Genomic DNA, 115,343 nt, shown 5'->3' on the forward strand with positions numbered 1-115,343 from the left:
TATACGGAATTGGTAATGGGTTTGTATTTGAATCTGCATCACCCTGAGTTAAATGATAACTCACCGAATAATCCGGATTGTTTCCTGTAACCTCTACGTTTTTTAAACTTAAATCAATACTGGTAATACCATCTGGAGTACCGTCATCACAAACCTCTAAAGCGGTTGGAACAACTAGGGCTGGTAATGGGTTGACTAGGAGTTGGAAAGTCGTAATGTTATAACAATCTGTATAAAAATCATTTTCAGCACGCACATAAATGGTTTGTGGACTACTTGTATTGGTATACGGACTAGCAAGTGGATTAGCATTGTTTTCAGCATCAATTTGTGAGGAGTGATAGGATATTGAAATGTCTGAGTTTCCAGCTAAAAGAATCGCTGTTTGAGAATCTAAATCAAATGACGTAAAACCGTCATTACTCGTATCATCACAGACTTCAAAAGAAGTTAAAGCTGTTACGACTGGCGTGTCGAAAACCTCTAATTCTAGTGCAACGATAGAATAACAATCTGTAGCATCAGAATCTACGCGCGCATAGACAGTTTGATTATAAGGTGTTGTGTTTTGAAATGAGTTTGGGTTTGCAATTTCAGGATTACCAGCTTCAGCTTCTGTTTGCAATATAAAATAGGAAACCTGAACTGCCTGCGTATTACCTAAAATGATATCTGGAGTTGCCTGCGTTAAATCAAAAACACCAATTCCCTGATTATTACTATCACAGCCTTGTAAAGCAGGAACTGAATTGGCTATTGGTGCACCAACAACTTGTAAATCTAGTGTTGTATAAGCGATGCAACCTAAATTGGTTTCAATACGTACATAAATAGTTTGATTTGCAGAAGTACTGTCATAAGGAGATGCTAAGGCATCGGAGGTATTTCCAGTTTCGGCTAGTGCCTGTGTTTCATAATAAGTTACAGTAACATCTGTACCATTATTGGTAATTGTAGCACTTTCGGCATCTAAATCAAAGGATGCTGAATTTGGATTTGTACCATTATTACATGCCAGTAATGGATCAGGATTGACAACAGTAGGTAATGGATTAACAACAATAGTTTCAGTAGTGTCAATAGTCTGCACACAATTAGGAGGAGATGCACTCGTTACAGACACAAAGTGTATATCTGTATCTGATGATAATGCAGCTATGGTTAAAGTGAAATTACCTGTACCATCCAGATTTAAGGTTTGATCTGGACCGTTATTAATGGTATATGTTACAGTTGCATTTGGATCTCCTGAAATCTGTAATTCACCATCTTCACCCTCACAAATTGGTGAATTATTAATGATAGAAGGGACGGTATTTCCAGTAACGGTTATGGTTTCTGAATCATTGATAGCCTGTGAGCAAATTACGGTTCCGGTATTGCTTAGAATTTGTGCATCAATAAGATCAAAAGTCAGATTAGATATTGGTGACTGCGTGATGGTTATTTCTCCCGTAGCGTCTAGTAAAACGTCTTGTGTAGGACCACTATCTATTGAATAATGGATGGTGGCACCTGGAGTACCAGTAATGGTAAACGTGACGCTTTCATTGGCACAAATAGCTGATGAAGACACTGATAAAGTGGCATCAGGAATTGGTGTTACAATCAAATCAAAATCGATGAGACTATAGCAATCGGTTCCAGCAGATTTAACTTTAGCATAGATGGTTTGCGGATTAGAAGTATTGGCATAGATAGCCGGTAGTTCGTTGATATCGTCAACGGCATCTGCTAAACTTTCATAAAATTCGATGGTGTTGCCAGCATCAGAATTAATGCTAGGTCTTAATCCGTTAAGGTCAAAAATGGCAATATCGGGATTGCTGCTACATTGTTTAACATCTTCAATTTCATTTGCAACAGGAGGTGCAGGGAATGCACCAGCTCCATCGGTAGCCGTTCCAGTCCACTGAATTTCAAATCCGCCATCACCAGCAGGTCTGTCAATTGCTATGTAATACGTTTCTCCAACGTTGACATTTAGCCAATACACATAACCATTTCCGTTAGGTCCAGGACCAGTTTGTGTCAATGTGGTACTTCCGTTAATTCCTGTGTGATTATTAGGAAGACCAGCTTCATTAGGATTTGTGGTAGAACATCTAATTGGACTACCTAAATTTGAACAGATACGATTTGGTCCATACACCCAAAAGTCATAATCGACCATTATGTCTGGATCTTCCGGAATCAAATCAAAGCCTAGGGTTCCTGCCTGAACAATATTAACTTCTAACCATAGTGAATTATGCTCAAAACCACCGCAACCCGAAACCTCTTGAATGGCGCCTATGCCATTTGCATTAGACATAAAATTACTATTACCGCAAACAGTGACCGCGTTAATACAATCATTGGGTTCTTGTGCGTTAAGCTGTGAACACAGAAATAGTGAAAAAAATAAGATTATATAATTTTTCATAAGTCGACTATGGTCATGTATTCTTGCTCTCAAATTATTGTTTGTCTAAGTTAATTTTCAAAATGGATTTCAAATATAAAACAGCTATACGGATCTAATTCCTACTTTAAATTGTTTCTCTATTATTTTTTAATAATTAAGAATTCTGATCGTCTGTTTTGAGCATCTTCTTCATCGGTACAATTAGATTTACAGTCAATCTTAGGTTCTTGACTTCCTATGCCTTCAGCAGATAAACGCGCTTTATCAATGCCTTTAGAAATAAGATATTGTACAGTTGCTTGAGCACGTTTTTCAGATAGGTTTAAATTGTAACTCGCTGTTCCTTTTGAATCGGTATGCGATCTCACCTTAATAGACATGTTTGGATAATCATTCATGATTTTCACTAATTTATCCAATTCAAAAGCACCTTGTTGTGTAATGTTACTTTTGTTAAACTCGAAGTAGATGTTTTGTAATTTTACTTCAGTATCTGTGATAATTTCATTGATGGGTTGTAGTGAAATTTTAACCATTGTTTCATCGTCTTTAGATTCTGAAACAGGGATTGAAACAGTTTCGAAGCCTTCTTTAGAGACGGTAAGTTTGTAATTAGTGTCACAGCCTACTGTAAAATCTGTCTCGCCTTTAGCATTTGTTTCTTGAGTTGCTATAGTATTATTTTGGGCATCAGTGATAGAAACATTAGCATTGGATATAGCTGTATTGTTTTCAGCATGCTTAACAAGTGCAATAATATCAAATTTACAAATAGGTATTGCGATATAGATTTGATCTACGCCAGATCTGTTTGAAGAAAAGTAACCGATTTTTTTAGAAGTATTCACACTAAAAGAAAAATCGTCTCTTTTAGTGTTGATTCCGTTTCCCAGGTTTTCAGCTTTTTCATTTTTATTAAGGTCAATTTTAAAAATATCAAAACCTCCAAATCCTTGTCTTCCAATGGAAGCAAAATAAAGAATATTATCATCGCTAATAAACGGAAAGCCTTCTTTACCTGCAGTATTTACATTAGGACCTAGGTTTTGTGGTTTTCCGTAGGAATTACCATTAACACTAATTTTCCAAATATCAGTATCTCCCAATCCGCCAGGCATATTAGAGGCAAAATATAACGTTTTACCATCGCTGCTTAAACTTGGATGGCTTACGGTATAATCGTTGCTATTGATAGGTAATGCTTGCACATTGCCCCATTTTCCATCAACAAAGGTGGCTTTGTACAAACCTTGTTGTGCCAGTTTTACTTTTTTATTTTTTATTTTTTTGAAACTCCCTTCACTATGTCCATCTCTGGAGAAAAACATGGTTTTTCCGTCGGCACTAATTGTAAGTGGCCCATCATGATAAATGGTGTTTAATTCTTCAACTTCTTCAGGGTCTGATAAAGAACCATCGTCTTTTCTAACCGATTTATAAATGTCTAAATAGGGTTGGTTTGTCCAACGATCTTCTTGTTTTGAATTATTTCTTGTGCTTACAAAGTAAAGAATATTATCGTTTGACAACACGGCTCCAAAATCACTCTGCTGGCTGTCATTTATTGTAGTTTCTTCAACCTCGAAAGATTTCGTTTTATCGGCTAACTGCGGAATGTAATTAGGATTTGATAAATGCATTTTTGCACGTTGATCATCTGGTGATAGTTGAGCAAACGTATTCATTTGTTCGTTGGCTGCTTCATACTTTCCTTGAGATTTTAATACTTGAGCATAGCGGAAGTAAGTTTCGGCATCTTGTTTAGTTTCTATAGCAGTGGCATACCATTTAGCGGCTTCTTCAATATTAAAAACGCTGTAATAACTGTCGGCCAATCGCTTATAGGTTTGTGCGTCGGCTTCTTTATTTTTAACCAGTTCTAAATAGGCTTCAATAGCATCAACATATTGATAGCTTTCAAAAAGTTTGTTGGCTTGCTCAATTTTTTTGCTTTGTCCGTAGCTTATTGCAATAATGAAGAATAAACAAGAAAGACTATATATTTTTTTCATTTTAAAGAGATTTTTTGGATTAGAAGAATCGAGGTGAAATGGATACTTTTTTAGGGAAATTCAAATCAAACAGTAAGAAAACTTCGTGTGATGAAGATGTCGCAGCTGAAAGTTCTGAAGTAATATAATCATAGGCATATCCTATTCGAATTCCGGGAGAAACAGCAAAATTAGCCATAGCTCCAATAGCATCATCTAAGCGGTATGTTGCACCGAGCTCAAAGCGTTCATTAAATAAGAAATTCCCTGAAACATCCAGAGATGTTGGTGCTTCAAAAGCCGATTTCAACATGAATGATGGCTTGAATTTGGTGTTTTCAGAAAGGTTAAACACATAACCACCAGATAAGAAATAATGTTGTACATCAGAACCATAAGTAAATTCTTGACCGTTATTTGTGATATCGAGATAGGTGTTGTTTAACATATTAGGAATAGCAAAAGATACATAATATTTTTTGGTGTAATAAAAGAAACCAGCACCTAAATTTAAATGTGTATTATTTGAGTTTTCACTGAAAGCTTCATCGTTCATGTCGTTTACAAATCCATTTCCTATATCACTAAAGAGCCCGATATTTTGAATGGTAGCTCCCGCTTTTAAACCGAAAGCCAAGCGATGATCTCCACCAAGTTTTAGGGTATAAGAGAAATCGGCATAGACATTGTTTTCTTCAACAGGCCCTATTTTATCTGAAATGACAGATAGCCCTAATCCAACATTTTTACTTATCGGACTATGAACAGAAAGGGTTGCTGTTTTAGGCGCATCATTGATATTAACCCATTGTGTACGATATAACAATCCAATAGCTAGATTCTCTTTAGAGCCGGCATATGCAGGGTTAACCACATTCATGTTATACATATATTGTGTGTATTGCGGATCTTGCTGTGCATGAGTACTTACGAAAATCGCAAGTGAAAAGACAAGTGTGAAATATATAGTTTTCATTTGTATATGATATTGCATGTTGTTAGTTGATTATTGCGCTCTATTGATATAAATCCATCCGGTATTTGTACTTCCATCTTGTTTTTCGATGTTGTAGAAATACGTGCCATCTGGAAGTTCATTTCCTTTATTAGATTGTCCAAACCATTGGTTGGTATAATTGCCTCTAAACTGGTAGACTTCCCGACCATGACGATTAAAGATAGTAATGTGTGTGACGCCTAAACCAGTTAGATCTAAAGTGTCATTTTTACCATTTCCGTCTGGAGAGATACCTCTCGGAATTTGACGTTCGATACAGGCTAACTGTTCTGCTGTAAATGTTTGTGTTGTAGAGCAACCGCCTAAGGTTACGGTCACCGAAAATTGAACAGGAGCCGTCAGATTTTGATTTAATGCATAAGTACTTACATTGAAATTTTCCGAGTTTTCACCAACACTGTTTCCGTTGGCATCCATCCATTCAAACGTCGCATCATTCACATTGAAGGAACTGTTAAGGGAAGAAGCGGTTAAAATGTAATCACTATCAACACATTCTCCTTCAATTACGACAGCTAAATCTTCTAAAATAGTGATGTCGAATGTACTCATTCCGCTTTCAATACAATCATCAATAGCTTCTGAAAATTGGTAAGTTACGGTATAGCTACCAACATTGCTTGCTGCGATATTAATATCTCCAGTGGCACTATCGATGGCTAATCCACTTTCTGAAGCAAAGGTACCGCCTGTTGTAAAGTCTGTACCTAAAATAGGAGCGATATTACTATTATCTGCACAGTAAATAGTATCAGCGTAAGCAAAGTCTGTGTTAGGTGCTATACTGGTGCTAATCACAATACTTGTTGTTGATGTTCCGGCACCAGAGCAGGTATCTGCGTCAGCTTCTACAGAATAAGTAATATCATGTGTGCCAGCAGTGGCCGACGCTAAATCTACTTCGCCTGTGTTTGGATCAACAGTTATAGTTGCTGCGCTAAACGTACCTCCAGTTGTAAAGTTGGAATCTAAGTTTGGTGTAGGATTTGTGTTCAATAAGATACAATAGGCTTCAGTTCCGTAATTAAAATCGGTAACAGGCGTCGAAGCAGCAGTAAAGGTTATTGTCGCTGTAAACGTTCCAGCCGAAACACAATTATCTTCATCACCATCGTAAGTGTAGGTTACATCATGTGAGCCTTCTGTAGCCGAAGACATATCAATTTCACCAGTCGTAGCATCAACGGTTAGTGTTGCAGATGTAAATACACCACCAGTAGCAAATCCGTCACTTAAATCAGGAGAAGGGTTGGTGGTAGCTACAACACAGGTATCAGCAAAACTGAATGTAAGTTCTGCATCGAAAGATTCGCTGACTTCAACAATGATTTCAGCACGCGGACCTTCACAGCCTTCAGTATCCATATAAGCAACATAGTATGAGGTTGTATTGACAACCGAAGTGTCTGGCGTAGGAGCCGTTGTGCTTCCTGTGCCACCAACAGCTTGCGTGTACCAAACTAAAGTATATGTTCCAGATTCGGAAGCTGTAAGTTGTTCCGCAGTATCATTGAGACAATATTCAATAGGTGATTCTACGGTTGGCGTCTCAGCAATACCGTTGTATACAATTTCAATATCGTATGAACAGTAGCGTGTTTGCCAAGTAAACGTATAGGTACCTGGTTGAACAAAGTTGTTGATTGTTGTCGTGTTGCTATTAGAATCGGTTATACTTACGGTTCCTGGATTGTTTTCACTAGCGATCCAAGTTCCGGTTCCGTTGGCTTCTACAGCCGCAGTTGCATTGTCACAATCTACTGTAAATGGTTCTGTAATAATTTCATTATTTGGTAAGAAATTAACGGCATCAATAACATTTCCAATATCATCGCCATCACTAGCTCTAAAGATAATTCGGGTGTTTGTTTGACCATTAGGAACGATGTATTCTCCTGTAACTAAGGTCCATGCTTGTGTAACTCCTACATGATTATTAATCATGGTATAAGGGCCACCCACAGGACCAGCAAAAAGTTGAATGGTATTACCATCAAATCGTGCAAGGTGTGCAAAACTATAATCCATTAATGTGATTTCAGATGTATCAAAATCTCTGTAATACCCTTTTATATTAGGATCGTTAGGATCTATCGTTGTCCCTTGGTCAGATAATATTTGAACACTTTGTCCGCCTTCATAAGCTGTAAAGCCAGGCGCATTAAGAGTTTCCCAGTAAAATATATTGTTAGATGAATCTAAGTTTGAACGCCATCCTGGAATTGTATTTACTGAAATAATAGTGTTTATACCACTTAATCCGTTTAACGTAGGTTCTTCAAATCCGCCATTAACGGTATCAACCAAACATAAATCTTCTGGAGTCTTGACACAGATATTGAAACGATATTCAGTAGTATCTGGAGTTGTTAAGGTTAATCTTACTTTATAGTTATCACCTACAATTAATTCAGAAGTATACATTGCAACGATAAGATTATCATAGCTACAAACCATTTCTTGAAGGTTGCCTCCACCATTATCTTTGTAAAGAGTCATGACAATTTCCGGATATAAAGGATCACCATTGCTGTCACGTAAGCTTCCGTTGAAGCTGTTGATTTCTATGATATGAATCATTGATTCCGCAGTAAAGTCAAACCAAACATCACCTTGATTTGTTCCATCACAGGTCATCATTTCGGAGGAGACTGAAGCATTAATAAATGAAACATTAGAAACAGATTCGTTACAAACCTCATTTGAATTTATTGGTAAGCTAATAGCATTTGAAATATCATCATTTCTAACAAATTCAAAAGGGCCAGACCAATAACTCTCATCATCTGTACCACAAACCGCTCTTACGAAATACTCATAGGTTGCAACATTTGGATCTACAAAATCGGAAGCAGTTGGTGTATAAGAACTGGTTGTTACCAGCGTTCCAGATTGTGGTAATGTACCATTTTGGAATGGCTGAACAGCAACTTCCCATTGTGTTTCGCTACCACCTGGTGTCCAAGAAAACACAGACGTATCACTGATGGTTAAATCGGTTGGTTGCGGACAAGTAACAGTGCCACAGATAGCAGTTCCTTCATAAACAACTGTTCTTAGAAGGATACCTGTAGGACTTGAATAAACGATGTTGTTTGAAGCATCTAGTATGTCAAACTGATAATCGTCATATTGAGGTTGTGAACTTCCTAAGGTGTTGAAGAATACAGAAAACTCAACTCCAGAACAAAGGAATACACTAAAACTTTCATCGGTATTTCCTTCAAAAGGAATAGACTGTACAACCTGATTGTTTTGTGTAATATCTAAACTAGCCGAAATATCGGAATCGCTAGTGAGTATAAATGTGTACTGACATAAGTTATCAAAACTACATTTTGTGGTTACAGTTTCAGGTCCTGTCCATTCTCCTTGATTACCATCACAAACAGCTCTCACGTAGATATCATACATGGTTGAAGCATCAAGTCCGGTAACCGTAAACGGATTTGTTGGAGCGTTATATAAATAACTCGGATCGGTATCACCTACAGGAGCAGGTGTACCAGAAGGTTGCACTGAAATTTCCCAAGCGGTTTCAGAACCATTTGACTCCCAAGCCACTTGAACAGCAGTATCTGTAATGTTATTAAGAACAATATTTGTTGGTTCAGGACAGTCTGGAATGTCTTCGATGTTTACATTATCGATTGCCAGTGTTTGTCCTCTGTAAGGTCCAGTACTTGGAAAGAATGGTACATGAAAAGCGATGTTCACATCACCAGTAATTCCAGCTGGGAAATTGATAATTTTAACCTTGTACTCTTCATTGTTAATCACTACTGGGTCATCATCAGAATCGTATAATACTGTAGTGAACTGATCGAGGCCAATTCCATTTGTAGATAACAGCACTTCTAAATCTTCAGTAAAGAAGCTATCATTCACGCGATAGTAGTAACGCAGACGCTGATTTTCAGAAATAGTAATAGTAGGAGAAATTAACCAATCTTCATTTTGACCATTCGTTCCGGTAAACATCACTGCAGCTTGATCACCTTCATAAGGAAAGGAAGCACTGTTTAATTCCCAAGTTTCTAAATCTTGGTTGTCATTTACAACGGTCCAGCAGTTTTCTGAATCAGAATCGGAATTAAAAGTTTCCACAAAAGGAGCTGTAAATGCTGGACACTGCGTATTAAAAGTAATTGGACCAACCCATTCGCTTGAGTTGTCGCCACAATCTGCCATCACATAAAATTCGTAAGCTGTATCTGGCATTAAATCGGTCGCTGTATAACTTGTCTCGGTCACAGATTCACCATTCGTTGTTGGAATCCCTGAACCTGCTGGTTGAACAACAATATTCCAAGATGTTTCTTGAAAACCACTAGTCCAAGATAAGTCTGCACTATCAGTAAAAGTAGAATCCACTGTCAAATCTGTAGGATTCGGACACGCAGGTGCGTCAGTAATACTTACATTGTCAATATCAAGAACTGTAGCAGGTCCCGAATATGTTGGTGGTACTCTAAATGCGATATAAATAGTTCCTGAGCCTTCAATGATTAAAGACTTTTCGATATAGCTTGAATTGGTAAAAGTTTCCAGCGGAGAAATTACGGTAAAGCTAGTTGGATTTGTATTTGTTGTAGATATCAATACTTCGAGACCAAAATGAGGAGGTCCTGTGAAGAAAGAAAAAGGAGATCTGTAGCTGTATTTAAGTTGTTTAACACCATCAATATTTATAGCAGGTGAAATTAAATAATCATTAAAATCTGCAGCCGCTCCAGATAGTGTTGCATGTGTTTCGTTTATAGTCCAGGTGTTACCGTCATTATTATTGTCGTTAATTTCCCAACAAAACTTTTTAGTATCAGGATCTTCATCATCAAAGCTTTCAAAAAATGGCGTATCGTACGATTCACATAAGGTTGTGAAAGCTACTGGTCCTACCCATTCACTTTGGTCATCTTCTCCACAATAGGCTCTTACATAAAACTCATATCTTCTCCCAGAGTCTAAATCGGTAGCCATATAAGGAGAATTACTATCAACTAAAAGACCACTAGTCGTTGGTACACCAGAGTCTAAATCTTGAATAGCCACTTCCCATTGTGTTTCGGCATCACCAGGAGTCCATAATAACCAAGCCGAATTGGTTGAAATACTAGACCCTAAAACAAAAGGATCTAAGGGATCAGGACATGTTGGTTTATCTTCGATAAATACATCGTCAATTGAAAGCCTTAAAGCGGTTTCAGTTGTATTTGGTTCAACAATAAAGGCTATGTTTACGATGCCAGTTATAGTTTCAGGAATATCCACAATTATTTCTTGGAATGAGGTGTTGTTAATTGTGGTTTCAGGTAAAATAGTAGTAGTGAAATTATCCACGCCAACTCCTGTTGTTGATAATTTTACGGTATAAGTTGAAACACCTTGCGTTGCTCTATGCTTATATCTCAATCGCTTTTGTACACCATCAAAATTTATTTGAGGAGACACATATAAATCATTGTTTTCAAATTGCGACACGTTAGTAACTGTCGTTGCATAACCTCCAATAAAAGCCCATGTTGTGCCGTCGCCATTAGCATCTATTGTTGTCCAGCAAGGCTCAGGATTGGCGTTGGTAGCATTTGCAAAATCAGTTGAATAAGGCGTGTTAAAAACTGTACATTGTGTAGTAAATGTTGAAGGTTCGCTCCAATTTCCGGCGGCACCATCACAAATAGCTCTCACATATATATCATAGGTTGTTGCTGGAGCTAGACCAGTGTTAATGACATTATCAATATTGGAGTTAGTTGGTGTACCAGAACCATTAGGCTCACCAGAACCTGTTGGAACAACTGTATATTCCCAAGAATCTGCAAAACCACCAATATTATCCCAAGAGAAGCTTACGCTGTCTTCGGTTAAATTACTGTATACTAAGTCGCCAGGAGGAGCGCAGGTAGGACTTGAAATGACTAATTCAAAGCAAATTCCTGCAGTTGGAGACAATTCAGAAGACACTACAATAATATAGGTTTCGCCGGCTTGCACCAAAAGATTAGAAATTGTTTTAGGGTCAAACGGATCATTGGTTATGACGCCAGCAGTACAGTTGACACCAACCTCGGCACAGCTATCATAAACAAATAATGAGCTTCTAGAATTAAAGCAATTATCATCACCACCTCCTGATACCACAGCAGTCGTTTGTGTTAATGTCACTAATCCATCTTGTGTAGGCGTATAGCTTAAAAAGATTTTATTTCCGTTAAGGTAATTTGTCGTAGAAGTTCCTGAAACACAGTTAGTGCCTTGCGTAGAGTATACCTCATCAGGATTAGACCATTGATCTAAGTTATCAATAAGTACATAAGGTGTAGCTGAAATATCTGGAATGATGATTGGCGTATCACAAGACAAACCAAATTTTAAGGTACTAAACGTATAAGGTCCTGTGAAAGCACTCTGAGTATCATTATCACAAACTGCAGCGATGTAAATGTCGTATTCAGTATCTTCATCTAAGTTATTAAGCGTATATGATGTTCCTGAAACAGGAATACCGCTATCGGCAGGAACACCATCTGTTGGTAAAATTTGTATTTCAAAGTTGGTTGCTGTAGGATGTGACCAGGTGACTTCGGCACCATCAACAGTTATATCATCAATGCTAACATCATCATCTTCAACTTCAGTACAACCTTCTAGAATCGAAACATTATCTACAAACCATTGATCGCCAGTTGGTGTGGCGCCATTTTGAGTGTTAACCGCAACAAAAGCTACATAAATATTTAGACCTGCAGGGATAGAACTAGGAAGTTCGACCACTTTTTTCTCATAATTAGTTTGAGCACCTACATTTAAACTTGTTTCGGTGTAAGATTGAATAACAATATTAAAACCGTTAATATCAGGTTGCGCAGCTGTAGAAATTCTTATTTCGTATTGTGATCCATTATCGGCTTCATCTCCTTGCTTTGTGAAAAATTGAATTTCGCCATTTTCGGGAACTGTTAATTGTGGTGTCACCAAAAAATATTGAGCTGTATTTTGGTCTCCAATATTGTCTAAACTAGGATTGACAGATGTGCCATTAGTTCCTAAATAACCGTCGGTAGTTTCAGACCATGTTTGTGTCCCAACTCCGTTTCCAAAAAGGGTCCAAGTATTTGGAATTCCCGAATCAAAATTTTCTGATAATTGCGCAAAACTTTTAGTTGAAAACAACAGCAGGAATGCGATTCCTAAAATAGGGAGTAATGTTGGTTTTAATTTATTTCTCATGCTTAGGTGGTTTCTGAATGTATTAAGAAATTTAATATTATAAAGATACAACCTAAATAGTCATATATAAAGACTATGGCTTTGTTAATTACTGAATTTTGAAAGTCTAAAATTCATTATAAACATCTGAAAAATAAGATGTTATGTTGTAAAATGAAGTAAGATAATCTTATGAAGTAGGTTCTTCTTTCTGAATGAAATCTATTTCAGATTGTAGTGATTTAATGACTTTTTTGTTACGTCTTTCGATAAGAATAACGGTACTAATCATTAAAACAAGTGCTACAAAAAACCATTTTAGTTTGGTATAAAAATTCTTTTTTTGGTTCTCAAGTTTTTCGTTTTGGCGCTTAGAATTTTCATCTAAAGAATGGCTTACAGAGTTGCGTTCGGATGTTTTGATTTTCAATTGAGTTTCAGCATAAAGGTCGAAGTACTTCTGGTATTCATCCCATTGATTTAATGCCAAATGATTTTCAAATAGCCCATTATAAATGCTTGAATTTAGAATTAAATCGCCCACATTTCCAGATTTGTCTAAAGCTGTGTTTAATAAGTCAATGGCTTGTTGATACTCCCCTTGTTCGGTATAAACTGACGCCAATCCTTTTTGAGCAAAAGCAATAAGGCTATTGGCTTTTTCAATTTGTGCGTGCTCTATGGATCTATTAAAACTGGTTTTAGCGTTCTCATACTGAGACAGTAAGGTGTAACAATTACCTTTATTGTAAAACACAATACTTAAGTTGGTGTTAACTTCAACATTTTTAAGCTTTAGATATTCTTTGATACCTTTATCAAAAAATTCTAAGGCGATATCACAGTTCAAATTGTCTTTGTATATAAACCCTTTAACTATGTAGCTATTAGCTAGATACTTACCAACAGAATCGCGAACAGGATATAATAAAGCCATTCGTTCGGTTCTTTCTAAATACTCTATAGATTTATCAAATATTTTTAGTTGCTGATAAAGAATTCCTGTTCTGAATACTATTTCCGTTTGTAAAACCTTATCGTTTAATGTCGCAGAAAATTCATCGGCTTTTAAGATATACTCTAAAGCTTTCTGATAATTTCGTTTAGAAGTATGTGCTAAAGAAACGAGCATTAAAGCCTTGGTTCGTGATTTCTTTGAATACGATTCGTTTTCAAAAACCGACATCCCTAATTTGATAGACTCATCAGGGTTTTCATAAACACGTGTGATACTTACTTTTAAAATACTGTCAATTTGATGTACATCATCTAATGTAACCAATGCTGAAGCTGTGTGATGCATCCCGAGCATGAATAATAAAAGCAAATATGTGAGCCTTTTAATCATTGCAGTATTTTTTCTGTCTTAAGTCCTTGACGTTCCTTCTGAATTAACTTAATAAAAGTTACAGGAGACATTCCAATAATCGATTTAAACACGGTTGCGAAACTACTATGCGAAGCGTAACCACTTTCTTCAGCTAAGAAACTAATCTTATAATGGATATAGTTGGAATCATTTTTCAGTTTATCAATAATATAGTTGATACGTAGTTTGTTGATAAAAGTGTTAAAATTATCGTGGTAATGTTTATTGATGACACCAGATAAATATTTGGTATTGGTTTCAAATTGACCAGCCAAAACAGCAAGGGACATCTCTTTGTTTAAAAATTTTTTTGAAGCCTCAAATTTTTTAAGTTTCTGTAAGATTTGTTGTTCGGTTTCTTCAGGAATATCAATGCCTTTAGATGCAGATTTTTTTGAAGGTTTAGGCTTTGTATTGATAAAATTATTCCGGCTTATTTCAATATATTTTATAATTTCTCTAAGTCTTTTTTTTCTACTTACACTTTTTGAAATTAAATAGATGCCAATGAGTAATGCTAAAGCTAAACCAGCTAAAGCGATGTATGAATAATTTTTATAGGTATCGTTGTTGGCTTCTAAGCGTTGGTCACTTTGGCTTGTAAGCATGTTGTAGAGAGAATTAACAGACTCTTGCTCCATAGATTCTATTTGCGCGTTTAATGCCAGGTATTTGTCATTATAGGCTTTGTGTTGACTGGTTTTGTTTGTGGCTAAGTAGTTGATTGCTAAATCCTTATTTATTTTGGTTAACACCACAGGATTATCAATAATCTCAGCAAATTTCGAGGCTATAAATAGGTTTTCTTCACTTTTTGAGAACTCCTTTTTTAGGAGTTGTAAATGACCTAATTCTCTATATATTAATGCTTTTTGATAAAGGTTGTTACTCGTATTAGAATTTATTAAGCCTAAAGTTTTATTGATGTATACGCTTGCTGAGTCATATTTAGCTAGATTGTTGTACACTTGTTCTTTAGCAAAATATAAGCTTCTTTTTTCAGATTTATTCTGCTTAAAAAAGTCTTGGTAATCCTGTTCTAAAGTTTTAATTGCAGCTATTGCGTTTTGATTATCGTGTTCAATCAAATGCATGTTGATTTGCTCTAGTTTGATAAGAATTTGAAGCGAATCTCTTTGTCTGTTAACTGGTAATTCAGTAATGAGTTGATTAGCCAATTGCAAGTATTCTTGGCCTTGTTTATTTAAATATATGTTACTTAGTAGTCGGGCTTTGATGAGATGTAATTCGATTTGTGTATCTGGCCTTATATCATCTGAATTATTTTGATCACTAAATGCAAATTGAACCGATTGATTATAATCACCTTTAACTAAGTAGCTTTTTGCCAGTAAAAGATTTGTATTGGCTTTTTCTTGAGTACTTTGGTTGGTTTTAATTAGGTGTTCGGCAATTTTAATGGCTTCATCAGGATTTGAATGAATAAGTTCCTGCGCTTTTAAAATCAAATCGTTTTCTTGAGATTCTACATTTAGTGCAATTAACATACTTGCCCAAAATCCGATTAAGGGAATATATCTATAAAGACAAGTGTAAAATTGTTTCATTATTTAGGAACATATTAGACGCTCAATTGTTGATTCTATCTCATAAGAAATGAGTTATACAAGTTAGTAAATATAATAAACTTTAGAAAAGAATTGACAGCAGCTAACAAACATCGGGTTGGTTTGAAGTGATATTGAGATGGGATGTTCTTATAAGTTTCTCGCTTACAGTATCTAGAGAAATTATAAACGATTTTACTAGGTTAAAAAATAATAAGGTAAAAAAACAAAGGGCAACATATTAATGTTGCCCTTTACCCTTAGTAATTAAATAAATTCAACTATTCTTTAATAATCTTAAAGGTTTTTTGAGAATTATTGATCTTGACTGTTACGAAATAAATTCCTTTTTCCATCGCACTCATATCAATAGTAGTTTCTAGGTTATTAGGCATTTTTGTTTTTACACTTTGACCTAAAATATTGTGTACAGTAACCATTGATATTGTGTTTTGAGCATCAATTGTTAATGTGTTTTCTACAGGATTAGGGTAGTATTTAAATGCATTGAAATCATTTGAAGCAACGCTTAATGATTCATCAGGATAAGCGAACAGTGTAAATTCAGCAGCGCTTGAAGCATGAACCAAAATTAAATAAGTGTTTCCTGCTACTAATTCACCAGTTCTAGGTGTTGTGTTGTTAAAGCAACTACTAATACCTGTTACATAACTAGCTGTATCCGTTTGTGAGCAGTCATCTGTATTGTAAACAGTATAGCTAGCAGAACCACTGTCTCTTGTAAAATTGAAGTGGTAAGTTCCGGTGTATTGCGGAGTCAATTCGTACCATACTGATTCTGAAGAAGTACCAGCACATCCTTCAGGTGAATAATAAGCAACATCAGTGACGTTAATATTACTACTAATAGAATTGTTACCATTCATATCAACCGATTCTGTTAATGTCAAAGCTGAAGCACAGTCACTATTTACAACAGCATCTGGTAATTGCCATACACATAGGTTGAAATCAATACCTTCACCATTTTGATTAGATTGTACCATAACATAATAAGTTAACGTACTATCTAAAGTGAGGATTTGATTAGAGTTGGAGTTACAAGATGTTGTTTTCTCAACAAGTGATCCGCAAGTTCCTTCATAAACTGAAAAATATGTTGATGGAGTTGTGCTTAATCGTTCTAAAGAAAACTCATAAACACCGCTAACTGTCGGGTTGTACACATACCATACATCTCCATAACCATCGGTATTACAAGCATTGTCTGAAGATAATGTAGCGCCAATTGTGGTTCCAAATACTTGGTTGTCACAGCTGTCATCAGTAGATGTTGTTAAGGTCACAGCATTAGCACATTCATCATTTGCTGGTGCTGCTGGTGCCTCTCTTAAACAGATGTCAAAGTTTTGTTGAGAACTACCTAAGTTCGTTTTATTTCTAATATAATACGTGTTTCCTATAGTTAAGTTTGTGAATGTTACATAAGATGACGTGTAGCAAGCTAAACTAGTTAGAGTACCGCAATCTCCAGATAATAATTCAGTAGACTGGAAAATTCCACCTGCAGGAAATCCAGGAGCCGATTCGAGGTTTAAATATTCTAATATGATAATTTCCTCAGTAGCAACAAAGCTAAACCAAACATCATTTGTATTTGTTGACGAACATGAACTTAAGTCTCCAGCAGATTCTGTCGCACCTGCGTTTGATGCATTTGTAAGAATAGTACAGGTATCATCTGTATTAACAGTTAGATTAATAGCATCACCACAGTCATCATTTGAAGGCGGACAATAAAAGAACGTAGAATCTGAAAAGAAACACTCATTGTTTTGATCATTTGTTAATGAGAAATTTACAACAGTACCACTTGCATATGGTCCAGCAGTTACAATACCTGTAGAGGTAATATTCGTAATATCAGCTGTTGTACCATCGTCGTCAGATAGTGTTAATGATGTTGCATCTCCTAAATATGTAATATCTACGTCTACAAAAAACTGATCGTTATCACAATCTGCCACAGGAGTTAGTGCGCCAATTGTAGGGTTTATACAATCGTTTTCAGTAATAATTAAATCGTAAGTATACGTACTTGTGTTACCTGTATTACTTAGCACTATAAAATAAGTGTTGCCAGATAATAATACTACTTCGGTTAAACTTCTGGTATTTCCAGAAAAGGTACCTACATAGGCTACACATTCTGTAGCAGCATCTGGACAACCATTTACAACATGGATACTAGCACCAGTATTAGAAATATTTTCAACTTCAATATTTATAGACACATCTGTCGTTGGCGTGATTTCATAAAATACATCTTTACCTCTCATATAAGTGTTGCTACAAGGGCTCGTATCAATATTGTCTTCATAATTATCAGTATCTCCACCTAGTTCAAAATAAGGCAAAGAAAGAACTATTGGGCTACTACATGTTGCTCCTGGTATTGGAGCCATACGTGTTGTAAAGCTTTCTTCAACACAACCAGTTGCACTACCAATTCCATTATAAGGGACTATATTAACAAAATACTCGGTTTCATATTCTAAATCGGTCAAAGCATAATTAGTTTCTGTTGTCGTTGCTCCATTAACTATATCTGTTCCGCCAGAAGTCGTTCCAACAGAAACAGTATATCCAGTTGGTAATCCTGTCGCTGCTTGCCACACTAATGACACATCTGCATCAGCAGTATCAGATCCGTTAGCAGGCGAAATAAGTGTAACATCACAATTTGGTGCTGTAGTAGCTGTTTGTGTAAATGATACATTATCAATAATTACCCATAAAGCAAAATTTGACACCGTTGCAGTAGTGACCACAAAACGTGCTTGAAAATCGCTACCATTAGCAATTGGTCCAACATTAATGCTTGCTGTTGCACCACAGTTAGCCGTATCAACAAAGTTATAGTTAGAATCATCTATGGTTGTAATATCTGTCCAAGAAGTTCCATTATTAGTAGAATACTGTAAGACTATCGAACCCCAATCTGTTGCAGGAGCAACAAAGCTAGGAGGAGGGAACTGAGACACTTGCTCAAAAATATTATATGAAAAACTTACAGTAAGGTCTGTGCCATTTGATATGGCAGCATAATTTGGTGTTGTAAGTGTTTCTTCTCCAGCAGACATAAAAAATGTTGCAACAGCTTTTTCAGAAGCATCACAAGTAAAATTTGATGTAGCTCCAAAGTTAGTTTCGGTCCAACCTGCAGGAACTTGATTATTCGAAATTTCTTCGAAATTTTCATTCACCTCAATTTGAGAGAAAGCAGTCATACTTAAAAGCATGATAAAATAAAACGTAATTTTTTTCATTGGTTTAGAATTAATTATTAGTTACAAAATGACCGTTTTGATTAAAGACCATTAGTTAATGAGTTCTAAGTAAAAGTATGTATAGATATTCATTATATAAAGCATAAGACTTTTGTAATTACTGAAATTTGAAAGTTAAAAACACATTTTAATAATCTGTTAGTCAGGTGTTTGTGGTAAATTGTTTGCGTAGTTGTTAATTCAGAAGGATTGAAGCGTAGAATCGCCTAATTATGACAATAATTGACAGTTTTAGGGCTCATAGTCACCAGAAATGGAGCTTTAATTGAAGACTAAGAATAGATCTGTTAGATATGGTTTTTTGGTATTTGATGCGTCTATGCTAAAACGTAAAGTTCAAGTATTGATCAATTCAATTTGAACTTAGAAGTTAACTTTAGCATATCTTCACTAAGCGCAAACAACCAGTACATTTGTTCCCAAATAAGATGCGCTTCTTTATGAGTGTGAACATTATCTGTTTTCAAAATAGTTTCAGTTGTAAGCCGATGTATTGAGGATTTAAGTTGTTCAGATTCGTTATTTAATATTGAAGGCTTGGATTTTAATTGGGGATTTTCAAAATTTATAGTTTTTAATTGCGAACAAACGGCATCCAGATTGTCTTGAATTTTTTCTGAAATTGCTATAAATTCTTCCGAAGCATCCGTCGTTTTATGATTTTGTACATAGGCACTCAATGATGCTAAAGATGCTAAAAAGTTGTGATTAATTTCAACAAGTTCGTAAATCTCATCAATGTGATTTTGTTTCGATTTTGGTTCTTGAGCCATACGTTGAAATGCTGCACTTAAGTTAGACATTTGCAAAAACGCTTCTTTACGGTTCACTTTTAAACTGGTTGGAATCTTACCTTTTTGCTGTAAATAGGAACTAATGGATTTAAAAAATGCGGTGTTAGCCTTTAAGCCGTCTTTTATATTGTCGCCAATTTCCATGAACGACCACACAGGTAAAAGCCATCGCATCGCTAAATAGGATAGTGTAGCACCAATAATGGTATCCAGAACTCTAAATTGAATAACCTTTAAAATATCGGGTTCTAAAATGGCATAAATAAAAATAACACTCAGTGTAACAAAGGTTGAAGTTGCCTTGTAGTTTTTCTGAATCATAGAAAATGCAATCACTATGGATAACACTCCTAAAACCCCAAAGACATAAATGTTACTAATAAACAGCACCAAAACACTTGCCAAAACAGCACCAATTAATGTTCCAATAACGCGGTCTTTAGAACGGGTTTTCGTGAGTCCGTAACTGGGCCGCATAATGATAATTATGGTTAAAATAATCCAATACGGATTTTGTAAATCAAAAAATAAACCAATACCATAACCCAGCATTACGGTTATTGCCAAACGCAGTGAATGTTTAAAAATAGTGGATCTAAAGCTCAGGTTTCTAAGGATTAATTTTGGAGTATAATCCTGAGTATTTACAAAACGTTTGAGATCATCTGTTGTTATTATTTTTTCTGAACTTAATTCGGGATTACCTAACAACCATTTGATTTTATTAAGCTTTTCGAACTGCTCTTTTTGGTAATCCAAAAAATTATGAAGCATTAAATACTGCTCGTAATCTTCGGGATGATCTTCATTTTTTAAACTCAAAATATCTTGCTCTAGATGTTTGAATAATTCATAAAGAACTTTGTTGGACGGAAATTTTTTAGAGTTATTGGTGTGATTTGCAATGGCACGTAATTGAGACGATAATTCAGAAACTAACTCCTGAAAATTAGTTTTAAATTTAGGATGTGTTTCAAATAACGCATCCATTTTGCTATAGTTTACAGGGTTTGCTATGGCAGTTTCCAGTAGCTCCACTAACTGGATAAATACCAATAAGCGTTTTCCTAAATAGTTAGACCTTCCCGAACTTTTGCGATAAGAAATTAAAATTTCTCTAAAGGTGTCGTGATGCTCGGTGAGCTCAATCTTTAAATTGGTAAGTTGTTCATTTAGTGTTTCTCGAGTTGGTTGCTCACCAAAAAGTTGTTTCCTTGTATCTAGAAAATCTGCGGTAAGTAAAAAAATGTCATGCAAGGTTTCTTCGCTATAGGCTTTCGGATTTAAATAAAACCAGAGTGTTGACAATCCTAAATACCATAAGCCACCAGCACCAATCCAAAGTGCGTATTGGTAGATTTCTAAATTTTCAGAAGTATGAGCAAAACTCAAAACCAAAGCTAATAATCCTGAAAAACTAATCAACGAAGCTCTAAATCCGTAGATAGAAATAAACGCAATACTAAAGGTGAGTACGCCTAGTAAAGGAAATAAAAAGACATTTGAAACATGAAAATAACCACCAATAAAACTAATGATAGTAACTAAAAAAGCAGCAATAAGAATCCCAATTTGTTTGTGTTTTAAATTGCCGCTTACGTCACTTGGTGAACACCAAAAAGCACCAAAACAGAGGGCTAGTCCAATATCTAAATGATTGGTTATAATTCCCAAAATAATAGGAGTCGTAATAGCAATACCTATCAAAATGGCTTTTGAAAAGCTGGTGCTTTTAAGAAAATCTAATAGTTCCTTGAAGTTATTTGAGGTGATTTTTATAATGGAAATTATGGTTTTTATATTTAATACAAAGATACGATTAGAATTGCGAAGCCACTTAAATTGATGCCCAACATTTGGCAGATTCTATTAAATAAATTAGTGATATTTTAATTTTAACGTTAATGACTTTTAATTTTAAATTATAGACTTATATTTAAAAACAAACTCAGAGAAGTGATATCGAGTATTGGCTTTACACCATCTAAATATGTCTGAAAGCAGCATCACGATATGATATTTTGTTCAGATTATATATGGGAAGCATGAGATTAGAAATTAATAGCGAACAACTTGCAGATGAATAAAACAGAACAGGCATTAAAGGAACGCATCAAAGAGTTAACCTGTCTTTATGAGGTCTCATCCATTATTGGAAATGCTAACTTAGAATTGATAGAAGACACACTGCAAGCCATTGCATTCAGTTTAAAAAAGGCATTTCAATATCCTGAAAAAACGGTGATTAGATTCCATGTGGAATCATTTACAGTTGCTAGCGATAACCAACTTAAAAATGCTTTAAGAATTAAAGCTAATGTCAATATTTTTAATAAGATTAAAGGCGAATTAATTGCTGAATTAAATAATACAGATTCTCATGACATCAATTTTTTAAAAGAAGAACAATTGCTTTTAGATAATGTTGCTTTAAAAGTTGGTAGCTTAATGGAACGTATCGAAATTCAGAAAAATGAAACTTCCTTAAAACGCCAAATGGAACATGCTGACCGACTTGGTATTTTGGGTGAAATAACCGCAGGAATTGCACACGAACTCAATACACCTTTAGCTAATATCTTAGGGTTTGCAGAATTACTTAAAAGCGACGTAGAGGCTAACGATAAATTGTCAAGTGATGTAGATAAAATCATTAGCAATGCTATTTTTTCTAGAGAAGTGGTTAAAAAACTCATGTTTTTTGCTTGTGAAATGCCACAAGAAATGAAGCAGATTAATCTTGTGCCGCAAATTAAGAGTGCCATACATTTATTAGATGCTACGTTTAAAAAAGAAGGCTTAAAATATAGTATTAAAATTGAAGCTGAAGAACTTTGGTTAAAAGCAGATCCCATTCAGATTACACAAATTATTTTTAACCTACTCATTAATGCCATTTACTTTTCACCAAAGGATGGCTTAATAACGGTTGAAGCCTATAAACGAAAGACAGATGTGGTTCTTAAAATTTCTGATGAAGGACAAGGCTTTAAACCTGAAGATTTAGATAAAATATTTCAACCTTTTTTTACTACCAAGCCCACTGGAGACGGTTCAGGTTTAGGATTGAGTGTTGTTCATGGGATAGTAACGTCTCATAAAGGCACAATTACTGCAAAAAATAACACTAAAAAAGGTGCTATATTTACAATAACACTTCCTAAAGATTAAATTAAGCTATGGCATTACGCAAAGAAAATATACTTATTGTTGATGATGATGTCAATATTCTTGAGCTCTTACAGCGTCATTTACAATCCTGGAATTATCATGTTTTTAAGGCCATTTCGGTAAAAGAAGCGGTCGTTATTTTGCGAGATACGAAGATTGATTTGTTGATTACAGATTTAAAAATGCCAGAAGTTGATGGTTTTGAGCTTATAAAATTTGTATCCGAACACTATCCTAAGCTTCCTAAGTTAGTGGTAACGGGTTATCCGTCTGTTCAAGACTCTTTAGCTGTAATTAAATCGGGTGTGGTTGATTATTTGACCAAACCCTTTACTAAAGCCGAGTTAAAGTTGGCGTTAGATAACACCTTAATTACTTCCGAAGATACAGCACAGCAACAAAAAGATACTTCTGAAAAGCGTCAGACCACTTACGGAGAAATTATTGGAAATTCGGATAAAATAAACGAGGTCGTTCAAATTATTGAACGCGTTAAAGATAATAAAGCAACCATTTTTATAACAGGCGAAAGTGGTACAGGAAAAGAGTTGGTAGCTCGTGCCATTCACTATGAAGGTAAGTTTTCTAGAGCCCCTTTTATTGCTGTAAATTGTGGTGCTATTCCTGAAAATCTTTTAGAAGCCGAGTTGTTTGGGTATTTAAAAGGCGCTTTTACGGGAGCGGAAACAAACAGAGAAGGTTTTTTTCAAGCAGCCAATGGTGGTACGATTTTCTTAGACGAAATTGGCAATGCTTCCTTAGCGGTTCAATCTCGGTTATTACGTGTGCTGCAAGAAAAAGAAGTGGTTAAAGTTGGTGCCACTAAAGCCGAAAAGATTGATGTTCGGATTATAGCAGCTACCAATAGCGATTTACGTGACTTGATAAAAAAGCAAGCGTTTCGAGAAGACTTGTTTTACCGGCTGACTGTTGTAGAAATTAATGTGGCACCTTTACGGGAACGAAAAGATGATATTCCATTGTTAGTAGATAAATTTCTATTTAAATATGGTCTAGAGTATAAAGATCGCTTTATAAAAATAACGCCTGACGCTTTAGCTGTTTTACAACGGTATGACTGGCCCGGAAATATCAGAGAGTTAGAAAATATCATTCAGCGCGCAGTGATTATGTGTGACAAAAGCATTGGTCTAACCCAACTACCTGAGCACTTAAAACATACGATCGCTTTTTCTACGGAATCGTTAGTGCCACTTAAGGTGATAGAAAAGCAATATATTGAAAAAGTATTGCGAGCTACTGGAAATAATAAAACAAAAGCAGCAAAAATTCTTCAAATTGACCGAAAAACCATTCGGCAAAAACTTTCAGAATAAACGTATTCTACTGAGACATTTTTACCCAATTGGGGAATAATGTACCGTTATACTATTTAATTTAAATTCATATAAAACGCTTTAAACCTATATAAATAAAGGGTTTGGGCTTTGGTATTGTTATGAATGATTGTTTTGGCATTGCTATTGCCTTATCATGAGTGAATAACATTAATACGTTTTAATATGAATCACTTTAATATTTGTCCGAGTTGCATGCACCGCAATTCTTGTGTGTTAACAGCACAAAAGGACAAAGTTTGGTCCTGTAGTGAGTTTGATGAAGAAACACCACCAGATCCATACCATTTTGAGACGAAGCAAAGCTCAGATCAACACAAAGAAGAAATTTTACAATTAGTTTAATCATTACCACATATAATTATGATTTTTAAATCCATACTATCAACAGTAACGTGTCAAAGTTCAATAGGCAAAAAGTCTAATGCCAAAGCAGCAAGACAAAGGTATTTAAGTGAGAAATATCACGAAAGATCAATCATTAACCGATATTTTAAATAGCACCCAAATAATCTACGAAGCACTCAATTATATAAAGAGTCTTTACGTGAAAAAGCAACAAACAACTATGAATTTAAAAACAATTTTAAACCAATTAACCATTCGAAGCATTTTAAAAGGGCAACTAAGATTAGTGCCTGTTAAAACAAGTCTGTATCGATTTTTAACCCGAGAACAATATCTAAAATACAAACAATAATTAGAAACTATTATAAATGGCAACTTTAACAGCAGAATATAAAAAGAGCGTCAAAAAAGTACCTGTAAAAGGTATGATGGATAACGTGATGGAGCAGTTTAACAGTGCTGCAGATCAAATTAATTTACATCCTAACATCAAAAAAATATTAAGCATTACCAATAATGAAATCATTGTCAATTTTCCAGTTAAAATGGATAATGGTGACGTAGAAATTTTTAGAGGTTACAGAGTACAGCACAATAATGCTTTAGGGCCTTATAAAGGCGGATTGCGTTATCATCCAACAGTAGATATTGATGCGGCAAGAGCTTTAGCAATGTGGATGACCTGGAAAACATCTTTGGCAGGATTGCCTTATGGTGGAGGTAAAGGTGGTATTCAATTAGATCCGTCGAAATACTCTCAAGGCGAGTTAGAGCGTATCACCAGACGTTTTACGTTTGCCTTGGCTGATAATATTGGTCCAGAACACGATATTCCAGCTCCAGATGTAAATACCAACAGTCAGACTATGGCATGGATGGCCGATACGTACATGAGTACTCGTCCGCCAGCAGAGCGTACAGCCAATCAGCATGTTGTAACAGGCAAGCCTGATGGGAGTGGCGGCTTAGAAGGTCGTGATCGTGCCACGGGATTTGGTGTGTATTTAACCATCAAATTCTGGGCAGAAAAGAATAATATAAAATTGAATGGCAAAAAATATATCGTTCAAGGCTTCGGAAATGTAGGGTATTGGGCATCCTATTTCTTAGAGCAAGATGGTGCCAAATTGGTAGCTGTTCAAGATGCTTCAGGAAGTATCGAAAACCAAAAGGGGATAAGTGTAGCAGATTTGTTCGCCTATACCAAAGCTCATAAAGGGAGTCTGTTGGGCTTTCCGAATGCTAAGGTATTAGATAACGACGATTTTTTTGCTACAGATTGCGATATCTGTATTCCAGCAGCTTTAGGTAATCAGATTACTGCTGAAAATGCTTATCAAATTAAAGCAAGTCTTATTGCTGAAGGTGCTAACGGACCAACCAATGTTGAAGGAGAGAATATGCTTTTAGAGCGAGGTATTACCATAATACCAGACATTTTATGCAATTCGGGAGGTGTTATTGGTAGTTATTTTGAATGGCTGCAAAACCGAAATGGAGAATTATGGCAATTGGATGAGGTTATGGTTAAACTCGAAAAGAAACTAAAAGAATCTTTTGAGAACGTCTATAAATACGCTGAAGATAAAGCCATGGATATGCGAACGGCTGCCTATTGCATTGCCATAGAACGCATCGAGAAAGCCTATGTGCAAAGAGGGATATTTCCATAAAACATTTTAAAAACGACTCACAATGAAATACGGAAGTTTAATATTAGAAAAGAAAGAGTATGTCTATCTAAAGCGAATACTGAATATATCAGGTTATGCAAAAGACCAGAAAATTCAACAATGTTTAGTAACCTTATCTGAAGAGCTAAAAATGGCTCTAATTGTAGATGAAGAGGAAGTTCCAGCTGATATTATTCGATTTAATAGTATCGTCACATTGGTATTAGAGAATGGTGTAGAAAAACAGCTGCAGGTTGTCATTCCTACAGATAGAGATGTAAATCAGAATAAAATTTCTGTCCTTACTCCAATGGGATCAGCGTTAATTGGGTATTCAAAAGATGATACGATTTTATGGGATTTTCCAACAGGAAAACAATTGATAAAAATTATTGATGTGGTTCAAGAAGAAACCTTCAATGGTATTGATTTAGTAATTTAAAATTTACAGCTATGACAACTTTAAATACAGAAATATACAACCATGATTCTAATGTTGATGTGACTCATAAAATTAATACAATGGAACTGGATAATTGGATCAATCACTTAAGGTATATAAAAAAGGAATTGATTAATCTGGTTGGAGTATGTAGTGAAGATCTAAAAGATAAATTAGATGATGACCATGTTTTAGAGCGTTTTCAAAAAAAGGAAATTGAAAACGAAACCTTATTAAATGCTCTTCTAAAATACGCAAATTCCAGGTCTAATATCGCAGAATGTGAAGACACGCAATGCGATATGATTTACATTACCGAGCATGAAAGTTACCGAAGAAGTTATCTGTATCATTTAGATAAATACCGAAGACTCAAGGATGAATTTTTTAGTAAAGTACAAGGTCAGTTTAGGCTTTTAAATTTTAGCAATCAGTAGCATTTGACTTCCATTTCAAGGTATAAAATAGATGAGCATAGACGGCTGTGCATAAAAAAAGATTTAAACGAATTGATGACATGGATTCATACGTTGGAATCTTTCAATACTGAATTGGATCACTTGTCTGTAATAGAAAAACAACTGGTGAAGAATACTGCGGTTTTGAACGACATTCAAAACATTCGTAGAAAAAATGTTTTAAGTATGGCAAACTTATGTAAATACGAGCAAGAGCTTAAAACAGAATATGAGTACGGACAAGTTGAATATGGTTTTAATCGCTTAAAAGTTCATGAGCAAAAACGTGAACATTATTTAAAACTTATTGAGGCATACACGAGTTTTAAGAACCAATTTTATTTGCTAGTTAGAAAGTATAAAAGATAGGAAACACAAATAAAAAAATTATGATTTGATACTGTTTAAAAGGCTTAAGAAGCCTGATTGATTAATAGTACAATAATGTTATCTTGGTTTTTTTTATGTGTTATCAACCGTGAGAGTTACAGCTTTCACGGTTGTCCTTAAGAGCAAAATAATTATTAACCTTAAACGCAAATACGATGAAAAAGATTTTAATTCCGACAGATTTTTCGCTAAACAGTTATCAAACCATAGACTATATCATTCAACTTTTTGCTAATGAATGTTGTGAGTTTTATTTCTTGAATTCATACAATTATACGGTTTCAGGTTTGAATGCCATTGAAATGCTTCATGCAGACGACGATTGGTTTGATAAGCCTAAAAACGAATCTATTGAACAATTAGGTAAATTAATAGAGCGTTATACATTAAAATCTAAAAATTCCAAGCATGAATTTAATGCTATTTCTGAGCAACATAATTTGGTAGACAGTATAAAGAAAACTATAAAGAGTATACCTATTGATTTAATGGTGCTCACGGGTAAAACTGAAAAAACAGTAGGAAAGCATACCGAAAGCATACTAAAGAAAATAAGATGCTGTCCTATTTTGATTGTGCCACCACATGCCTCTGCCAGCAAAGGAATTTACCTTACTATTGCTTCCGATTTTAAACGAAAAATAAATACGCTTGAAATTGATAGGTTTGTCAAGGTCTTAGAAAACACGAAGGTTGATGTCGGAATTTTAGTTTTAGAAGAGCAAAATACATTAGCAGATGAGTCTAAAAACAATTTAGAAGCATTAATAAGCGCACTAAAGCTAACGCTAAGTCAGGATATAGATTTAGAATACATTCAGCCTACATTTCGACTCAAAGATTACGCAAGATCACACCATGATGGCATTATGTGCATTATAGATAATAAACCAGACTGGTTGAGACAATTAGGACTTTATAAATCTAAGGCCATATCTATATTAGAAAAGTTAAGGACAAATACAGTACTAACAGTACATCAGTAAGTAAGGATGGGAAATTAATCATTTTGTTTCTAATGATTTTAAAAGAGTTTATTTTATTAGGACTTTAGTATATTCAATTCAATGTCAAGTCAATAATTGGAATTCGTATTTCATAACTCTCATCATTATCATAATAAACTACTTTTAAAAATATTGAAGCAGCAGTAGCAGGGAAAACATTCTCCCATATAAGATACGAAGTTTTTAAATATGATTTTTTCAAGTATCTTACATACTTTGATTCCTCAATTTTTTGAGACAAATAAGTGTCATTCAAATTACCTGACTCTGTGCCAGATTTTATTTGTTTTATAGGTGACCACAATTCATCAGAAGTATTGTTGTATTTGCACTTGCAAACAATTGCTGGAAATTTTACTCCCTTTGCAAAAGCTAATTTTTTTTTCGAAAATAACGCATCCCAGGATTTTTGCTTTTCATAGATTCTATTACTTTCTTTTTTGTCATCAGTAGATTTCTTTACAGGTCTTTCTCCAACTTTATAGCATTCAAATGATTTTGAATCAATTTTTGTTTTTAATTTTAATTTGTTTGTTAGCTTTTGGAGTGTTTCCCAACTCTTAAATTCATATTCATAAGGTCCTAGTACTTCTCCGCTTAACAAAGTAAACTTTAAGGATATTTTTTTTGATGTGGTTATTACAGGTATTTCAAAAATGGAATAAACACCAGTTTTATAATTTGTCAATGGATTTATTTTTTCATATTCATCAGAATCATATGCGTATGAAACGTGGGTAGTGTATGCCGGAGTTTCTGGTAGGATTTTTAAAGGATTCGGTGATATAAAAATTGAAGGCAATTCTCCTTTCTTTATGTTTATAGGTTTTAGTGAGTAGCCTATTCCCTCTATATTTGGCTGATTACTTATATTTTTTACTTCGTATATTTTACTTCTTTCGTTATTTTCAAATTGATATTGATAATACATGGAAGTTGAGCCAACGCGTTTTGGAATATGTACCTGGTTTTTATTGTAGACGGTATCATTTAAGATTGCTTTCAGGTCAATGGTTCGGTTCAGATAATTCTTGTTTTCACCAAAATTTAACTGCTTTAGTTTTTTAATGTCATCAGTAAATAAATCATCAAATGACTTAAATCTATTTTTATCTATACTGAAAAGAAATAAATCTCTGTCCTTATAACTTAAACTCCCATAATTGTTAAAGCCCAAGGCTTTTTTTATATTTTCATTTTTTCTTTCTTCTACGGTCGATTTGTCAAAAAATGAATTCGTAATTTCGTGCAGAGCACTAATCTTTATAAACTCACCAATAGTTCCGTCACTATCTATATTTATAACCATTCCTATAATTTCGTTATCAAATTTGATAGCTGCACCTATCATTTCAGTTGAAAATAGTGAGTCGCTTTTGGGTATGATTGTAATATATTTTTCGCCTATATTTTTAATAGAAACAGGAATTTGTAAACGACTTTTGTTCTTTTGGATGATTGATAAATTTGCTTTGAATGTAAATCCGTTAGTATAATCTATTATTTTATCATTGTCCCAAGGGTCACTAACTATATTAGATTTTTTGCTAGGTAATTTTAAAATAACTAATTCTTTATTATAGTAACCGCTGACCCTTATCGCATTTGTTTCAAAATCATTTATCCCAAAAACTTTCGCATCAACTTGAGTATCTTCAAAAAGAAGTTTTGGAGCGATAATATAATTTTCACTATTGTAACTTCTGAGTATACCTGCCCCAATTTTATTTGTGTGAATCCCTACTTGCTTTTGAGTGTAAACCTTCTGACAAATACATGCAAACAGAATCATAAAGACTAATGATTGAAAAGCCCTCATATTTTCTTAAAATTTTTAATATCAAGTTTGAATATTGGGCTTAAGGATTTATCATAGAACACTAATTGTAAATATACATGAGTAATCGAAGTAGGATATATTTCTTGCCATTTAAAATTACTTGACTTTTCGTCCTTAGGAATATTTACAACAGAGACGAGATCTAAATTTGTCCTATCAGTTCCTGATTTAATAGAACTAACCGCTTTCCATTCAGAAGTTGTAATAGGTATAAAATTAAATGGGTTTTTAGGATTGTCCGGACGTGCAGAAGCGCATGCAATTAAAGGAAATTTTTGATTCTTTTTAAACGATAGGTTAAATAGGTCTAATTGAATATCACGTGTTTTTAATTTTTGCTCGGATAGGACTTTAGCTAATTGATCTGAATTGTCATAAGAAGTCCATTCTTTTGGAATTGGTTTCACATTATAACAATTAATAAGCCCACTATTCATCGAAGAAATTATTTTTGCTTTCGCAGTTTCTAGAAAAACAGCATCTCTATTTTTAAATTCGTAATGTAAAGGACCTATTATATTTCCATCTTCTAAAGTTAATTTTAAGTATAATTCTTTGGCCGATTTTGGGATTTTAATTTTGTATAAAGGATATGGACCATGATTTTCAGGGTTTTCTGAAAAAAAACCATTGTTGTCAAAGGAATAATTTAGAATTTTAGTTCCAACAGGAACAATAGGAGTAAAGGAGAAATCTGGATTCACAAGAACTCTGATATCAAAGTTTTGTGTTTTATTCGTAGGCTTAATTTCATAACCTTCTCCATGGCCTAGCTTATTTGTGGTTATGGCCTTAACTTCAATAATTTGACTTTTTTCTCCGTTATTAAACTCAGCCTGTACAAACATTTTTTCGGCCCCAATTCTACGATGTATATACTGTCGTGTCTTCATTGGAATTCGTGACGAATTAAGTTTTTCTAAATCGATTACTTGAAATAAATCATTTTTGTTCTCTCCTGCGAAGAGTTTTTTAAGAACAATTGTTCTAGATTTAGAATCTTTAATTTGAGTTTTTTCAGAAAATTGGCAACCATGAAAAGGAAGGCACAAAATTGTGGAATTGACATGATCTTTGAAAGCCTCATTCTTTTCGGCAGAGGTGATTGATTCTAAGGACAAATCAGAATTAAAATAAGAATAAGTTACACCCATGATAACTTCTTTCTTTATTACTTTTCCTTGACCATTATCAGTATTAACACTAAGTAACATTCCAACTACTTTCCCATTATATCGCAGTGTTGCACCGCTCAGACCTTTGTAAAGGCTTTGCTCTCCTGCTATCGGTTCTATGGTAATATATTCAAATCCAGATGTCTTAATTAAAACTTGAATTGCGCTTACACTTCCATCGACTTCTGTATACGTCAGAATACCTTCTGAATTGTTCGGAATTTGAATATTTGTTTTCTCCCAAAGATTTGATGGTAATTTATCTTCAACTATTTTTAAAATAGCCAAATCATAATCTTCATAAGATCTTACTATTTCAGCATTTTTACTAGAAGAACTCATAGATTTCATTCCGATCACAACAACTCGATCATCTGTGGTTAAGTTGTCTACGACATGATAAGGACATATTATAAAGGTCTCTTTTTTCTGTGTCCAAACAAGACCTTTTCCAATTTTTGACTTTGTTTTGATATAAACCGGTCTTTGTGCTTGAGCAAAATTTCCGAGAGTTAAAACGCATAATAGAAAAAGAAACAAAGATTTCATGGCAAAAATTATTTCTTGTTTTTGACGTAATTCATCACTTCCATGTAGAAGCCTAATATGGCAATAATAGCTATCAGTACAGTGAAAATTATTGATGTTCCTCTAAAAAAATCGTCGTAAAGAAATTTATTAAGTAATGAAGATTGCACTGGATATTCATCACCACCAGGCCTAATGATTTTTGCATTATTGCCAGACATTCGATTTATAAATGATAATGCAGGTTCTTCATTTATAGATATAAAACCATAATTAGGACTATCAAGCTCATCGACGATAAATTGATCACCAATATTGAGTTCAATTTCTCCTGCCTGATAAATAGTATTACCGTCGACTGATCGATTAAGTAAACTTACTTTTCCAGATTTTAAAATGGGTACGGTAGATTCTGTTTCATAGCCAACAGGTCTACTTGATTTTATTTTTGATTCCACACCAATTATTGGTAAAATAATTGTTTCTCCTCTTTTGGCTCTTTCCAAAATATTATCTACATAAATCTCAGTTTTTTTTGGAATTTTTCTAATAAACTTATCATCATAGCCTATGTATTCTCCAGAATTTTCTTCGTTAGTAAATAGTTTTATATACAATGGTCCATTTGAAATTCTTTCAATTTCAACATTTACTAACGACCCAATTACTATTGAACCTGTGTATTGAATTGTGTCTTTATAATTTTCTATTATTAAAGCATCATCAAAACTCCATCTTGACTCCATTTTTTTACGCGTCAAAAACTCAATGGATTCTGTTTTAGCAGTGATATTATAAGTTGTGGTAAGAGATGAGTTTGAAATTTGATGTGCTAAAACAATCAAAGTAATTATAGAAATTAATATTATAAATATTGATAATATGACAATTTTAAATCTATTTAGATACAGAAAAATGTTTTTCATTTTTTTATAGGTAACTCAATATCAATTTTAAAACTTCTTTTTCTCTCTCGAATAAATAATTTAATTTTTGAATCAATATATTTCATTGGGATTTTACACGATTGATTGTATGCTACTTTTAGGTAATTATCTGATTCAATTTTTGAGAAATCTTTTTCGAATTCGATTTCGTTATTTTCGAAAGCAATAATACTTGCCTGGTTACGAGTGTTAATATAGACGATAAAAAAGTCTTCTGAAACATCTTTGTCCCAAGTAGTCAAAACAAATGAATTAGAAGATGTATTACAATTGGAACCAATACTTGCCAAAACGGTAATCTCTTCTGGTGAATACTTTCGTAATTTAGATTTATGTTTTGTAGGAAAATGAAGTTTGATTAAACCTGGTGCTTCTTTACTAATATCGTAATTTAATTTTGCCGAATATCTACCATCTAATGATACAATTGATAAGCATAAAAAATCGCTCTCGGAGTCAGGAATTAGAACTGTTAAATATTCTGGATTTATAAATTTTAATTTAGTGTAAGATAAAATTCCGACTCTTTTTTCTCCATTTATGGGTCGATTATTTGTCCAGTTTTCTTCAAGGTTTATAGGTTCTAAAGAAGTACTAGAACTCTGTGAAAATAACTTATTCGAGTTGAGAGAAACGAACAAGATCAAAAGAAGGAGAAATTTGTTAGTAACCATTGTAACTGTAATTTGATTCATTATTCGTTGGTCTAGATTTACAATCTCAATATTGATCGGGATATATAATTATTCTTAAGTATCTGAATAAGATAAAACTACAAAATATTAATGAACAAACAAAAAACTATACTTGTTCAGTTTTTCTGACATTATTTAACTTTGATATATTAGTAGGAAGTAGGAAAAAATAGATTAATAGTCAATGTTGAAGACTCTGACCTCAGCAAAACAAATACCTTAAAAGGATGAGCAAAATGTAAAACATGACACAAATTATGATGCTCAAACTCATTGATATTGCTTAGGTTTACCTAAAAGCATTAAATACCATTTTAACGACAGAAAAACAGATTTCTTAAATGTCTAGAATCTGAAATGCAGTTGAGAAGTAAAATAGAAGAACCTACTCAATCGCACTTAGAACCAGTCAAATCTTATAAAAAAAAGGCCTACGATAGTTGATCACAAAGGTTTTGCGGAGAAATAGGGATTATTTCATACCCGCTCTTTAAGCATTTTGCAAATGCTAATAGCTTAAAAAAACAAAAACCACTCAAGTAAACTTGGTGGTTTTCTGTTTTCAAGCCTAGTGCTTGATTGCGGAGAAAGAGGTAAGTGAACCTCTTTCGTAGTGCCTTTATTTATTACTGTTTCAGTCCTGTACCATTGTTGGGTCACCTAATAGGTCACCTTTATACCTTGTAGTAAAGATAAGGAATTTACTTGATTAATCCTTGTACTTTACTGATTTCAAAGCCCATAAAGTCGCAAAATTCATCGATAGTAACTAACTGATGAGCTTCTTTGTTAAGGCGTTCTTTAATCGCTTTGATTATTGTTCTGCCATAACGCTCACTCTTTCCTGTTACTACCTGTACGTCTTTAGGGTAAATACAGATTCTACTCATTTACTTTAAATTTAAAATTAATACTCTAACTATACTTTATCTATACCGTAGCTATAAAGCACTTATATACAATATACGACTAATATCCCATTGAAAAAACTAACTAAATCGGAAGTTTTGGCAACTTATAAACAGTACGGAAGCACTCTAATACACTGACAGTCAATAGCTCGTATATTTGATATTCATCATCAAAAAATGTATTAGTTATGGCAAAATTGAAAGGTATTATTAAGTTAGAAGGAACGTTAGACAATCTAACTTTTTACAAAGCAAAAGAGGGTTATTTAGTAAAAACTAAAGGCGGTGTTTCTAAAGAGCGTATTCAAAATGACCCAGCGTTTGAACGTACTCGTGAAAACGGTTCAGAATTTGGAAGTTCTGCATCATCTGGTAAGTTATTGAGAACATCAGTTAGAAACTTAATGATTAGAGCAAAAGACAATCGAGTTTCAAGTCGTGTTACTCAAAAAATGACACAAATTAAAAACTTTGATACAACCTCTGTAAGAGGACAAAGAAATGTAGCTACAGGATTAGCAACACCAGAAGGTAAAGCCACATTAAAAGGCTTGGATTTCAACAATAGAGCCATTTTAAGTGCTGTTTTATTCGCTCCGTTTACTGTAGATGGTGCGACAGGTGAAATTACTATCCCAAATTTAACACCTACAAATGATATTGCATATCCAAGTGGCGCAACACACGTAAGTTTAAGTTCAGCATTTCTAAAAGTTGACTTTGATACTACAGATAAAGCAATCGAATACAGTCCTACTGTAAATATTCCGATTGATTCAACGTCTGCAACGCAAACACTAACTCCAGCAGGTGTGCCAACAGGTACAGGAAACGATATATTCGTTTTATTAGTAGAGTTCTTCCAAGAGATTAACGGTGTTCAGTATCCGCTTAAAAATGGCGCATATAACGTTTTAAATATCGTTGAAGTAGCATAGTTTCATTCTGACCTTTGAAGCTGCAAGAGTCCTATAATTTTTATTGTAGGGCTTTTTCTTTTGCCATAATTTTTTTGAAGAAAAGAAAAAAGACAGCCAATGTTAAAGGTAGCGTGGATGATGCTGTCAAGGTTTTTGGGTAAAAGTTTTTTACTCTAAAATCTTGAAACCTTTTACGATAGCTACTTAAAAAAGTTTTATTCAAAACCCGTAGGGCTTGACCTTTACAGTATTGAGCGTTGGCAGAAGGAAGCTACCTATATTTGCTTTCTTTTTTATTTTTTTATGTACTTCATTTACAAGTTTAGCACAATCTAATCACCTTTTAATTATAGCACTATGCTTCTTGATATTTGTTAACGAAATGAAACAAACAAAGACTTGAGGTAAGGAATACTTGGACTTAACGATGGTTTTGTGCAGATGAATGAGATAACTAATATTCTAACCTACTTTATCTTACTTCTGTTTCATTAGAGTTCCAAATGTGGTTGTGTGTTCCAATGTGAGCGTGGGTTAAGCGGATATTTTACATAATACCAGTTATAGCTACGAAAATATAAGAATACTGCGTTAGCAAACCTTTGAAAGGATTTTTGCTACTATAACTTGTATTATGTAACATAGCTTGGGTGAGTTTAGGGTTTTATGATATAATAATAACAGAATAGCTTATTGCAGTTTGGTTTGATTTTATGAAAACCAAAGCTGTAATATGCTATTACCTTAAAGACAAAAAAACGCTAAACTTGTTAGGTGAGCGGAACAACACAAAAGACAGAGGATTTTGAGGTACGAAAAAACTGGATTTTGGGTTGTGGGGAATAAAAAAGAGCCTTCCGAAAAAGACTCTTTCATTATTGCTTAATGGTCGTGATTTGAATGGTCATCACTTTTTGTTTCACCTGATTGATTCATCATCATTTCGTGGTCGTATTTACAACAACCTGGTAAACCATCATATGCTTCTTCATCACCTGCTACTTTTTCGGTATCATAACCTGAAGCTGCGATTGCTTTATGGATTGCCATTGCATCGGTTTTTGTATCATCAAAAGACACATCAATCTTCTTTTTATCGACATCCCAATTAGCACTTGCAACACCTTCAACACCGTTAGCTGCTTTTTCGATAGTGTTTTTACACATTCCGCAATTTCCTCTTACACCAAAAGACAGGTCTGTCATTGCCATATCTTTTGACATTTCAGTAGTTGTGGTTTCTGTTTCTTTTTTGGTTTCGTTTTTACAACTTGTGAAACCTAATGCTGCTATTACAGCTACACTTAAAATTACTTTCTTCATTGTTTAAAATTTAATTGTTATTACTTGATTTATTATTCTATTATTTGTTTTACTTCACCACAGGTTAGCATTGCTTCGCCAAAGTATGGATTGATTACTTTTTCTTCTTTACTCAACCAATATGCACCATTGTTATTATCTGCCATTGGACAAAATTCTAAATAGACTTTTTCATTTACACCAAATAGTTGAACAGCATTGATTAGATGTGATGACAAATGCTTGAAATGGTTTCTTTGAAGTTTTATATCTGACGTTTCAGAAATTGAGGTCGCTGAAGATTTTATTTCCTTTTCTAATGACATCCAATGGTTATACGCCTTATTATCTGACAACAATTTCATATTTACTTTGGTTAAATTGTTTAGTAAAGTTGATGCGCTTGTTGAAGTACTTTTTGAATCTTCTTTTACTAAAGCATCTTTTAAATTGATATATTCATTGTAAACACTATTTAACTGTTGTTGAAATTTCTCTGATACTTCCAAACGCTCATTCATATTGGTGTGGTCAGTTTGTTTGTTGGATGCATTGTTATCCATACCTAAATGTCCTTCGTGTCCAGTCATTACTTTACCACCATCTTTATTCATCATAGATTTTTTGCCTTGTAATTGTGCAGCTGCATCAACTGTAAATGTTCCGTTAGTCACTATTTCATTTCCAACAAATAAACCTTCTACAACTTCATATTCATTACCAATTTGATTGCCTAATTTAATTTCACGCATTTCAAAAATAGGTTGGTCTGGATTTGTTTTAAGGTACACCACAGAACGTTCACCTGTCCATAACACAGAAGATGTAGGAATTGTTAATACTTCGTCATTTTTAGCTGTACTGCCTTCAATATTTGCGGTTACAAACATTCCTGGTTTAAATACATCATCCTTGTTGTTTAGAACCACACGCAAGGTTACTGTTCTTGTTTTCGTGTTTAAAACTGGGTCAATGAAATCTACTTTACCTTTAAACTCTTTATTAGGATAAGCATTGGTTGTTATCATCACTTCCTGTCCTTTTTTAAAGCGTTCAATCTGATTTTCATAAACATCAAAATTTCCCCAAACCGTATTGAGATTAGCAATTTTTAATAAGGGTTGACCTTGTTTAATGTAATCGCCTTGCTCTACCAATTTTTCTGTAACAGTACCCGAAAAAGTTGCATAAACAGGAAAGTTTTCTTTCACTTTTCCTGTTTCTTCAATCTGATTGATTTGATTTTCAGAGAGCTTCCATAATTTCAGTTTATTACGGACTGCTTTATATAAAGCAGGTTGTGATTCTTTTAAAGATGCTGCTGTAATTAATTCTTGTTGTGCTGCATAGAGTTCTGGCGAATAAATGGTTGCCAATAATTGACCTTTACGAACTTCTTCGCCTGTAAAACTCACATTCAAACGCTCAATTCTTCCAGCGAAATAACTTACTTGTACTGCATTGGCTTCTTCGTTTTCAGCAATTTTACCAGATAGTTTTATGGTATTGCCTTCTGCATTGCCTTTACCCACAACGGTTGTTTGAATATTGGCTAATGCCATCGCATTTTCTGTTAGTTTGAACTGGTCTGCCATTAAGCCATCGCTTCCGCTTTCCGCAGGAATTAAATCCATACCACAAATAGGACAATCACCTGGTTCTGGTTTCATAATCTGTGGATGCATAGAACACGTCCACATTTGATTGGTTTCTGCAACCGCATTGTGATTATGGTCTGTTTCTTTATTTGATGAGCCACCAAAAAGCAACCACCCCAATAACACACCTACTACGAGTAAGCCTATGTATATGACAATTTTATTATTTTTCATTTTCTAATCTTTTTATCATTGCTTTCATTTCTTCTATTTCTTTACGCTGTGCTTTTATGATGTCTTCTGCTAATTTCTTAACTTCTGGGTCTTGAATATCTGCTCTTTCACTTGTTAAAATAGCGATAGAATGATGTGGTATCATTGCTTTCATCCAAAGGACATCACCAATAATTGGTGCTTGTGTTCTTACCAATCCTAATGCACCAACAAACAGAATAAAACTACCTGCAAGTATGGCAATATTCTTCTTTTTATCATTATACATTTTTCGCATAAAAAACCACATTATAACTGCCATTGTTGAAATTCCTAAACACGTCATATAGAAACGTGTTAGACTAAACCATACGTGGTCTATGGAATAGGTGTTTAAATACATTGTGATGTACATTGCTACAAATGAGCAAGCCAGCATTATAAAGAAGGTTTTGTAGTTTCCTTTGTTTGAGTGTTCTTTTGGATTTTCCATAATCATTTGATTTATAGTTATACTTTAATCGTTCTTAATCTTAATGCGTTACCAATAACCGAAACAGAGCTAAAACTCATTGCTAAAGCTGCAATCATTGGCGAGAGTAATATTCCGAAGAATGGAAACAACACACCTGCTGCAATAGGCACACCTAATGTGTTGTAGATAAGTGCAAAAAATAGGTTTTGCTTAATGTTTTTCATTACAGCATTACTTAAATTTTTTGCTTTTACAATTCCGTGTAAATCACCTTTTACCAATGTTATCATAGCACTTTCAATTGCTACATCTGTTCCTGTACCCATAGCAATACCAATATCGCTTTTAGCCAATGCTGGTGCATCATTAATACCATCACCTGCCATAGCAACTACTTTTCCGTTTTCTTGTAATTTCTCTACTTCTTTGAGTTTGTCTTCTGGTAACATACTGGCTTTAAAATCTGCAAGATTTAGTTCTGATGCTACTGCTTGTGCTGTATCGTGATTATCGCCTGTCAGCATTATTACATCAATCCCTTTATCTTGAAGTGCTTTAATGGCTTTGGCACTTGTTTCTTTTATTTTATCGCCTATAACTACATACCCAACAACGGTTTCATCTATTGACAAATAAGAAACTGTTTTACCCTGTTTTTGGTAAGATTTAGCTTCGTCTTTCATTTTTGAAGCAATATCTGCTTTGGCATATTCCATCATTTTAGGATTTCCTAATGCTACTTTTTTATCATTTATTATAGCTTCAACACCTTTTCCTGTAACTGCACTAAAATCTTCGGACTTTAAAATTACTGCGTTGTGTTCTTTGCCATATTTAACAGTCGCTTCTGCTAAAGGATGTTCGCTATTGGTATTTAATGAAACGATGTATTGTAACACTTCTTTTTCGCTTAAAGCCTCATTAAAAGCATCAACGGTTTCAACTGTTGGTTTTCCTTCGGTAATTGTGCCTGTTTTATCAACGATAAGCGTATTTACCTTATCCATTTTTTCAAGAGCTTCAGCATTTTTAATCAATACACCATTTTGAGCACCTTTACCTACACCAACCATTACAGACATTGGTGTTGCTAAACCTAAAGCACAAGGACACGCAATGATTAGTACTGCAATTGCATTCACAAACCCATACACATAAACTGGTTCTGGTCCCCAAATAGACCATACAATAAATGTGATAACAGAAATAAGAACTACAACTGGCACAAAATAACCTGAAACTTTATCTGCTAAATTTTGAATAGGTGCACGACTTCTACTGGCATCATTAACCATATGAATGATTTGCGATAATAGCGTATCACTTCCTACCTTTTCGGCTTTCATTAAAAAGGATTGATTCCCATTAATTGTTCCGCTACTTACTTTATCATTTTCAGCCTTGTTTACTGGAATAGGTTCTCCTGTAATCATAGATTCGTCAATAGTTGTTTCGCCTTCAGTTATCACACCATCCACAGGAATTTTATCTCCTGGTTTCACTTTTAGAATATCATTTAATTCTATCTCGTCAATACTGACCTCAACTTCTTCACCATCAACTATTTTTATGGCTTTATTAGGTGCTAACTTTAGTAACTCTTTTACTGCCGAATTGGTTTTACTATGCGCACGAACTTCTAACAATTGACCTAAAAGCACTAACGTTAGAATAACTGTTGCAGCTTCAAAATAGACGTGTACCGCACCTGATTCTGTTTTGAATTGACTTGGAAATACATCTGGAAACAACATTCCAATTACGCTAAACAACCACGCTACACCTGCACCGATTCCAATGAGTGTAAACATATTGAGATTCCACGTTTTTATGCTTCTATAAGCACGCTCAAAGAACATCCAAGTGGCATAAAACACTACTGGAATTGATAATGCAAACTGAATCCAGTTCCAATATTTCTGTTCCATTATATCGTACAACGGATTGTTATTGAGCATTTCGCTCATAGCCATTAAGAAAATGGGCAAGGTAAATGCTGTGGCAATCCAAAATTTCTTTAATAGCTTTTTATACGTTTTTTCTTCTGCTGAACTATCTGCTTCCATTGGCACTAAATCCATCCCACAAATAGGACACGAACCTGCTTCTTCTTTTACAATTTCTGGATGCATCGGACACGTCCATTGTTCCTTTGAAGTTGCTGATAGATTTTGTTCTTCCACCAAATCCATTCCGCAAACAGGACAATCACCTGGTTTGTTATAGATTTTATCGCCTTCGCAATGCATAGGACAATAAAATGTGCCTGTACCTTTAGGTTGCTTTTCCTTTTTAGCTTCTGAATGCTGATGGTGTTCACCTTGTTTATGAATGCTATATGTACCACCATCCTTTTTTAAGGCTTCTTGAAATGTTTCTATGGGAATATGTGATTCCATTTCTATGTTAGCTTCTGCCTTATCTAAATCGACTGTTGCTTTTGAAACACCTCCTACTTTAGAGAGCGTTTCCTCAACGTGACTGCGACAACCGTTGCAGGTCATTCCGTGTATGTGATATGTGTGTGTCATTGTTTTACTGAATTAAATAATTAATGATTGTACTTTGCACATAGTAGGTCTTCACAGATTCTATTTGGTTCATTTGAAACTTTAGCTGCAACTCTTGAATATCCAAAACATCATTAAAATCAATCGTTCCTGTTTCATAGCTTTTGATTAAAATGTCTTCTGCATCTTTGGCTTGCTGTAGGTTTTTGGTTTGGGTAGCATAACTTATTCTTGCAGAAATGCGTTCGTTATTCGCTTTGTCTAAAAGCGTTTCCAATGCATTTAAACGTTCCTGTTTTTGAGCAGTAATTTCCTGCTGTTGCAAATCATTTTGTTTGGTTTGGGATTTATATTTCTTATTGAAAATTGGGATAGATACCGAAACCATTGGCATTACAATATCCTTTCCGTTATCGCTGAAATCCATATTTGGTCTTTCAGCAACATTGATATAATCTAATCCAAAACCAATCATTGGACTGCTTTCTTTTTGATTCAATAATTCTGATTGCTCTATGGATTGATAGAGTTTATCAAATTTTAGTAATTCAGGATGTAATACTAATTTTTCAAAAGTAATATCAAAGTCTTCTGAAGGTATCATTAAACTATCTACCACATTCACGGTAACATCATTATCTCTATTCAATAGATTATTGAAGTTAGTTTGTTCTGCTAAAAACTGTTGTTGCAATACATCTTTTAATTGTTGCATTTCGTTCTGACGCATTTGCAATCGCAACACATCTACTGCGGATGCTTTACCAACCTCTACAGAAGTTAATGCCAACGTTTCATAAGTTTCTAATAGTTTGATGTTTTCAGTTAAAACCTCTTGCTTTGCTTTGTTAGCGTATAGATTATAATAGGATTGTGATACCGAAGCCATTAGTTTTCGCTTTGCGATGACAATGTCTTCGTATTTAGCATCTGCCAATGAACTCACGTAATTTTCTCTCGAAGTAATAGTCCCAAACCACGGTAACATTTGTTTAGCAGATACTTTAAAGCGTTGTGCACCTGTTCGTGTTTCTGGCTCACTCACAAAATAACCAACACCAAATTCGGTATTAGGAATGGTGTTGACCTCGTTTACCTTTTCGGAAGCTCTTTTGTATTGTAACTCAAACTTTTGAATTTCTGGATTGTTTGTTAAGGCTTCATCGATAAGTATTTCTAATTGTTGAGCGTTCGCAAAAAGACTCAAGAAACAAGAGCCAAGAGCCAAGACGATTTTTATTTGTATTGATTTATATTTCATTTTGATGTTCTTTTAAGTTGAACTTCTGCTTTCCAGCTATACAATACTGGTACAACAAACAAAGTGATTAAGGCTATAAGCATTCCACCAAAACTTGGTATTGCCATAGGTATCATTATATCGCTTCCTCGACCTGTAGAGGTTAATACTGGTAATAATGCTAAAATGGTCGTAGCTGTAGTCATTAAACAAGGTCTGATACGTTTTTCTCCTGCTTCTACAACAGATGCTCTTACTTCCTTTTTATTATCCGGTGTATTTCTACCGAATGTTTGAGTTAAATAGGTTGCCATAACTACACCATCATCGGTTGCAATTCCGAATAGTGCAATAAACCCTACCCAGACTGCAACACTTAAATTAATTGGGTGTATTTGGAATAAATCACGTAGATTTTCGCCAAAGAAATTAAAGTTTAAAAACCATCCTTGACCATACAACCAAATCATAATAAAACCACCTGCAAATGCTACTGCAATACCTGTAAATACCATTAATGACGTACCTACAGAACGGAATTGGAAATACAGAATTAAGAAAATAATTGCTAATGCTAAAGGCACAACAACCGACAAGGTTTTTTCGGCTCGCAACTGATTTTCGTATGTTCCTGTAAATTGGTAGTTAATACCTTTTGGAACTACTAATTCGCCACTATCTATCTTTTGCTGAATTAGAGCTTGTGCGCTTTCAACTACATTGACTTCGGCAAAACCATCTAGTTTATCGAACAATACATAGCCAACTAAAAAGGTATCTTCACTTTTAATGACCTGTGGACCTTGTTCGTAACTTATAGTTGCCAATTCGCTTAAAGGCACAGGACTTCCTTTTTCAACTGGCACATAAATCTGTTGTAAGTCTGTTGGGTTTGCTCGTAATTCTCTTGGGTATCGTACTCGTACACCATATCGCTCTCGACCTTCTACCGTTTGGGTTAAGACCATACCACCAACTGCTACTTTTAATACATCTTGAACATCTTGTATCGAAATGCCATAACGTGCAATTTTCTCTCTATCAATATCAATTAACAAATAGGGTTTACCAACAATACGGTCTGCAAAAACAGCTTCTTTTTTAACACCTTCAGCTTCCTTGATGATGTTTTCTAATTGCACACCAAACGCTTCAATCTGCTTTAAGTCTTGACCTTTTACTTTAATTCCCATAGGAGCTCTCATTCCTGTTTGAAGCATTACCAATCGGGTTTCAATAGGTTGTAGCTTTGGTGCAGAGGTTACGCCTGGCAATTTGGTAACTTTTACAATTTCATTCCAAATATCGTCCGGTGACTGTATTTCTGGTCGCCAATTACGGTAGAACTCGCCATCATCGTCTGGAATGAGTTGTTCTTTTGCTTTAAGAGATTGCCACGCTTCACGCTGTTCCGCTCGCAATGACATTCCGTTTTTTAACACATATTCACCATCATCATTGACTTTATAGCGTTGGCGTACTCCGTTTTCATTCAGCATATATTCTGGTTTATACTGAATGATATTTTCATACATCGACAAAGGTGCTGGGTCTAACGCTGATTCTGTTCTACCTGCTTTACCAACTACGGTTTCAATCTCTGGAATACTGGCTACTGCCATATCCAATTGCTGTAAAACACGTTTATTTTCTTCCACGCCAGAATGAGGCATCGAGGTTGGCATTAGTAGAAATGAGCCTTCATTTAATGAGGGCATAAACTCTTTGCCTGTATTTTTCATAATGAAAAAACCTGCAATTACAATAGCCGTTGGTACAGATAAAAACAATAACTTATTATCTAAACACCACCTTAAAATACGTGTGTAGTATTTTATAAATAATGAGAAAACACCTAATAAACCAAAGCAAATAACACTCACAAAAATGAGATTCCAAAAAATGCTTTTATCAACGCCTAATGGTCTCCAATATTCGGCTAACAAGAATACAATAGCTGATACCGAAATAATGATATTGATAAGATTAGCTTGCTTGTCTGTTATCTTACTTTGAAGATTGAGAAATGCTGTAATCCCAAACGCAATTAAAATTAATCCTAACCAATATCCATAGACTATGGCTACGATTCCCAATGCTATTAAAACACCATTTAAAACATATTTAAAAGTGTTTTTGATGTTTTTCTTTCTGAATAAAAATGCAGCAAACGGTGGAATTAAAAACAACGCTACTATTATAGAAGCTGTTAATGCAAAAGTCTTTGTGAAGGCTAATGGTCTGAATAGTTTTCCTTCCGCTCCAATCATTGTAAATACAGGAATGAAACTGATAATAGTTGTCATAACTGCGGTTACGATTGCACCAGACACTTCAGCTGTTGCGTTATAGACTACTGTGTTTATGGGTAACTTTTTATGAGATTCCTCGTCGCTCGTTCCTTGCTCTGTCGGAATGACATTTTCGTTTTCATCCAAATGCCTTATAATGTTTTCTGATAGTATGACACCTACGTCGACCATTGTACCAATAGCAATAGCAATACCTGATAATGCCACAATATTAGCATCAACACCAAAGAGTTTCATCGCAATAAACACCATTAAAACCGCTACTGGTAAAAGTCCAGAAATTAGTATGGAAGCTCGAAGATTAAATACCATAATGATAATTACCAGGATGGTAATTAAGATTTCTAAAGTCAATGCTTCATTGAGTGTACCTAAAGTTTCTTGTATCAGTTCTGTTCTGTCATAAAATGGGACTATTGTTACTTGGGAAGTTCTACCATCCGCCAATACTTTTGAAGGTAATCCTGCACTTAATTCATTAATCCTCTCTTTCACATTATTGATGACTTCCATTGGGTTTGCGCCATAACGAGCCACCACAACAGCACCAACAACCTCTGCACCTTCTTTATCTAATAAACCACGTCTTGTTGCAGGACCTAATGAAACTTTACCAATATCCTTTATCCTAATTGAAGTATAATCTTCTGAAGTGACTACTGCATTTTCGATGTCTGAAATGGATTTCACATAACCCAAACCACGCACTAAATATTCGGCTTGGTTAATTTCCAAAGTCTGTGCACCAATATCCTTATTACTTTCCTTAACCGCTTTTACAACGTGATGCAATCCAATATTATACTGACGCATTAGTTCTGGATTTACGTCCACTTGATACTCCTGAACATAGCCACCAATAGAAGCAACCTCTGAAACACCACTTGCAGAAGATAGAGCATATTTTACATAGTAATCCTGAATACTGCGTAACTCTTGCAAATCCCAACCACCAGTTACATTTCCTTTTTCGTCACGACCTTCTAAAGTGTACCAAAATATTTGTCCTAATCCTGTTGCATCTGGACCCAAAGCAGGATTAACACCTTCGGGCAATAAACCACTTGGTAAGGAATTAAGTTTTTCGAGAATACGACTTCTACTCCAGTAAAATTCTATATCCTCTTCAAAAATGATATAGATACTTGAAAAGCCAAACATAGAGGAACTACGAATGGTTTTTACTCCAGGAATACCCAATAATGATGTGGTTAATGGATAGGTAATTTGGTCTTCTATATCTTGTGGCGAACGTCCATCCCATTTGGTAAAAACGATTTGTTGGTTTTCGCCTATATCTGGTATGGCATCTACAGCAACTGGATTACTTGGTAAGAAACCAGTATCCCTATTGAAAGGTGCATTAACCGTTCCCCATCCTACAAAAAGGACGAGTAGCAGAACTGCTACGAGTTTGTTTTCTATTAAAAATTTGATGCTTTTATTGAGCATTGGCTTTGATTATTAAACAGTTAGACATTGGTGTTACGACAACACCGAATACAGCGAATTATCCTTACGACATTGCAGTCATAGGATAAAAAAGTCTATTGTTTAAAAATCAAATTAAGTATGTTTCGTCAATCTTGTAGAGTTGCCTTATGACGAGTGGCGGTTTATATTCTTCGTAAGTAGAAACGTTATTTTCTAAACCTTCAAAAAGGTTAATGTAAGTGTAAACAAATGAAGCTATAAATACTTGTTGTTCAAATGTGATTTTGTCAACTTGCAATTGTAATTCGTCTTGACCTTCAATTGATAATTGTTCATCATCACAACAATTTTTCTTGGTAATAGAACATCCTTCGGTTGAAGGCTTTTCCATTTCCATTCCGCACCCTTTGGCCTTATGAAATATGGCAGTTTCTACTAAAGTATCTCCGCAATAATGCATATTCACAGTAAATGACATTGTAGAGAATAACACTACAAAAGCCATTGCTAAAGACATTATTTTATGGAAAAATTGCTTCATATCTATTTGCAAAGGTATAAAATTTTAACAACTATTGATTTTGTTTAACAGAAGTTTAATTGACTAATCTGCTTAATCCCAACTCATTCGTTGTAATCGAACTGCATTTAAAATTGCTAATAATGCTACTCCTACATCTGCAAAAACAGCTTCCCACATTGTGGCTAAACCACCTGCTCCTAAAATCAAGACAATAACTTTAACACCAAATGCTAAAATGATATTCTGCCAAACAATTTTACGTGTAGAACGACTAATCCTAATAGCCCTCACTACTTTTGATGGTTGGTCTGTTTGAATAATGACATCTGCTGTTTCAATAGCTACATCACTACCTAAACCACCCATTGCAATACCAACGTTACTTGCTGCTAAAACAGGTGCGTCGTTTATACCATCACCTATAAAAGCTATTTTGTTTTCAGGATTTTTCTTTAAAATTTCAACTTCGTTTAACTTATCTTCTGGTAATAAACCACCTTTAGCATTTTCAATATTTAGTTCTTTAGCGACTTGTTGAGTAATGGAATCTTTATCACCAGAAAGCATCATAATATTTTTAATGCCTACTTTGTGTAATGCTGTAATAGTTTCTTTTGCATCCTCTTTTAATTCATCTGCTATGACTACATAACCTGCAAATTGATTATCGATTGCAACTAATACTATCGATTCTACAATAGATTCCGTTTCAGATGGAACATTTATATTATTCGCAGTCATTAAGGCTTTATTTCCTACTAAAACTGTTTTATCATTAACAACGCCTTTTAAACCTTTACCTGCAATTTCAGACACTTCGGAAGCTTCATAATCTTCACCTTCTGCTTTATACTCTAAAATGGCTTTTGCAATTGGATGCGTGGATTGCTCTTCCATCGCCATTAAGTATCGCATAAATTCGGTTTCATTCCAACCGATTGCTTTTACTTCTTTAATTTTAAATACACCTTTGGTAACGGTTCCAGTTTTGTCCATTACCAAAGTATTTATCTTGGTCATTGCATCTAAAAATGAAGCACCTTTAAATAATATTCCATTTTTGGAAGCTGCTCCCAATCCACCGAAATATCCTAATGGAATTGAAATCACTAACGCACAAGGACAAGATATTACCAGGAAAATTAATGCTCTGTATAACCAATCTCGAAATACATAATCATCTACAAAAAAGTAAGGTATAAAAGTTACGCCAATAGCTAAAAACACAACAATTGGTGTGTAGATACGAGCAAACTGCCTAATAAATAATTCTGTTTTAGATTTACGTGCTGTAGCATTTTGAACCAAGTCTAATATTCTCGCAATAGAACTATCTTCAAAGGTGTTGGTTACCTCAACTTCAATAACACTTTCCAAATTGATACTACCTGCGTAAACCTTTGCATCTTTCTGAATAGAATCTGGTTTGCTTTCTCCTGTTAAAGCTGCTGTATTTAACGATGCTTTTTCGGATAATAAAATACCATCCAATGGAATTTTTTCACCTACTCGAATTTGTATTTTCTCGCCAATATTTACAGCTTCTGGCGACGCACTTATATAATCACCATCACGAAATACATTAGCTTCTTTTGGTCTAACATCCAATAAGGCTTTAATGTTTCCTTTTGCTCTATTAACTGCTGCGTTTTGAAATAATTCTCCTACTGCATAAAATAGCATTACTGCAACACCTTCAGGATATTCACCAATAATAAACGCACCAATTGTGGCAATAGACATCAAAAAGAACTCGGTAAAAACATCGCCTTTTATAAGGCTTTTCCATCCTTCTTTAATTACAGGAAACCCAACTGGAATATATGCTAAAGTGTACCAAACTACTCTAATCCATCCTTCAAATTGAGGAATCGCATCAAAATAATCTACAGCGATACCTACCATTAACATAACAAAACTTATAATAGCAGGAATGTATGTTTTGAATGCACTTCCATTTCCGTGGTCGTGACCATCATCGTGAGAATGTTGTTCTTCTGAATTTGGTTTTAAATCTCTTAAATTGACTTTCTTTTTTTTCATTTAATATCTAATAATTTTTCAATGTCATTGGGAATAGGCATCCGTTTTAATGGTGGCACGTTTGCTCCACCTGTATTACCAAGTGGAACGTGATTTATAAATGATTTCCAGCCACCCACAAACAACCTAACTATTTGACCTATTACTTCTTTAGTATCTTTTTGTCTAAATCCAAATTTTAGCATTAACCAATGTGAATAGGTATGTTCTATTGGATAAGATTGCCCTATGATATGACTGCGTTCTAAATGATACCAAGCATTGCCAAAATGCTTATTTTCTAAACAGAAACTGTATAGTTTTAATTCTTCGTTATACGCCTGTTTAAGATGTTTAGGTATTTTAGTATTAAACTTCATATCCACTAATTTTGGATAAATGTACTTTAATAGTAAGTGCAATGGAAGTGCAATTATTAGCCACTACACTTATCGCAAATACCTTTTACCACCAAATTTACATTCTCTGACACAAAACCATCAGGTACTTTAATTTGCGGTATTTTATGTTCTGTTAGGCAAATGGTTTCATTGCAATTGTTACAATGGAAATGTAAGTGTAAATCGGTTTTTATATCACAATTACATCCCTTTTCGCATAACGCATATTTTGTTATCCCTGTGCCATCGTCTATTTGATGCACAATATCCTTTTCTTCAAAAGTTTTAATAGTTCTGTACAAGGTAGTTCTATCTGCTTTTTCAAAAGCATTTTCAATATCACTCAATGTTACCGCTATCTCTTTTTCTGCAAGAAACTTATAAATTAACATACGCATTGCTGTAACACGAATATTTTTTGACTCTAATACTTGTTCTATTGTTTCCATATTTAATCGTGGTCTTCGTTTCCAAATGGTTTAATAATAAGACCTACACTAAATATAAAACCATCTGTAGGTGCATAAATCTCTGGAAAAACAGGATTGTCGTGTGGCGGTAAAACTAAAGGTGAAAACCTGCTTTGTCTTCTATCTGTAAAATTCTCAAAATTCACAAATACACTTCCTAATTTAAAATTACGCATCACCAATAAACCCATAGTTACAAAGTCTGTAGTTTCTGTACCATTGGATAAGAATTGTTTTCCTGTATAAAAGGTTTCATAACCAATACGCCATTTTTCAGATTCGTACATTAAAACACTACCTGCGTTATGCTTTGCTGTTAATGGCTTTTGTGGATTGCCAGGTAAATAATTTAGTTTGGTATCAATAAGCGCATAGTTTAAAAACCATCTAAAGTCTTTGTAAGTAAACTTAATATTGGTTTCTGCTCCTTTGCTAAAGATTTCATCTGGTGCATTTTCAAACTGAAATAAACCGTTATCTGTAGAATTTAAAAGCAGTCCATCATTAATATCAGTCACATAGAATAATTGGTTTATGGAAAAACCAATCTCATCCGATAATCGTGTTTGATAATTCACATCGAAATTAACACCATAAGAACGTTCTGCATCTACTGTAGATTTATCTATAGCAAGCACATTTTCAAAATTGATATACTCTGCTTCTTCTGTAAAAATATCAGGAATCTTATACCCTAAACCTCCACCAATTCTACTTGAAAATCCACTATTGTTTTTATAAAGTAATGAAATTCTTGGAAGTGGAAAGAAACCGAAATCCGTATTATAATCTGCTCTTAATCCTGTTTCTAATATCCAATTATCTGATAAATCATAAATATTATTTGCAAATGCGCCAAAGGTTACATCTTTTTGGTCTCTCTGTAGTGGTGCGTTATCATTTTCATCGAAATTTGAGGTATAAAGATTAGCTCCAACTATCCAATCCGTTTTTTCTGATGCTGTATTATATGTGATTTCAGTAAACGTATTTGTCTGTTTGCCATCAAAATTGAAATCCGGAACGGTTAAATTCCTATCGAAAAAAGAGACACTATTTTTAAACTCTACTGAACTAACGGAATCTAATTGTGTTTGATATACCAATTGACTGCTTAATCGTTTTGAATTGTTTTCTTCTGTATATCGATGAATACCTTCTTCACCACTTTCAATTTTGGTAATATCTCCACCAATTCTATCATCGTACGTTCCGTTTAATCCAAACCAAAGTGTTGTTTTATCTGATGGATAATAAAATAATTTTGGATTGAATGAAATTGATGTTGTTTTTGGTAGGTTACTAAAACCATCATCTTCTGGGTCGTATGCTTTTTGGTAATGACCAGAACCATAAAGTGATACACCGAATTTTTCATTTCGTTTGCTATAAAATACATTGGCAGTACTTCCTAACGCTTGGGTTTGAGTTAGCATAATATCTAATGCAGGTTCTTCATCTGGTGTTTTAGATACCATATTTACTAATCCTGCAATAGCACCTCCACCATAAAGTGTTGACGAACTTCCTTTAATAATTTCAAATTGTTGTAAGTCTAAAGGTGGTATTTGTAAAATACTTAACCCACTTGAGAAACCACCATATAATGGAAATCCATCTCTTAAAAGCTGTGTGTACCTACCATCTAAACCTTGAATACGAATATTGGTACTCCCACTACTTAATGATGTTTGTTGCATTTGTATTCCTGTGCTTTCACGAAGCACCATAGAAATATTAGTAGGATTCATTATTGCTTTTTCTCCTAATTCCTCTGCACCTATAAACTCTATACGTGTCGGTATTTTTCTAACGGTTCTCGTACTTCTTGAAGATTGCAGTACTACAGCATCTAATTGATTACCACCTTCTTTTAATTTAAAGACTAACGCTGTATTACTTGGAATTTGAATTGTTGTCTCAAATGCTTCAAAGCCTAAAAAGGAAATTATTATTTGATGCTGACCATCTGGTATTTCTGTAAAAGTTGCAATACCATCAAAATCGGTTACTGCTCCTTTTTCTAATGCTTCAAAATAAACCGTTGCGCCCAATAAAGGCTCGTTTTCAGCTTCTGTTAGGACTTTTATTTGTATGTCTGATGTTTGTGCCTGTAACGATAGGCAAAGTATTAATATGAGCTTTATGCTCAATAGGTATTTATTCATTGAATTGTATTTGTAATTAACTAAATAATTGATTTAAAATCGATTTGTTTTAGCTGATTACTTGTGGCGGATGCCAAATATTGGAAAGGAAATTAAACCCGTAAATAGGTTGATATGTAGAAATTAAATCCGTTGAGATTTCAATATTAAGTTTTAAATCAAATGTCTTGATGGGTTCGTAAGTAATTGTCATACCGCAACAATTACAAATACAAGTTACAGGACAAGAATCGTCGCTATCTTCTTGATGATTATGATTTGTACTTATCTCGTCTTGATGCTGCTGGTCTTCTATATTTTGCCCATCAGAACAAGGCTTTGCTGAAAGCAATAGTATAATTAATGATAATATGATTGTTACAAATTTCACAATTACAAAGATAAAAATTTAATGATGCAATGGTTGTGCAATTATTTTATTTAAGCGACAACCTTTGCTTTCTCCTTTAAAGTTTCAAGATGCTTTACCATATTGCTTTTACACCATACCTCTTGTTTTATTGTTGGTGGATGACCAATAGCCTTGGTTAACTCTTCCATCATAATCTGCTCAACTACTTCTACATATTCTTCAGTAGTAGATATGCTATCGTGAATAGTGTATATAGGTGCTAATGGATATTCTTCTGAAACACGCTTTGCTATGATGTTAATCATTAAATGACTCTCTATGCTCTGTAATAATCTTGGAAGTAAAGATTTGTCCTTACTTTTTATTTTAGCAAATACATCATACACCGCTTTAAACTTTTGCTCAAATAACCTTTTGGGTGCTGCTTCTGCTTGCCCCTTAAATTGGTTGGATGTAAACAACACTTGAAAAACTGCTGCTTTAACTTCTTTGCGGTCTTTTAATTCAATACCTAATTCCTGTAAAAAGGCATCCTCTAAAAACTCATATAACTTTCCAGATACTACTAAATCAATATAGTCTTGAAACTCATTATTTATAAGGGATTGGGGGATTTCTCCTAACATAATGTAAGAATCATTGTTATGAATATTTATATGTGAAATATTTAATGTATCACTCTTTATTTCATTGAAAACCTTATTTATTTTATTAAGATAAGAAAAATAGCGACTCTGCGGTTCATCAAAAGCAATCGACAATGAGTTATTCTTATTTCGCTCAAATTTTTGCACTATCCAAAAATCACGACTCAACAAAATAGTACTTAAATAGGGTTGACTGTTTTTAATATCTAACGAAATTAATTTTTGGCCATCATACGTAACAGCATTTCTAATTCGACTTGGCATATTGGTCAAATTGGTATGAAAGCGATATACATTATCATCCAACATCAAATTATAATCTTGCCATTTTAACCTTTGTGCGCTCATTTGAGCGTGTACCATTTGATTTGTTGGATGCTTATATTTTTTTCTTACTCTGTCGTACTCCCAAAGTGCTTTATCTTTTATTTTTAAATTATGCTCTTGAACTAAAAAGTCATCTATGTAATCATAATCAATTCGTAGTTTATCATTAAACCACTTTGTTAAAAAGCCAAGATGTTTAACCGACTCTATTTTACGATTTTTATGGGCTTTTAATTTGTTTCTAAAAGTGAAGTCTTCAACTTGCATTGATTTTACAGGTGTTCTGTATCTCTCAATAAATCGAAATCCTTTTGATTTTTCTCCAACCACATAATGATTATCGGACTCAATAATTTGTAAATCGCTTTCTAAATAGTTAAGATACTTTTTATAGTTCTGTATTTTATCCTGCAATTTTTTTGCGTTGATAGGCACAAAATCTTCGCCCTGAATATTCTTATCCATTAATGGAATAGCATTTATTAAATGCAGGATATAACATAGCTTGTCTAACTTATAAGGTTTAAAACTTGGCGGATTATTGTGCGTTAACTCGAATATATCCAAGTTTTCAGGTATGTATATTCTCATTATGCACTTTTGTTTTGGATTAAAATTCCGATTACATCATCATATTCATAGTACATAGTTTTACCCATTTTTGTATAAGGTAATGTTCCGTTGATTCGTAAATTCTGCAACGTGCCTGCTGAAATATTTAATAGCTCACGTACGTCTGCTGATTTTAACCACTTTTTTTGCTCTGTTTGGCTTCCTAAAATTGTCTTCAGTTCTGTGATGATTTCCTGTTTAAGAGTCTTTAAATCATCCTTTGTAATTACTTCAAATGTCATTTTTTATTAAAACGTATTAAAAGGTGTAAACACCTGATTTATATTGTGTTAATTTACGATATTTTGACCTTTACATAAAACAAACTTATTAACATTTATGCACTATCTTTTAACAGAAAAACCCTTGAATAATCAAGGGTTTAAGCATATACTTTTGTTCTTTGTTTATATATGTTAATTAGCGATTCTTTTGGAAGCATCAACATTACTTTTATCAGCAAATTTTTGTTTCAAAATTGCCATATCATCGCTTACTTTTCTATCCAATATTTTAGCATAGTGTTGCGTTGTTTTTAGTGATTTATGACCTAACATTTTACTAACTGATTCCATTGGCACACCATTAGACAATGTTACCGTAGTTGCAAACGTATGACGAGCTAAATGGGTGGTTAAGTTTTTATTGATACCACACAAATCTGCTATCTCTTTTAAATAGGCATTAGACTTTTGATTGCTCAATACAGGAAGCAATACATCTTTTGTAACTGCCTCTGGATGGTTCTCGTATTTCTTTATAATCTCTAAAGCAGTCGGAAGTAGGGGAATGTTACTACGTGTATCTGTTTTAGTACGCTTTGTCTTTATCCACTTATCTCCATCAATACCAAATACCAAATTATCTTTTGATAGTTTCTTAACGTCGCTATACGCTAAACCTGTAAAACAACAGAATATAAAAATGTCTCTTACTTGCTCTAATCTATTAGTGTGTAACTCTTTTTCGAGCATTGTTTGTATTTCTTCTTCTGAAAGAAATTGACGTTCCACTTCTTTTAAACGGACTTTATAATTTAGAAATGGGTCTTTTTTAATCCAATCGTTTGCTATTGCAATACGTACAATCTTTTTAAAATTCTTGATATACTTAATTGTACTGTTATGTCCGCAGTTTCTAACCGTTTTTAAATAGAACTCAAAATCTGTAATATACTTGTGGTCTATTCTGTTTACAGGTATATCACTTACATTGTATTGATGTTGCATAAACTCTTGCAGATGCTTACATACTGTTTTATAACGTTCTAAAGTTCCTGCTGAAAACTCTCTACCAACTAATTTTTCAACTTGCTTGTTGTGATTATTAAAGATGGTTATGAGTGTTCTTTGTTTTTCCTCAACACCTAAAAACTTGTTTTTAAGGGTTTCGGTTGTAACCTCCTTGTTATCTTGAATTAAGTCTCTTTGGCTTTGATATACTTTTGTAGTAAGTGAATCTAAATAGGCATTTAGTTCTCGTATATCTTCTGTTCTTCCAATAGCTTTATTGGCTTCAACGCTCCATTTCTCAATCTCAATGGTACGTTTTGTACTAATCTCTGTACGCTTACCATCTATGGTAATACGTAGGTAAATAGGGCATTTGCCCTGTGCATCTACTTTACTCTTTTTTAAGTAGAATAATAATCCAAATGTTTTGTTCATTCTGGTGACCTTTAATTATACATTAATTTACAAAATTTCGAGGTCTTTTAATTGATATATTGTACTGATTTATAAACAGTTATAAACAATTAGGTGACCTAATTAAGGTTTAAAAAAGGTCACCTAATAGGTCACCAACAGAATGGTTTTTAATACATATTTTAATGTTTTGGGTAAAATAAAAAGTCCCATAAACATTGAGTTTACAGGACTTTCGTCGATTTTGAATAAATCTTGGCGGAGAAAGAGGGATTCGAACCCCCGGAGGTGTGACCCTCAACAGTTTTCAAGACTGCCGCATTCGACCACTCTGCCATTTCTCCAGTGTATCTCATCAGGTATTCCCTGAATGCGGATGCAAATATAGAACCCTTTTTTATTTCTTTCAAATAAAAAGTGCTTTTTTTAAATGATTTAATAATACTATAGAATTATTTTATAACATAAACCCTTTAAAATAGATATATGAGCTTTATTTTTGCACCAATATTAGCGATTTATATGACAACTATAGATAAATTAAAATGGCGCTATGCCACAAAAAAATTTGATGCCTCCAAAATTCTTTCCAAAGAAAAACTAGAGATATTAAAAGAAGCCTTTAACTTAACGGCAACCTCTTTTGGACTCCAAACGATTAGCTTAGTTGTATTAAAAGATAAAGCACTCAGAGAACTATTAGTTGACCATTCGTTCAAACAAAGGCAAATTTTAGAGGCTTCTCATCTTTTGGTGATTTGTATTCAGGATAATATTCTGGAAGACGATGTCGATCAGCATTTCGATAATGTCAAAAATATTAGAAATACACCTGAGACAATTCTTGCGCCTTATCGAAAAGATTTAAAAGACATGATGAAGAAAATGTCTATTAAAGAACGTCAAGAATGGTCGATTAAACAAGCTTATATCGCTCTTGGAAATTTAATGACGGTCTGCGCAATGGAAGGCATAGATTCTTGTCCAATGGAAGGCTTTATTCCGTCTGCATACGACGATTTACTAGATTTGAAGGCAATGAATTTAAAGTCGGTATTATTGTTACCTGTGGGCTATCGCGCAGCCGATGACATGTTTGCCGATTTTAAAAAAGTTAGAAAACAAGTCAAAACATCGGTCATAGAACTATAATAAAAGTTAATAGAGTTCACTATATTTGTTTCTATCTTAATCGCGAGATTATTCGCACTTATTGAACATAACAATGAAAAAAGTCTTATTTGTTTTATTATTAGCGTTTACATTACAACTTACAGCGCAAGAATCATCGACTTGGCTAACCGATTATAAAGTAGCTCTAAAGCAATCAGAAACTCAAAACAAACCCATATTAGCTTTTGTAACTAACAATCAAAGTTCTGAAGCTCTAAAGACTTTAAATGAACAGGTTTTTGAAACAGAATCATTCAAAAATACACTTGCTCCTAAAGTCATTTTATTGAAGTTAGATATTTCTGATAAACACTCGTATAATGTACGTTTAGGTATACATTATACTAAACAAACAACAGCGCCAGGTTTGGCTTTGGTTGATAAATTCAATGATACGATTGGTCAACCCTTAGTCGTTATTACTCCCGAAAACATAAAGACTTTTTTAACTTCAGTTCACGAAAAACTTTAATTGTAGATGCCTGGATTTGAATTATTTGGAGACCAAGAGCGTAAAGAAGTTAATGACGTTCTTGACAACGGTGTCTTAATGCGATATGGATTTGATGGTCTGCGAAATGGCCATTGGAAAGCCAAGTCTCTCGAAAAGGAATTGTGTTCGACTTTTAATACAAACCATGTACAATTAGTTTCCAGTGGTACAGCTGCTGTATCGGTAGCGCTGGCTTCTGCAGGTGTTGGTGCGGGTGATGAGGTGATCATGCCAACCTTTACATTTGTAGCCAGTTTTGAAGCTATTATGATGTTAGGTGCTATTCCGGTGTTAGTCGATATAGACGATACTTTAACTTTAGATCCAAAAGCGGTTGAAGCTGCAGTGACTCCAAAAACTAAGGCGGTTATGGTTGTCCATATGTGCGGCAGTATGGGAGACTTAAACGCTTTACAAACCGTGTGTTCTAAACACAAGCTACTACTTGTCGAAGATGCTTGTCAGGCTATTGGCGGAACCTATAAAGGAAAACCACTCGGCAGCGTTGGTGATTTGGGATGTTTCTCGTTCGATTTTGTAAAAACCATTACCTGTGGAGAAGGTGGTGCCGTTATCACCAATAATGAAACTTATTATGTAAACGCCGATCATTACAGCGATCATGGTCACGATCATGTTGGTTCAGACAGAGGTGCAGAAACACATCCGTTTTTAGGCTATAATTTCAGGATTTCAGAATTACATGCCGCTGTTGGATTAGCTCAAGTGAAGCGTTTACCAGAATTTATTACGATTCAGAAAAAACATTATACCATACTTAGAAAAGCGCTTGCTGATATCCCTGAAGTAAGTTTCAGAAAAGTACCTGAAGGTGGCGAAGAAAGTTATGCATTCCTGAATTTCTTTTTACCTGATTTAGATACGGCTCGTAAAGTTACGACTGCTTTTAAGGAGCACGGCATTGATGCCTGCTGGAATTACTTCGACAATAATTGGCATTATGTAAGGAAATGGGACCATCTAAAAGATGCAAAATCGCTTTATCCGCTGACTTCCGAAATTAATGCGGCACTTTCAAAACTGAAGACCACAGGTTTTTCTCAATCTGATGCCTTTATTGGCCGAAATATTTCCTGTTTGATTAAGTTGTCTTGGACTGATGCTGAAGTTAGTGAACGTGCCAGTAAAATGGCAGAAGCGATTAAATCTGTCATTTAATTCAATGGAATTAACAAAGTGACTTTTGTACCAATAGGCACATTTTTATCGTATAAATCAGTAAAGTAGATGTTTGAAGAATTTTCATAATTTTCACTGAAATGTTTGAGGCGTTCTTCAGAGAGTTTAACACCAAGCGACGTTCTTTTTAAGAGTTTTTTGTTCTTAATTTCAGTAGATTTCTGTCTGCCTATTCCATTGTCAACAATGTCTATTTTTAATTGATTTTCATTCGATTTTTGAATGTTTAAATGTAATTTCCTGTTATCTTCTTTTAAAGAAAGTCCATGCCATATCGCATTTTCAATAAAGGGTTGAGTAATTAATGATGGCAATTTAATCGCAGATAAATTTAGAGTGTCATCAATGTCAATTTTAAAATCTATGCTATTATTAAACCTTATGTTTTCAATATTGACATAAAGCTGCATCGTTTCTAGTTCTTCATCTAATGATGTTTCTTTCTCAGTAGTTGAAGCTAATATTTTTCTAATGAGTTTCGAAAACTTATTTAAATAAAATACAGCATTTTCTTTTTCATTATCTATGATATAGCGCTTTATGGCATTTAAAGAATTAAAAATAAAGTGCGGATTCATTTGGCTTCTTAAAGCAGACACTTTTAATTCGGCTAGCTCTTTATCATATTTCATTTTAATAGCCTCTAACTTTTCAATTTCGGCTTGTTTACTTAGTTGTTTAACATCTTGCTCTAACTGCGCTTGTATTTTTTTTCTGAGCTCATCATTTTCTTTAAGCTGCTTTATAAGCTGATTTTTTGAAGAATTTCTATCGTCTAAAATCAGCTTTTGTTTGTGTCCTAAACCTAAAGAAAATAAAACGTTTTCTAGAATAAAACCTATATATAAAATGCTATATGATGGCTCAATTGATTGTTCGTTATTTTGTAATTTAAAATAATATAGTATAGACCAGACAGATGTAATAAACAAGATTAATGAACCGATTATAACATAATATTTTAAAGGACTTTCAGATTTAAAAAACGGAATGTATAAGACCAGTCCAAATAGTGTCATTGGGATGGTAAAGTAAAAATACCCTTCAAGTAATATTTCAATATTGCCTTTAAATACATAGATAAAAACGACAATTAAGCAATATACAATAATAGCATACAAGACCTTAAAACTCCATTTGTGCCATTTGGGTAATTCGGTTTTTATGTCTAAAAATTTAAATGTAAATAATACATAGATTACAAAATATAACTCAGTTGCAACCATTGGATATTGCGTCACTTTTTGGATTGGTAAAAACAACTCATAGATGAACCCTTCAGTGAAATGGTGTAATTGCGAGAATATGATGAAAAAGGTATATCCACTATAAAGTAAATAAAGTTTGTCTTTGTGCTGAAAATAAAGTAAAAAATGGAAAACAGAAAGTATGAACAAGATCCCTATGGTAAATGTTAAGAATCCATTTTGAAAAGGGTAATTAAAAAAATAAGATGTGAGGCCTTCTTCCAATGTAAATCAACTGTTTAATAATTGTAGTAATTCTGCTTTTTTAGACCTTGAAACCGGAATTGAACTTCCATTTTGAAGCACAAGGTAAAGTCCTTCGTTTTTTACAAATTCTTTAATGAAATTAATATTGACCAAATAGGAATTGTGGACTCTAAAAAAAGAGACACTTGTTTGTTCCTCAATTTCCTTTAGTTTTTTTGATAACATCTGTTTTTCATCATTAACCAGGTGAATTTCAGTATAATTACCATCAGATTTACAATATATAATGTCTTCCATATTCACATAAATAGTTTTTCCAACTAAAGGCAGTGCTAATCGTTTAGGCTTTTCAATGGGTTTGAAACTTTCTATAATTTTTTTAACGTCTTCACCCAGAGAATTTTGTTTTTGATTTTTCCTAACACGAGATATGGTTTCTAATAAATCATCAGAATCAATTGGTTTTAACAAGTAGTCAATCGCATGCGCTTTAAAGGCTTTTATTGCATAGTTATCGTAAGCAGTCGTAATAATTAAATCAAAATCCTTGAAACTTAATTGACTTAACAGCTGAAAACCATCCATCTCAGGCATTTCTATGTCTAAAAACACACAGTCTGGCTTTAAGTAATTGATTGCAGAAATAGCCTCAACAGGATTTGTAAACGTATCACAGACCTCTATATCCTTACCAAAATTTTCGATTTCCCATTTCAAATTTTTGATAGCGTTTAATTCATCATCTACTATTATGGCTTTTATCATAGTCTTTAGAGTTTCTGTATCAAATATATGCAGAAGAAAATTAAATAAGTTTCTAAACCATTTGCTTGGAATTATCCAATACATAAATGGTCGAATATCTTGTATAGATAACCAAAATCGTGGTTTTGCTGTTCAAATTGCAAAATACAGTCTAATTCTAACATTTTATATAGTGATATAAACGAGTCATAAAATACTGAAGATTAGTCGTATAGCCTAATGGTATATTTAACCAAAATTTAAAAATCAAACTCATGAAAACACAATTGAAAATTATCTGTTTATTAATATCAATTTTATATTATGGATGCTCAGACGATGATGGAAATACCTTGCCAACACCTCCAAATAATTTAGAAGCTTTGCAAGGAGATTGGTATAGAGTTGGATGGAATAATCCCGATTTTAAGGGGATGAAAGTAAATGTAAATGAAGATCAAGGTACATTATTAGAACCTGCATTATCAAACTTTCAAGTAGATGATATAAAATGGCAAAATATCATGCAAACGGATACTTATCAGTATAGACACAAAGATTTAACGAGTAGTTATAATTATTTTGATGCTACCATGACCTTTGGTGTTGACGATACATTAAGAATTGATGTCGCAAATTCTGGAATTGAAAACATTCAGAAATGGGTAAGGACTTTTATAGAACCTGCTGTTGATGTCAATGATTGTTCTGAGTATAGTGCTGAAGGTTTTTCAAATACTTTACTTGAGAATTGGTCTGACTATAATGATTTCGATACGTATCCATCGTTACTACAAACGCCTGGCGAACCTGGAGGAGGTTATTTTATGTATACCATAACTAATGAAGAAATAGCTCCTGGTTTGAATGTCACCGCTAGTGGAGGAAGTTCTGGTGCTATTTATGCAGAATCTTCTGCAGGAACTTCCGAACCCAACGCTAATCAAGTAGCATTTTTAGCACATCCAGGAATATCATATAATGTTAGGGTAAATATAGGGCAAGGCTCAGTAAGTTCTTATCCTTTAGAATATTCAATGAATTGGACATATGTACCTGCAGAAGATTGTTTTGAACCCAACAATAGCCTTCAAGAAGCTAAATCTGTACCAAAAGGCGAGTCGCTTGAAGCCTATGGTATCGCTGGGTACATTTCTAATTATGTTAGCTCTGGTGATGAAAACACCTATGACTATTATAAAATAGTTACACAAACGGAAGGTAAAATTAGGTTTGCACTAGATAGTTGTCCGTCTGATCTTTGGATATCTTGTGCTCTAAGAAACTCAAGTGGAGCTCAAATAAATGGTCAATATACAACCATTATTGGTGATGCAAATACCCATCAACCTGGTACAACGTATTATTATGAATCAAATAGCATCTATCCAGCTGGCACTTACTATGTTCAATTACAAATGAATGGTGTGACTGTTGTGGATTTAAATACAGACAGTATCCCAGAATATTGGAATACACCTTATACGTTCACAGTAACAACTATTGAATAATTACATATGCTTGTTAAATATAATGGGTAGTAAAAAAAGCTTTTCTATTCAAATCACTGAAAAAGTAAATATTAGATTTTTGATTGGTGTATTGTAGATATAAAGCTAAATGAATTTGTAAGTATTGAAGAAACAATTATTATCTAAATTAATAGTAAACTATTTAGTCATGAATTATATGAAAAAATCATTTATTTTACTACTCATTCTATTTCCTGTTCTTTTCAATTGTAAAACGGAGAAAAAATCTGAATCTATTGATAAAACAATTGTAGAGGTTGAAGCAGCAGTAAAAGAACCTGAACATGTTATCGATGTGATATCAAGAGGCATGGATTTTCAATCGGTAGATACGATTCCGTCGGGTTGGAATACTTTTAAATATCAAAACCGTTCTAATGAAACACATTTCTTTCTACTAGATAAATATCCCGAAGGAAAAACGGTTGAAAACACCTTAAGTGATGTCGCTCCAGTTTTTGCTGAAGGTATGGATTTGATTAATAACGGAAAACCAGAAGAAGGATTTGCCGCATTTAATAAACTTCCTAAATGGTATTTTGATATAGTATTTTCTGGAGGCGTTGGATTAATTGCACCTAAACATACCGCAACCACAACAGTTAAATTAGATCCTGGCTATTATATTATGGAATGCTATGTAAAAATGCCTAATGGCATGTTTCATACCTTGATGGGCATGGCAAAACCTATTATCGTTACCGACGAAGATAGTGGCAATTCACCTCCTGAAGCTACCATTAACATTACGCTTTCAGCTGAAGATGGCATCTCCTATAACAAAGGAATCATAAAAGGGAAACAAATCTTTTCAGTATTTGTAAAAGATCAAAAACCACACGAAAATTTTATATGGCATGATGTGAATTTAGTTAAACTTGAAGATTACGCAAGCGAAGATGAGTTGGAGGCTTGGATGGATTGGACAAACCCGAAAGGTTTAATAACACCAGTTCCTAATGGCGTAACGTTTTTAGGAGGCGTTAACGATATGCCTGCTGGAAGTACAGGTTATTTTTATGCCGATTTAAAACCTGGTAAATACGCGTTGATTTCTGAAGTGCCAAATACAAAATCGAAAAATATGTTTAAAGTGTTTGATGTTATTGATTAATAATTAACATATTCTACAATTTCCAATCCGTAACCAATCATGCCAGAATCATTTAAATCTACATCAATACGCGAAGTGCCTTGGCAATTTGTCGGTCAACTTGATCGCTTCTAAAACACCTGAAGCTGTTAAATCTTCATTGCTATAAATTTTGTAACCCATTTTGGTTACATAAGTTTTAATGGTAAGAAAATCAATTCACTAATATTGCTTAACTTTAATAAGTAATTACATAAGTAATGGTTAAGTGTTTTGGTCTCGTATTATTTTTGGTTAGTTTTTGTACGGTAACCTATGGACAAAAACCTTCTAATTATATTAGAGATTCTATTCAAACTATTGAAAAACACGAACAGTTTGAAACTACCTTGCATACCGATATCCTAAAAGCTAAAACCTATTTAGAGACACTCCATCACTTATCATTAACAAGTACCTATCCTAAAACAAGCTATTATTTTCATCATGATTCGGGTAATTATTATTTTGTAGTACATGATTTAAAATCATCTCAAAAACATTATCAGAAGGCTTATAATATAGCGACAGCATTATCCTATAATAAAGATGCTATTACTGATAAAATATGGTTGGCAAATCTTAAATATTTTCAAGGAAAGTACTCGGCATCAAAACAGATGTATCATGAAATTCTCAATGAAGCTATTGCCGAAAATTATTTAGACGGAATTGCAAATGCCTACTATGGCTTAGCAAGTATGGAAATCGACAAGAAGCAAGTACTTAATTGGTTGATAAAAGTAGATTCGGTGTACACAAATGCCGATACTGTAAGTCCCATACTTGCTAACGCTAATGAAGTTATGGGAAAAATTTATCTTGAGACCTATCAGAATAAACAGATGGCTAAAGTTTATTTTAATAAAGCTTTAGAAATTTCAAAATCTATTAATTATCAAGACGGAATCCAAAGTTTGCATGTTACACTAGGAAAACTCTCTTTTGAAGATGGTAATTACAAACAAGCCTATGCTTTTTTTAATGAACTGCTACATTATGATACATTAAAAAATGACACCTTAAATATTGCTCGGGATTTTTCAGAACTGGCTCGAATTGATATACAAACTAATAATTTTAATACAGCTGAAGAACGCCTACAGATCGCTACATCTTATTTTGAAAAATTAAGCGATACCGTTTCTCAAATCAATGTCAGTTTGATGTTTACTGAGCTGTATATTAAATCTGAAAATATAGTAAAGGCGACTCAGTCCTTAAATCAAGTAGAGCTATTATCATTCAAGCTTGATAATTATAATTTTACTGAACGCTATTACACCAACACCATTGCACTTTTTGAGTTAAAAGGAGATTATAAACAAGCCTTATTAAAGCAAAAAGCCTTAGACAGTTTTAAAACCGAAAGTTTAAACAAACAAAACACATCCGCGTTTTTAAATTTGGAACGTCAATACGAATCTGAGAAAAAAGCCAAAGAAATTGAACTTTTAAAATCTAAAAATCAACTGGTATTTCAAGAAAAAGCACACCAGCGCAATCTGTTATTGGGAGCTATTGCTTTAGCAACATTAACAGGATTGTTCTTTTTCTTTCTCTATCGAAACCGACAAAAAACCAACATAAAACTCAAAGTCTTAGATCGTTTTAAATCCAAGTTTTTTGCTAATATTTCCCATGAATTTAGGACACCACTGACTTTAATTTCCGGACCAATAGAAAGGCGTTTGGATGCTGAAGGATTAAGTTCTGCTGACCGTTCAGAGTTTGAGATGATTCAGCGTAATTCAAACAGATTGTTGAGTTTAGTTGACCAGTTATTAGACCTTTCCAAATTAGAAGCTGGCAAGTTTAAGCTAAAGGTTCAGGAAGGCGACCTAACCGTGTTATTAAAATCTATTGCAGCCTCTTTTCAATATCTAGCCGCTCAAAAACAAATCAATTATCAGTTAGATATTCAGAAAATAAATAAGGCGTGGTTTGATAAAGATGTTATTGAAAAAATAGTGACAAATCTCCTATCAAATGCATTTAAATATTCAAAAAACGAGACGACTATTAAGTTTAAGGCATTATCTAATGGAAATGATCTGGAAATGACAATTGAAAATGAAGGTACAATTATTACCAAAGAAACCATTGATGCTATTTTTAATCGCTTTTATCAATCTGATGAAACGAAAGATGGCGTGGGTATCGGACTCTCATTAGTAAAGGAGTTGGTTGATTTGATACATGGAAATATTACAGTTGAAAATACCAAGCATCACCGAATATTGTTTACGGTGAAAATTCCGATTATTCAGCAAAGTTTTAAATCTACTGAAACTATTTTAGAATCCTCAACTTCCGAATCGAGATCAAAACCGCTAATATCAAATGATTCTGAAGATGAAGTGCACACGATTGATGAAGATTTACCAATATTATTAATAGTTGAAGACCATCAAGATGTAAGGCTGTTTATAAAAAAGGAGTTTAAAACAACCTACCAGATTCTTGAAGCCGAAAATGGTGAAGACGGACTTAAAAAAGCCATTCAGTTTGTGCCAGATATTATTTTAACAGATGTTATGATGCCAAAAATGACAGGCTTTGAACTTTTAACACGATTAAAAACAGACGAAAAAACCTCGCATATCCCAATTATATTATTAACGGCTAAAGTGGAAGAAGAAGATCAGTTTAAAGGTTTAGAAACTGGAGCTGATGATTATATAACAAAGCCGTTTAAAATGAGTCTTTTAAAAAAGCGAATAGAAAATTTAGTCGCTTCTAGAGCAAAACTCCGTGAGCGTTATAGTCAAGAATTAATATTAAAACCCAAAGACATAACCATCACGAGTTTCGATGAACAGTTTCTTGAAAAAGTAGCAACCGTTATCGATAATAATCTATCAGAAGCTTCATATAGTGTTGATGATTTTAGCAAAGCCGTTGGGATGAGCAGAATGCAATTGCATCGTAAACTAAAAGCTTTAACAGGGCAATCGGCAACTGAGTTTATACGCACTCAACGATTAAAATTAGCAGCTTCATTATTAAAGAAGAGCGATATCAATATTTCTGAAATTGGTTATATGGTTGGGTTTAATAACCATTCCTACTTCACCAAATGCTTTAAGGAAGCTTATGGTTGCTCGCCTACAGAGTTTATCTCCAAATAAATCCAACTACATTTTATTAGCAACTTTAAAGCTCATGTTACGTGAGTTACAGCATCAGTTACATATCTGATAGTGCTAAGCATACACTATGCTTAGCTTTACTTACTAATTAGAAAAGTTGGTTATAGCAATTGTGAACCCTTCATCAATTAACTATGAAGAAAAAATCCTTAGAAGGTGTGATTCCAAAACTAACAACACATAATATTTACTTAAATGTGAATCATTTAGAAAAAGGAAGTTATAAGCTAAAAATAGTGCTTAAAAATAAGATTATAAAAAGCACATATTTCACTAAAGATTAATCTTAAAAACGGCATAATGAAAGTAAAAGTTACAATCGTATTCTTCTTCTTGAGTTTAACTACAATTTTTTCACAAAGCGGAATTAATTACAAAGCTGTTGTTAAAGATGATTTAGGAAATGTTCTAGTTAACCAGCAAGTTATAATACAATTTTCTATTCTAGAAACGCCTAATCAAATTAATGTTTATCAAGAAACCCATGTAACAAGCACTAATGCAAATGGCATTGTAATTATTAATATAGGTGAAGGCACAACAACCGATAATTTTGATGCTATAAACTGGGGAAATGACATACACTATCTAAATGTTCAAATAGATAGAGGTTTAGGTTTTGTCGACTTAGGAACCACTCAATTTAAAACGGTGCCTTATGCTATTAATGCCGCTAATGTGGTTTGGAAACAAAATACAAGTAACGATGTTTTTTATGATAACCCTGGACATATAGGTGTTGGCACCAATACGCCTAGTCAGAAATTAGACGTTCAAGGTAAATTAAAGGTTGGAGATGATGGTAATTCTCCAGAAAAGGGAACAGTTCGCTATAATTTTTTAGATAATGTTTTTGAAGGTCATAACGGAACCCAATGGGATAGGATGACAAAAGAAGATGAAACCAAACCTTATTTCAAAGCCGTACTAACTGCCAATACGACCTTTTCGGGAATTATCCAATTTGATAATATTGTCTACGATAATAAAAACGGTTTCGTTGGTACCAACCCAATATTTTATAATGTACAAGAAAGCGGCTTTTATTTTATATCGATTTCTGTTTTATCACTTTCTGATTTGCAAGTGGTGTATTTAATAAAAAATGGAGCTAGAGTTTCAGGTTTTTTCGCTAATAGAGACCCTATAAATGATGGGTTGAGAATCACAAGCAGTTTTAATACCATTATATTTCTTGAGGAAGGCGATTCAATATATGTTGAACCAAGCGCTGTCTCTGGAGGTTCAATAAATATTATGGGCTTTAGCAATTTTGAAGCTACCTATATTTTCGGTTATAAATTATTTTAAAATTATAATACAATGAAAACATTACTTACAATATTGATGGCCATGCTTTTTACAAGTTTAAGTTTTGCGCAACAAGGTATTAACTACAAAGCGGTCATTAAAGACAATTTAGGCAATGTAGTTACTAATACTACTATAGGTGTACAGTTTAGAATTTTACAGGGAGCTGGACAAGTTAATGTATACGAAGAAACGCACTCGCCAACTACAGATGCCAACGGAATGATCATATTAAATATTGGCTTAGGAACCACTTCTGATGTTTTTACAGATATTGATTGGGCTAACGATGAGCACTTTTTAAATGTGCAAGTTAATTTGGGTTTTGGTATAGTTGATATGGGTACAACACCTTTTAAAACGGTGCCATATGCTATCAATGCTGAAAATGTTAGAGGCTTAGAAATTTTAGACGAAGGCAATGGTTTTGGTTGGCGGTTAAAAGGTAGAGATCCAGCGTTTTATGGGAATATCGGACTTGAAGCTACGGATTTAAGTTATAGTAATGAAAACACGAATATACTTGGAGCACTAGGAAGCTATTCAGTAGCTATGGGATACAATTCTACAGCATCTGGTAATGGGTCAATTGTTTCTGGGTTTTCTACAAATGCTTCAGGAGCTGGGTCAGTAGCAATGGGTTCATTTTCAGCTGCTACAGGGATTTACTCAACCGCTTTTGGATATAATAGCACAGCTTCAGGAGATACTTCATTGGCTATTGGAAGCAACACTATGGCTTCTGGATCTAGATCCATTGCCATGGGATTTGATACGGTAGCATCAGGGTTGAATGCTACAGCCTTTGGAAATGGTACGACAGCTTCTGGTGCTGGGGCATTTGCTATAGGCGCTTTCACCACGGCACCATCAATATTAGAAACTGTGATCGGGCGTTTTAACACAAGTTATACGCCTATATCTGCCGTTGACTGGTTTAGTACCGATCGGCTTTTTGTAATAGGTAACGGAACAAGTACAACGCCTAGCAATGCGCTTACTGTTTTAAAAAACGGAACAATTACTGCACCGAGTTTTGATTTAGCTGAAATTACCGATGACAAAGCATTAACAACCAAAGAATATGTAGATCAAAATGCTGCATCAGGCTTAGAAGCCTTAGACGAAGGCAATGGTATTGGTTGGAGATTAATAGGAAGAAACCCATCATATTATGGTAATATCGGTTTAAGAGCAGTAGATTTTAGTTTCAATAGTCAAGAATCAGGTACCTATGGTGCTATTGGTACTTCATCAGTGTCAATGGGAACTGAAACATTGGCCATTGGAAATCGTTCAACAGCAATGGGATATAATACAGAAGCATCTGGATATACTTCTACAGCAATAGGTGCTCATACATTAGCTATTGGAGATTATTCTAACGTAATAGGTTTTGGTTCTGCTGCAATTGGTGATTATGCTACAGCAATTGGAGTTGATGCTAGAGCAGAGGGGGATTTTTCTACAGCATTAGGATTTGGTCCTACAGCACTATCGTATGGAGAAATAGCTATTGGAAGACTTAATACAATTTATACTCCTAATAATGCAATTGACTGGGATAGTGCAGACCGATTATTTGTTATTGGTAATGGTACTAATGTTGTTAATCGAAGCAACGCATTAACTGTACTAAAAAATGGAAATACAGGTATTGGTACAGCAACACCAGATTATAAACTGGAAGTTTCTGGTACTACAAATATCAATGAAGGTGTGAGTTCTGGGATTGCTTTAAGAGTTAATGGAGACGAAGCTCTTTGGTATAACGGCAATTATTTTAGTTGGGGATATGGTACTGGTACGGGCTATAATTTCTTTGCGACCAATGTTGGTCTTGGTATGTATAACCCAAATGTGCGATTAGATGTGAATGGTTCTATAGAATATACCGGGACAATTACCGATGTTTCTGACAGAAGACTAAAGGAACATTTTAAATCAATTGAAAACCCTTTGGACAAAATCAAGCAAATTACCGGTCTTTCCTATAATATGATTGATGATGAAGATAAAAAACGCGAATATGGTGTTATCGCTCAAGATGTACAAAAGATGTTTCCAGAAATGGTAAGTGTTGTTGATGAAGAACATGGCTATTTAGGAGTGAGTTATATCCAGCTCATTCCAGTCTTGTTGGAAGCCCTTAAAGAACAGCAAAAGATTATTGAGAATCAAAACTCTAAGTTAGACATGCTAAGCGCTCAAGTTGATCAAATCGAAACCTTAAAAAGTCGCCTGTCTCAAATAGAACAGCTCTTAAATACAGAAAAATAACAAGTGAAACAAAAGTTGCTTTATGTAATGCATTAGTTATAAAATGGTATGCAAATTAGCAATGATTTTATTTCAGATTAAAACTATAAATACAATTCAATATGAAAACAATCGTCACATTAGCAATCGCAATTTGTTGCTGTTTTCTGAATAATGCCCAAACGATTGAGAAGTTTAGTATCGATAGTGGAGGGGCTTCAGTAACCGCTGCTGGCATAGATATGTTATACACTATTGGTGAGGTTAATATTCAAGAATTGAGTGTGGGAAACGTTCAGGTTTCTGAAGGTTTTATTAACGCCGACTTTAGAGTTCTAATACATCCAATAGTGTTTTTACAAGGTCCTATATTAAATCCATCAACGCCCGGACTTATGAATGATGATTTGAGAGTTAATGCATTAATTCCGACGACTAGTCCTTACGCAGATAACGCTACAGTTAATGCTACTGTCTTTGATGTAACAGGTAATGATGCTATAGTAGATTGGGTGTGGCTAGAACTTCGAGCCTCGGATGATAATTCGAGATTAATTAATGCGCGTTCTGCTTTGGTGCAACGTGATGGTGATGTGGTTGATACCGATGGTGTTTCAAATGTAATCATGCAGGCTTCATCGACTAGTTATTACGTTGTTATCAAACATCGTAATCATTTAGGAGTAATGTCACTCGCTACAATCGGATTGTCAGATAATACGACAACTGTAGTTGATTTTACGAATAGTGCTTTTGCAACCTTTGGTAATAATGCTCAAGCGGAATTAGATGCGAATACAGTAGCACTTTGGTCTGGAGATGTGAATGCTAGTAATAGTATCACTTTCTCAGGTACCAACAACGATGTTAATGCTATTAAAGATTATGTGCTTTTAGATCCTATGAATGTTCTAAACTTTATCACCTTTTCATCTACAGGTTATTTAAATGAAGATTTAGATTTAAATGGTTTTGCACGATTTTCTGGGTCACCAAACGATAGTAATATCATAAAAGATAATGTGTTAAATCATCCGCTAAACTTTCTTAATCTGCCTACCTATAATATTAATACAACTGTGCCTGCACAAAATTAAAACTTTAAAACCATGAAACAATTTTACCTTTTATTTGTCGTTATTTTTAGCGCCTTCAGTGTTAATTCACAAAATTATGAATTCGGAATTGTCCATAACCAAGATTATACATTTTCTGTGGTCGCAGTTCCAGATTTTGATGCAACAGATACTGATATATCTGATATCGGATTTGCTTTAATGTTACCCGCTGGAAACGCCGATATAGAGAATGTATCCCCATTTAATAGTCGTGTTTGGTCTGCCACAGAGGTAACTGCAGAACAACTCACAACCTTTGGTTTAGGGGATGGAACACGAGATGGTTTTGTTATGAATCTACCACCAGGACAAACTATTTTATCACATGTAAGTGGTGAACCTTTTGTGTTGGTGACTTTCGATGTTAGTAATACGCCAACGACTGGTTCCTTAGAATTATTAACAAATTCAGATCCTATTGCCATAGGCTTAGGAGGTGCTGTTGATAGTTTTTATAATTCTAATATTGATGGTACAACTACGCAAGATTATTTTGGAGGCTTTATCACCGGAATGGAGAGTATTATGTTTGATACCTTATCAACTCTTGAGGTGATTATAGACGATTCGGTGTCTGTTTACCCTAATCCGGCATCTGATATTATTTATATTAAAACATTAAATACTATTGAAAGTCTTCAGTTATTTGACATTTTAGGAAAGCGAGTAGTTAATTCAAAAAACGAAAATGAAATTAAAGTGAGCGATTACCAATCAGGTGTTTATGTGTTAAAAGTTAAAACGAACAAGGGACAAGTCATTAAGAGAATAGTTATCGACTAACGATTTGATTTAGGATTCATCCTGAATTTAATGTGGATTAGATAGCTTTGAAGCTGTTTAAACTCTAGTTTTTTAAGCGTATTAAGGTCTTGAAGTGAATGCTTCTTTGAGAGATATAAATTTAAAGCTGAAATCAATTTGCTGAAACGAATAGGAATTTGTTAATAATTAACATATTCTACAATTTCCAATCCGTAACCAATCATACCAACACGCTTGGTTTGTTGGCTGTTCGAAATTAATTTAAGCTTATGAATGTTTAAATCGTGTAAAATTTGAGCACCAATACCAAAATCTTTTGAATCCATTTCAATACGAGGCGCTTTAGCAATTTGTCCGTCAACTTGATTGGCTTTTAATATAGACAAACGCTTCAGTAAATTCATAGATTGCGCTTGCTGATTGATAAAAACAATCGCACCTTTTCCTTCAGCATTAATAACCTTAAACATATCGTCTAATTTTTCATCGGCATTATTAGTTAACGTTCCTAAGATGTCGTTGTTAACCAATGTGGCATTTACTCTGGTAAGTACATGTTCGTTGGTAGTCCATGTGCCTTTAGTGAGCGCAATATGAATTTGATTATTTGTGGTTTGTTGATAAGCACGCAGTCTGAATTTTCCAAATCGTGTTTCGATATCAAAGTCTTCTTTTTTATCAATTAACGAATCGTGTTCCATTCGGTAAGCGACCAAATCTTCAATAGATACAATTTTAAGGTCAAACTTTTTAGCCACCTTCATAAGTTCTGGTAACCTTGCCATGCTGCCATCTTCATTCATGATTTCAACAATAACTCCTGCGGGTTCTAATCCGGCAAGTCGCGCAAAATCAATAGCTGCTTCGGTATGTCCTGTGCGTCGTAAAACACCACCATCTTTAGCAACAAGCGGAAAAATATGTCCGGGACGCGCCAATTCAAATGGTTTGGTATTTGGGTCGATAAGTGCTTCAATTGTTTTAGCTCTATCTGCTGCCGAAATTCCTGTTGTCACACCATTTCCTCTTAAATCTACCGAAACCGTGAATGCTGTTTCCATCGGGTCAGTATTATTATTCACCATCATGTGTAAATCTAACTCTTTACATCTGCTTTCGGTTAATGGTGCACAAATCAAACCGCGACCATGCATAGCCATAAAATTGATAGTTTCGGGAGTTATTTTACTTGAAGCTGCAAGAAAATCACCTTCATTTTCTCGGTTTTCATCATCGACAACTATAATCACCTTTCCGAGTTTGATATCTTGAATGGCTTCTTCAATCGTGTTTAATTGTGTCTGTGATTTATGCTGTGCAGTATTGGTAGTCATTAGAATGTGCGTTTAAAAATGCAAAGATATGGCTTATTTTTTCTATGCTGAAAGGTGTGCGGCGATTTTATTTCGTCTAAAAATGTAAACCACAGGGTAGAGGACAAAGCTTATAATAGTCCATAGCATAAACTTGGGTTTGTGACGCTGTTCTGAAGCGGCAAAGCAAGACTTGAAATGTAGGCTAGAGACAACAGTATAGATTAAAAATATAAATCCGGAAACCGCAGATAGTTCAATAGAGGCTGAGGCTGCCGCAGGTAGTTTATTGTTTTTAAATACAAAATAGAGGACAAATAAAAGCACGCCAATTCCATAAAAAATTAAAGCGAAATTAGCATAAGTCTTATAGGAATTAAGTTTAGAATGGTTAATTGAAACTTCTTGTGTTTTTGTGTTTTCTCCTGTTTGTGTAGGCGTTTCTTGAATGTCTTTAATTGAATTTACTTTTAAATCTTCTTTTATTCTTTGCTTCTGATAAAAGTAGAATAAGATGTAAAGCGGTAGGCCAATTAATAGAAATACAACGGCATTAGAAATATTCTTTTTCTCTAGCTGTTTATAAAGATTTGAATGGTCAATAAACGACTTGATAAGTGCAAATAAGTATAATACACCTATAATAATTCCTGATACAAATAGTACTTGACCTATTGTTGGAAATCCATTGTTTTTTAAGATGGCACCTGGTAAAATTAGTACTAGTGTAATCAGGTAAAGAATAAAGGCTAGTTTAGAATTACCTTCGTAGGAATACTTTAATCGTAAGGCTTCTTCATAACCATAATCAATGAGGTTTCCACCAAACTTTAGCTCTTGTTGTGTGATGCCTCTGGAATTTAAAATGGCTAACGATGAGTTTTTATATTCAATGCCGTAGTCGTACTTTCTGTAATGCTTTAAGACATCAATAAGTTTTGTGTTATCATAAGAATTTAGCGTCATATACGCTTCCGAATCAACAGGTAATTGATTTGTATTATAAGTAAGAGTTTTACTTTTAATTCCGAAGAATTGTTTTAAAGGTTCCAGGAGGCCTTCAGATTCAAATAAAGGCCTGTCTTTGGTAGCTCTTCGCGTTAAATAGATACTTAGCGGAAGCATTATTAAAGTAGACAGCCAGGTTGCTAATACCGGATTTAAAGAATCATCTAACGAACTGTTCTTTGCAAATAACCCAATAAAGTGATAGGTTAAAAAGAGTAAAATAGCAATCACTAAAGGCAAACCAATACCACCTTTTCTAATTAAAGCTCCAAGAGGCGCACCAACAAAAAACAGAATAATACAGGCAATCCCGAGTACATATTTTTCGTGAAGCGCTTGTACATGTTTGTTGCGCCATTTGGTATTAGCAGTGAAATTTTGCTTGTTGGTTGTTATAATTTGTTTGGTACTGTTAATCGTGTTTCCGGCTAAGTTGAGTAATTGTACCTTGGTTCGATCCTTGAATAAATCGATGATTTGACCGCCTTTATAAATCGAGTCTTTTTTAGGTGAAATATTGTTGTTTAAAGTCGCAACACTGGTTCGGTTGTATAAAGTGGTCGAAAAATCTTTTAAGGTGTTAGTTTTTTTCTGATACAAACTGTCAATGGCTTTGTTTAGCTGGTTAACATTAAGCATGTTGTACCTGTTTTCGTAGCTCTGATCATCTAAATCGACATCATTAAGACCTTCTAAATCGACGTTAATTGTATATTCTTCAAAATAGCTTTTAGCATGTGGTTTCTTTTGTGCTTGTTTTGCTTTTTTACTGAAAATTTCTTCATAGTAATTCCCATTATATAATACTAATTGAAGAATATTGGAGTTTTCGCTGCTTTTTAGTTCACCGCTTTCAGAAACAATAACGGTTCGGTTTTTTGCACCTTGCTGGGCTTTTTTATGAATCACAACCTTTTCTAAATACTGCCCGTTTTCACCAGTTTTATCTTCGACTTTAATATTGTAATCACCAATTTCGTTAAATTGTCCTTTAGAAATGGCTAAAGCCGGTTTTACTTTAGCGATGTTTTTTCTTAGATTATAGACATTAAAATTGGCTCTTGGAATGACATTGTTAGAAAAGAAAAATGTAATAATGCCTAATAAAACAATAAAAACACTTAAACTTTTCATAGCCCGTTGCAATGAAATTCCTGTAGATTTCATAGCGGCAAATTCATAATTTTCGGCAAATTGCCCGAATACCATAATAGAAACCAGCAAAATGGTCAATGGTAAAATTAAGGGGATAAGTGTAGGCGTAATAAAAAGTAAGAGCTTTATAATAACAAAAGTGTCCAGATCCTTTCCAGCTAAATCGCCAATATATAACCAGATGGCCTGTAAAACAAAAATGAACATGAGTATCAAAAACACGCTCATAAATGTTTTTAGGTAGGTCGTTAGTATATACCTATCTAATATTTTCATAAAAAGGACGGTTAACCTTAATCTAGATTATTGATATAATAACCTTTATATTTTGATTTGTCAAAAGTAAATAAGGTTTTCGAAATGGGCTCGTTAGTTTTAAAAGAATTAACAGTTAATATCGTCTTGGTTCCGTTTTTACCAATTTGAATTAATCTGTAAATGTGTTTTGTTTTGGCATCAATTCCTAAAAGAACTTCTTTAATTTCAGAATTGGTATCAATAGGTTTTAATTTTACAAACTGAATTTTACGCCCTTTAACATCCTGAATAATATCCATAGCATAGGTGTAGCCTTCTTTATAAAAAGACATCATTTTACTAGGTGTGATTGAATTTTCATCATCACTATTATCTGCCGAAATTGTGACTTCTTCGTCTTCAGGGTTAATGGTGTGAAGTTTTTTGCCATCAAATAATTGCGTCACTCCTAAAATGTTAAGCACGTATTTATCGCCTTGCATGACCACATCTCCACGAGTTTCTTGTTTAATATTCTCACTTGTGTTTTCGAGTACATATTTAAAATCAACCGCAATATTTTGATAGGCACTTGCTTTATTATAGACCTCATTGAGTAAGGCTTCCGCTTTTTTCGAATCTTGAGAAAACCCTATACTTCCAATTAAAAATGCTAATACTATGATAATGTGTTTCATGACTATTTATGTTTTTGTACTTATAGTAATGTTATGATTAAATTTCGTTAGCTAATAATTCATCCAGAGCAACTAAATCGGGTACTAAAACTTGTCGCGCTTTACTACCTTCAAAACCACCAACAATTCCGGCGGCTTCTAATTGGTCTATTAAACGACCAGCTCTGTTGTAGCCTAATTTTAATTTACGTTGTAATAGAGAGGCCGATCCTTGTTGTGCGGTGACAATAATTTCGGCAGCTTCTCGAAACAACTTATCTCTATCTTCTATATTATTATCAAGACTTGTGCCACTTTCTTCACCTACATACTCCGGAAGTAAATAAGCTTCAGGATATGCTTTTTGTCCGCCAATAAATTCCGTGATTTTTTCAACTTCAGGCGTGTCAACAAAGGCACACTGAATACGCGTGATATCATTACCTTGAGTGTATAACATGTCTCCACGACCAATTAATTGATCTGCTCCTGAACCATCTAAAATGGTACGCGAATCAATTTTAGAAGTTACTCTAAACGCAATACGAGCCGGGAAATTGGCTTTAATTATACCTGTGATGACATTCACCGACGGACGCTGCGTAGCGATAATTAAATGAATACCAATAGCACGTGCCAGTTGCGCTAAACGAGCAATAGGAGTTTCGACTTCTTTTCCAGCAGTCATAATTAAATCGGCAAACTCATCAACAACCAAAACAATATAAGGTAAGAATTGATGGCCGTCATTCGGATTTAATTTTCGAGCTTTAAATTTAGCGTTGTATTCTTTAAGGTTACGACATAATGCGTTTTTAAGCATTTCGTAACGGTTATCCATTTCAATACAAAGTGAATTTAACGTATTGATAACTTTGGTATTATCGGTTATAATCGCGTCTTCACTATCTGGTAATTTTGCCAAGTAATGACGTTCAATTTTATTAAATAAGGTTAATTCTACCTTTTTAGGATCAACGAGTACAAATTTAACTTCGGCTGGATGTTTTTTGTACAGTAAAGAAGTGAGGACCGCATTTAAACCAACCGATTTACCTTGACCTGTTGCACCAGCCATAAGCATGTGCGGCATTTTTGCTAAATCGACCACAAAAGTTTCATTGCTAATGGTTTTACCAAAGGCAATAGGAAGTTCCATTTCAGATTTTTGAAATCTCTGCGAGGCAATGACTGAACGCATCGAAACTATCGTCGAATTTTTATTAGGCACTTCAATACCAATGGTGCCTTTTCCAGGAATTGGCGCAATGATACGAATCCCTAATGCCGAAAGGGATAAAGCAATATCGTCTTCTAAGTTTTTAATTTTAGAAATACGAACGCCTGCTTCTGGTACAATTTCATATAAGGTTACCGTTGGACCAATCGTGGCTTTAATACTTGCAATACCAATTTTGTAGTTGTTAAGTGTTTCTACAATTCGGTTTTTATTTTCTTCAAGTTCCTCTTGATTAATAGTAATGCCTTCGGTGTCGTATTTTTTTAATAAGTCTAAAGGCGGAAACTGAAACTTGCTCAATTCTAATGTCGGATCAAATTGTCCGAAATCTTCAACCAGCTTATCAGATAGATTATCCACTTCTGAAACTTCCTCTTCAACAGTTTCTATTTCTATATCTAAATCTGTTTCTTTTTTATGGGCTTCGGAAGGCGTTGTTTTAAGTTCGGGTTCTAATGGTTTTTTAATAATTGGTTCAGGCTTAGAAGTTGTGTCCTCTTTAGAATCCTCAACATGAAGCTCAAAAGCCGATTTGATGTCTTCAGCTTCAGCAGATAAATCGTTATCAACAGAAAAAACCTGATCGTTGTCAGATGTTTGTATTTCTGTTTTAATATCGCGTTTTGCTCTTTTAAAGAGTTTTACAAAGGTCTCTCCGTTGATGCCAAATCTAATAGCGAGATAGGAGATAAGGACAAATACTAATAAAAGAACGGTTCCTATTTTACCAATATAATCCTGAAAAAACGAATTCATTTCAAACCCTATAACGCCGCCTAGTGTATCGTACTTATGAGCGAAAAATCCAAAAAACACCGATAGCCAAATGACAATCAACGTGCCCCAAATCCAGTGACGACGTAAACGTGCCTTGTTAATATCTAATGTGATGTAAATTCCAGAAAGAAAAATTAACCCTGAAAATATAAACGAAGCGACTCCAAAGCCTTTATTAATAAAAAGATTACTTACCCAAGCACCAACCTTATTAAGCCAGTTTTGGGCTTCAACTTCTCGAGATGCCATTTCAGATAAGGTACTTTGGTCTGCTTTACCTGTAAAGAAAAAAGATAAGAACGCGATAAACATTAAAACACCAATAATAATCAGTAAACTACCAAATATCAGTTTTTGTTGACTGGATAGTTTAAAACTCGGTTTTTTAAATTTAGGCGTGGCTTTAGCTTTGCTTTTAGTCTTAGTTTTTTTCTTCGCCATGTTCACTTTCCGCGACTACGGAAATCTTAATTAGTTTAAAATTCTGCTACTGAAATGCATTCAGCAATATGTCGTTTGCACAACAAAACAAAAATACAAATTACTAACGTTTATCCTAGTGTAAAAGTATTTAAAGCCCAATTAATATAAGAAATTGTATAAGGCGCTATAATAGTTTAGGAATATAGATAACCAAAGCAGCTATAGCAGCCGAAATTGCTGCAATAAAAACAGCGCCAGCGGCAATATCTTTTATTTTACCAATAGCTTCATGTCTGTCTGGATGCACAAAATCTGAAATGTATTCAATGGCGGTGTTGATGCCTTCTAAGCTCATCACCAAACCTATAAAAGCAATTTGAAAGAGCCATTCGGTCGTAGAAATGTTAAAATAAAACCCAGCAATAGTCACAGCAATAGCACAAAACACTTGAATTTTTATACTCGCTTCGGTTTTGATTAAATACACAGCACCTTTAAAAGCATAACCTATACTTTTAAGTCTGTTGACTAAAAACGATTCTTTTTTTGACATTAACTATAAAAATAACGACACTTTTACTAATTCAAAGCTTTTAAAGCTGCTTTGTAATTGCTTAATATTAATTCAAAGCATCTAACGCTGCTTTGTAATTAGGCTCATCAGCAATTTCAGGGACTTGTTCCGTGTAAACGACTTTGCCTTCAGCATTGATGATAATTACACATCTGGATAATAAGGCTTCAAAAGCACCATCTGTAAAATCTAATCCGTATGATTTTCCGAAGTTACCATCTCTAAAATCAGATAAACTAATAACATTATCTAAACCTTCCGCACCACAAAAACGAGCCATTGCAAAGGGTAAGTCTCTCGAAATACAAAGGACTTTAGTATTGTCTAAATTGCTGGCTGCTTTGTTGAATTCTCTTATAGACTGAGCGCAGGTTCCTGTGTCTACGCTTGGAAATACGTTTAAAACCAGGTTATGTCCTGCATAATCATTAAACGATTTTATGGATAAATCGGTTGCTGTAAGTTTAAAATCTGGAGCAGAAGTTCCTATTGAAGGTAATGTTCCTGATGTATGTACTGTGTCTCCACCTAATGTAACTGTTGCCATGTTTTTTTAATTTTTATGAATGTTAAAATTAAGGATTATTTGAGTCTTAAAGGCAAGGTCGAGATATTATTTTGCAATAGTTTAACAGATGAATTTTGATAAAAGAAACAGTAATGCTTACATTATTGACATTAAATCTTTAAAGCTATGAGTCATTCACATTTTTCAGAATTAAAAGCAGTATTTGTAAACTGTACATTAAAAAAATCACCTCGCCAAAGTCATACCAAAGGCTTGATGGATGTATCAATCAATATTATGAAAAAAGAAGGGGTTGCTGTTGATGAGCTACGACTTGTTGACCATGAGGTCGCTTTTGGAGTTTATCCTGATATGACCGAATATGGCTATGAGTCTGATGAATGGCCAGATCTGTTCAAACGTATATTTGAAGCCGATATTTTAGTTGTAGGAACGCCCATCTGGTTAGGCGAACGGTCTTCTGTAGCGACTCAGTTGATTGAACGTTTGTACGCCATGAGCGGAAAGCAAAATGACAAAGGACAGTATTTGTTTTATGGAAAAGTGGGCGGCTGTATTATTACTGGTAATGAAGATGGTGTTAAACACTGTGCTATGGGCATTCTATATGCTCTGCAACATGTTGGGTATTCCATTCCGCCTCAAGCCGATTGTGGCTGGATAGGTGAGGTTGGACCTGGACCAAGCTATTTAGATGAAGCGTCTAATGCTAAAGCGAACGACTTTACTAATAGAAATACGACATTTATGACTTATAATCTCATGCATTTAGCGCAAATGCTGAAAGATAATAAAGGGTATCCTGCATTGGGGAATTCTAGAAAAGAATGGGATAACGGCAAGCGATGGCGTTTTGAAAATCCAGAGTACAGATAATTAAAAGGTGCCTACAATGCCTATTTGATTCGGACTAAATCTTAAATTCCAGGAAATCTGTTTCTTTTTCTTCGGATACTCATAAGCTTTTTCAGCATTGAGATAATTGTCAATACAATCTACAACGATAATACTTAAGGCAGCACTGAATGTAATATCGGTGAGCCAATGCGCATCGTCAATCAATCTTGAAATAGGTGGAATAGCACCTACAGTATAAATGCCTGCTTTTACCCACGGATTCTCAAATTGTTTAGCAACTGCATGAGCCATAGTGATAGATAACACTGTATGTCCAGACGGAAATGAACGGTATGTAGCTTCGCCAGAAAACGGATTAAATGTATAATTATCAAAGCCTGATCCTGGACGTGCTCTACCTATTGCCGATTTGCTAATCGATTGAATTAATCCTGTTGTTATTGAGGATGAGATGATGAGTACACTCGTTTTTCTAACCTTTTCATTTTTTGTGAGTAAACCAAAGGTATACAAGCCAGCATTGGCCATGAAATAGTTTTGTGGACTCCCAAAATACCAGCCAAAATCTCGTAATATTTTAGGGAAATCTTCTCTGTTGTTTTGTGAAAAGTCACGAATTGGTTCGTCTATTAAACTTAGAGTTGCGGTTCCTGCGATTAAAATTCCTAATTTTCCAAAATCGTCACCTTTCCATTGTACAGGTCGTGATAAGGAGTGAGCAACGCTCTTAACAGTGTATTTAGAATCGTGCTTTAATAAGGACCATATTGATAACGAATCTTGATTTGTACTGGCATCCAGACTTTGAGCAATCAAAGGTGTTGCAGTACATAAAAAAATGAAAGGTAAAATTAAAACTCTAAAAATCAATCGTATTTATCTTAGTTCGGCACCAAGCTGTTTTTCAAAATTAGCTTGAAGCTTAGTCATTATTTTATCGATTTGTTTATCGGTTAATGTTTTGTGCTCGTCCTGAATAGTAAAACTAACCGCATAACTCTTTTTGCCTTTAGGAAGGTTTTTTCCTTGATACACATCAAATAAGTCTACATCTTTTAGCAATTGCTTTTCGGTTTGCATGGCTATTTTATCGATATCTTCAAACTTGATAGCTTCGTCTAACAATAGTGCAAAGTCACGACGAACTTCTGGGTATTTAGGAATGCCTTTAAACTTAATGTCATTGTGCTTTGCCATATCTAAAACATTATCCCAATTGAAATCAGCAAACAAAACTTCTTGTGAAATCCCAAAGTGTTTCAGAATCTTTTTACTCACGATACCAAAATCTACTAGTTTAGTTTTTCCTAAAGACAAGCTGATACCTTCACTAAAAACATCATTTTTAATAGGAGAGACCTTATATCTCGATAAGCCTAAACGTTTTAAGGTTGCATTAACAATTCCTTTTAAATAAAAGAAATCACTTTGTTGTACTTGTGTATTCCAGCGTTGCGAACTTTTGTTTCCAGTAATTAAAACCGATAAATGCTTATATTCTTCACGTTGCTCATTAAAGCTGTGATAGGTTTTTCCAAATTCATATAATTTGAGACTATCACGTTTTCTATTAATATTATAGCTCACAGCTTCTAAACCAGAAAACAATAAGCTTTGGCGCATCACACTTAAGTCGTTGCTAAGCGGATTTAACATCACTACATTGTGTTCTTCTTTTAATTGCTCGCTTAATTCAATATATTTTGGTGTGGTTAACGAATTGGATAATATCTCGTAAAAACCTTGAGACGCTAACTGATTTCCTATCACATTTTGAAGTCTGTAATCTTCAAATTTTGAGGTATTAGAAATAGAAGCGTTTAACTTTTCAGTGGTATTAATATTATTGTAACCATAAACACGTAACACTTCTTCAATCACATCAGCTTCACGTTGTACATCGTTTCTATAAGCAGGAACGGTAAGCCCTAGTCCAGCTTCAGTTACGTTATTAACTTTAATGTCTAAAGATGTTAAAATACTTTTAATGGTTTCTTTCGGAATTTCTTCTCCAATAAGTTTTCTGGCATTGTCGAAACTTAAACGGACTTGAAAATCTTCTATTTTTTTCGGATAAAAATCCATTACATCACTTGAGATTTCACCACCAGCTATATCAAGAATCATAAGAGCTGCACGTTTAAGCGCATAGTCTGTAATATTTGGATCAATACCTCTTTCAAACCTAAAAGACGCATCAGTATTGAGTCCGTGACGTTTGGCTGTTTTTCTGATACTCACCGGATTGAAATACGCACTTTCTAAAAAGATGCTTGTTGTGCCTTCAGAAACACCAGAATGAATGCCTCCAAAAACACCAGCGATACACATCGGCTTTTCGCCATCGCAAATCATCAAATCTTCGGCATGTAATTCACGTTCAACACCATCAAGAGTCGTGAACTTTGTGCCTTTAGTAAGTGTTTTAACAATAACCTTGTTTTCAGAGATTTTAGCAGCATCAAAGGCGTGTAACGGCTGACCTAGCTCATGCAATACATAATTGGTAATATCGACTATGTTGTTGATAGGCGCTAAACCAATAGCTTTAAGTCGGTGTTGCAACCAAGCAGGAGATGCTTCAACTTTGAGTCCGCTAATAGTCACACCACAATATCGAGGTGCTAAGTCGTAATTTTTAACATCGATATCAATTTTTAATGGTCGGCTATCCACATGAAATGAACTAACCGAAGGTGTAATCAACTCCGTGTTGATGTCTTTTTGTAATAAACCCGCTTTTAAATCGCGCGCAACACCATAATGGCTCATGGCATCTGCTCGGTTTGGTGTAAGACCGATTTCAAAAACCTGATCATTTTCAATGTCAAATATCGTTGCAGCAGGCGTTCCTGCTTTAAGATTCTTGTCTAAAACTAGAATACCATCATGAGATTTTCCAAGACCAAGTTCGTCTTCGGCACAAATCATTCCGTGGCTTTCTTCACCTCTAATTTTTCCTTTTTTGATTTTCCAAGCTTCGCCAGTTTCTGTATATAATGTAGTGCCTATAGTGGCTACAGGAACTTTTTGTCCGGCAGCAACATTAGGAGCGCCACAAACAATTTGCAACGGATCGCCAGAACCTATATCGACTGTCGTAACTTTTAATCGGTCTGCATTTGGATGCTGAGCACAGGTTAGGACTTCGCCAACAACTATGCCTTCTAGACCTCCTTTTACAGATTGGTAAGTTTCAATGCCTTCAATTTCTAATCCTAAATCGGTTAATAATTCGCCTGTTTTTTCTGCAGGCCAATCGGTTTTTAAAAATTGTTTTAACCAGTTATATGATATTTTCATCGTCTTGTTTTGTCAATTGACAAAGATAATAATACTAATAATTTCAAGCTGTGCATTTGCATAAAAATTCAGGGAATCTTTTATTTTTCTTCGGAAGTATAAAATTTCCACAAAATGAGTTATTATGAAACAAAGTGCAGACCTTGTTTGTAAGAATTATATCTTTGTCGGGACTACATTTATTTAAATAGGAAAATTATGATGCGAAAACTGTTTGTAATATTAGTTTTAGGGATGCTGTTTAGCTGTAATATGAATCGTCCTGAAGCCCTGAAAGAAGGGGTTTGGAGAGCAGAATTACAACTTACAGAACAAGACGTATTACCGTTTAATTTTGAAGTGACCTCTCGTGATGCACTTAAAATTTTCAACGCCGATGAAGTTATCATGGTAACAGATATTAATTATTCTAATGATTCAATAGTGATTAAAGCGCCTGTTTTTGAAGGTTATATCAAAGCAGCAGTAAAAGATGGTGCTTTGCAAGGCCATTTTATTAAAGAAAGTTTAGATCGTGTGGTTCCTTTTTCTGCGGAATTTGGTACTAAAACCCGTTTTGATGTCAATTCAGAAACAGCTAAAGCAAATGTAGCTGGCAATTGGGAGACTGTTTTTAGTCCGGATGCTGAAGGTGATACTTATATTGCTAAAGGAATTTTTGAGCAAAAGGGAACCAAAGTGACAGGGACTTTTAGAACCACAACAGGTGATTATCGTTATCTGGAAGGTGTTATGGATGGCAGTACCATGAAATTATCAACGTTTGATGGCGCACATGCTTTTTTGTTTACTGCGGAAGTGACCGATAGCACTATGAATGGCATGTTTTACTCAGGAAATCATTGGAAAGAACCATTTGTAGCTCAACGAAATGAACACTACGAATTGCCTGATGCCAACGAATTAACTTTTTTAAATGAAGGATATGATAGTTTAGAATTTACTTTTCCAGATGCTCATGGTAATCCAGTGTCACTGTCTGATGCACAGTTTAAAAACAAAGTGGTGGTGGTTCAAATTATGGGAACCTGGTGTCCTAATTGTTTGGATGAAAGTAAATACTATTCTGAATTTTATAATCATAATTCAGATAAAGATATAGCATTTGTGGCTTTAGCCTTTGAATATGCAAAAACGGAAGCCAAAGCCTTTGAAAGTATCAAGCGATTGCAAAATGATGTAGGGATAAAATATCCAATTTTATTAGCTCAATATGGTACGTCCAGTAAAGTTGAAGCGCAAAAGAAATTACCTATGTTAAATCACGTGTTGTCGTATCCAACATCTATATTTATTGATAAAACAGGGAAAGTGCGTAAAATTCATACCGGATTTAACGGTCCGGCAACAGGAGAAAAATTCATAGCATTTAAAAGAGAATTTCAAGAGTTTATAGATGCACTTTTAGCTGAGTAAACTATAAGACTTAGGTGAAAAAAAAGTCTTTTACACCAGTTAAAATACTTTGAATAGCATAAGATGCCAGTATTAGTCCCATGACTTTACTAATGACTGTAATCCCGTAATCTCCAATTTTTTTCTGAACAAAATTAGCCGCAAGTAATAGAAGGCAAGTTATGGTGATCACGAACAATACTAATAAAGTAGTTATGATTTGTTGTTGTATGGAGTAAATATGATTGTCGGTCATTAACACTACAGCCATAATCGCTCCTGGTGAGGCTATCGACGGAATGGCGACTGGAAATATAGTAACGTGTTTATAGTCTTTTATGGAGTGTTTTTCGTTTTCAGGTTTTCCGTCTCCAAAAATCATTGTTAAAGCAAATAGAAATAAAATGACACCTCCCGAAATTTGAAAAGCATCGAGAGAAACTTCCATACCTTCTAGAATTAATTGTCCGATAAGTATAAAAAATAACAAAATAAAAAAGGCGATTACTGAAGCGCGAATAGCAATTTTTACTTTATGTTTTTTGTCAAATTGCTTTGTTGCTTCTAAGTATACAGGAACCGAGCCTAAGGGATCTATAACAGCAATTAAAAAAAATATTGAGGTAATAAGTTCTATCATAAAAAAGTCTAAAAATCAATTAAGCCTTAATATAGTATATCAAGGCTTAATATGATAAAATACAGAAAAATTATTTCAAACTATTTTGAATAAGGCGTTCCCATTTGTGTAGGACGTCTAATTCGCCATCGAGTTGAAAATCGCTTTCCTGATTGTAAATTTCAATAGCCTCATGGGCTTTTGAATGATGTTTTGGATTTAAAATTAATTGCAGTTTTGCGATTTGTTCAGACTTGTTTTGAGGACTGGCCTTTTTTGATTTTAAAATGCCACAACTGGTAAATTCATTAAGATCAAAATGTTGAGCAATAATGTTAGAGTTGTCTTTTTTGTAAAAGAACAAGCGCTTCGTTTCAGAATCCATTCCTATGGCGAAATTTCTAAAAACATCATATTCAGAAAGTGTAGCGTGATGCTGGTTGGTTAATGTTTTTAAAGCTTTTAAAAGGTTTTTTTCTTTTTTCTTTTGCTGTTGTTGTATTAGTGCGACAGGAGCCACAACGAGTAACAACAATACGGCTGATGTTATTGTTATTCCTAAATTCATTTTTTAAAATTTTAAAATTATAGTATTCTTATTCTGGCATTGTGTAATTACAATGCTTGGGTAGTTTTTGTCATTAAATGACAGTTAATAAGGAAGTAAGATTACCAGAATGTATGAAAAGGAAATATAATATCAGTACTTAAAAAACTCAAAAACAGTTGTCTTGAGTATTGCTTGTATTTGTTGCGTTTTATTAAGGTTTGATGCTTATTGATATAAGATTTGATATCTGCATCATTAAGTTCTTTAGCATATACAGGTGTTACAATGTGCTGTACATGTGAAGCTATTCTCTCAAACGAATCGTTTGTGTGAAGATAACTAGTTGGTTTCACAGATGAATGCTCAATAGTATGCTTAGAGACTTCAAAATGCGAGGTCTCATTTAAGCTAATCGTATTGCTTGGGTAAGCTGTAAAAAAGCAGCTAGCAAATACAAAAGTTAAAAATGTTGTGAGCATAGTTTTCATGCTACAAAGCTAATCATTTTGAGTATTTGAAATGTTATTTTTATGATAAAAAACATCTACATGAAATTTGCCTTCAAAAGTGTTTTTTAATAGAAAATCAAGGGTGTCGTATCGATTGGAAATTAACCGTGAATGGTTTCAGATGTTCCGTAGCTTTTAATAAGTTCACCTTCAAATTCAACTAGCGCTTTCCAGCGTTGATCAACATCAATGTCTTGACCGTATTTTCTGGCGAACGTTATGAATGTTGTGTAATGACCTGCTTCGCTAACCATTAAATCGTAATAAAATTTAGAAAGTTCTTTGTCTTTAATGCGTTCTGATAAAAGTTTAAAACGTTCACAGCTCCTGGCTTCTATCATAGCCGAAAATAGTAAGCGGTCAACCATACTTTGAACTCGGTTACCACCTTTATTCATAAACTTGTACAACTCGTTTACATAATGGTCTTTGCGCTCTCTTCCGAGTTTGTAGCCTCTTTTTTTAATAATATTGTGAACCATTTGAAAATGCTCTAATTCTTCTTTGGCTAATTCAAGCAACTCGGTGACCATGTCTTCATATTGCGGATTATGAGTAATGATAGTAATGGCATTCGTGGCGGCCTTTTGTTCACACCAAGCATGATCTGTGAGGATTTCTTCAATATGTTCTTCGGCAATAGTTGCCCAACGAGGATCGGTTTCTAATTTGAGATGTAGCATGTTTTTCTGTTCGTGTACGGAGTAAATATACTGATATAATTTTCGCAAAAAAATGTTAATTAACATTAATGCTGAGTTCTTTAACAAGTCTGTAACACAGAGGGTTTCGATTTGTTTATACCTTAAACTTGAATTTTAACTAATACAATCAAAATCATGAAAGTCAAAACAATTACTCAACTATTTTTATGTGCACTGCTATTTATTAGTGTAGACGCATTTGCACAATTAAACACACCACGTGGAAGTCAGTTAGCTACCATATCACAACGTGTAGGCGTATCTGATGTTTCAATTACTTATTCCAGACCAAGTGTTAAAGGACGAGAAATTTGGGGGAAACTGGTGCCTTATGGAATGAACAATTTAGGTTTCGGTACTGCGACTGCTGCTCCTTGGCGTGCTGGTGCAAATGAAAACACAACAATTACCTTTTCTCACGATGCTTTAGTTGAAGGAAAGCCTATTAAAGCAGGAACTTACGGTTTGCATTATGAAGTAAAACCTGACCAAACGGCTACTTTAATTCTTTCTGAAGATGCAGAGGCTTGGGGAAGCTTTTTTTATGATAAATCTAAAGATGCTTTACGAGCAGATATTAAAACAACAAAAGTACCACATCACGAATTGCTTACGTTTGAGTTTAATGAAGTCGGGAATAATTCTGCAGTTGCTTCATTAGCTTGGGGAGAAAAGGCGTTTCCTTTTACGGTAACTTTTGATGTTACAGATATTGTTTTAAGTGACTGGAGACGAAATTCAAAGGGGCAAGCAGGATTTCAACGTCAAAATTGGGAGCAGGCTGCTAATTATGCTTTGGCTAATGGAGGTGATGCAAATGAAGCATTAGAATGGGTGGATAAAGCGATTGCAGGTCAGTTTTTTAGTCAGAAAACATTCAATAATTTAGCTATTAAAGCACAGCTTCTAAATAAATTAGGAAAAACAGACGAGTTTGAAGCCATTATGGATGAGGCGTCTAATTTAGCTAATGCCAATCAGTTAAATGCATTAGGTTATCAAATGTTAGGTATTAAAGATTATGATAGAGCGCTGACTTATTTTAAGAGAGCCGTAGAATTAGATCCTACAAATCCTAATGTTTATGATAGTTTGGGTGAGGCTTATAAAACTATGGGGAATAAAAAAGAGGCGATCAAAAATTTCAAAAAATCACTTTCTATGAATCCGCCACCAAACGTTAAGGCAAATTCAGAAAAACATTTAAAAGAGCTAGGAGCATTATAAAAATTTCATCAATCAACTTAACAATCAAAAATATCTAAATGATATTTTAAACTCAACCTTAATCAAAGAGGTTGAGTTTTTTTATGATATATAATTCCATATGTTTTTGTATTTGCTCAGTTCACGATAGGTCTTTAAAATAACTTTGTGTTCTGGTAAGGCAAGCGAAGGATCGTTGGTTAATATTTTTTTAGCATAAAAACGAGCGCTTTGTAAGATGTCTTTATCTTTAATGATGTTAGCGATTTTTAGATTTAAAACACCGCTTTGTTGGGTGCCCATGATATCGCCGGGACCGCGAAGTTTTAAATCGACTTCAGCAATTTCAAATCCGTCACTTGTCCGTGTCATCGTCTCCAGCCTGGTTTTACTGTCTTGACTCAGTTTGTGTCCGGTCATTAAAATACAGTAGCTTTGTTCGGCACCTCGACCAACACGACCTCTAAGTTGGTGCAATTGGGCTAAGCCAAAACGTTCGGCGCTTTCAATGATCATTACAGAAGCATTTGGCACGTTAACACCGACTTCAATTACGGTTGTGGCGACCATGATTTGAGTTTCACCTTTTACAAATCGCTGCATCTCATAATCTTTATCTGCAGGTTTCATTTTGCCATGAACAATGGAGATTTGATATTTAGGTTGTGGAAACTCCCTTACAATGCTTTCGTAGCCATCCATTAAATCTTTATAGTCTAAAGCCGAACTTTCTTGAATGAGCGGATACACAATATAAATCTGTCTGCCTTTCTCAATTTCATCACGCATAAACCGCAGCACTTTAAGTCGGTTTTTATCATAACGATGAACCGTTTTTATAGCTTGCCTTCCTGGTGGTAATTCATCTATAATTGAGATGTCTAAATCACCATAAACCGACATGGCTAAAGTTCTCGGAATTGGTGTTGCAGTCATCACTAAAATATGAGGAGGTGAGGTGTTTTTTTTCCATAATTTAGAACGTTGTGCAACGCCAAATCGATGTTGCTCGTCAATAATAGCGAGTCCTAAATTTTTAAATTTCACCTTATCTTCAAGTAGGGCATGAGTGCCAATTAAGAGTTGTAATTCGCCATTTTCTAAAGATTCGTGAATTTTTTTTCTTTCTGAAGTGTTAGTTGAACCAGTAAGTAGTTTTATGCTGATATTCAGTTTTTTAGATAATTCATATAAACCTTGATAGTGTTGAACTGACAAAATTTCAGTCGGAGCCATTAAGCAAGCCTGAAAACCGTTGTCAAGTGCCATGAGCATTGACATGAAGGCTACTATTGTTTTTCCGGAACCTACATCGCCTTGTAATAAGCGATTCATTTGTGCGTTGCTTCCTAAATCGTGTCTAATTTCTTTAATCACCCGCTTTTGAGCATTGGTTAAATTGAAAGGCAAATGTGTTTTGTAGAAGCTGTTAAAATAATCACCAACCAACTCAAAAGGAAATCCTTTTATTTTAGATTTATGAATGAGATTTTTTAAAATTAACTGCAATTGGATGTAGAATAATTCTTCAAATTTTAGTCTGAATTCTGCACCTGATAAAAGGGTTTGATTTTTCGGAAAATGGATGTTAAAAAGTGCGTCACTTTTGGGTAGCAATTTGAGTTCAGAAATAAGGTGGTCTGGGAGTGTTTCAGAAAAGCGTCCTTTGGTTTCCAGGAACAGATTCTGCATAATTTTGCTTAGCACGCGATTACTGATGCCCTTATTGGCTAATTTTTCAGTAGACGGATATACCGCTTGCATGGAAGAACGGAGGTTCTTTTCGTGTTCGTTTAAAAGTTCTAACTCGGGATGTGGCATGTTGAAAACGCCATTAAACCAGTTGATTTTTCCGAAGATAACATAAGGTGTGTTGAGTTTGATGCTGTCTCGGATCCATTTTTGACCACGAAACCAAACCAGTTCTATGGTTCCGGTGTCGTCTTGAAATTTACCAATTAACCGTTTGCCTCGTTTTTGAGCGATTTCTCTAAATCCTGTGAGTTTTCCAATAATTTGAACTTCAGCGTTATGTCTTTGTAATTCATTGATTTTGTAATATTTGGTGCGATCTAAATAGCGGTTTGGAAAAAGGTTAATCAAATCCTGATAGCTGTGAATTCCCAGTTCGCTTCGCAGTAAATCTGCGCGATTGGGACCAACACCTTTTAGATAATCGATAGGAGTTTGAAGATTAACACTCATTAGGCGAATTTAATTAATTATAAGTAAAATTTAAATCTCAAAGCGGTGTATCTTTCTTCTTTGTTGGTAAAAATTGTATTTTGGTCTCATCTTTGTTAAAACCTACACATGAATCGATTGTTTCAGCTTTTTTTTATTCTGATTTTTTGCGGATCTATAACAGCGCAGCAAACAGATTATGTGGATTTTTTATCTGTAAAGGCTGATGTTCGTTTTGATTTTGAGACGAAAAGAGTGAGTGCTTCTGTAGATTATAAGTTTAAAATCCTGAAGGAAACGGATTCGATATACTTAGATGTGAGGGATAATATTGATCATTATGAATTACACGATAGTAATTTTAAATTACGTGACAATCTTAATGGTAACCGCTTGGTTTTTAATTATACTAATGAATTGGTTAGGGATTCTATCTACGAATTTAAATTGATTTATTTTTTATACCCTAAAAAAGCGCTATACTTTATTGATGATCAAATCTGGACCCAAGGTCAAGGAAAATATACCAGTAATTGGTTGCCAAGCATCGATGATGTCAATGATAAAATTGAATTTGATATATCTATTTCTTATAAAAATGGTTACGAAGTTTTAGCGAATGGTAAGCTGGTTGATAAAGAAATCGGTGATACATATACCACTTGGCATTACAATATGCAAAAGCCTATGTCTAGTTATTTGGTGGCGCTTGCAATAGGTAATTATGATAAAAAAACGGAGGTTTCTAAAAGCGGAATTCCTCTTGAATACTACTATTATCCTGAAGATTCTTTAAAAGTTGAGCCGACCTACCGTTATACAAAGCAAATGTTTGATTTTCTGGAAGAAGAAATAGGGGTTTCCTATCCTTGGCAGAATTATAAACAGGTTCCTGTGAAAGACTTTTTGTATTCAGGAATGGAAAATACGAGTCTTACGATTTTTTCAGACAGTTTTGTGGTCGATTCTACCGCATATAACGATAGAAATTACATTACGGTTAATGCGCATGAATTGGCGCATCAATGGTTTGGAGATTTGGTGACAGCTACATCTGGTGAGCATCATTGGCTTCAGGAAGGTTTTGCAACCTATTATGCGTTGTTGGCTGAACGCGCTATTTTTGGAGACGATCATTATTATTGGCAGCTATTTGAAAACGCTCAGGAATTAATTGCTCAAGATGCGGCAGGGCAAAGCACATCGTTATTGAATCCAAAATCAAGTAGTACTACATTTTATAAAAAGGGAGCTTGGGCTTTGCATATATTAAGAGAAAAAGTTGGTGATACGGCTTTTAAATCGGCGGTTAAAGCCTATCTCGAAAAACATCAGTTTGCCAATGTGGAGACCACAGATTTTATTGCTGAAGTAGAGCAGGCGAGCGGTTTGGATCTGACCGAATTTGTTAATGAATGGCTGGTGAGCAAGGCGTTACCTGAAGATGCAATGGTGAAAAGTCTGAAACAATCTTCATTCATGCAGGAATATTTTATGGTCGATTGTGAGGCGTATTCTTCCAAATGCGAAACCTATCTCTCGTCTTATATTTCTGATAAAGCAAAAGTAAAAGTGATCAGTCAGATATCTGATAAAATCAAAGCGGATGCCTTTCAGAATGGTTTAAAAGTCAGGCAAGCTATCGCGCGATATGTTGATGAGATTCCTGTAGAATTGAAGTCTGATTATGAAACACTTTTAAATGATAAGTCGTATAACACTATCGAAGCAGCTCTGTATAATTTATGGGTAAATTTTCCTCAAGAAAGAGTAAGATACTTGCAGAAAACCAAAGATATTAAGGGTTTTAACGATTATAATGTGAGATTGCTTTGGTTGGCCTTACATTTAAATACTTTAGAATTTCAGCCCGAAAAAAAGCAGGAGGTTTTACAGGAAGTGATTGGTTATAGTTTGCCTGGACAGCATTTTGAGTTGCGTATGAATGCATTTAATTATTTAAAATTACTTGGCGGATTTGAGGTTAAATCCATAGAAAGTCTTTTGGAGGCTCAAACGCATCACAACTGGAGGTTTTCTAAATATGCAAAAAATTTGATTTCAGAACTAGAACAGAATGCTACATATAAAAATATAATCAATAAGTTAAAAGAAAAATAACGTGAGAGCATTAGTGATATCAGGTGGTGGCAGTAAAGGTGCATTTGCAGGCGGTGTAGCGCAGTATCTTATGGAGGGATTGGGTCGCGACTACGATATGTTTTTAGGAACATCAACCGGAAGCTTGCTGGTGCCACATTTGTCGGTCAATGATATTGGTAAATTGTATGATATATTTACGAATGTTCAGCAGCATGATGTTTTTAGTATTAGTCCCTTTGTACAGCGAAAGAAAGGCGATCGCGAATATGTGTCTATCGATTTTGTTAATTCGTTGTGGCAGTTTATTAGGATGAAGCGCACCTTTGGTGAGAGTAAGGCTTTGAAGCGTAATATCAGACGCAATTTCACCAGGGAAGAATATAATAAAATTCTAGAATCTAAAGAAGATGTTGTAGTGACGGTTTCTAATTTATCGATGAATCGAGTAGAGTATAAGTCGATAAAAGAGTATAGTTATGAGGAGTTTTGTAACTGGATTTGGATTTCGTGCAATTATATTCCTTTTATGTCTTTAGCTAAGGTTAACGGTTATGAATATGCCGATGGTGGCTTGGGTTGTGTGATTCCTATACGGGAAGCAATTTTAAGAGGCGCTACAGAAGTCGATGCTATTGTTTTAGAGTCTGAACAAATGGAGCGTTCAAAAGTGTTGGGTAAAAACCCCTTTTCTTTGATGCTGAATTTATTTGGGCATCTTCTTGATCAGGTAGAGAAGAATGATATTGTTATCGGAAAACTCGCTGCAAAAAACCGAGGTGTTAAGCTTAATTTGTATTACACGCCAACAAGTTTAACTGAAAATTCATTAATTTTTAGCAAAAAACTAATGGTTAAGTGGTGGGCTCAAGGTTATGAGTATGCAAAAAACAAGCACGATAACGAAACGGCTTCAGAGTAAAATTACCAAATATTTGAAACTTCTTCTTTAATAAATGATAGTGCTGCGTCACTCGGCGCTCTTTTATCGATCATATCGGTTATAATCGTTTCACGAAGCTTATCAGCAGAGTCTATTTTTTCAGATTGCGCAACTTTCCTAATCATTTGAATTGTGGCGTTTTTTGCTGTCGATGTAATGCTCCAACATTGGTCTGTAACGTAGATTTGCTGTGATAAATTATGATCAAATTCCTGTTCAATATTTGCTATAAGTAATGATTCGTAATCTTCTTTATTTGAGGAGGTTGGATTAACTCTAAGCAGTAATCTGGAAGGCTTTGTTCTTTCTAGAAATAAGGAGATGCGTTCGTAAGCCTGAAGACGCATGGGTAGACTCTCTTTTTGCAAATCCTTTTGGATTAAAAAGTCGCGACGTCTGCTTTCATTTTCGACATGCTCTCTAAAAAATAAATAGGCAACAGCTCCTGTGATTAGAGCCGGAATTATAAACATTAATAGATTAACTAACTGTTGTTCCATAGTGGGTTTTACGTTTGATTTATTAACTTAATTAGTTTTTAATTTGTATTATTTGTTTGATGAATTTCCGCCTAAATGTATGCAATCTTTTAAATCCTGCATAGAGGTAAACGGAACTTTTGTTTTATGATACTGATAGGTGTTTGATAATTCCTTAGATAGGTTATGATCATCAACATTAACATCTATATCATCCATCGTAAACTGGCAAGGATGTTCGTATCCTGCTGCATGGGTGATTTCAACAAACTCTTTTCTAAAAGTTTTAAAGTATTGTGCTAAGCGTTCTGATTTTAGCGGTACATCAATACCGCGTTGTAACCATTTGCTTTGTGTTGCTACACCACTCGGACAACGATTTGTGTGACAAATTTGCGCCTGAATACATCCAATACTCATCATGGCTTCACGAGCGACATTAATGCAATCGGCACCCATAGCAAACGCCATTGCAGCTTTCGCAGGAAAACCAAGTTTCCCGCTTCCAATAAATACAATACGTTCACACAGACCTTTGTTTTTGAATAATTTGTATAGATCGCCAAAACCATAAACCCAAGGCAAAGACACATGGTCAGCAAAGCTTGGAGGTGCTGCACCTGTACCACCTTCGCCACCATCAACGGTAATAAAGTCTGGACCTTTACCAGTTTTTAGCATGATATTAGCCAATTCCTCCCACTGATCTAATTTCCCAATAGCTGCTTTGATGCCTACAGGTAATCCTGTTTCATTAGCAATGGCTTCTATGAAATCTACCATTTCAGGAACTGTAGAAAAGGCTTTGTGATTTGGAGGTGATAATACGGTTTTTCCAACTTCTACACCTCTTATATTTGCAATTTCATGAGTGATTTTAGCGCCTGGAAGGACACCGCCTTTTCCGGGTTTTGCACCTTGTGAAAGTTTGACTTCTATGGCGCGAATAAACGGATTGTCTTCGACTAATTTTTTCATTTTTTCCATAGAAAAACCACCATCTGCAGCACGAACACCAAAGTAACCTGTTCCGAAGTGAAATACCACATCGCCACCATTACTATGGTATGGTGATAAGCCGCCTTCACCTGTATTGTGGTAAGCATCAGCAAGTTTTACGCCTTTGTTTAGCGATTCTATGGCTTTTGCTGAAAGCGAACCAAAACTCATGGCCGAAACATTAATGACAGATGCTGGTCTGTAAGGACGCTTTCGCTGATTAAATTCGCCCATCACTTTGGCGCATGGTAAAAAAGATTTATCTATAGTGTTTGGATGGTCGTCATTAATTCTAAACGGAAACATGGCATTATTTACAAATATATGCTGATGCGCATAAATGTCTCGATCGGTACCAAATCCTTCATAATTGTTTTCGTTCTTTGAAGACGCATAAACCCAGCCACGTTCTATGCGGTTAAAAGGGAGTTCTTCTCGGTTATTTGCAACAAGATATTGACGAAGTTCAGGGCCAATACTTTCAAGTAAATACCTTATATGACCTATCACCGGAAAGTTATGACTTATTGTGTGTTTCTTCTGAAAAACGTCTCTAATGGCAACTATAGCAAGTACAATGATGATCCATAACCACCATGATATATTTGAAATAAAGTTTATAAAAGCATCCATATCATTAAATTGTTGGGTAAAGATATTTATTTTTTTAATCTAAATACGACTCCAATATAGCCAGATCAATAATATTTTCGCCAACATAGCTGGTCGTGACTTGTTTTGTATTTAAATTCTGAAAGCTTAGCGTTCCAAATTGTTTCATTTGGATGCGAGCGTGTTTGCTCTTGTGTTTACTATCTACAATATAAACCTGGAAAAATCGCAGTCTATCTGCTTTACTCGAGTGTTTGAAAATACCATTAAATATTGATAAACCGCCATAGTCATCTATATTCAAGAATTTTCCTCGGTAAAAAATCAGGGAATCCTTTGGTGCTACAAAGGTTGTTAACCGACTTCTTGGCGGTAAGAGTTCACAATGATTGTATTTGTTTTTTCTGAATACAATAAGCGATTTATCACTGTCAAGATTTTCAATAGTTAGTGTGTGTGGTGTAGAGGTGTTTGCTTTTGGAAATGTTTCATAAAACGGAAAAAACAAAGGATTGTAAAGATCGTTGTTGATATCATACGGATATTTGTAGGCTTTTAAAATAAGTTGACCTTCAATATTTTTTAAAACACCATTAGCGTCTTTAGTGAGGTGTTTTCCGTAAGTATCATTGAAAGATTGATAAAAATTAGTAACATCCTTAGCTGAGTATTTTTTTATGACTTGATTTTCATTATAGGATTTTAGAACCATCGCTATGACCATTGTAAGGCCTAAAACGGCAATGGTTAACAACACCTGAATTCCCCATTCATCTGGTGTTTTTTTGTCGAGAATTGTACGGCTAACATGATTATTGATATGTGCTTCAACAAAGCGATTAATACCGTTATTTTCAATATTGGCGTGACTTGTAGCTAATAGTCCTTGGTAATAATGATTAGCATTTTTAGATCTCGAATGCACCTGTTTTAATTGTTTTACCAGAGTTTCTATGTAAGTCTTGGTAAGCTCTAAACCGTATCCAGATGCCGAATGCTTTACAAGTGCACCAAAGCTATTTTCTTTAATGTATTTAGTCGTTTTTAAATTCGGATGTGTTTCTAACAAATGAATTGTTGTCCTTATTTTATTCAGTATTAATTGTTGACATTCAAATTTTAGACTTTCAGAATACAGGTCGTCAGTCTTAATGTTATCTAAAACAAAAGCAAATGCATTAGTGTTTATTGCTTGTTTTAACTGCGGTAAAAGCAAGGGTTTTAGGTAAGGTTCGATAAAACTTCGGAATTGATTAACATCAATCTCTAGCTTACTGATAAGTGTACTGTTTATAGTAAGTGTTTTAGATTCAAGAGGTGCTTTTGAAGTTAAAAAAGCTTTTAGTTTTGGGTGTTTTTCAATCATGTAGAAATACTTCCGCAGCTTAGGATCCCTTAAAACAGAAATGATATGATGCGTGTCTTCGGTATTAAAACTCGAATGATCAATTACTATTTTTGATTTTAGAATCTTTTCAAACCTGATAATCTGTGCGTCATCAATGTTTAATAAATCTTCAGGAGAAATATCAAGCAGGTCTACAATTGATTGGTACATGTGGTATGAGGCTACTATGTTTTACTGATTTAAATAATCCAGCGCTAAATCCGTCATGGTTTTAACACCAAGTAGCAATCCGTTGTCATCTATTTTAAAGTCTCTATTTGAGAGTTCAAGGTTTTGATGAAAATGATGACGCCACTCAATGACTTTTGATTCAATAGCTATAAAATGGTTTTCAAGATTATTTTGAGCGAAAACACTATAATTTCCGAAGAAAAAACACAAAAAAAGAAGCACACGCATTTGTGAAAAATTAAAGATTGAGCTTAAAGATATTCAAAATTTAGTTAAGGGATTCGTCGTCTTAAATTGTTTATAATTATTTATAAAATCGTTTAGTAAAAACGGGAGGTTTGGTTAATTTCACGTTTTAAATAAAATTGAGTTTGGAGAAGTATTTAAGTCAGTTAAACGAAGCACAATTAGCACCAACATTACAAAAGGAAGGCCCAATGATTATCATTGCTGGTGCTGGTTCTGGGAAAACCCGTGTACTAACTTACCGTATTGCTTATTTAATGAGTCAAGGCGTAGATTCGTTTAATATTTTAGCACTGACATTTACCAATAAAGCGGCTAAAGAGATGAAAGGCAGAATCGCTGATATAGTTGGCGATGGAGAAGCGAAAAATTTGTGGATGGGGACGTTTCACTCGGTGTTTGCTAAGATTTTGCGCTTTGAAGGCCATCATTTAGGATTTCCTAGCAATTTTACCATTTATGATACACAGGATTCTCAGAAGTTATTAGGATCCATTATCAAAGAAATGGGACTGGATAAAGATATTTATAAGACCAAGCAGGTTTACAGCAGAATTTCGTCGTATAAAAACAGCTTGATTACTGTGAAAGCCTATTTTAGAAATCCAGAACTTATAGAAGCCGATACTGCAGCAAGACGTCCTAAAATGGGTGAAATCTATAAGAATTATGTAGACCGCTGTTTTAAGGCTGGCGCCATGGATTTTGATGATTTATTATTGCGAACCAATGAGTTGTTAACGCGATTTCCTAATGTGCTGGCTCAATACCAAAATAAATTTAGATACATCTTGGTTGATGAGTATCAGGATACTAACCACTCACAATATTTAATTGTTAGAGCTTTATCAGACCGTTTTCAAAATATTTGTGTAGTCGGTGATGATGCGCAAAGTATTTATGCGTTTCGTGGTGCTAATATTAATAACATCTTGAATTTCCAAAAGGATTATGATGATGTTAAGGTGTATCGTCTCGAACAAAATTATCGCTCAACCAAGAATATTGTTGGTGCAGCAAATTCGGTGATTGAGCATAATAAAACAAAACTGGATAAGGTCGTTTGGACAGCCAATGTTGAAGGTCCTAAAGTGAAAGTCAACCGTTTAATGACCGATGGAGATGAAGGGCGTTATGTGGCGAGTACGATTTGGGAAGCAAAAATGAATGAGCAATTACATAACAGTGATTTTGCGGTATTGTATCGTACTAATGCGCAATCCCGATCTATTGAAGATGCGCTGCGGAAACGCGATATTCCGTATCGTATTTATGGTGGCTTGTCATTTTATCAGCGTAAAGAAATTAAGGATGTTACAGCATATTTACGTTTGATTTTAAATCCGGCAGACGAAGAAGCGCTTAAGCGTATCATTAATTATCCCGCTCGTGGAATTGGTCAGACAACCGTTGATCGATTGGTTGTGGCTGCTAATGGCTACGGAAAAACAATTTATGAAGTGCTGCAAAACATTGATAAAGTCGAGCTTAATATTAATAATGGCACTAAAAATAAACTTCGGGATTTTGTAACGCTTATTGAAAGTTATCGCATTTTGAACCAGTCGGCAAATGCGTTCGATTTAACAGAACATGTCGTAAAGTCTAGTGGCTTAATGCGGGAATTTAATAAAGACGGAACACCTGAAGGCGTTGTGCGTATTGAAAATGTTGAAGAATTATTAAATGGTATTAAAGATTTCGTAGAAGGGCAATTAGAACTTGCTGATGCTGGAGATTCTTTAGCAGAATTTCTAGAAGATGTAGCTTTGGCTACCGATTTAGATGCAGATAAAGGGAATCCTGATCATGTGGCTTTGATGACGATTCACTTGGCAAAAGGATTAGAATTTCCGCATGTGTTTATAGTTGGTATGGAAGAAGATTTATTTCCTAGCGCTATGAGTATGAACACCCGAAGCGAACTGGAGGAGGAGCGACGTTTGTTTTACGTGGCTTTAACAAGAGCCGAAAAACAAGCCTATTTGACTTATACCTTGTCTCGTTACCGTTGGGGAAAATTAATAGATGCCGAACCTAGCCGATTTATTGAAGAGATTGATGATCAGTTTTTAGATGTGATAACACCAGTGCATGAGCCACGACAGAATCCGATGTTGAGTGCTGATATTTTTGGAGATGTGGAGCCTAGTCGCATCCGATTTAAAAAGCCAATCAAACGAAAATCTGAAACAACCAAACCTCCAAAATTTGTAGCGCCTAAAAACTTGAAGCCTGTATCCAAAAGTGGTCCATCAGATAACGCTAATTTATTTGATGGTAAACTAACGGTTGGAAACATTGTTGAGCATACACGATTTGGAAAAGGCGAAGTGATGAAAATAGAAGGTAAAGGTCCCGATGTAAAAGCAGAAATTAATTTTGAAGTTGGAGGCGTAAAAAAGTTGTTACTCAGATTTGCTAAATTGGATGTTTTAGGTTAATTATTTTACCATAAACACCGAATTGATATTGCCTTTGCCATCATATTCTTTTACAGGATTCTCAGGATCGAGCAACCATTTACCATCGACGATAAATTTATAATAATGTTTACCTGCAGGAAGAGGAATGCGTAATTTCCAATAGTCATTATCCGTTTTTTCCATATCGATATCATCTTCATTCCAGTCGTTAAAAGAGCCGGCCAAAATCACACGATTTGCGTCACTGTAGCCTTTAAGCAGAAAGGTGACATATTTTCCAACATTAATTAACGAGTTAAATTGTCCAAACTCATTCAATACTTTTGAAGGGTTAGAAGGATCTTCAATCCAGTGTCCGTCAACAATAAACTTATACTCGTACTCTCCAGGTCTTATATTTAATTTGAGTTCCCAGCCATTCTCAACTTTCTTCATTTTAAACTCTTGTTCATCCCAGCGGTTAAACGAGCCAGCAACAATAATAGTTTTGGCATCGTCATAACCTCTTAATCTAAAACGCACATTTCCTTTGTCGTCTGGAATAGCTGCTTTGGTATCCATTTTTAAGTTGTAAACATTGAGGTTGCTACCTTTGCTAGCCGCCAATTTTATGTTGGAGTCGTATGCTGAAGGTTCTGCCCAATATTGATTATTGATTATAAACTTAAACTCCCAAGTAAATTCATCTTTAAAATCATTAATGTGTTTTCTGAGTTCGTAGGTTGTTGCATTCACCTTCCGCATTTTCCAGTCGTATTTAGACCAGTTATTAAACTCTCCGGCAACAACAACATTGTTTATGTTTAAATCTTCAAATTTGATTTTTTCGGCTGAATTGTCTTCAGAAAACTTCTCATAATCAAACTTATTAAAAGTAAACACCACAAAATTACCTTCAAAGCGATAGCCTTTTTCGTTTTGAGAAAAGCCCAACCAGCTTGTCAAAGCCACACAAAAAATGATGATATGTTTAATTATTGGTTTCACTGTTTATTTAAAGGGAACTCTACAAAGTAAAGCTTTTCTTTTTTATAATTAATGATTGTACGCTGTTGTCTGAAAAATTCATAACCTAAGACTCCATCTAATAAGGTCCCGAAGGCTTCATTCATTTGATTGAGATTGGTTAACATGGTTTCCATAGGAGCGAAATAAATTTTGTCTGATAGTTTTACACGATACAATTTTCCTGCCAAAACTTCAATTTTTTTTCCGCTGGCGCCAACCAACATTAAGCGCTTTGACGGATAAAAATATTTTAAAACATCTTTGCTAATCCTTTTATTAAGTTGATTGTATTCAGCTCCTGTATCTAAACCAAATTTTAGTTTCTGCTTATTGATGTAGGTTTCAACAACAATAGTGTGTTTTTTTAATTTGAAGGCAATAGTGTCTATAATGGTCTCTAAATATACTCTTGAATCTAATTTTTCTCCTTTAGAATCAACGCGGGACAAGGTGATTTGATTTAAGTACATATCGATAAATACTTCATAATCTTTTAAAATGTCAAAGCCAATAATGCCGAGGAGATGGATTTTTTTACTTTTCTCAATATGTGACAAATCGATAACATCCGACTGCTGATTAGTAATCGTTAAATTACTGATCATAAACTCTCGTAAGCGTTTTTCTAACGGATTATCAATCCTGTCATTAATACCAAATTTTTGTTTAGATTTTTGATAATAAGGTTGATGTATTTCAAAGTGCGCTTTGTTAAGAATAAGCGTTTCTGAACCTGTATCAATAATGAAATTTCCTTTTTTATCTAAAAGCTCTGCTTCTATAACGATAAGATTATCAATAAGTTTAAATGGAATTCTCGTGGTATGCTCACTTAAAATTTCAGCTTTAGGAAACGAAATTAACTTTGGATTTTTTGCGGAAAATCCATGAGCAGATAGCATACATATAAAAATGAAGTATGTAAAGAGAGTTCGCATGTTATATAGACTATAAAATGCTCAAAATGTTACACTCTTTTTACTCTAAATGTAATTCGGTAAAGGCCTTTAATTTTGTCCAGGTGTCTAACAATTCTAGTCCAATCCATCCATGACCAGCATTAGGATACAGTGTAAACTGATGGGTAATACCAAGACTTGTGAGTTTTGTTTCCATATCGACACCTTGACTTGTCGGGATTAACGGATCTTGGCCGCCATAAAACAAAATGGTTGGAGGCGCAGAAGCTGTGACTTGGTGGTACGGACTAATTTCCTCCAAAAAAGCGGTTGTGGTATCAATGCCATATACATCAAGAATTTCTTGTAATAAAGGGTCCTCGTTTTCTAAATAGGCTGGATCTGTAAAATTAGTCGGTCCTACAATACTGCAAACCATATCAACATTGCTATTCGTATCAAATGCGTAGCTCCATAACATGGATAAATGCGCACCAGCACTGGTTCCTATAAATCCGATAGAATTGGAAATGACATATTCATTTTGATGCGTATTTAAAAAGTCTATGATGGTTGTGATATCATCAATTTGCATTGGATAGGGTTGATTGTTTTCATCGGCCAGCCTGTAATTGATATTTACAATAGCCAAGTTGGGAAGGTCTTGTTGGATTAAATCTTTAACAGGATTCATATCAGATTTATCTCCTGAAGTCCATCCGCCACCATGAACCAAAATCATAACCTTGGTGTTTAAGGTTCTGTTTGCAGGTAAATAAATATCAAAAACTTGGTCGCTGTCACTTCCGTAGGACACATTAAGCTCTTCACGATATTCTAGTGGCATTCCATCTTGTGGATCGTCATTGCCAGTAGTATCATCAGAACACGATACCAAGCCAATCCCAATAAAAAGTAGGAGTAAAGTTTTTTTAATAGTTATCATGATGAAATATTTAATTACTTTGTAAACGCAATTGTAAGATACAATATTATGGCTGAATTGATTAAAATTTATGAGGAAAATCCTAATCCTAAGGAGATTGCAAAGGTTGTAAATGTTTTGAAAAAGGGAGGTTTGGTTATTTATCCTACCGATACGGTTTATGGGTTGGGCTGTGATATCACTAATTTAAAGGCGCTTGAAAAGATTGCCAGAATTAAAGGTGTGAAGCTTGAAAAGTCAAATTTTTCATTTATTTGTGAAGATTTAAGCAATTTAAGTGATTACGTCAAACAAATTGATACAGCGACGTTTAAGATATTGAAGCGCGCTCTTCCAGGACCTTATACTTTCATTTTGCCTGGTTCTAAAAGTCTGCCACATCCTTTTAAAAAACGTAAAACGGTTGGTATCAGGATTCCTAATAATGCCATTGTATTAGAAATTGTACGGCAACTTGGAAATCCATTAGTCTCCACATCGATTCGCGATGAAGATTATGTCATTGAATATACAACAGACCCTGAACTCATTGTCGAAAAATGGGATAACTTGGTCGATCTGGTTATTGATGGTGGTTATGGCGATAATGAAGCCTCTACAGTGATTGATTTATCTGAAGACACACCTGTAATTATCAGAGAAGGCAAAGGGGATTTAGAAATTTTTTAAATTTAAACGTATGGCTAAGACCAACACACCTATTAATTATATCGAATTTAAAGCTCATGATCTTGATGCTATAAAGCGATTTTATAATAAAGCTTTTGGATGGATATTTACAGATTATGGTCCGACTTATACAGCCTTTTCTGAAAGTGGTGTTGAAGGAGGTTTTGAGCTGACAGAAGACCGCATTCTAAATGGCGCATTAATTGTTTTGTACCACGATAATCTGGAAGCCATTGAAGCATTGGTACGTGAAGCTGGAGGTATAATTTCTGTGCCTGTGTTTTCTTTTCCGGGAGGCAGGCGCTTTCATTTTAAAGATCCGTCAGGAAATGAATTGGCGATTTGGTCTGACACATAAAAAAAAAGCCCAATCTTTCGATTGAGCTTCTCTTTTATTAATTATAAAATTATCTACTAGTTTTCTGCAGATAAGTTTTTCATTTCCTCTTCAATCATTTCATAGAACTGATCAATTTTAGGTAATACAACGACGCGTGTACGTCTGTTTTTTGCTCTGTTTTCAGCAGTGTCATTATCTGCTAAAGGCACATAGCTACTACGTCCTGCAGCAATTAACTGACTAGGATTTACTCCCAATTCCTGCAATACACGAATGATAGATGTTGATCGTTTAACACTTAAATCCCAGTTGTCTAAAAGCACACCACTTTTATACGAACGACTGTCAGTATGACCTTCAATCATCGCTTCAAAATCTGGTTTACTTTGAATCACTTTTGCAACTTTAGCTAATACATCTTTAGCTTGGTTTGTAACGTTATAACTTCCGCTCTTAAATAATAATTTATCAGCAATAGAAATAAAGACAACACCTTTTTCTACATTAACTTCGATATCTGGATCGTCTATACCAACTGCCTTTTTTAAGCTTGTCACTAAGGCTAAAGTAACACTGTCTTTTTTAGAGAGGGCATCTTGTAAACGTGAAATCTTAAGGTCTTTTTCTTTTAAGCTTTCTAAAGATTTTTCAACATTTTTAGCACCTTGAGTTGTTAAAACGGTCATGTCTTTAGCCGACTCAATTAAAGCTTCATTTGCAGATTTCATATCTGCCAAACGATTTTTTAATTCTTCTAAACGTGCAGCAGAAGCCGCTTCATCAGATAAACATTTGTTTAATTTTACAGTAGCAGAATTCAATAAGTCTTGAGTTTCCTTTTGTTTTTCTTCTAGTGCCATATATTCTTTCTTAGACACACATGAAGTCAAAACAAACATCCCAGCAACACTTAATAGCATTAATTTTTTCATAATAAAATTTAAATATTAGTTGTTATTTAACATACCAAAATTATAGAAAAGAATAGTCCTTATAATAGTCTTTAACTAAACTTTTAACACTTTTATGAACAATTAGTATCTATAACGTTTTCTTATAAAGTAAGACCAGACTATTGAGGTCGTTTTGTAATAGTTTTTTTTCTGCGGAAGTTCTCTTCGTTGCTTCAAAAGCCGAGGTAAATTCTTATAAAAACTGAAATGTGCTTTTATAATAGCAGCAAAATGCGAAGTTTTTAATTGTGATAGAAACTTTAAGCCAGCAATGCCGTCTAGTATGAGTCGTGTAAGGATGATGCCAAAAAGCGGGCCTTTTGCATTTTTTGTGATGGTAAACAGACTGTTCCTAAAATTGAGATAGGTTTTTTTGGGATGGATGGCGTTGAGTGTTGCGCCTCCAACATGATAGACTGTCGATAAGCCCACATATTTCACTGATAAATCCGTATTAAAAGCTCTCCAGCATAAATCAATTTCTTCAAAATGGGCAAAATAAGTTTCGTCAAAACCATTTAAGGCTTCAAATGCAGATTTACGAATGAAGAGACAAGCGCCCGAAGCCCAGAAAATTGAGCAAATATCATTGTATTGCCCCTGATCTTTTTCGATACTGTCAAATACCCGACCTCTGCAAAATGGATAAGCGTACTTGTCAATGAAACCTCCGCCAGCACCTGCATATTCAAAATAAGACTTGTTTTTATAATCTAATATTTTAGGCTGAATAATCGCTGTGTTTTTATGAGCTTCAAATTCGTTACGGATAGGAGTAAGCCACTGTTTTGTAACTTCAATATCACTATTTAATAAGCAAAATATATCGGCATCTACATGCTTAAGCGCATCATTATAACCCTTGGCATAACCACCATTTGTCGCATTTTGTATGATTGTCACCTGCGGAAAATGTTGTGAAACAAAAGCTACAGAATCATCTGTAGAGGCATTATCGGCGACATATATATCGGCACTTTCAGAATGCTGTATCACTGAAGGCAAAAATTGTTCGAGCAATTGTTGACCGTTCCAGTTTAATATGACGACAGCTATTTTCATTGGTAGTTGGGAATGTCTTTTAAGAATTCGTAGCGTTCATTTTCAAAATCCATCCTACAATAATAATGATTAATTCCGTTAGTAACCATTAAAAAACGGGCATTTAAAGTAAGGTTATAGCGTGCGATCTGGTCAAAAGTTGTCTGGTCAATTTTGATTTTATCAGATTTACATTCAACGATAAGGTGAATACTTCCGTCGGGATTAAAAATAACGATATCATAACGCTTAGATAAACCGTTTACCTTGAGCTCTTTCTCGACATTTATTAATGATTTCGGATAGTTTTTATACTGAATTAAATACTGAACACAATGTTGACGTACCCATTCTTCAGGTTGTAAAATGATGAATTTTTTACGAATCTCATCAAAAATAGAAACTTTATTTTCGTTACTTTTGAAACGGAATGAAAACTTCGGAAAATTGAGTTCTTGCATTAAAGTGAATTCAGATTTTTTCCAAAGTTACTCTACTATAACCGAAAACCAAAGCACAACCAGTTTTTTTGGAATGCGGATGGTTTAATTAGGAATTTTCAAGATTTGGACGACGTAAAGCAAATAGTTGCAGATATAAAAAAGGGAAACATCAAGCCTATTTATTTTTTAATGGGAGAAGAGCCATATTATATTGATGCGATTTCTAATTATATTGAAAAAAATGTCCTTGCCGAAGAAGAAAAGGGGTTCAATCAAATGGTATTATACGGCCGAGATATTTCGGTAGATGATATCGTAAGTAATGCAAAGCGTTATCCTATGATGGCCGAACGCCAGGTTGTGATAGTTAAAGAAGCTCAGGATTTATCGCGTACTATTGAAAAATTAGCGAGTTATGCCGAAAATCCGCAACCTACAACCGTTTTAGTACTTAATTATAAGTACAAAAAGATTGACAAGCGTAAATCGCTCTACAAAACCCTTAAAAAGGCAGGCGTGGTTTTTGAAAGTAAAAAACTTTACGAAAATCAGGTGGCCGATTGGATTCGTCGTGTTTTGTCTGGACAGAACTACGACATTTCTCCAAAAGCAGCTCAAATGCTGGTTGAATTTTTGGGTACAGATTTAAGCAAAATCAATAACGAACTTGAAAAACTTAAAATTGTATTGCCTGAAGGCACTCAGATTACAGCAGACGCTATTGAAGAAAATATAGGTATTAGCAAGGATTACAATAATTTTGAATTGCGAAAAGCCATTGGCGAACGCAATATGGTCAAGGCGTTTAAGATTGTTAATTATTTTGCCGATAACCCGAAAGACAATCCAATGGTTGTAACGGTTTCACTACTGTTTAATTTCTTTTCTCAGTTGTTGCATTTTCATGGTTTGAACGATAAAAGCCCTAGAAATGTAGCTTCGGCATTAAAAATAAATCCGTATTTCGTAAATGAATATGTTGCTGCAGCTCGAAATTTTCCGATGCGAAAAGTAAGTCAGGTTGTATCCACCTTGCGCGAATTTGATGTTAGAGGCAAAGGCGTTAACTCAAATGCAGTGCCTCAAGGTGATTTATTAAAAGAGTTACTTGTTAGAATTTTTAATTAAGAAATATTGATTGACTTAAATTATTAGCTTATTTTATATAGGGCTAGCTACAATTATCGCTTATAATTGCTCAATTTCTTCGACTATAATTGTATAATCATATTGTAAATCTTCGTGCAAATTCATTATTTTTTTTCTGACGGCATCCATGTTTCGCTCATAAATATTCATTAGCGTTGTATTGCGTTTGATAGAAGGCGACATGGTTTTAAGTGTCTTGCAATAATAGAGTAGAAGCTCGACTTCGGTTTCTTTATTGAGTGAATACCGAATGTATTTTTTTGTATGACGTAAGATTTTACGAATACTTTTCTTAATGTAAAAATAGCTGCTGGTATTGATGGCTTCAAACTGTTCATCAATTTCGGCTTTTACGGTTTCGATATAACCTTCTTCGCTATCAGACTCAAAAAGTAAATAGGTAAGAAGTTCTTTGTTTTCTTTTTTAAAACGAGAAAGCCTAAGGCAAAGTTCGGCCAATTCTTCATTGGATTTGTGTTTGAGTTCCTTTCTAATGGTAACAACAGAAACAGCTTTCATATGGTAGAATTGCGTTGTGGTTTAAGTAAGGTCAAGATACTAAAAAAGGCTGCGAGTGAGCAACCTTTTGTGTGGATACTTTTAAAGTTGTAATCTAATTCTATACTATTCAAGGTAATTAGGCAATACGTCTAATGAATGCGTTTTATGCAATGAAATTGCCCTAAATAGATCCTCGTCAATTATAGAGACTATGTTTTTTACCGTTTCATACCATCAACCGAAAACTTTCCAGCTCCTGTTAAGAACAGTACTACAAATGCAATTAGAAAAAGCAAGGCATGTTCTTTGGTGCCTAAATCATCTTTTGCATGTATGATAAAAGCGGCGACCATCATAGTAATAGCAGCAGGTATGGCTGCCCATTTGGTTTTAAATCCGATGATTAATAAAATAGGTGCAACAACTTCTCCAATTAGGGCTAAGATTAATGAAATTGTTGGTCCAACACCAATCGGATCTCCAAACTGGGATGGATCAGAGAGCATATTCATTTTAGGGATTCCGTGTGTTAACATAAATCCGCCAAAGCCCACTCTCAAAAGTAGTAAGGCTAAATCATTAAAGTTTTTTTTCATCATAATATATTAGGTATTTAGTTAGTTTCCTTTTAAAAGATTAACGCTTACGGTTGCTAATTCGTTATCTGGAAATTTAGAAAAATAATTTGGATCTGGGAGTAAACCAGCTTCCTTGGCAATGGCATTAAATACATCAACTTCCAAAATATATTGATCGCTATATCCGTGAGTCGCATCATAAGCTGTTGCCGCTGTTTTTCCAATGTTTTTAGCTACAAGACTTGGATTTACAGTATGCAATTCGATCATGAGTAACCCAAACCGTTCTACATAGGGTTTCCATTTTTTAAGATGTTCTAGCAACGAGTCTTCTACCAGATTATTGCTAAGACGATGTCCTTGAGAGGCGTAAGCTCCTGTAGAAATGCTAGTTCTTTTGGTGGTATTTTGCGGATTTTCCCAGATGCGATTATGATCTAGAAATGTACGAACATTAAGTAGATCTTTAAGTTCTATATTATAGTCTTCTTTAAGATCTTTGGCTAATAAATCGGGTCTACCAATATCGCCCCAAATCACTTTAGCCCAAATATCGGCTTTGATCAAATTAGCTCGCGTTACTTTTAAAGCAGCTTGATTAAAATCGGCACCAACCAGAAGTAAGGGGTGTTCGTCTAATAGTTTTCCGCGATGTGTTTGATGTTCAATCACATCAAATATATGTTGTATAAAGGCACCATTGCCACAGCCCATATCTAAAATACCTTTAGGCTGTTCGTCTATAGGTTTGTTAAATAACTTAATAATGACCTGGTCAATGACTTTAAAATAAGTGGAGTGGGCACCACCACTTCCCCAGACGTTCATTTCACGATGGACATGCTTTTCGGTTTCTTCTGGAGATGATGTGTTTAGAATGGTTGGATTTCCAAAGATTAAGTCCTCTAAATTTACGAATGTTGGCAAATAGGACACCGTTACACCATAAGCACTAGCGCGTTTTGCGAAGAATAAACCTTCATCAGTAAATTGGTAGGTGTTTTTCTTTTTTCTGAACCAGCCTAAATGCGCTAAAAAATCAAGAATTTTTTTAAAACTCTCAGGGTCTTTATGGTATTCTTCCGCAGTAAAAGAAGCTTCCATAAAGTATTTGTGAAAGAGTCCGTTAACCCCCAAAAGAACAATGATAGGACCCGCAATGCAGCCTTCAATATGTTTGAGAATTTGATAATCTATTGAGTTAACATCACTCGTATTTAAGCCAAATTGCGTTTCAAAAGTTTTAAAAATCTTTTCAAGGGCGCTAAAGGCATCCGGACCAATACGTTCGTTAGGAAATTGCACAGCATAATTAAGTAGTTTTACAGGCTGTTCATATAAAGCAGCGTGTTTAAAAGCGATTTTACTATTGCCGTTAATTTCATAAGCCACAGTATCTTTTTCATTGTTTAGATGTTGCTCAAGCCAGCCTTGCGATGCTAAAATCCGAAGAGCCACATTGAGATAGCCTTCATTAGCATTAAATTTAGCTGTCAAAGTATTGAGTTGAACGTTTTTATGCTGTAACAGATACTCTAGAACGCCTTTATTGTATAAAGCAAATGCAGAAGTTGCAGTGGCAATGCCATCAAGATGTCTAAAAATGGTACTTCTTAATTGAACTTTGTCGTGTTTTGAAAGCATGGCCTCATCAGTTTCGTATAAATATAAAAAATCCATCACAAGTGTGACGGATTTTAAAATGATTTATTAACTGTTTAAATGTAATTATCTCAATTTGGGATAATCATTAGGATTCATTTCATGCATAACTTCATAAACCGCTTCAAAGATATCCTCAGCGGAAGGTTTTGAGAAGTAGTCACCATCGGTTCCATAGGCAGGACGATGTGGTTTAGCGGTAAGTGTTTTGGGTTGACTGTCTAAGTACTGAAATGCATTCTGGGTGTTCAAAATTTCATTTAAAATATAGGCTGAAGCTCCGCCAGGAACATCTTCGTCAATCACCATTAAACGATTGGTTTTCGCCACGCTTTTTACAATATCATGATTTAGATCAAACGGAAGCAAGGATTGTACATCAATGACTTCGGCATCAATACCAACTTCAAGCAATTCTTTTGCCGTTTGCTCTATGATTCTCAAGGTAGAACCATAAGAAACCAATGTGATATCTGAGCCTTCTTTTACCGTCTCTACCACACCTATAGGGGTTTTAAACGCACCTATATTGTTTGGCATTTTCTCTTTTAAACGGTAACCATTTAAACATTCTATAATGAGTGCAGGTTCATCACATTCTAAAAGTGTATTGTAAAATCCGGCTGCTTTGGTCATATTTCTAGGAACTAAGACATGAATTCCTCGAATGAGATTGATAATACCGCCTAACTGAGATCCCGAATGCCAGATTCCTTCCAATCTATGTCCACGAGTTCTCACAATTAAAGGAGCTTTCTGTTTGCCTTTAGTACGATATTGGAGTGTTGCCAAATCGTCACTCATAATTTGTAAGGCATATAAAATATAATCCAGATATTGAATTTCAGCAATAGGACGTAACCCACGCATAGCCATGCCGATACCTTGACCAAGAATAGTAGCTTCACGTATTCCTGCATCTGCTACTCTTAATTCACCATATTTTTCTTGTAAGCCTTCCAGACCTTGATTCACATCACCAATATTACCAGAATCTTCACCAAAGATGAGCGCTTCCGGATAGTTGTTGAAAATGGCATCAAAGTTATTTCTAAGAATCAATCGTGCATCGACCATTTCAGCATGATCATCATAGGTTGGTTTAATTTCAGAGCTATGAGTAACAGCCAATTCTGAAGTGCTGTGTAAATGCGAACTGTATTTAGGTTGAATGTCGGCAATATAGCTTGTAATCCAGTTTTGAAGCGTTGTTTTTTCAGTAGAATCGTCTCCAACCAAATAGCGTAAAGTTTTTCTAGCTGCAGAAAGTACTTCCTTTCTTCCAGGCTCTTTTATATCCGCTAAATCTGTAATGATTTTATTAATGAACACTTTATTTGCGCTTGTATTAGCAACTGCAGTCATTAAATCTAAAGCTTGAGATTGCTCTTCCAAAATAGGTTTTAAATAGGCATTCCAAGCAGCTTTTTTACCTTCTCTAACTTTCTTTTTGAGGTCTCTGTCTATCGAATCTAATTCTTCTTCCGTAGCAAAATTATTGCTAATCATCCAAAGACGCATTTGCGAAATACAGTCATATTGAGTTTCCCAATCCAGACGTTCTCTACTTTTGTAACGCTCATGAGAACCCGATGTCGAATGTCCTTGAGGTTGTGTTAATTCAACCACGTGAATCATTACGGGAATATGTTGCTCTCTGGCAATTTTTGAAGCGTATTGGTAGGTTTCTACCAAGGCTGAATAATCCCAGCCATTAACCTTTAAAATTTCGTAACCGTTTGCGTCGTCATCGCGTTGAAATCCTTTTAAGATTTCTGAAATATTTTCTTTTGTTGTTTGGTGTTTGGCATGAACTGAAATGCCGTATTCATCATCCCAAATACTAATCACCATCGGCACTTGTAAAACACCTGCAGCGTTGATGGTTTCGAAAAATAACCCTTCACTTGTACTGGCGTTACCAATGGTTCCCCAAGCTACTTCATTACCTTCAACCGAAAATTTGGTGGTGTCGATACCTTTGACATTTCGGTAAATTTTTGATGCCTGTGCCAATCCTAAAAGGCGCGGCATTTGACCTGCAGTAGGTGAAATATCGGCACTAGAATTTTTTTGCTGCGTTAAGTTTTTCCATTGGCCATTCTCATCAAGACTGTGCGTTCCAAAATGACCTCCCATTTGGCGGCCAGCACTCATGGGGTCAGCCTCAATTGAAGTGTGTGCATACAATCCAGCAAAAAACTGTTGAATGGTTAATTCGCCAATAGCCATCATAAAAGTTTGGTCGCGATAGTATCCCGAACGAAAATCTCCATTCATAAATACTTTGGCCCAAGCAAGCTGAGGCACTTCTTTACCATCACCGAAAATTCCGAATTTAGCCTTCCCTGTAAGCACTTCACGACGACCTAAAAGACTACATTCTCTACTGGTAACAGCAATTTTGTAATCGTTTAGGACTTCATTTTTGAAATCCTCGAAAGTCAGTTTCGGAGTCGTTTTTGTTTCTGTTGGCATAGCTGTGAATTATCTTCTGCAAATTTAGCTTTTTTTTACCAATGTTACAACGTCGATGCTTGTTATAATGTTGTGAATTTATCAAAAAAAGGAGTGTTTTTTGATGAATTTATTAAAAATATTGAATTATATGCTTTTTGGTTAAGAATCTGTTAATACCATTTTCTTCTAAAAAGGCCCAGTAAGGCTTGTGGATCTACCGTAAATTTAATACGTATTTTTTGATCGTAGTGCGGTTGACCTATTTCCCAGCCCAGGTTAGAATAAATAGGGAAGTAGAGTTCGAAATAATCGGTTACTAAATCTAATTTTATACCCGAATCGTACACGAAAGCAGGATTATGTCCTTTGTTTTTCACCAAACCCATATCGCCATAAGCTTCAATATATTTCCAAATGGTAGTACTCACATTTGCGGTGGTCATCCATTGATTAGCAAACGGGGTTTCTAATTTTGATTTAAAACCACCTTCAGCAATAATGATTTGCTGACTAAAAATACCAGAGGATTCCGAACGTCCTAAGTAGTTGTAATCAAAAAGGTAATCGGTTGGTCTGTCTAAAGCAAAGCTGAAATAATCGGAAGACGGATTGGTATTGTTATATAAAAATGCTCCCGCAAAGAAGCGCAGATTGAATTGTCTGTTTCGTTCTGATAATTTACGGTATTCATAATTGACGGCAAACTTTCCGAATTTTTTCGCAAACTGAAGATCATAAAACCATCGGCTAAAATTGACCAAGCCTGGATTAGAACTAATGTATCTCAGATTGAGTACGCTGTAATCAGGTTCGGCAAGTTCATCGATAATGGCATTTTCACCAACCTCACGTGATATGCTCAAGTATCTTAAATTTAAAAAGCGATTTTTATCAGATCTAAAGTCGTCGTTATTTCTAAATGCAAACGACAAGCTAGGTGTGAGGATTGTTACAAAAGAATCTTCGGCAAATGAATTGTATTTGGCAATCATTCCGTAGGTGATATTATATAAATCACGATCCTCAATAAGATGTGTGTAAAAGATATTACTGCTTCCGGTTAATGATTTTGATTTGGTAGCATATACAGGAGAAAACTTATAGTTTAAGCGTTTTCTTAAGACTGTTTTATTATAAAATTTTGCACCTAAGGTTAAACCGTCATAAATATTTTTAAACTCCACTTGGGGCATTAAAAACACTTGGTTGTAATAAGGGTCTTCCACATCTTTTATCAGTCGGAACTGAAAAGGTTTATTGTTGAAAAAGAAACCTTTTAAGGATTTGTAATTATCGCGTAGATTGAATTCTGGAATCGCATTATCATAGTTTAAAGCCAAACGATCTATACTGTCTTTCGGAATCGTTAAAGTCTTAAGTTCGCCAATGTTTTCTATCCATGATTTTGATACAATAGAATCATTGTTGAGACTAAACAGTGATACTGGCATATTGTTATCGCGTTTGTTTTTAATGGTAAGTCTGATGGAATCTTCAGTTGTTTCTACGGATTTAATTTTGAAATCAATCTTTTTTCGTGACGCAATATAATCTTTGAAAAACCAGTCAATATCTTTAGAGGTCTTAGAACGGATTAGCGTTTCGAATGTTTTTGAGTTTGTTATTTTAAGCTGATTTGTATTGAGATAGTCATAAATGGTCTGCTCTACGACATCATCATTTATAAAATCATCTAAGTAACCCAATCCGATTCCAGCCTTGTATTTTCCAGCAATATTTGCATTAAATTTAAGCAAAGAATCTTTAGACATATTAAGAGGTTGATCCCGATTGGTTCGTGCCATTTGCATAAAAAACAGATTAAACTGATCATTATAATTTAGGTCTGCAGCATGAAAAGACCGAATTCCCCAAACATTGGCCAGCGTTCCTAGTAGCTTTGTGTCCGGATAATATTGGTCGACATACTTCAT

86 protein-coding genes, 1 tRNA gene and 1 pseudogene (1 of these 88 running past the window's edge) are annotated in these 115,343 nt (G+C 34.6%); 29 read left to right on the top strand and 59 right to left on the bottom strand.

Features of this window, described 5'->3' with window-relative positions; genetic code table 11:
* The 8 genes and pseudogenes from N4270_RS06480 to N4270_RS06515 form a co-directional block, all read right to left on the bottom strand.
* A pseudogene (locus N4270_RS06480) lies at positions 1-2,314 on the bottom strand (hypothetical protein); the annotation flags it as partial.
* A 233-nt stretch (positions 2,315-2,547) separates the two neighbouring features.
* Positions 2,548-4,419, bottom strand: a complete 1,872-nt coding sequence (locus N4270_RS06485; RefSeq protein ID WP_260096140.1) for an OmpA family protein — start codon at positions 4,417-4,419, stop codon at positions 2,548-2,550.
* 19 nt (positions 4,420-4,438) lie between these two features.
* The gene (locus tag N4270_RS06490; RefSeq protein ID WP_260096141.1) at positions 4,439-5,374 is read right to left on the bottom strand and encodes a type IX secretion system membrane protein PorP/SprF; all 936 of its coding nucleotides are present in this window, start codon (positions 5,372-5,374) and stop codon (positions 4,439-4,441) included.
* A gap of 30 nt (positions 5,375-5,404) precedes the next feature.
* On the bottom strand, positions 5,405-12,646 hold the full coding sequence (locus N4270_RS06495) for a choice-of-anchor J domain-containing protein (protein WP_260096142.1): 7,242 nt from the start codon (positions 12,644-12,646) through the stop codon (positions 5,405-5,407).
* A gap of 169 nt (positions 12,647-12,815) precedes the next feature.
* The gene (locus N4270_RS06500; RefSeq protein ID WP_260096143.1) at positions 12,816-13,973 is read right to left on the bottom strand and encodes a tetratricopeptide repeat protein; all 1,158 of its coding nucleotides are present in this window, start codon (positions 13,971-13,973) and stop codon (positions 12,816-12,818) included.
* A complete protein-coding gene (locus tag N4270_RS06505; protein ID WP_260096144.1) occupies positions 13,970-15,562 on the bottom strand; it encodes an AraC family transcriptional regulator in 1,593 nt (530 codons plus the stop codon). The genes N4270_RS06500 and N4270_RS06505 overlap by 4 nt, the downstream gene beginning before the upstream one ends.
* A gap of 281 nt (positions 15,563-15,843) precedes the next feature.
* Positions 15,844-18,852 (bottom strand): T9SS type A sorting domain-containing protein, encoded by a 3,009-nt coding sequence (locus N4270_RS06510; protein WP_260096145.1) that lies wholly within the window; start codon positions 18,850-18,852, stop codon positions 15,844-15,846.
* A gap of 368 nt (positions 18,853-19,220) precedes the next feature.
* A complete protein-coding gene (locus tag N4270_RS06515; RefSeq protein WP_260096146.1) occupies positions 19,221-21,374 on the bottom strand; it encodes an FUSC family membrane protein in 2,154 nt (717 codons plus the stop codon).
* A 372-nt stretch (positions 21,375-21,746) separates the two neighbouring features.
* Here N4270_RS06515 and N4270_RS06520 point away from each other — a divergent pair, with 372 nt between their 5' ends.
* The 8 genes from N4270_RS06520 (at position 21,747) to N4270_RS06555 (ending at position 28,493) form a co-directional block, all read left to right on the top strand.
* Positions 21,747-22,838 (top strand): sensor histidine kinase, encoded by a 1,092-nt coding sequence (locus tag N4270_RS06520; RefSeq protein ID WP_260096147.1) that lies wholly within the window; start codon positions 21,747-21,749, stop codon positions 22,836-22,838.
* An 8-nt stretch (positions 22,839-22,846) separates the two neighbouring features.
* Positions 22,847-24,175 (top strand): sigma-54 dependent transcriptional regulator, encoded by a 1,329-nt coding sequence (locus tag N4270_RS06525; RefSeq protein WP_260096148.1) that lies wholly within the window; start codon positions 22,847-22,849, stop codon positions 24,173-24,175.
* 186 nt (positions 24,176-24,361) lie between these two features.
* Entirely contained in the window at positions 24,362-24,541 is a 180-nt protein-coding gene (locus tag N4270_RS06530; protein ID WP_260096149.1) for a hypothetical protein, read from the top strand.
* A gap of 371 nt (positions 24,542-24,912) precedes the next feature.
* Positions 24,913-26,217 (top strand): Glu/Leu/Phe/Val dehydrogenase, encoded by a 1,305-nt coding sequence (locus tag N4270_RS06535; RefSeq protein ID WP_260096150.1) that lies wholly within the window; start codon positions 24,913-24,915, stop codon positions 26,215-26,217.
* Positions 26,218-26,239: 22 nt separating this feature from the next.
* Positions 26,240-26,659 carry a GreA/GreB family elongation factor gene (locus tag N4270_RS06540; protein WP_260096151.1) on the top strand — a complete coding sequence of 140 codons (420 nt, stop codon included), beginning with the start codon at positions 26,240-26,242 and terminating at the stop codon, positions 26,657-26,659.
* A gap of 11 nt (positions 26,660-26,670) precedes the next feature.
* A complete protein-coding gene (locus tag N4270_RS06545) occupies positions 26,671-27,096 on the top strand; it encodes a hypothetical protein (RefSeq protein ID WP_260096153.1) in 426 nt (141 codons plus the stop codon).
* A 75-nt stretch (positions 27,097-27,171) separates the two neighbouring features.
* On the top strand, positions 27,172-27,486 hold the full coding sequence (locus N4270_RS06550) for a hypothetical protein (protein WP_260096154.1): 315 nt from the start codon (positions 27,172-27,174) through the stop codon (positions 27,484-27,486).
* 176 nt (positions 27,487-27,662) lie between these two features.
* Positions 27,663-28,493 carry a universal stress protein gene (locus tag N4270_RS06555; protein WP_260096155.1) on the top strand — a complete coding sequence of 277 codons (831 nt, stop codon included), beginning with the start codon at positions 27,663-27,665 and terminating at the stop codon, positions 28,491-28,493.
* A gap of 73 nt (positions 28,494-28,566) precedes the next feature.
* Here the strand turns inward: N4270_RS06555 and N4270_RS06560 are convergent, their stop codons facing one another.
* The 5 genes from N4270_RS06560 to N4270_RS06580 all read right to left on the bottom strand — a co-directional run bounded on the left by N4270_RS06560 (position 28,567) and on the right by N4270_RS06580 (position 34,589).
* On the bottom strand, positions 28,567-30,333 hold the full coding sequence (locus tag N4270_RS06560) for a hypothetical protein (RefSeq protein WP_260096156.1): 1,767 nt from the start codon (positions 30,331-30,333) through the stop codon (positions 28,567-28,569).
* Positions 30,330-32,078 carry a hypothetical protein gene (locus N4270_RS06565; RefSeq protein WP_260096157.1) on the bottom strand — a complete coding sequence of 583 codons (1,749 nt, stop codon included), beginning with the start codon at positions 32,076-32,078 and terminating at the stop codon, positions 30,330-30,332. The genes N4270_RS06560 and N4270_RS06565 overlap by 4 nt, the downstream gene beginning before the upstream one ends.
* A gap of 8 nt (positions 32,079-32,086) precedes the next feature.
* Positions 32,087-32,803 (bottom strand): hypothetical protein, encoded by a 717-nt coding sequence (locus N4270_RS06570; protein WP_260096158.1) that lies wholly within the window; start codon positions 32,801-32,803, stop codon positions 32,087-32,089.
* 176 nt (positions 32,804-32,979) lie between these two features.
* On the bottom strand, positions 32,980-33,699 hold the full coding sequence (locus N4270_RS06575; RefSeq protein ID WP_260096159.1) for a hypothetical protein: 720 nt from the start codon (positions 33,697-33,699) through the stop codon (positions 32,980-32,982).
* Between the two features lie 701 nt (positions 33,700-34,400).
* A complete protein-coding gene (locus tag N4270_RS06580; protein WP_035325018.1) occupies positions 34,401-34,589 on the bottom strand; it encodes a hypothetical protein in 189 nt (62 codons plus the stop codon).
* A gap of 209 nt (positions 34,590-34,798) precedes the next feature.
* Here N4270_RS06580 and N4270_RS06585 point away from each other — a divergent pair, with 209 nt between their 5' ends.
* Positions 34,799-35,548: a hypothetical protein gene (locus tag N4270_RS06585; RefSeq protein ID WP_260096167.1), complete on the top strand. Its 750-nt coding sequence runs from the start codon at positions 34,799-34,801 to the stop codon at positions 35,546-35,548.
* A gap of 864 nt (positions 35,549-36,412) precedes the next feature.
* On the opposite strand, the gene N4270_RS06590 is transcribed toward N4270_RS06585, so the two are convergent.
* The 16 genes from N4270_RS06590 to N4270_RS06665 all read right to left on the bottom strand — a co-directional run bounded on the left by N4270_RS06590 (position 36,413) and on the right by N4270_RS06665 (position 56,126).
* On the bottom strand, positions 36,413-36,853 hold the full coding sequence (locus N4270_RS06590) for a heavy-metal-associated domain-containing protein (RefSeq protein WP_260096168.1): 441 nt from the start codon (positions 36,851-36,853) through the stop codon (positions 36,413-36,415).
* Between the two features lie 32 nt (positions 36,854-36,885).
* Entirely contained in the window at positions 36,886-38,664 is a 1,779-nt protein-coding gene (locus N4270_RS06595) for an efflux RND transporter periplasmic adaptor subunit (protein WP_260096169.1), read from the bottom strand.
* Positions 38,654-39,136, bottom strand: a complete 483-nt coding sequence (locus N4270_RS06600) for a DUF305 domain-containing protein (RefSeq protein WP_079738446.1) — start codon at positions 39,134-39,136, stop codon at positions 38,654-38,656. Before N4270_RS06600 ends, N4270_RS06595 begins: the two co-directional genes overlap by 11 nt.
* Before the next feature lie 17 nt (positions 39,137-39,153).
* Positions 39,154-41,649 (bottom strand): heavy metal translocating P-type ATPase, encoded by a 2,496-nt coding sequence (locus tag N4270_RS06605; protein WP_260096172.1) that lies wholly within the window; start codon positions 41,647-41,649, stop codon positions 39,154-39,156.
* A gap of 4 nt (positions 41,650-41,653) precedes the next feature.
* A complete protein-coding gene (locus tag N4270_RS06610) occupies positions 41,654-42,889 on the bottom strand; it encodes a TolC family protein (protein WP_115839038.1) in 1,236 nt (411 codons plus the stop codon).
* Positions 42,886-46,632 (bottom strand): efflux RND transporter permease subunit, encoded by a 3,747-nt coding sequence (locus tag N4270_RS06615; protein ID WP_260096175.1) that lies wholly within the window; start codon positions 46,630-46,632, stop codon positions 42,886-42,888. Before N4270_RS06615 ends, N4270_RS06610 begins: the two co-directional genes overlap by 4 nt.
* Before the next feature lie 109 nt (positions 46,633-46,741).
* Positions 46,742-47,155, bottom strand: coding sequence for a hypothetical protein (locus N4270_RS06620; protein ID WP_243878571.1), 414 nt, complete (start codon positions 47,153-47,155; stop codon positions 46,742-46,744).
* Between the two features lie 72 nt (positions 47,156-47,227).
* Entirely contained in the window at positions 47,228-49,180 is a 1,953-nt protein-coding gene (locus N4270_RS06625; protein WP_260096178.1) for a heavy metal translocating P-type ATPase, read from the bottom strand.
* Positions 49,177-49,539, bottom strand: coding sequence for a DUF3703 domain-containing protein (locus N4270_RS06630; RefSeq protein WP_079738442.1), 363 nt, complete (start codon positions 49,537-49,539; stop codon positions 49,177-49,179). The genes N4270_RS06625 and N4270_RS06630 overlap by 4 nt, the downstream gene beginning before the upstream one ends.
* A gap of 56 nt (positions 49,540-49,595) precedes the next feature.
* Complete coding sequence (locus N4270_RS06635; RefSeq protein ID WP_079738441.1) at positions 49,596-50,009, bottom strand: Fur family transcriptional regulator; 414 nt, start codon at positions 50,007-50,009, stop codon at positions 49,596-49,598.
* A gap of 2 nt (positions 50,010-50,011) precedes the next feature.
* Positions 50,012-52,198, bottom strand: a complete 2,187-nt coding sequence (locus N4270_RS06640) for a TonB-dependent receptor (RefSeq protein WP_260096188.1) — start codon at positions 52,196-52,198, stop codon at positions 50,012-50,014.
* A 49-nt stretch (positions 52,199-52,247) separates the two neighbouring features.
* Positions 52,248-52,568: a DUF6660 family protein gene (locus tag N4270_RS06645; RefSeq protein ID WP_079738439.1), complete on the bottom strand. Its 321-nt coding sequence runs from the start codon at positions 52,566-52,568 to the stop codon at positions 52,248-52,250.
* Positions 52,569-52,618: 50 nt separating this feature from the next.
* Positions 52,619-54,115: a hypothetical protein gene (locus tag N4270_RS06650; protein ID WP_079738438.1), complete on the bottom strand. Its 1,497-nt coding sequence runs from the start codon at positions 54,113-54,115 to the stop codon at positions 52,619-52,621.
* On the bottom strand, positions 54,115-54,378 hold the full coding sequence (locus tag N4270_RS06655; protein WP_079738437.1) for a helix-turn-helix domain-containing protein: 264 nt from the start codon (positions 54,376-54,378) through the stop codon (positions 54,115-54,117). The genes N4270_RS06650 and N4270_RS06655 overlap by 1 nt, the downstream gene beginning before the upstream one ends.
* A 174-nt stretch (positions 54,379-54,552) precedes the next feature.
* On the bottom strand, positions 54,553-55,803 hold the full coding sequence (locus tag N4270_RS06660; protein WP_260096195.1) for a site-specific integrase: 1,251 nt from the start codon (positions 55,801-55,803) through the stop codon (positions 54,553-54,555).
* Between the two features lie 235 nt (positions 55,804-56,038).
* Positions 56,039-56,126, bottom strand: a tRNA-Ser gene (locus tag N4270_RS06665).
* A 142-nt stretch (positions 56,127-56,268) separates the two neighbouring features.
* Here N4270_RS06665 and N4270_RS06670 point away from each other — a divergent pair.
* The 3 genes from N4270_RS06670 to N4270_RS06680 all read left to right on the top strand — a co-directional run bounded on the left by N4270_RS06670 (position 56,269) and on the right by N4270_RS06680 (position 58,627).
* Positions 56,269-56,934, top strand: coding sequence for an NAD(P)H-dependent oxidoreductase (locus tag N4270_RS06670; protein WP_260096196.1), 666 nt, complete (start codon positions 56,269-56,271; stop codon positions 56,932-56,934).
* Positions 56,935-57,007: 73 nt separating this feature from the next.
* Complete coding sequence (locus N4270_RS06675; protein ID WP_260096198.1) at positions 57,008-57,427, top strand: thioredoxin family protein; 420 nt, start codon at positions 57,008-57,010, stop codon at positions 57,425-57,427.
* Positions 57,428-57,433: 6 nt separating this feature from the next.
* On the top strand, positions 57,434-58,627 hold the full coding sequence (locus N4270_RS06680; protein WP_260096199.1) for a DegT/DnrJ/EryC1/StrS aminotransferase family protein: 1,194 nt from the start codon (positions 57,434-57,436) through the stop codon (positions 58,625-58,627).
* Here N4270_RS06680 and N4270_RS06685 read toward each other — a convergent pair.
* Positions 58,624-60,120, bottom strand: a complete 1,497-nt coding sequence (locus N4270_RS06685; protein ID WP_260096201.1) for a sensor histidine kinase — start codon at positions 60,118-60,120, stop codon at positions 58,624-58,626. The genes N4270_RS06680 and N4270_RS06685 overlap by 4 nt on opposite strands.
* A 6-nt stretch (positions 60,121-60,126) precedes the next feature.
* Complete coding sequence (locus N4270_RS06690) at positions 60,127-60,867, bottom strand: LytTR family DNA-binding domain-containing protein (RefSeq protein ID WP_260096203.1); 741 nt, start codon at positions 60,865-60,867, stop codon at positions 60,127-60,129.
* Positions 60,868-61,121: 254 nt separating this feature from the next.
* Here N4270_RS06690 and N4270_RS06695 point away from each other — a divergent pair, with 254 nt between their 5' ends.
* The 8 genes from N4270_RS06695 (at position 61,122) to N4270_RS06730 (ending at position 72,133) form a co-directional block, all read left to right on the top strand.
* Positions 61,122-62,357, top strand: coding sequence for a hypothetical protein (locus tag N4270_RS06695; RefSeq protein ID WP_260096205.1), 1,236 nt, complete (start codon positions 61,122-61,124; stop codon positions 62,355-62,357).
* Between the two features lie 178 nt (positions 62,358-62,535).
* A complete protein-coding gene (locus N4270_RS06700) occupies positions 62,536-63,492 on the top strand; it encodes a hypothetical protein (RefSeq protein WP_260096206.1) in 957 nt (318 codons plus the stop codon).
* A gap of 239 nt (positions 63,493-63,731) precedes the next feature.
* Positions 63,732-66,641 carry a response regulator gene (locus N4270_RS06705; protein WP_260096208.1) on the top strand — a complete coding sequence of 970 codons (2,910 nt, stop codon included), beginning with the start codon at positions 63,732-63,734 and terminating at the stop codon, positions 66,639-66,641.
* 155 nt (positions 66,642-66,796) lie between these two features.
* Positions 66,797-66,946: a hypothetical protein gene (locus N4270_RS06710; RefSeq protein WP_260096211.1), complete on the top strand. Its 150-nt coding sequence runs from the start codon at positions 66,797-66,799 to the stop codon at positions 66,944-66,946.
* A 16-nt stretch (positions 66,947-66,962) separates the two neighbouring features.
* Positions 66,963-67,973: a hypothetical protein gene (locus N4270_RS06715; protein ID WP_260096213.1), complete on the top strand. Its 1,011-nt coding sequence runs from the start codon at positions 66,963-66,965 to the stop codon at positions 67,971-67,973.
* A 12-nt stretch (positions 67,974-67,985) separates the two neighbouring features.
* A complete protein-coding gene (locus N4270_RS06720; protein WP_260096214.1) occupies positions 67,986-70,253 on the top strand; it encodes a tail fiber domain-containing protein in 2,268 nt (755 codons plus the stop codon).
* Positions 70,254-70,354: 101 nt separating this feature from the next.
* Positions 70,355-71,329 carry a hemagglutinin protein gene (locus tag N4270_RS06725; protein WP_260096216.1) on the top strand — a complete coding sequence of 325 codons (975 nt, stop codon included), beginning with the start codon at positions 70,355-70,357 and terminating at the stop codon, positions 71,327-71,329.
* Positions 71,330-71,341: 12 nt separating this feature from the next.
* On the top strand, positions 71,342-72,133 hold the full coding sequence (locus N4270_RS06730) for a T9SS type A sorting domain-containing protein (RefSeq protein ID WP_260096218.1): 792 nt from the start codon (positions 71,342-71,344) through the stop codon (positions 72,131-72,133).
* A gap of 161 nt (positions 72,134-72,294) precedes the next feature.
* Here N4270_RS06730 and ribB read toward each other — a convergent pair whose 3' ends face one another.
* The 6 genes from ribB to tpx all read right to left on the bottom strand — a co-directional run bounded on the left by ribB (position 72,295) and on the right by tpx (position 80,066).
* Positions 72,295-73,449 (bottom strand): 3,4-dihydroxy-2-butanone-4-phosphate synthase, encoded by a 1,155-nt coding sequence (ribB, locus tag N4270_RS06735; protein WP_260096220.1) that lies wholly within the window; start codon positions 73,447-73,449, stop codon positions 72,295-72,297.
* 42 nt (positions 73,450-73,491) lie between these two features.
* Entirely contained in the window at positions 73,492-75,867 is a 2,376-nt protein-coding gene (locus N4270_RS06740) for an LptF/LptG family permease (protein WP_260096222.1), read from the bottom strand.
* A gap of 17 nt (positions 75,868-75,884) precedes the next feature.
* On the bottom strand, positions 75,885-76,526 hold the full coding sequence (locus N4270_RS06745; protein WP_260096225.1) for an outer membrane lipoprotein carrier protein LolA: 642 nt from the start codon (positions 76,524-76,526) through the stop codon (positions 75,885-75,887).
* A 37-nt stretch (positions 76,527-76,563) separates the two neighbouring features.
* Positions 76,564-78,963, bottom strand: coding sequence for a DNA translocase FtsK (locus tag N4270_RS06750; protein WP_260096226.1), 2,400 nt, complete (start codon positions 78,961-78,963; stop codon positions 76,564-76,566).
* A 166-nt stretch (positions 78,964-79,129) separates the two neighbouring features.
* Positions 79,130-79,498 (bottom strand): diacylglycerol kinase, encoded by a 369-nt coding sequence (locus N4270_RS06755; protein ID WP_260096228.1) that lies wholly within the window; start codon positions 79,496-79,498, stop codon positions 79,130-79,132.
* 67 nt (positions 79,499-79,565) lie between these two features.
* Positions 79,566-80,066 carry a thiol peroxidase gene (gene tpx, locus N4270_RS06760; protein WP_260096230.1) on the bottom strand — a complete coding sequence of 167 codons (501 nt, stop codon included), beginning with the start codon at positions 80,064-80,066 and terminating at the stop codon, positions 79,566-79,568.
* Positions 80,067-80,213: 147 nt separating this feature from the next.
* Here tpx and N4270_RS06765 point away from each other — a divergent pair, with 147 nt between their 5' ends.
* Complete coding sequence (locus N4270_RS06765; RefSeq protein WP_260096233.1) at positions 80,214-80,924, top strand: flavodoxin family protein; 711 nt, start codon at positions 80,214-80,216, stop codon at positions 80,922-80,924.
* On the opposite strand, the gene N4270_RS06770 is transcribed toward N4270_RS06765, so the two are convergent.
* Entirely contained in the window at positions 80,925-81,776 is an 852-nt protein-coding gene (locus N4270_RS06770) for a phosphatase PAP2 family protein (protein WP_260096235.1), read from the bottom strand. It abuts the gene before it with no gap.
* Between the two features lie 6 nt (positions 81,777-81,782).
* Positions 81,783-84,209 (bottom strand): phenylalanine--tRNA ligase subunit beta, encoded by a 2,427-nt coding sequence (pheT, locus tag N4270_RS06775; protein ID WP_260096237.1) that lies wholly within the window; start codon positions 84,207-84,209, stop codon positions 81,783-81,785.
* A gap of 201 nt (positions 84,210-84,410) precedes the next feature.
* Here pheT and N4270_RS06780 point away from each other — a divergent pair, with 201 nt between their 5' ends.
* Entirely contained in the window at positions 84,411-85,625 is a 1,215-nt protein-coding gene (locus N4270_RS06780) for a peroxiredoxin (RefSeq protein ID WP_260096691.1), read from the top strand.
* Positions 85,626-85,635: 10 nt separating this feature from the next.
* Here N4270_RS06780 and N4270_RS06785 read toward each other — a convergent pair whose 3' ends face one another.
* From N4270_RS06785 to N4270_RS06800, 4 genes are all read right to left on the bottom strand, one after another.
* Positions 85,636-86,244, bottom strand: coding sequence for a MarC family protein (locus N4270_RS06785; protein WP_260096238.1), 609 nt, complete (start codon positions 86,242-86,244; stop codon positions 85,636-85,638).
* Positions 86,245-86,314: 70 nt separating this feature from the next.
* A complete protein-coding gene (locus N4270_RS06790) occupies positions 86,315-86,791 on the bottom strand; it encodes a hypothetical protein (RefSeq protein WP_260096240.1) in 477 nt (158 codons plus the stop codon).
* 101 nt (positions 86,792-86,892) lie between these two features.
* A complete protein-coding gene (locus N4270_RS06795) occupies positions 86,893-87,252 on the bottom strand; it encodes a hypothetical protein (RefSeq protein ID WP_260096242.1) in 360 nt (119 codons plus the stop codon).
* A 131-nt stretch (positions 87,253-87,383) separates the two neighbouring features.
* The gene (locus N4270_RS06800) at positions 87,384-87,965 is read right to left on the bottom strand and encodes a tRNA-(ms[2]io[6]A)-hydroxylase (protein WP_260096244.1); all 582 of its coding nucleotides are present in this window, start codon (positions 87,963-87,965) and stop codon (positions 87,384-87,386) included.
* A gap of 156 nt (positions 87,966-88,121) precedes the next feature.
* On the opposite strand from N4270_RS06800, the gene N4270_RS06805 reads away from it, so the two are divergent.
* Positions 88,122-89,213, top strand: a complete 1,092-nt coding sequence (locus N4270_RS06805) for a DUF2911 domain-containing protein (protein ID WP_260096246.1) — start codon at positions 88,122-88,124, stop codon at positions 89,211-89,213.
* 81 nt (positions 89,214-89,294) lie between these two features.
* Here the strand turns inward: N4270_RS06805 and recG are convergent, their stop codons facing one another.
* Positions 89,295-91,397: an ATP-dependent DNA helicase RecG gene (gene recG, locus N4270_RS06810; protein WP_260096248.1), complete on the bottom strand. Its 2,103-nt coding sequence runs from the start codon at positions 91,395-91,397 to the stop codon at positions 89,295-89,297.
* Between the two features lie 108 nt (positions 91,398-91,505).
* Between recG and N4270_RS06815 the strand changes: the two genes are divergently transcribed.
* The gene (locus N4270_RS06815; RefSeq protein WP_260096250.1) at positions 91,506-93,497 is read left to right on the top strand and encodes a M1 family metallopeptidase; all 1,992 of its coding nucleotides are present in this window, start codon (positions 91,506-91,508) and stop codon (positions 93,495-93,497) included.
* Position 93,498: 1 nt separating this feature from the next.
* Positions 93,499-94,398, top strand: coding sequence for a patatin family protein (locus N4270_RS06820; protein ID WP_260096251.1), 900 nt, complete (start codon positions 93,499-93,501; stop codon positions 94,396-94,398).
* A gap of 2 nt (positions 94,399-94,400) precedes the next feature.
* On the opposite strand, the gene N4270_RS06825 is transcribed toward N4270_RS06820, so the two are convergent.
* Genes N4270_RS06825 through N4270_RS06840 form a run of 4 tightly spaced genes read right to left on the bottom strand, consistent with a single transcriptional unit; the run spans position 94,401 to position 98,316 of the window.
* Complete coding sequence (locus tag N4270_RS06825; RefSeq protein WP_260096252.1) at positions 94,401-94,919, bottom strand: hypothetical protein; 519 nt, start codon at positions 94,917-94,919, stop codon at positions 94,401-94,403.
* 48 nt (positions 94,920-94,967) lie between these two features.
* Positions 94,968-96,530, bottom strand: coding sequence for an FMN-binding glutamate synthase family protein (locus N4270_RS06830; protein ID WP_260096253.1), 1,563 nt, complete (start codon positions 96,528-96,530; stop codon positions 94,968-94,970).
* Between the two features lie 34 nt (positions 96,531-96,564).
* Positions 96,565-98,067: a hypothetical protein gene (locus N4270_RS06835; protein WP_260096255.1), complete on the bottom strand. Its 1,503-nt coding sequence runs from the start codon at positions 98,065-98,067 to the stop codon at positions 96,565-96,567.
* Between the two features lie 21 nt (positions 98,068-98,088).
* Entirely contained in the window at positions 98,089-98,316 is a 228-nt protein-coding gene (locus tag N4270_RS06840; RefSeq protein WP_260096256.1) for a hypothetical protein, read from the bottom strand.
* Between the two features lie 143 nt (positions 98,317-98,459).
* Between N4270_RS06840 and N4270_RS06845 the strand changes: the two genes are divergently transcribed.
* Positions 98,460-100,778, top strand: coding sequence for an ATP-dependent helicase (locus N4270_RS06845; protein ID WP_260096257.1), 2,319 nt, complete (start codon positions 98,460-98,462; stop codon positions 100,776-100,778).
* Here the strand turns inward: N4270_RS06845 and N4270_RS17190 are convergent, their stop codons facing one another.
* From N4270_RS17190 to N4270_RS06860, 3 genes are read right to left on the bottom strand one after another with little or no spacing between them, the layout of a single operon-like run.
* Complete coding sequence (locus N4270_RS17190; protein WP_260096259.1) at positions 100,779-101,747, bottom strand: hypothetical protein; 969 nt, start codon at positions 101,745-101,747, stop codon at positions 100,779-100,781.
* On the bottom strand, positions 101,744-102,706 hold the full coding sequence (locus N4270_RS06855) for a hypothetical protein (RefSeq protein ID WP_260096261.1): 963 nt from the start codon (positions 102,704-102,706) through the stop codon (positions 101,744-101,746). Before N4270_RS06855 ends, N4270_RS17190 begins: the two co-directional genes overlap by 4 nt.
* Before the next feature lie 40 nt (positions 102,707-102,746).
* Positions 102,747-103,613 (bottom strand): alpha/beta hydrolase, encoded by an 867-nt coding sequence (locus N4270_RS06860; RefSeq protein WP_260096263.1) that lies wholly within the window; start codon positions 103,611-103,613, stop codon positions 102,747-102,749.
* Positions 103,614-103,661: 48 nt separating this feature from the next.
* On the opposite strand from N4270_RS06860, the gene N4270_RS06865 reads away from it, so the two are divergent.
* Complete coding sequence (locus N4270_RS06865; protein WP_260096265.1) at positions 103,662-104,282, top strand: L-threonylcarbamoyladenylate synthase; 621 nt, start codon at positions 103,662-103,664, stop codon at positions 104,280-104,282.
* A 10-nt stretch (positions 104,283-104,292) separates the two neighbouring features.
* Positions 104,293-104,640 carry a VOC family protein gene (locus tag N4270_RS06870; RefSeq protein ID WP_260096266.1) on the top strand — a complete coding sequence of 116 codons (348 nt, stop codon included), beginning with the start codon at positions 104,293-104,295 and terminating at the stop codon, positions 104,638-104,640.
* Between the two features lie 56 nt (positions 104,641-104,696).
* On the opposite strand, the gene N4270_RS06875 is transcribed toward N4270_RS06870, so the two are convergent.
* From N4270_RS06875 to N4270_RS06885, 3 genes are all read right to left on the bottom strand, one after another.
* Positions 104,697-105,554: an OmpA family protein gene (locus tag N4270_RS06875; RefSeq protein WP_260096268.1), complete on the bottom strand. Its 858-nt coding sequence runs from the start codon at positions 105,552-105,554 to the stop codon at positions 104,697-104,699.
* Between the two features lie 102 nt (positions 105,555-105,656).
* A complete protein-coding gene (locus N4270_RS06880) occupies positions 105,657-106,637 on the bottom strand; it encodes a glycosyltransferase family 2 protein (protein WP_260096269.1) in 981 nt (326 codons plus the stop codon).
* Positions 106,634-107,077 (bottom strand): type I restriction enzyme HsdR N-terminal domain-containing protein, encoded by a 444-nt coding sequence (locus N4270_RS06885; RefSeq protein WP_260096270.1) that lies wholly within the window; start codon positions 107,075-107,077, stop codon positions 106,634-106,636. The genes N4270_RS06880 and N4270_RS06885 overlap by 4 nt, the downstream gene beginning before the upstream one ends.
* Before the next feature lie 105 nt (positions 107,078-107,182).
* On the opposite strand from N4270_RS06885, the gene holA reads away from it, so the two are divergent.
* Positions 107,183-108,187, top strand: a complete 1,005-nt coding sequence (holA, locus tag N4270_RS06890; RefSeq protein ID WP_260096271.1) for a DNA polymerase III subunit delta — start codon at positions 107,183-107,185, stop codon at positions 108,185-108,187.
* 60 nt (positions 108,188-108,247) lie between these two features.
* On the opposite strand, the gene N4270_RS06895 is transcribed toward holA, so the two are convergent.
* From N4270_RS06895 to N4270_RS06915, 5 genes are all read right to left on the bottom strand, one after another.
* Positions 108,248-108,727: a hypothetical protein gene (locus N4270_RS06895; RefSeq protein ID WP_260096273.1), complete on the bottom strand. Its 480-nt coding sequence runs from the start codon at positions 108,725-108,727 to the stop codon at positions 108,248-108,250.
* A gap of 200 nt (positions 108,728-108,927) precedes the next feature.
* The gene (locus N4270_RS06900; protein WP_260096275.1) at positions 108,928-109,308 is read right to left on the bottom strand and encodes a DoxX family protein; all 381 of its coding nucleotides are present in this window, start codon (positions 109,306-109,308) and stop codon (positions 108,928-108,930) included.
* 18 nt (positions 109,309-109,326) lie between these two features.
* Positions 109,327-110,967 carry a class I SAM-dependent methyltransferase gene (locus N4270_RS06905; protein ID WP_260096277.1) on the bottom strand — a complete coding sequence of 547 codons (1,641 nt, stop codon included), beginning with the start codon at positions 110,965-110,967 and terminating at the stop codon, positions 109,327-109,329.
* 48 nt (positions 110,968-111,015) lie between these two features.
* Complete coding sequence (locus tag N4270_RS06910; RefSeq protein WP_260096278.1) at positions 111,016-113,427, bottom strand: thiamine pyrophosphate-dependent enzyme; 2,412 nt, start codon at positions 113,425-113,427, stop codon at positions 111,016-111,018.
* 152 nt (positions 113,428-113,579) lie between these two features.
* Positions 113,580-115,343: the 3' portion of a metalloprotease gene (locus N4270_RS06915; protein WP_260096280.1), read on the bottom strand. It continues 1,074 nt past the right edge of the window; the window shows 1,764 of its 2,838 coding nt (coding positions 1,075-2,838); the start codon falls outside the window, past its right edge; its stop codon occupies positions 113,580-113,582.

Origin of the sequence: Psychroserpens sp. SPM9 (assembly GCF_025153525.1) — a bacterium.
Classification (GTDB): Bacteria; Bacteroidota; Bacteroidia; order Flavobacteriales; family Flavobacteriaceae; genus Psychroserpens.

What these genes read in the sequence shown, in the direction of transcription:
- N4270_RS06625 (WP_260096178.1), bottom strand. Translation starts at nt 49,180, where the DNA reads ATGAAAAAAAAGAAAGTCAATTTAAGAGATTTAAAACCAAATTCAGAA.
- N4270_RS06605 (WP_260096172.1), bottom strand. Translation starts at nt 41,649, where the DNA reads ATGACACACACATATCACATACACGGAATGACCTGCAACGGTTGTCGC.
- N4270_RS06885 (WP_260096270.1), bottom strand. Translation starts at nt 107,077, where the DNA reads ATGCAAGAACTCAATTTTCCGAAGTTTTCATTCCGTTTCAAAAGTAAC.
- N4270_RS06485 (WP_260096140.1), bottom strand. Translation starts at nt 4,419, where the DNA reads ATGAAAAAAATATATAGTCTTTCTTGTTTATTCTTCATTATTGCAATA.
- N4270_RS06660 (WP_260096195.1), bottom strand. Translation starts at nt 55,803, where the DNA reads ATGAACAAAACATTTGGATTATTATTCTACTTAAAAAAGAGTAAAGTA.
- N4270_RS06905 (WP_260096277.1), bottom strand. Translation starts at nt 110,967, where the DNA reads ATGGATTTTTTATATTTATACGAAACTGATGAGGCCATGCTTTCAAAA.
- N4270_RS06785 (WP_260096238.1), bottom strand. Translation starts at nt 86,244, where the DNA reads ATGATAGAACTTATTACCTCAATATTTTTTTTAATTGCTGTTATAGAT.
- N4270_RS06585 (WP_260096167.1), top strand. Translation starts at nt 34,799, where the DNA reads ATGGCAAAATTGAAAGGTATTATTAAGTTAGAAGGAACGTTAGACAAT.
- N4270_RS06655 (WP_079738437.1), bottom strand. Translation starts at nt 54,378, where the DNA reads ATGACATTTGAAGTAATTACAAAGGATGATTTAAAGACTCTTAAACAG.
- N4270_RS06865 (WP_260096265.1), top strand. Translation starts at nt 103,662, where the DNA reads ATGGCTGAATTGATTAAAATTTATGAGGAAAATCCTAATCCTAAGGAG.
- N4270_RS06900 (WP_260096275.1), bottom strand. Translation starts at nt 109,308, where the DNA reads ATGATGAAAAAAAACTTTAATGATTTAGCCTTACTACTTTTGAGAGTG.
- N4270_RS06860 (WP_260096263.1), bottom strand. Translation starts at nt 103,613, where the DNA reads ATGATAACTATTAAAAAAACTTTACTCCTACTTTTTATTGGGATTGGC.
- N4270_RS06650 (WP_079738438.1), bottom strand. Translation starts at nt 54,115, where the DNA reads ATGAGAATATACATACCTGAAAACTTGGATATATTCGAGTTAACGCAC.
- N4270_RS06910 (WP_260096278.1), bottom strand. Translation starts at nt 113,427, where the DNA reads ATGCCAACAGAAACAAAAACGACTCCGAAACTGACTTTCGAGGATTTC.
- N4270_RS06690 (WP_260096203.1), bottom strand. Translation starts at nt 60,867, where the DNA reads ATGATAAAAGCCATAATAGTAGATGATGAATTAAACGCTATCAAAAAT.
- N4270_RS06805 (WP_260096246.1), top strand. Translation starts at nt 88,122, where the DNA reads ATGAAAGTCAAAACAATTACTCAACTATTTTTATGTGCACTGCTATTT.
- N4270_RS06705 (WP_260096208.1), top strand. Translation starts at nt 63,732, where the DNA reads ATGGTTAAGTGTTTTGGTCTCGTATTATTTTTGGTTAGTTTTTGTACG.
- N4270_RS06830 (WP_260096253.1), bottom strand. Translation starts at nt 96,530, where the DNA reads ATGGATGCTTTTATAAACTTTATTTCAAATATATCATGGTGGTTATGG.
- pheT (WP_260096237.1), bottom strand. Translation starts at nt 84,209, where the DNA reads ATGAAAATATCATATAACTGGTTAAAACAATTTTTAAAAACCGATTGG.
- N4270_RS06875 (WP_260096268.1), bottom strand. Translation starts at nt 105,554, where the DNA reads ATGAAAAAATTAATGCTATTAAGTGTTGCTGGGATGTTTGTTTTGACT.
- N4270_RS06565 (WP_260096157.1), bottom strand. Translation starts at nt 32,078, where the DNA reads ATGAAATCTTTGTTTCTTTTTCTATTATGCGTTTTAACTCTCGGAAAT.
- N4270_RS06595 (WP_260096169.1), bottom strand. Translation starts at nt 38,664, where the DNA reads ATGAAAAATAATAAAATTGTCATATACATAGGCTTACTCGTAGTAGGT.
- N4270_RS06510 (WP_260096145.1), bottom strand. Translation starts at nt 18,852, where the DNA reads ATGAAAAAAATTACGTTTTATTTTATCATGCTTTTAAGTATGACTGCT.
- N4270_RS06795 (WP_260096242.1), bottom strand. Translation starts at nt 87,252, where the DNA reads ATGCTCACAACATTTTTAACTTTTGTATTTGCTAGCTGCTTTTTTACA.
- N4270_RS06570 (WP_260096158.1), bottom strand. Translation starts at nt 32,803, where the DNA reads ATGGAGTCAAGATGGAGTTTTGATGATGCTTTAATAATAGAAAATTAT.
- N4270_RS06580 (WP_035325018.1), bottom strand. Translation starts at nt 34,589, where the DNA reads ATGAGTAGAATCTGTATTTACCCTAAAGACGTACAGGTAGTAACAGGA.
- N4270_RS06500 (WP_260096143.1), bottom strand. Translation starts at nt 13,973, where the DNA reads ATGATTAAAAGGCTCACATATTTGCTTTTATTATTCATGCTCGGGATG.
- N4270_RS06505 (WP_260096144.1), bottom strand. Translation starts at nt 15,562, where the DNA reads ATGAAACAATTTTACACTTGTCTTTATAGATATATTCCCTTAATCGGA.
- N4270_RS06670 (WP_260096196.1), top strand. Translation starts at nt 56,269, where the DNA reads ATGAGCTTTATTTTTGCACCAATATTAGCGATTTATATGACAACTATA.
- recG (WP_260096248.1), bottom strand. Translation starts at nt 91,397, where the DNA reads ATGAGTGTTAATCTTCAAACTCCTATCGATTATCTAAAAGGTGTTGGT.
- N4270_RS06550 (WP_260096154.1), top strand. Translation starts at nt 27,172, where the DNA reads ATGACATGGATTCATACGTTGGAATCTTTCAATACTGAATTGGATCAC.
- N4270_RS06540 (WP_260096151.1), top strand. Translation starts at nt 26,240, where the DNA reads ATGAAATACGGAAGTTTAATATTAGAAAAGAAAGAGTATGTCTATCTA.
- N4270_RS06610 (WP_115839038.1), bottom strand. Translation starts at nt 42,889, where the DNA reads ATGAAATATAAATCAATACAAATAAAAATCGTCTTGGCTCTTGGCTCT.
- N4270_RS06740 (WP_260096222.1), bottom strand. Translation starts at nt 75,867, where the DNA reads ATGAAAATATTAGATAGGTATATACTAACGACCTACCTAAAAACATTT.
- N4270_RS06680 (WP_260096199.1), top strand. Translation starts at nt 57,434, where the DNA reads ATGCCTGGATTTGAATTATTTGGAGACCAAGAGCGTAAAGAAGTTAAT.
- N4270_RS06620 (WP_243878571.1), bottom strand. Translation starts at nt 47,155, where the DNA reads ATGAAGCAATTTTTCCATAAAATAATGTCTTTAGCAATGGCTTTTGTA.
- N4270_RS06870 (WP_260096266.1), top strand. Translation starts at nt 104,293, where the DNA reads ATGGCTAAGACCAACACACCTATTAATTATATCGAATTTAAAGCTCAT.
- N4270_RS06525 (WP_260096148.1), top strand. Translation starts at nt 22,847, where the DNA reads ATGGCATTACGCAAAGAAAATATACTTATTGTTGATGATGATGTCAAT.
- N4270_RS06855 (WP_260096261.1), bottom strand. Translation starts at nt 102,706, where the DNA reads ATGCGAACTCTCTTTACATACTTCATTTTTATATGTATGCTATCTGCT.
- N4270_RS06750 (WP_260096226.1), bottom strand. Translation starts at nt 78,963, where the DNA reads ATGGCGAAGAAAAAAACTAAGACTAAAAGCAAAGCTAAAGCCACGCCT.
- N4270_RS06545 (WP_260096153.1), top strand. Translation starts at nt 26,671, where the DNA reads ATGACAACTTTAAATACAGAAATATACAACCATGATTCTAATGTTGAT.
- N4270_RS06615 (WP_260096175.1), bottom strand. Translation starts at nt 46,632, where the DNA reads ATGCTCAATAAAAGCATCAAATTTTTAATAGAAAACAAACTCGTAGCA.
- N4270_RS06600 (WP_079738446.1), bottom strand. Translation starts at nt 39,136, where the DNA reads ATGGAAAATCCAAAAGAACACTCAAACAAAGGAAACTACAAAACCTTC.
- N4270_RS06725 (WP_260096216.1), top strand. Translation starts at nt 70,355, where the DNA reads ATGAAAACAATCGTCACATTAGCAATCGCAATTTGTTGCTGTTTTCTG.
- N4270_RS06840 (WP_260096256.1), bottom strand. Translation starts at nt 98,316, where the DNA reads ATGCGTGTGCTTCTTTTTTTGTGTTTTTTCTTCGGAAATTATAGTGTT.
- N4270_RS06555 (WP_260096155.1), top strand. Translation starts at nt 27,663, where the DNA reads ATGAAAAAGATTTTAATTCCGACAGATTTTTCGCTAAACAGTTATCAA.
- N4270_RS06700 (WP_260096206.1), top strand. Translation starts at nt 62,536, where the DNA reads ATGAAAAAATCATTTATTTTACTACTCATTCTATTTCCTGTTCTTTTC.
- N4270_RS06710 (WP_260096211.1), top strand. Translation starts at nt 66,797, where the DNA reads ATGAAGAAAAAATCCTTAGAAGGTGTGATTCCAAAACTAACAACACAT.
- N4270_RS06535 (WP_260096150.1), top strand. Translation starts at nt 24,913, where the DNA reads ATGGCAACTTTAACAGCAGAATATAAAAAGAGCGTCAAAAAAGTACCT.
- N4270_RS06630 (WP_079738442.1), bottom strand. Translation starts at nt 49,539, where the DNA reads ATGAAGTTTAATACTAAAATACCTAAACATCTTAAACAGGCGTATAAC.
- ribB (WP_260096220.1), bottom strand. Translation starts at nt 73,449, where the DNA reads ATGACTACCAATACTGCACAGCATAAATCACAGACACAATTAAACACG.
- N4270_RS06715 (WP_260096213.1), top strand. Translation starts at nt 66,963, where the DNA reads ATGAAAGTAAAAGTTACAATCGTATTCTTCTTCTTGAGTTTAACTACA.
- N4270_RS06790 (WP_260096240.1), bottom strand. Translation starts at nt 86,791, where the DNA reads ATGAATTTAGGAATAACAATAACATCAGCCGTATTGTTGTTACTCGTT.
- N4270_RS06720 (WP_260096214.1), top strand. Translation starts at nt 67,986, where the DNA reads ATGAAAACATTACTTACAATATTGATGGCCATGCTTTTTACAAGTTTA.
- N4270_RS06590 (WP_260096168.1), bottom strand. Translation starts at nt 36,853, where the DNA reads ATGAAGAAAGTAATTTTAAGTGTAGCTGTAATAGCAGCATTAGGTTTC.
- N4270_RS06765 (WP_260096233.1), top strand. Translation starts at nt 80,214, where the DNA reads ATGAGTCATTCACATTTTTCAGAATTAAAAGCAGTATTTGTAAACTGT.
- N4270_RS06560 (WP_260096156.1), bottom strand. Translation starts at nt 30,333, where the DNA reads ATGAGGGCTTTTCAATCATTAGTCTTTATGATTCTGTTTGCATGTATT.
- N4270_RS06800 (WP_260096244.1), bottom strand. Translation starts at nt 87,965, where the DNA reads ATGCTACATCTCAAATTAGAAACCGATCCTCGTTGGGCAACTATTGCC.
- N4270_RS06745 (WP_260096225.1), bottom strand. Translation starts at nt 76,526, where the DNA reads ATGAAACACATTATCATAGTATTAGCATTTTTAATTGGAAGTATAGGG.
- tpx (WP_260096230.1), bottom strand. Translation starts at nt 80,066, where the DNA reads ATGGCAACAGTTACATTAGGTGGAGACACAGTACATACATCAGGAACA.
- N4270_RS06835 (WP_260096255.1), bottom strand. Translation starts at nt 98,067, where the DNA reads ATGTACCAATCAATTGTAGACCTGCTTGATATTTCTCCTGAAGATTTA.
- N4270_RS06780 (WP_260096691.1), top strand. Translation starts at nt 84,411, where the DNA reads ATGCGAAAACTGTTTGTAATATTAGTTTTAGGGATGCTGTTTAGCTGT.
- N4270_RS06755 (WP_260096228.1), bottom strand. Translation starts at nt 79,498, where the DNA reads ATGTCAAAAAAAGAATCGTTTTTAGTCAACAGACTTAAAAGTATAGGT.
- N4270_RS06495 (WP_260096142.1), bottom strand. Translation starts at nt 12,646, where the DNA reads ATGAGAAATAAATTAAAACCAACATTACTCCCTATTTTAGGAATCGCA.
- N4270_RS06695 (WP_260096205.1), top strand. Translation starts at nt 61,122, where the DNA reads ATGAAAACACAATTGAAAATTATCTGTTTATTAATATCAATTTTATAT.
- N4270_RS06640 (WP_260096188.1), bottom strand. Translation starts at nt 52,198, where the DNA reads ATGAATAAATACCTATTGAGCATAAAGCTCATATTAATACTTTGCCTA.
- N4270_RS06880 (WP_260096269.1), bottom strand. Translation starts at nt 106,637, where the DNA reads ATGAAAATAGCTGTCGTCATATTAAACTGGAACGGTCAACAATTGCTC.
- N4270_RS06895 (WP_260096273.1), bottom strand. Translation starts at nt 108,727, where the DNA reads ATGAAAGCTGTTTCTGTTGTTACCATTAGAAAGGAACTCAAACACAAA.
- N4270_RS06520 (WP_260096147.1), top strand. Translation starts at nt 21,747, where the DNA reads ATGAATAAAACAGAACAGGCATTAAAGGAACGCATCAAAGAGTTAACC.
- N4270_RS06635 (WP_079738441.1), bottom strand. Translation starts at nt 50,009, where the DNA reads ATGGAAACAATAGAACAAGTATTAGAGTCAAAAAATATTCGTGTTACA.
- N4270_RS06575 (WP_260096159.1), bottom strand. Translation starts at nt 33,699, where the DNA reads ATGAATCAAATTACAGTTACAATGGTTACTAACAAATTTCTCCTTCTT.
- N4270_RS06825 (WP_260096252.1), bottom strand. Translation starts at nt 94,919, where the DNA reads ATGGAACAACAGTTAGTTAATCTATTAATGTTTATAATTCCGGCTCTA.
- N4270_RS06675 (WP_260096198.1), top strand. Translation starts at nt 57,008, where the DNA reads ATGAAAAAAGTCTTATTTGTTTTATTATTAGCGTTTACATTACAACTT.
- N4270_RS06730 (WP_260096218.1), top strand. Translation starts at nt 71,342, where the DNA reads ATGAAACAATTTTACCTTTTATTTGTCGTTATTTTTAGCGCCTTCAGT.
- N4270_RS06530 (WP_260096149.1), top strand. Translation starts at nt 24,362, where the DNA reads ATGAATCACTTTAATATTTGTCCGAGTTGCATGCACCGCAATTCTTGT.
- N4270_RS06490 (WP_260096141.1), bottom strand. Translation starts at nt 5,374, where the DNA reads ATGAAAACTATATATTTCACACTTGTCTTTTCACTTGCGATTTTCGTA.
- N4270_RS06815 (WP_260096250.1), top strand. Translation starts at nt 91,506, where the DNA reads ATGAATCGATTGTTTCAGCTTTTTTTTATTCTGATTTTTTGCGGATCT.